This is a genomic window from Micropruina sonneratiae (assembly GCF_025972045.1).
Lineage (GTDB): Bacteria > Actinomycetota > Actinomycetes > Propionibacteriales > Propionibacteriaceae > Micropruina > Micropruina sonneratiae.
The window spans coordinates 255,047-367,832 of the sequence record NZ_JAPDHX010000001.1; the positions used below are offsets into that span (position 1 = coordinate 255,047).

Below are 112,786 nucleotides of genomic sequence, written 5' to 3' on the forward strand. Positions count from 1 at the left end.
CTTCGTCGGCTACTCCCTGATCGCCCCCTACGTCGACTGGCTCTGAGGGCGGGAGCGTCCCTCGACCACCTGGCCGTTGCGGGGGAGGGCGCCGGCGAAGGTGACCGGCACCGCCCGGGCGCGAACGGGGTCGGGGTGGTCGAAGGCCTGCAGGTGCACGTGCGGCTCGGTGCTGTTGCCGGAGTTGCCGCACAGGCCCACCGGATCGCCGGCCTCGACCCGTTGCCCGGGTTCGACCAGCAGGCTGCCCCACCGCAGGTGGCACAACGCGACCACCACGCCCGCCTGCTCGATCAGCACGTGGTTGCCGGCCAGGGCCGGCCAGCCCGCCGCGGCCCGGCGGCGCTGACCCAGCGCGTAGCCGAGTGAGGGCAGCCCCCGGTGGGCGTGGTGATCGGGCTCGGCCGCGTGCGCACTCACCACCAGCCCGCCGACCGGCGCGAGCAGTGGCCGTCCGAAGCCGCGGAACTGTTCCGGCGGCTGCGGGCGCAGCAGCGCGCGCAGGCCGAGGGGAGTCCCGCGACCGGCGGCGTCCAGCGGCACGAAGTCGATCGCGTACGAACTGGCGAACAGCGAGGTGCCGTGGCTGGGCACCCGGTTGGCCGGGCTGTTACGGACCAGCCAGCGGCCGGTGAACGGGAAGTCCAGGTCGAGCGTGGCGGGCACGGCCCCATTCTCGCGCGCCCCACCACCCCTCGCTCGCCAACCTTGACGAGCGGTCGGTGACCGGGCCAGCGGGACGGGGCAGGGCCCGGGCGGTCGGCACCGATAGGCTGACCCTCATGCGTGTGGGAGTTTTCGGTGCCACCGGCACCGTCGGCAATGTGATGCGATCGTTGCTCGTCGAGCGGGATTTCCCGATCGAGTCGATCCGGTTCTTCTCCTCGGCCCGGTCGGCCGGCAGGAGCCTCGACTTCAAGGGCACCCCGATCACCGTCGAGGACACCGCCACCGCCGACTTCGACGGCCTCGACATCGCGCTGATGAGTGCCGGCGCCACCATGTCGCGCGAGTACGCGCCCAAGGTGGCCGCCGCCGGCGCCGTGGTGGTCGACAACTCCAGCGCCTGGCGCAAGGACCCCGACGTGCCGCTGGTGGTCAGCGAGGTCAACCCCGAGGACGCCATCGACCCGGCCAAGGGGATCATCGCCAACCCCAACTGCACCACCATGGCGGCCATGCCGGTGCTCAAGCCGCTGCACGACGCGGCGGGGCTGCAGCGCCTGGTGATCGCCACCTATCAGGCCGTGTCCGGCTCGGGTGTGAAGGGCATCGCCGCGCTGCTGACCCAGTCGCAGGACACCCACGATCCCTCCGCACTCGCCCTGCACGGACGCCTCGACGAGGTCGCCGACCCCTCGCCCTACCTGGCCCCGATCGCGTTCAACGTGGTGCCGGTGGCCGGTTCGGTCGTCGACGACGGTACGGCCGAGACCGACGAGGAGCAGAAGCTGCGCAACGAGTCGCGCAAGATCCTGCACCTGCCCGACCTGGCCGTGGCGGGCACCTGCGTGCGGGTCCCCGTCTTCACCGGGCACTCGCTGGTGGTGCACGCCGAGTTCGCCGAGGAGTTGAGCCCGCACCGGGCTCGGGGCATCCTGTCGACCGCGCCCGGCGTGGCGCTCGCCGACGTCCCGACCCCGCGGCTGGCGGCCGGCGCCGACCCGTCGTTCGTCGGCCGCATCCGCACCGACCAGTCGGTGCCGGACGGACGCGGCATCGTGCTGTTCGTCAGCAGCGACAACCTGCGCAAGGGCGCCGCCCTGAACGCCGTGCAGGTCGCCGAACTGGTGGCGGCGCGATGACCCGGTTGGCGGTGATCGGCGCCGGCGTGATGGGCGAGGCGCTGGTCAGTGGGCTGCTGAAGGGCGGTTGGGCGGCCGACGACATCGTGGTGGCCGACCGGCGTGACTTCCGCCGCACCGAGATGACCGCCGCCCACGGCATCCCCACCACCGCCACCAACGCCGAGGCCGCGGCCGAGGCGGACACGGTGATTCTGGTGGTCAAGCCGCAGGACGTCGGGGCGGTGCTGCCCGAGATCGCACCCGTGCTGCGGCCGCACACCCTGGTGGTGTCGCTGTGCGCAGGGGTGACCACCGAGAAGCTGGAGAGCCACCTGCCCGAGGGCACCGCCGTCGTCCGGGTGATGCCGAACACGCCGGCGCTGGTCGGTGAGGGGATGGCCGCGGTCTCCGGCGGGCGCTCGGCGTCCCCGGCCGATCTCGACCACGCGCTCGAACTGATGTCCGCGCTGGGCCGGGCGATCACCGTGCCCGAGGCCTATCAGGACGCCGTCACGGCGATCTCCGGGTCGGGGCCGGCGTACCTGTTCTTCGTCGTCGAGGCCATGATCGACGCCGGTGTGATGCTGGGCCTGCCCCGCGACATCTCGACCACCCTGGTCAACCAGACGATGTTCGGTTCGGCCAAGCTGCTGGTCGAGTCCGGGCAGCATCCGACGGTGCTGCGCGAGCAGGTCACCTCGCCCGGCGGTACCACGGCCGCGGCGTTGCGGCAGCTCGAGGACCACCGCGTCAAGGCGGCCTTCCTGACCGCCATCGAGGCCGCCCGGGACCGCAGCAGGGCACTCGCCTGACCCCGGCGTGGCCCCCTTTGCGCGCGGGCTGCGGCCGGCCACCGGGTGGGGTATGGTGGCCCGCACATCAGCGTCGACCGGGGTTGGCGCCGTGCACTTTCCGGCCCAGAGAAGAGTTCCGATGACCGACTCGCCCGTCCCGTTGTCAGCGATCAAGTTCCTCAAGGTCACCGAGGTCGCCACGCTGTTGCGGGTCTCGCGGATGAGCGTCTACCGGCTGATCCATTCCGGGGAACTCGAGGCGGTGCGGTTCGGGCGAAGCTTCCGCGTACCCGAGCACGCGGTCAACGCCTACCTGCAACAGTCCTTCTACGACGCGGGCTGATGACGTCGGCGCCGAGAACCGGGGGCAATTCGCACTCGGTGTGGGGCACTCGGTAAGCTTGCCCGGTTGGCTGGCTCGCCCAGCCGTCGTCCGCGGGTCAATCCCGCACGTAATCAGCGAGAGGTCAGCACGTGGGTTCGGTCATCAAGAAGCGTCGCAAGCGGATGGCGAAGAAGAAGCACCGCAAGCTTCTGAAGAAGACGCGCATCCAGCGTCGTCGCGCCGGTAAGTAGCCAACCGGTCCGCGCCATGATGACCACTGCCCGGGTGCAGGTCATCGTGCGCGACGGCTGTCACCTCTGCGTCGACGCCGTCGAAATCGCCCGTCGGGTCTGCGCCGAAGCCGGCGCCACGTTCACGACCCTCGACGTGGACGCCGACCCTGCCCTGGCCACGCACACCGACCATGTGCCGGTGACGTTGGTGGACGGCGTCCGGCTGGCGATCTGGTTCCTCGACGAGCGGCAGTTGCGCGCCGCGCTGGCACGATGACGCGCTCGGTCACCATAACGGCCCCGGTCGCCGCCCCCGTGCTGTTCGACTACCTGACCGATCCGCGTCGGCGTCCGCAGTGGCAGGCCAGCCTGCTTGCCGTGGACCATCTCAGCGGGGACGGCTCACCCGGCACGCGCTGGACCGACGTGACCGCGGTCGGGGCCCGCCCGCACCTGTGGGTGTCGGCGTCCGAGCCGCCGCAGAGTTGGACGGAGCAGGGCCGCTGGCGCGGACTGCGTGCCGTGCTGCGGCTCGACTTCGTCGCCGCGTCGCAATCGTCCAGCGTGCTGGTCGCCACCTTCGCCCTGACCGGACGCGGCCCGTGGCGTCCGCTCGCCGCGGCGCTCGAACTGCTGGCACCGGCGGCCATCGCCGCCGACCTGCGCCGCGGGGTGCGGCTCGCGGCCACCGGCTGAACGCCCTGGCCGGGGGCGTCTGCGGCGTCCCGTATTGTTGGAGGCCGAGCAAGCGAAAGGCCCAGCCAACCCATGCAATCGGTCGTTCACCTGGTCCGCCACGGGCAGGTTCACAACCCTGACGGCATTCTCTACGGACGGCTCCCCGGGTACGGGCTGAGTGAGGTCGGCCGGGCGATGGCGCAGCGGCTCGGCGAGTACTTCGCCGACGCCGAGTTGACCCACCTGCGCTGCTCACCGCTGCAGCGGGCCCGGGAGACGATGGCGCCGATCGCCGAGCGGCACCCCGAGCTCGAGATCGTCACCGACGAGCGGGTGATCGAGGCGGCCAACTACTTCGAGGGCAGCAACTTCGGCCGCTTCAACGAGAAGCTGCTGCTGCCCACCAACCTGTGGCAGCTGCGCAACCCGCTCCAGCCCTCCTGGGGCGAGCCCTACACCTCGATCGTGGCGCGGGTGCGCGAGGCGATGGGCGACGCCGCCCGGGCCGCCGGCGACGGGGGCCAGGCGCTGATCGTGATGCACGAACTGCCGATCTGGATCTCCCGGCTGGCCGCCGAGGGGCGTCCGCTGGTGCACGACCCGCGCAAGCGGCAGTGCCGGCTGGCCAGCGTCACCTCCTTCACCCTGATCGACGACCGCATCGTCGCCGTCGACTACGCCGAGCCGGCCGCCGACCTGGTGCCGCCGAAGAAGTCCCGAGTGCTGTTCCGCCCCGGATCCTGATGCGCCGGTTCGTCTGCCTGCTCGTCGCCCTGCTGCTGCCGGCCCTGGCCGGCTGCACCGGTTCGACGTCGAGCGGTGGCGGCTACGTCAGCGGAGACGGCTCGATCACCCGGGTGCCGATCGACCAGCGGACGGCCGCGCCGCCGATCGAGGGCACCACGCTGGACGGAAAGGCCTGGAGCAGCAGTTCCGTTGACGACGGCAGGGTGATCGTCTACAACGTGTGGGGGTCGTGGTGCCCGCCGTGCGTCAAGGAGGCCCCGGCCCTGGCCGCAGCCGCCGAGCGGACGACGAAGACGGCCCAGTTCGTCGGGCTCAACACCCGCGACTCCGGCATCGCCCAGGCCCAGGCGTTCGTCCGCGACTTCAAGATCTCCTACCCCAACCTGTACGACCCCTCAGGCGCCCTCGTGCTCGCCTTCTCGGGGCAGCTGCCGTTGAGCGCCATTCCGTCCACGGTGGTGGTGGACGCGCAGGGGCGGATCGCTGCCCGGGTGCTGGGCGAGACCACCGAGGCCACCCTGGTGGGCCTGATCGAGGACGTCGCGGCGGGCCGATGATCGTGCTGGAGATCGGGGACTGGGCCCGGGAGGCTGTCGGCGGCTCGATGCTGCTGGCCCTACCGGTCGCCGTGCTGGCCGGGCTGGTGTCGTTCTTCTCGCCGTGCGTGCTGCCGCTGCTGCCCGGCTACCTGTCCTACGCCTCCGGGCTGAGCTCGGCCCAGCTGGCCGACGGCTCCCGACGCGGCCGGGTGCTGGCCGGCACCTCGCTGTTCGTGCTCGGCTTCGCCGTCGTCTTCGTCTCCGGCGGCGCGCTGTTCGGCTCGCTCGGCACCCAGTTGATGCTGTGGCGCCGCGAGCTGACCGTCATCGGTGGCGTGCTGGCGATCGTGCTCGGCCTGGTGTTCGCCGGCTGGGTGCCGTTCGCCAACCGGACGGTGCGGCTCAACCTGCGGCCCCGGGTGGGGCTGGCCGCGGCGCCGCTGCTCGGCATCGTGTTCGCCCTCGGCTGGACGCCGTGCATCGGTCCCGCGCTGCAGGTGGTGCTCACCCTGGCCCTCAACGAGGCGACCGCCGTCCGGGGCGCGCTGCTCGCCCTCGCCTATGCGCTCGGGCTCGGCCTGCCCTTCCTGGTCGCCGGCCTGGCGCTGGACCGGTTCGGCACCGCGATCGGCTGGGTCCGCCGGCACCACCGGGCACTGCAGGTCTTCGGCGGGGTGCTGATGGTCGGGGTCGGCGTGCTGCTGCTCACCGGCTGGTGGGATGCGCTGATGGGCGTGCTGCGGCAGTGGGCGTCCGCCTTCGGGACGGTGATCTGATGGCGGAGAGAACCCGGCGTCCCGGGACCCTGCGCGGCGCGGAGACGCTGCGCTGGCTCTGGACGCAGCTGACCTCGATGCGCACCGCCCTGGTGTTGCTGTTCGCCCTGGCGCTGGCCGCCATTCCCGGTTCGCTGCTGCCGCAGCGGCCCACCTCGCCGGTGCGGGTGCGGGAGTTCATCACCGACAATCCGCAGCTGGGGCCGATCTACGACGCCGTGGGCCTGTTCGACGTGTACGCCTCGCCGTGGTTCGCCGCGATCTACCTGCTGCTGTTCGTCTCGCTGGTCGGCTGCATCATTCCCCGGGTCGGGGTCTACGCACGAGGACTGCGTGCCCAGCCGCCGACCACCCCACGCAATCTGGCGCGGCTGCCGGCGCACCTGGACGCGCCGGCGTCCGACGACCCGTCGACGGTGCTGGACGCCGCCGAGCGCGAGCTGCGCAGGCGACGGTTCCGGGTCCGCCGGCTGGACGATTCGGTGAGCGCCGAGCGCGGCTACCTGCGCGAACTGGGCAACCTGGTCTTCCACTGCTCGCTGGTGTTCCTGCTGTCCGGGGTGGCCGTGGGCAGCCTCTTCGGCTACAAGGGCACGGTCGCGGTCGTCGAGGGCCAGTCGTTCAGCAACACCCTCACCCAGTTCGACGACTTCTCCTCCGGCGGGCTGTTCAGTCCCCAACAGCTGGTGCCGTTCACGGTCAAACTGGACAGCTTCGAGGCCAAGTTCGAGACCGGGCCGGTGCAGCGTGGCGCCGCGCGGGTGTTCCGGGCGCACACCACGACCACCATCGACGGCGCCAGCACCGACGGCCTGCTCGAGGTGAACCATCCGCTCAGCCTCGGCGACAGCGTGGTGCACCTGGTCGGGCACGGGTACGCCGTCGACGTCACGGTGAAGGACGCCAACGGCGACGTCGCCTTCACGGGGCCGGTGATCCTGCTGCCGCAGGACGGCAACTTCCTGTCCGTCGGGGTGGTCAAGGCGCCGTTCGCCCGCCCGGAGCGGCTGGCGTTCGAGGCGCTGTTCCTGCCCACGGCGGTGGACACCGACTCGGGTGGCGCGTCCGCCTTCCCCGACGCGCTCAACCCGGCCCTGCTGCTCAACGCCTGGCACGGACCGCCGAAGGAGGCGACCGGCGAGCCGGAGAACGTCTACTCGCTGAACACCGTCGGACTGACTCAGTTCACCACCGACGACGGCGACAAGTTGCGCTTCACGCTGGTGCCCGGGCAGAGCTACACCCTGCCCGACGGTTCGACGATCGAGTTCCACGACTGGAAGCGCTGGGTGAGCCTGCAGGTCTCCTCCACGCCGGGGCTGTGGCTGGTGTTCGCGTCGGTGCTGGTCGCCGTGACCGGGCTGTGCCTGTCGCTGTTCATCCGTCCCCGCCGGCTGTGGGTGCGGGCCGGGGCCGGTGGCGTCGAGGTGGCCGGACTGGACCGCACCGAGGGCCGCGGTGGGCTGCAGGACGAGGTGCGCTCGCTGGCCGAGGCGCTGGAGCTCGCCGTGACCGACGAACCCGTGGACGAGGGGGTTGCGCAGTCGCCCCCGGGCGGCGCAGGCTCACCGCAGGAGGACGAGGAGGACTGATGGCCGAGTACTGGTCGAACCTGGCGATGGTGACCTCGGTGGTGGTCTACCTGCTTGCCCTGGGTGCGTTCGCCGCCGAGTGGGCCGCCGCCCGCAAGCTGGAGCCCGAGGTGGTGCCGGCCGGCGTGCTGGTCGCCAGCGGCGGCGAGGAGGTGATCGGCGACGCGCCGGCGCCCGAGGTCGCCGCGCCGACCTCGAAGGCGCCGGACGACACCGCGACCCGCATCCGGGTGGACATGTTCGGCCGGATGGGGCTGGCCCTGACGCTGATCGGCTGGGCGTCGCACCTGGCCGGGGTGGTGATGCGCGGGGTGGCGGGCAACCGGTTTCCATGGGGCAACATGTACGAGTTCGTCACGGCGGCGATGCTGTTCATCGTCACGATCTTCCTGGTGCTCGCCTTCCGCGGGGTGCGGTGGCTGGGCCTTCCGGTGACGCTGCTCGCCGTGATCGGCCAGGGGCTGGCGGTCACGGTCTTCTACGTGGCCGTGGCGCCGCTGGTGCCTGCGCTGCACTCGGTGTGGTTCGTCATCCACATCGTCGCCGCCGCGGTCGCCGGGGCGGCATTCAACGTGGGTGGCCTGCTGTCGATCCTGTACCTGCTGAAGAGCCGGGCGGTGCGCCGCGAAAAGGTGCGCGGCTACCTGGCCAAGCTGCCCTCGCCGACCCGGATCGACGAGTTGGCCTACCGCTTCCACGCCTTTGCCTTCCCGCTGTGGACGTTCGCCATCGCCGCCGGTTCGGTATGGGCCGAGTACGCCTGGGGACGGTTCTGGGGCTGGGACCCCAAGGAGACCTGGTCGCTGGTCACCTGGGTGGTCTACGCCGGCTACCTGCACGCCCGGGCCACCGCCGGCTGGCGGGGCAGGCGGGCCGCGGTGGTGGCCATCGTCGGCCTGGCCTGCTTCTGGTTCAACTTCGTCGGCATCAACCTGCTGGTCTCGGGCCTGCACTCCTACGCCGGCATCTGAGTCGCCGGAAGCCTTCCGTCGCAGGGTGCGATGGCTAGCCTGACGCCCACGATCCCCGCCAGTGCCGTCGATGGAGTCCCACATGCCGAGCCCGGAAGCCCTTGTCGTCCCCAACGTCACCGTCTACGACAGCCTGTTCGCCGACCTCACCGAAGCGGACGCCGACCGCGTCGCCATGGTCAACGGCGCCAATGGGGTCGAGGTGACCTTCGGCCAACTGCGTGAACGGGTCGACGCCTTCGCCGGCTGGCTGGCCGTGCAGGGCATCGGGCCGGGCGACGTCGTCGGCCTGCTGGCGCCCAACGGTGCCGCGTTCGCCATCGCCTTCCACGGCATCCTCGCCGCCGGCGCGACCGCCACCACGATCAACGCCCTGTACACCCCGGCCCAGATCACCAACCAACTGCGGGACGCGTCCGCCGTGGCGGTGGTGACCGTTTCGCAGCTGCTGCCCGGTGTCGAGGTGGCCGCCGCCGAGCTCGGCATCCCGGCCGGGCGGGTGGTGGTCATCGACGGTGCCGAGGGCCACCCGTCGGCCTCCGAGATCCTGGCCGCCGGCCATCCGCGGCCCGAGCTCGACCTCGACCCCGCGACCCGGCTGGCCGTGCTGCCGTACAGCTCGGGCACCACCGGCTACCCGAAGGGGGTGATGCTCACCCACCGCAACCTGGTCGCCAACGTCGCCCAGTGCCAGCCGATCGGGGTGACCGGCGACGACGTGGTGCTGGCGGTGTTGCCCTTCTTCCACATCTACGGAATGACGGTGCTGCTCAACTACGCGCTGCAGCGGCGGGCCCGGCTGGTCACGATGGCCCGCTTCGACCTGGCCGAGTTCCTCCGGATCATCGAGCGGCACCGCACCACGTGGGTGTTCATCGCGCCGCCGATCGCGGTGGCGCTGGCCAAGCACCCGGCCGTGGACGCCGTGGACACCTCCGCGGTCAAGGTGGTGTTCTCGGGCGCCGCCCCGCTCGATGCGGCGCTCGCCGACGCGGTGGCGAAACGCCTGGGCTGCGTGGTGGCGCAGGGTTACGGGATGACCGAGACCTCGCCGGTCACCCACGTGATCGACTGGCGCGACGCGTCCATCGACCGCTCCTCGATCGGGACTCCCGTGCCGGGAACGCAGGCCAGGGTCGTGGACGCCGACGGCAACGACGTGGCGGTACCGCCGGAGGGCCCGAGTGAACGCGGTGAGCTGTGGATCCGCGGCCCGCAGGTGATGACCGGGTACCTCAACGACCCTGAGGCCACGGCGGCCACCCTGGACGCCGATGGCTGGCTGCACACCGGTGACCTGGCCACGGTGGACGCCCTGGGCATCTACCGCATCGTCGACCGGCTCAAGGAGCTGATCAAGTACCGCGGCTACCAGGTGCCGCCGGCGGTGCTGGAATCGGTGCTGCTGCAGCACCCCGACGTGGCGGACGCCGCGGCGGTCGGGGCGCTCGACGACGACGGGCAGGAGTTCCCCAAGGCGTTCGTCGTGCGGCGTCCGGGCAGCGAGGTGAGCGCCGAGGACGTGATGGCCTTCGTCGCCGAGCGGGTGGCACCGCACGAGAAGGTGCGGGCGGTGGAGTTCATCGAGGCGGTGCCCAAGTCGGCCTCCGGCAAGATCCTGCGCCGCGAGCTGAAGGACGCCCACGGCGCCTGAGGTCCAGCGCCGGCGGCGAGGTGGGGTCGTCACCGCAGCGTCATCGGAGAGTGCAAGAATCGGCCCCATGCGGCATTTCGACCTGTGCGTGATCGGCTCCGGCTCGGGCAACTCGATCATCGACGACCAGTTCAGCGACCAGCAGGTCGCGCTGGTCGACAAGGGCGAACGGTTCGGCGGTACCTGCCTCAACGTGGGCTGCATCCCGACCAAGATGTTCGTCCACCCGGCCGACCTGGCCGCGTCGGTCGACCACGCGCGGGCCCTCGGCGTCGACCTCACCCTCGACGGCGTCCACTGGGCCGCCGTCCGCGACCGCATCTTCGGCCGGATCGACCCGATCAGCGAGGCCGGCGAGCAGTGGCGCGAGCACAACGAGAACGTCACCCTGTTCCGTGAACCGGCCCGGTTCACCGGCCCCAGGCAGTTGCTGGTCGGCGACGAGACGATCACCGCCGAGAAGTTCGTCATCGCGGCCGGGTCGCGGCCGCAGTTCCCCCCGATCGCAGGTCTGGACGACCCGGCGGTCGCCGACCGGGTGCACACCTCCGACGACGTGATGCGGCTGGACCACCTGCCCGCTTCGCTGGTGATCATCGGCGGCGGCTTCGTGTCAGCCGAGTTCGCACACATCTTCAGCGCGTTCGGCACCGACGTCACCGTCCTGCAGCGTTCGGACGTGATGCTGCGCAAGGAGGACGCCGACATCGCCGCCGCCTTCACCGAGCAACTGGCCCGGCGGGTCAACGTGCGGCTGCGGCAGGAGGTCATCGGCATCGAGCCGACCGGCCGCGACACGGTGCTGGTCGAGAGCGTGGACCCCGACGGCATCCACTACGACTTCGAGGCCGAACAGGTGCTGGTCGCCCTTGGCCGCATCCCCAACGGCGACCTGCTCGACCTGCCGGCCACCGGCGTCGCCGTCGACGCCGACGGCCTGGTCGTCGTCGACGAGTACCAGCAGACGAGCGTGAAGGGCATCTTCGCCCTCGGCGACGTGTGCTCACCCGCGCAGCTCAAGCACGTCGCCAACCACGAGGCCCGCGTCGTGCAGCACAACCTGCTGCACCCCAGGCGGATGACCGCCGCCGACCACCGGTTCATCCCGCACGCGGTGTTCAGCGACCCGCAGATCGCCTCGGTCGGGCTCACCGAGCAGCAGGCCATGCAGCGCAAGGCCAGCTACGTGGTGGCCCGGCAGGACTACTCCGGTGTCGCCTACGGTTGGGCGATGGAGAACACCGACAGCTTCTGCAAGCTGATCGCCGACCCGCGCACCAAGCAGCTGCTCGGCGCGCACATCATCGGGCCCGAGGCGTCCACCCTCCTCCAGCCGCTGATCCAGGCGATGTCGTTCGGGCTGAAGGCCCCCGACATGGCCCGCGGCCAGTACTGGATCCACCCGGCGCTCACCGAGGTGGTCGAGAACGCGCTATTGGCGCTCAAGTTGTGAAGCGTCTGGCCGCGGCCATCGCCGCCGTCACCCTGCTCGCCGGCTGCACGTCCGGGGCGCCGGCCGTGTCGGTCACCCCGCCCCCGGTCGTCTCCAGCCCCGCAACGACAGCCGGCCCGGGCGCCCCCACGCCGAGCCCCACGCCCTCGGCGTCCACGACGGCCCCGCCGTCGGTCGCCGAATGTGCCGCCACCGTGGTCGACGGGCTGAGCCTGCGCGAGCGGGTGGGGCTGACCGTGATGGTCGGGGTGACCGGCGCGTCGAGTTCCGAGTTGAGCGTGCTGCGCTCGCAGCGGATCGGATCGGTGATCCTGATGGGGCAGCACACCGACGGGGTCGCCGGAGTGAGGCGGCTGACCGCTCGGCTCGCCCTCGACGACCTGCCCACCCCGCTGCTGATCTCGGTCGACCAGGAGGGTGGGGTCGTCCAGCGGCTCAAGGGCACCGGTTTCAGCACGATTCCGTCGGCGGTCGTGCAGGCGGGGTTGAGTGACGCCACGTTGCGTTCACGGGCGGCCCGCTGGGGCAGACAACTCGCCTCAGCGGGGGTGGGCTGGACGTTGGCCCCGGTCGCCGATACGGTGCCGGCCGACATGACCAGCCGCAACGAGCCGATCGGGGTGCTCGAGCGCGGCTACGGGTCGACCCCCGGCACGGTGGCGGACAAGGTGACCGCCTTCGTCCAGGGCATGCACGATTCGGGCGTCGCGACCTCGGCGAAACACTTCCCGGGCATCGGCAGGGTGGTCGGCAACACCGACTTCACCGCGGGCGTGAAGGACACCGTCACCCGCTCCGACGACCCCTACCTGCAGCCGTTCGCGGCGGCGGTCGAGGCCGGCGCGCCCAGCATCATGGTCTCCACCGTCACCTACACCAGGATCGACGCCCGGCATCCGGCGGTGTTCTCCCCGACGGTGATCGGTCTGCTGCGCGACCAGCTCGGCTTCGACGGCGTGGTCATCTCCGACGACCTGGGCGCAGCGAAGTCGATGGCGTCGGTGCCGGCCGACGAGCGGGGCGTCGGCTTCATCGAGGCCGGCGGCGACATCGCGATGACGGTCACCCCCGGACTCGCCGACGACTTCGCCGCGGGCATCCGCCGGGCCGCGAGGGACGACCCCGCGATCGCCGATCAGGTCCGGGCGGCAGCCACCAGGGTGGTCGCGATGAAGATCGACGCCGGTCTGCTGCCCTGCCGCTGATCGCGGCTCAGCCGTCGACCTTGAGGCCCTTCATTGCCGCACGGGCGTCCGGCACGAGCTCGGCGGCGGTGTCGGGGATCGAGGCGTAGAAGATGCTGGACGCCGCATCCGAGGTGGCGACGATCAGGATGATGGCCAGCTCGCCCTTGGTCTGCAGGCCGGGGATGTCGAAGGTCAGGTGCGTCTCGACCAGCCAGGCGTCCTTGCCGTCGATGGTGCTGGCCTTGTTGACCTGGTCGTCGCGGACGACCTCGGCGTCGTCGTAGAAGACACCCATGATGCACTTGACCACGATCTCGGAGCCCTGCTGCGGGCTGAAGAAGCCGTCCCCGGCGACGAGTTCGCCGACCAGCACCGACGCCACCCAGTTCGAGCCGGGCTTGTAGTTCTGTTCGATGGTCACCGTCTGAGTGAGCACGTCGCGGCCGAACGGGACGCGGTCCTCGACCTGCGGGCTGCTCCACGGGCTGCCCAGTTGCGGGTAGGAGAGCCGGCCGCCGTGCACCCGGCCGTCGTTGGGTGCGGCCTCGGGGCTGACCGTGGTGGCCACCTGTTTGGGGCACACGTTCTGGGTGGGGTTCGAGCCAGGGTCGTTTCCGCCGCCGAAGATGCCGCCGAGCCCGCGAATCGCGAACCAGGCGATCACGCCCAGCACGAGCACGACGGCGGCGATGCCCAGCCACCAGCCGACCGGGGTGCGGCGCTGCTGCGGCTGGTTGGGGTGCCAGCCGGGTTGCCCACCGGGCCGTTGCGGGGTGCCCAGGCCACCGGCCGGGGGCGCCTGGGTGGGGTTGTTCGTTATGGACGCCGACCAGGAGGACCCGGTCCAGTACCGGTACATTCCCGGTTGGCCGCCCGGATCCGGATACCACCCTGCGCTGCTCACGCCGCCGATTCTAGCCAGGGCCGGGAATCGGGCCCGGGGTCGCTCAGCCGAAGCGTCCGGTGATGTAGTCCTCGGTGGCCTGCACGTCGGGGGTGGAGAAGATCTTCTCGGTCGGCCCCATCTCGACCAGCTTGCCGGGCGCGCCGGTGCCGGCGATGTTGAAGAAGGCGGTCTCGTCCGAGACCCGGGCGGCCTGCTGCATGTTGTGGGTGACGATGACGATCGTGTAGGTCTCCTTGAGCTCCTGCACCAGGTCCTCGACGGCCAGCGTCGAGATCGGGTCGAGGGCGGAGCAGGGCTCGTCCATCAGCAGAACCTCGGGTTGCATGGCGATCGCCCGGGCGATGCACAGCCGCTGTTGCTGGCCGCCCGAGAGCCCCGAGCCGGGCCGGTCGAGCCGGTTCTTGACCTCCTCCCACAGGTTGGCGCCGCGCAGCGAGCGCTCCAGCAACTCGTCGGCCTCCCTGGCCTTCATCCGCTGCGCGTTCAGCCGGTAGCCGGCGAGCACGTTGTCCTTGATCGACATTGTGGGGAACGGGTTGGGACGCTGGAACACCATGCCGACCTGCCGCCGCACGTTGACCGGGTCGACGCCGTTGCCGTACAGGTTGTGGCCGTCGAGCAGCACGTCGCCCTCGACGTGGGCGCCGGGGATCACCTCGTGCATCCGGTTCAGGGTGCGCAGGAAGGTCGACTTGCCGCAGCCGGACGGGCCGATGAAGGCCGTCACCGAACGCGGCTGAATGGTCATGGTGACGTCCTCGACGGCCTTGAACGTGCCGTAGTAGCAGTTGAGGTCGGTGACCTCGATCCTCTTGGACATGCGAGGGACTCCTTGTCAGCGCCCGGTCTTCGGGCTGAAGCGGTTGGCGATGAAGCGGCCCAGCAGGTTGAGCACCATGACCAGCACGATCAGGGTCAGGGCACCGGCCCAGGCCCGCTCGTTGTAGAAGATGCGGTCCACGCCGGGGTGCGCGTACTGGTCGTAGACGAACACCGGCAGCGTCATCATCGGGTTGGCGAACGGGTTGGTGTTGATCGAGTTGGTGAAGCCGGCGGCGATCATCAGCGGTGCCGTCTCGCCGATGATCCGGGCGATCGACAAGATGACGCCCGAGACGATGCCGGACACCGCGGTCGGCAGCACCACCGAGGTGATCGTGCGCCACTTCGGCACACCCAACGCGTAGGACGCCTCCCGCAGCTCGTTGGGGACGATCCGCAGCAACTCCTCGGTGGCACGCACCACGATCGGGATCATCAGCACCGACAGGGCCAGTGACCCGGCGAAGCCGTTGATGGTGCCGGGGCCGAACACGATCGCCATCAGCGCATAGGCGAACAGGCCGGCCACGATGGAGGGGATGCCGGTCATCACGTCGACGAAGAACGTGATGCCGCGGGCGAGCGCGCCGCGTCCGTACTCAACCAGGTAGATGGCCGTCATCAGTCCGATGGGCACCGAGATCAGCGTCGCGATGCCGGTCACGTACAACGTCCCGTACAGGGCGTGGGCGGCGCCGCCGCCGTCCCCGATCACGTTGCGCATCGACCAGGTGAACAACGTGACGTCGAAGCGGGGCAGGCCCTGCGACAGGGTCTCCCACAGCAGCGACAGCAGTGGCAGCAGGGCGAGCAGGAAGGCGCCGGTGACCAAGTTGGTGGCGAGCCGGTCGGCAGCGGCGCGGCGTCCTTGGACGACGCGGGCCACCAGATAGGCCACCGGAAGGAAGATCACGGCGCCGAGGAAGGCGGTGGTTCCCGGGTCGAAACCGCCCAGGAGGGAGGCATCGATCATTCCAGCCACCAGCAGGCTGCCCGCCAGCGCCACCCAGGTGGTGTAGCCGGGCAACTGCCCGGCGGTCAGCGGATCGGCGTTGCGGGTGGTGGTCGCGGTGCTCATCAGTTGGCCCCCGAGAATTCCTTGTAGCGGGAGATGATCAGCCGGGCTCCGGCGTTGACCAGCAGGGTGATCACGAACAGCACCAGGCCGCCGGCGATCAACTGGTTGGTCTTCAGGCCGTAGGCCTCGGGGAAGTTCTGGGCGATGACGGCGGCGATGGTGTTGGGGTTCTGCGAGGTGAGGATCTGGAAGTGCACGACCGCGGCGCCCGAGAGCACCATGGCGACCGCCATCGTCTCGCCGAGTGCCCGGCCCAGACCGAGCATGACGGCGCTGATGATGCCGGCCCGGGCGAATGGCAGCACCGCCATCGTGATCATCTCCCAGCGGGTCGCGCCCAGCGCGAGCGCCGCCTCCTCGTGCAGCATCGGGGTCTGCAGGAAGACCTCCCGGGACAGCGAGGTGATGATCGGCAGAATCATCACCGCCAGCACGATCGCGGCGGTGAGCAGCGTCCGGCCGGTGCCGGACGGCTGGCCGGCGAAGAACGGGATCCAGCCCAGGTAGGTGTTCAGCCACAGGTACAGCGGCTGCACGGCGGGGGCCAGCACGATGCTGCCCCACAGGCCGAAGACCACCGACGGCACCGCCGCCAGCAGGTCGATCACGTAGCCCAGACCGGCGGCCAGCCGGCGCGGCGCGTAGTGGGAGATGAACAGGGCGATGCCGATCGACACCGGCACCGCCATCAGCAGCGCCCAGAACGACGCCCACACGGTGCCCCAGGCGAACGGCAGGATCCAGGACAGGAACGGGCCGTAGCCCTGCGCCTGCAGCACCTCGGGTGAGGTGGTCAGCGCTGGGAAGGCCTGCATCAGCAGGAAGCCGGCGACCGCGGCGAGGATGACCAGGATCGCAACGCCCGAGCCGGTCGAGAGCCCGCTGAACACGCGGTCGCCTAGTCGCCGCAGCGGACGGCCGGGACCGCCGGGCCGCTCGGGCGAGGGGCTGGGGGTCACCTCCTGGGTGGACTGCGTCACGGTTGCCATCTTTCGCTCACTCTTGGTGGGAGGCTAGAGGATCGGGACCATCCAGCGCCCGCCCGGCGGAAACCGGGCGGGCGCTGGCCGGACTCACTTGATCGACGCGACCGCCGCTGCGACCTTGGCCTGCATGTCGGCGCTCAGCGGCGCACTGCCGGCGGCTTCGGCGGCCGCCTGCTGGCCCTCGGCGGACGCCACGTAGCCGATGAAGCTCTTCACCAGCTCGGCCGTGGCGGAGTCCTTGTAGGCCTCGCAGACCAGCGCGTACGAGACCAGCACGGCCGGGTAGGCGCCCTCGGCCTTGCGGTTCAGCGTCAGCGCGAGGTCATGCTCGGAGCGGCCGGAGATCGTCTCGGAGGCGTCCACCACCTTGGCCGCCGCCTCCGCGGTCGGCTGCAGCCACTCGTCGCCGACCTGCAGTTGGGCGTGGCTGACCTCCCTGGCTGCGGAGGCGTCCGCGTAGCCGATCGTGTTGGTGCCGGTCGACACGGCGTCCACCACCGCCGAGGTGCCCTTGGCGGCCTCGCCGCCGAACGCGGCCGGGAAGGTGTCGGACGCCTCCTCGCTCCACACCGACGGTGCGGCCTGGTGCAGGTAGTCGGTGAAGTTGTTGGTGGTGCCCGAGTCGTCGGAGCGGTGCACCGCGGTGATGGCGGCATCGGGCAGCTTCGCGTCGGGGTTGGTGGCAACGATGGCCTCGTCGTTCCACTTGGTGATCGTGCCCGCGAAGATGCCGGCCACGGTGTCGGCGTCCAGCTTCAGTTCGTCGACTCCTTCGACGTTGAAGATGACGGCGATCGGGGAGATGTAGACCGGCAGGTCGAGAGCGTTGGATTCGGCGGTGCAGCCGGCGAACTTGCCCGCGCCCATCTCCTCGTCCTGGAACGGACGATCAGAGCCGGCGTACTGCACGGCGCCGGACGTGAACGCCTCACGGCCCGCGCCGGAGCCGTCGGGGGAGTAGTTGATGGTGACGCCGGAGTGGGCGGACTGGTAGTCGGCGATCCACTTCTGCTGCGCCGCGGACATCGACGAAGCGCCCTTGCCGGCCAGCGTGCTGGACGCGGCGGTGCCGCTGGTCCCAGTGCCCGGGTCGGCGGGTTCGTTGGCTGCGCAGGCGGACAGAGTCAGCGCAGCCGCGGCAATCAGTGCCACCGGCGCGCCGAGCTTGGAGATCTTCACGGCTTTCCTTTCGCGAACGTTGGAGCGACTCGCTCCGCGAAGCACGCTAGGCAGCCCAGGAAACCGAATGGGGGCTCTTGGGTGAACAGCCGGTGAACTCCGTATCGCTGCTTGTCAGCAGGGTCAAACGCGGGGTTTGTGCCACTCGACGCTGACGGTCTCGCCGGTCGGCGACAGGTGCGCGACCAGTACCGCGGCGGTCAGCATCGGCCGGTCGGGAACCCCCAGCGCGTCCAGCATCAGCGGCAGCACGGGGCGGTGGCCGCAGATGGCTCGGGGCACCCCGGAGGCGGCGGTCTGGCCGATGAGCCGTTTCATCAGCTTGCGGACGGCCTCGGGATGGTCCTTCGCCTGTTCCTCCGACAGCGTCGACCACCCCTTCACGTCGAGCCGTTGCGCCTTCGCGTACGGGCCCAACGTGCTCATGCAGCGCGCCGAGGTGGACGAGTCGAGATCCTGGACGCCGTAGGCGGCCAGCAACGGCGCCAACTGCTTGCTCTGCTTGCGGCCCCGGCTGCTCAGCTGGCGCAACTGGTCCTTGCCCGACCAGTGCTTGCGCTCCATCGCCTTGCCGTGCCGGACGATCAGCAGCGGCGTGGTCTGCGGCAGGGTCACCGCCTGTTCGACCAGCCGCCGCTCGTCGGCGTAGGTCATCCGCCGCAGCGCCGAGTCGATGGTCAGCCAGGCCCGGCGGTCGACCTCGGCGTTGGCCTTGAACCGCCCCTGTTCGACAACGGTGCCCAGCCAGTAGGCGACCCGCTTGGTGCCGCTGGGGATCGGGTACTGGATGCGGTCCACCGGGTGGGTGAGCCGAATGCGGACCGCCGACTCCTCGACCACCTCGCGGACGGCGGTCCCGGCCAGATACTCGTCGGGGTCGAGCTTGCCCTTCGGCAGCGACCAGTCGTTGTAGCTGGGCCGGTGCACCACGAGCACCTGGAGCTGGCGCCCTTTGGGCCGGCGCAGCACGATCGCACCCGCGGCCTCCACCAGGCGCCCCCGGCTCATCCGCCGACCCGTTCGCGGCGCGAGCCCAGCGACGAGATGAGGTGCTCCTGCAGGTCGAGCAGCGGTTCGCCGTCCGGGGCGGCGGTGTGCTGCACCCAGCCGTCCGGCTCGAGCCACCACGAGGCGGTGCCGTCGTCGAAGGCCAGGTCGAACAGCCCCTCGATGGTGGCCATGTGCCGCGGGTTGGTGAGCGAGGCGAGCACCTCGACCCGGCGGTCGAGGTTGCGGTGCATCAGGTCGGTGGAGCCGATGCCGACGCGGGGCTGGCCGCCGTTGGCGAACCAGAACAGCCGGGAGTGTTCGAGGAAGCGGCCGAGGATCGAGCGCACCCGGATGTTCTCGCTCAGGCCGGGCACCCCCGCCTTCACGGTGCAGATGCCGCGCACCCACAGCTCGACACTCACCCCGGCCCCGGACGCCCGGTACAGCGCGTCGATCACGGTCTCGTCGACGATGGAGTTGACCTTGATCCGGATCCCGGCGGGACGCCCGGCGCGGTGGTGCTCGATCTCGTCGTCGATGAACTCGACCAGCCCGCGACGGATGCCGTGCGGGGCGACCAGAAGCCGCTTGTAGTGGGTCTCCTGACCCATTCCGGACAGGTGGTTGAACAGCCGGGCCACGTCGTCGGTGATCACCGGGTTGGCGGTGAGCAGGCCGACGTCCTCATACATCCTGGCCGTCTTCGGGTTGTAGTTGCCGGTGCCGATGTGGCAGTAGCGACGCAGCCCGTCCGGCTCGTCGCGCACCACCAGCGACAGCTTGCAATGCGTCTTGAGGCCGATCAGCCCGTACACCACGTGGCAGCCGGCCCGCTCGAGCTTGCGCGCCCAGCCGATGTTGGCCTGCTCGTCGAAGCGGGCCTTGATCTCGACCAGTGCGAGCACCTGCTTGCCGGACTGGGCGGCCTCGATCAGGGCGTCCACGATCGGCGAGTCGCCCGAGGTGCGGTACAGCGTCTGCTTGATCGCCAGCACCGCCGGGTCGGCGGCGGCCTGCTCGATGAACCGCTGCACGCTGGTCGCGAACGAGTGGTAGGGGTGGTGCAGCAGCACGTCACGGTGCTTGAGCGCGGCGAACATGTCGGCCGGCATGGCCGTCTCGACCTCGGCCAGTTCGGGATGGGTCTTGGGCAGGAACGCCTTGTACTTCAGCGATTCGCGGTCCAGGTCGGCCAGCGAGAACAGGCCGCGCAGGTCGAGGGGCGCGGGCAGCTTGAACACCTCCTTCTCGGAGATGTCGAGTTCGCTGACCAGCAGGTCGAGCATCTTGTCGTCGATGTCGTCCTCGACCTCGAGCCGCACCGGCGGACGCCCCACCTTGCGCCGCAGCAGCTCCTTCTCCAGCGCGTGCAGCAGATTCTCGGCGTCGTCCTCCTCGACCTCGAGATCCTCGTTGCGGGTGACCCGGAAAGTGGAGTGCTCCAGCACCTGCATGCCGGAGAACAGCCGGTCGAGGTGCCGGGCGATGACGTCCTCGATCGCGATGAAGCGACCCTCGGCCAGGGGCAGGAAGCGGCTCAGCACCGCCGGCACCTTGACCCGCGCGAACTGCCGGGCGCCGGTCATCGGGTTCTTCAGCAGCACCGCCAGGTTGTTGCTCAGCCCGGAGATGTAGGGGAACGGGTGCGAAGGGTCCACCGCCAGCGGGGTCAGCACCGGGAAGATGCGTTCCTCGAACAGGGTGGTGAGCGTGGCCTTCTCGGAGTCGGTCAACTGATCCCAGCGCAACACCTCGATGCCCTGCTCGGCCAGTTCGGGGCGGACCTCGTCGGCGAACACCCGGGCTTGCTGGGTCACCAGCTCGCGGGTACGGGTGAGGATCTTCTCGTGCAGGTCGCGCGGCAGGATGCCGGACGCCGAGGGCACCGCCACGCCTGCGGCGATGCGGCGCTTGAGTCCGGCCACCCGGACCATGAAGTACTCGTCCAGGTTCGAGGAGAAGATGGCCAGGAACCGTGCCCGCTCCAGCAGCGGGACGCGGGCGGCGTCCCGGGCCAGGTCGAGCACGCGGTTGTTGAACGCCAGCCAACTCAGCTCGCGCTCGGAGTAGCGGTCGGCGGGCAGCTCGGATCGGTCCTCGTCGAGCACCAGTTCGGCGGTCATCACTGCTCCTGAGAAGGCTGGTCGGGGCCGTAAAGGACATCACTGTGCACCACGGTGAAGCCGGTCCGCTCGTACAGTTGTACCGCCCTGGCATTGGCGGCTTCAACGTACAGATGCACGCTGGGACTGCCGGCGGCGGCCAGGTGTTCCAGCCCGGCGGCCAGTAACCGCTTGCCCAGCCCGGTGCCCTGCGCGCGCGGCGCGGTGGCCAGGATGTACACCTCGCCCCGGCCGTCCGGGTGGCGTTTGGTCCAATGGAAGCCGGTCAACCCGTCGGCGTCGGAGGTGACCAGCAGGCCGTCGGGGTCGAACCAGTCCTCGGCGAGCCGGGCGTCCAGGTCGGCGCGAGAGAAGCGACGCTGCTCGGGGTGCCAGTCGAACGCGGCGGCGTTGAGGGCCAACAGCGCGTCGGCGTCCTGCATCGTGAACGGCCGGACGCCGTCGAACCGCTGCCCGGTGGGCGGGTCCAGGGGCCGCTGCATCACCAGCAGCCGCCGGCGTTCGAGCAGGCCGTTCGCCGCCGCGAAGCCCTGCGCCGCGGGCAGGTTGCCGAACGCCCACACCCCGACGCCACGCACCTCGGCGAGCAGTTCGCCGCCGATGCCCCGGCGGCGGTGGGCGGGGTGCACGAACAGCTGGGCGGTGCCGTGGCTGTCGTTGCGCTGCGCGTACCCGATCAGATCCCCGTCCAGTTCGCGAAGGTGGTGGGTGACGGACGCCGGTGCGCCGGCGAGCGCCAGGGTGGCGTCCTCGTTGAGGGGGTGTTCGCCGTCATGGTCGGCGACCGTCCCGGCCAGCGCACGCACCCGTTGGGCGTCCTCGGGGCTCAGCATGCGCTCAGGCTAGCCCGATCGGCTACGACGAGAAGCGGTAGCCCACGTTGCGCACGGTGCCGATCAGCGACTCGTGCTCGGGGCCCAGCTTGGCCCGCAGCCGGCGGATGTGGACATCGACGGTGCGGGTGCCGCCGAAGTAGTCGTAGCCCCACACGTCGGCCAGCAGGTGCTCGCGGCTGAACACCCGACCCGGGTGGGTGACCAGGTACTTCAGCAACTCGAACTCGGTGTAGGTCAGGTCGAGCGGCGCGTCACCGAGCCGGGCCGAGTAGGCTGCCTCGTCGATCACGATGCCGCCGGACTGGATCAGCCCGTCGGATTCGTTGGAGCTGAGCAGCAGCCGGATGCGGGCGTCGAACTCGGCCGGGCCGGCGCCGTCCAGGATGAGATCCGAGACGCCCCAGTCGCCGTTGATCGCGGCCAGCCCGCCCTCGGTGACCACCAGCAGGATCGGCAGGGTGATGCCCGAGGAGACGAAGAGCCGACACACCGTTCGGGCGTTGGCCAGGTTGCTGCGTCCGTCGATGACCACCACGTCGGCCTTGGCCGACTCGGTCAGCGCGTTGGTGTCGGCGGGGGCGCTACGCAGGTCGTGGGCGAGGAGTCCGATCGCCGGCAGCACCGCCTCGGGGCGCGCACCGGTGTCCAACTGACTGCTGACCACCAGCAGTTGCGCCATACCCACCCCCGTTCCGGCCACCTCGGGCCGTTACAGGATAGTGACACCTCCCCGGTCGGTGTGGCGACGGCATCCGGTGGGCGGTCGCGGGGGCTGCGGCGTGCTACAGCTCCAGCAGCACCGTGACCGGGCCGTCGTTGACCAGTTCCACCCGCATCGTCGCGCCGAACCGCCCGGTGGCGACCTCGGCGCCGTAGGCCCGCAGGGCGTCGACGTACCTGGTGACCAGCGGTTGGCTGACCGGTGCCGGTGCGGCCGCGCTCCACGACGGGCGCCGGCCCTTGCGGGTGTCGCCGTAGAGGGTGAACTGGCTGACCACGAGAATCGGCGCCGACTCCTGGGCGCAGCTGCGTTCCCCGTGCAGGATGCGCAGGTTCCAGGTCTTGTCGGCCAGCGCATCCGCGATCGAGGGCGTGTCGGTGTGGGTGACGCCGAGCAGCACCAGCAGGCCGGGGGAGTCGATGCCGCCGATCATCTCGCCGTCGACGCTGACGCCGGCGCTGGTGACGCGTTGGACGAGGGCTCGCATCGGGCCATCCTGTCAGGCTGGTTCCGCTGGGCGGCGCCAGTTCAGGGCGTAGCGCCACAGCAGCAGGCGGCGGTGCTGCGCGCCGGGGTCGAGGGTGCGTGCACCCGAGGACGCCCGGGTCGGAGTCGATCGCCGTGACGTCGGGCACGCTGCGGTGTAGGTCGCGGGCCAGCAGTCCATCACCGCAACCCACATCGAGGGTCCTGAAAACGGTGCACTCGTCGAGCGGCGCCGGCGCGGGTGAGGCGACGTGCCGGCTCGGGTCGGCGACGAGTGCACCGTTCTCAGGGTGTCCTGCCCGGCCCGCGGGCGGCCGGAGGTGAGCACTAGACTCACGCGAGTGATCCCGACGTCGATTCCCTTGCTGACCGCGGGGACGGTCGCGCTGATCGTGGCCGCGGCGGCCGTGCTGATCGCCGCGCTGGTCGTCGTCGTGCGGATCTTCACCGAGAAGCGCAGGAGCGATTGATGAGTTTCGAGATCCCCTCCGACCTGAACCCGGCCCTGGTCGGGCTGGCCTGGCTGCGTGGCCGCTGGGAGGGTTCGGGCTACCTGGAGTGGCCCGGGCAGGAGAAGATCCGGTTCGCGCAGCAGGTCGACTTCAGCGACAACGGCGGCGACTACCTGCACTACCTGGCGCAGGCGTTCGAGGTGGACGCCCACGGCAAGCCGACCAGCCCGCTGTTCATGGAGACCGGATTCTGGCGTCCGCTGCCCGACGCGACCGTCGACGTGGTGATGTGCTCGCCGGACGGCTTCGCCGAGGTCTGGTACGGCAAGCTGCAGCCCGGCCGGGTCGACCTGACCACCGACGCCGTAGTCCGCTCGCCGGACGCCAAGGTCGCCTACACGGCCGGCCGAAGGCTCTACGGGACGGTCGAGGGCAAGCTGATGTACTCCTTCGACCGGGCCACCGACGACATCGCCTTGCGGCCCTACGTGTGGGCCACGCTGGTGCGGGCGTGAGGGTGCGATGAGCGCAATCAGGCACGAGAGCGGCCCGGACGCCGGAGCGGTCTGGCACTACGGCGACCCGCTGCGCGAACAGCGCCGGCTCGCCGCCGGCGAGGCGAGCGTCGACCTGTCGCACCGCCCGGTGTTCTCGGTCAGCGGGCCGGACCGGCTCAGCTGGCTGAACAACATCGTCTCGCAGAAGCTGGACGACCTGCCGCCCGGGGTGTGGACGACTGCCTACATCCTCGACCCGCAGGGCCGGATCGGCCACGTGTTCGGCGGGGTCGACGACGGCGAGACGCTGTGGGCGTCCACCGAACCGGGGCATCTGGACGCCCTGCTCGCCTGGCTACGCCGGATGCAGTTCGCTGCCCGGGTCGAGATCGACGAGCGCAGCGACACGCATGCGATGGTGATCGCCGGCGGCCCGCGGATCGTGCCGCGCGAGCAGTTGGACGAGGTGCTGGGCGAGGTGCGGGCCGGCACCTGGGCGGCGGACGCGCTGCGGATCGAGGCCGGCCGGCCGCGGATCTTCGTCGACACCGACGACAAGACGATCCCGAACGAGCTCGCCAACCCCGACGGGCTCGCGCTGGGCGCCGGCGTGCACCTGCAGAAGGGGTGCTACCCGGGCCAGGAGACTGTTGCCCGGGTGTACACGCTGGGGCGCCCGCCGCGCCGGCTGACCAGACTGCAGTTGGACGGCTCGGCCGAGGCGCTGCCCGCGGTGGGCGCCGACGTGCTGCTCGACGGGCGGGTGGTCGGCCGGGTCGGCTCGTCGGCACGGCACTTCGAGCAGGGGCCGATCGCGCTGGCGCTGATCAAACGCAACGTCGACTGGTCGCTTCCGGTGCTGGTGGACGGCATCGACGCCGCCCAGGAACTGATCGTCAACCCCGAGGTGGGGTTGCACGTACGTCCGAACATGAGGCTGCGATGACCCTCGCCACCACGTGTGCCGCCGTCGAACCGGTCTCCGAGACCGCCCGCGCCGCGGCCGACGAACTGCAGGCCGGCCTGGCGAAGCCACCCGGCGCTCTGGGCCGGCTCGAGACGCTGGGTGCGCAGCTCGCTGCTATCGCCGGCGCGTGCCCGCCCCCGCAGCCCGATCCGGCGCGGATCGTGGTGGTGGCCGGCGACCACGGCGTGGTCGCTCAGGGCGTGACCCGGTGGCCGTCGGCGTTGTCGGGGATCCTGGCATCCACGCTGATCAGCGGCGGCGCCGGAGTGAACGTGCTGGCCGGGCTGGCCGGGGCGCAGCTGCGCGTTCTGGACGCCGGGCTGTCGGCCGGGGTAGACGGCGTCGAGGCGCGTCCGATCCGGCGCGGCACCGGGGATTTCAGCGTCGAACCGGCGCTGACCCGCGACGAGGCCACCGCGGCGCTCGAACTGGGCATCGGCGAGGCGCATGTGGCCGCTGACGAGGGGATTCGCTGTTTGGCCACCGGTGAGGTGGGGATCGGCAACACCACCACCGCGGCCGCACTGATCGCCGCATTCACCGGCGCGGAGGCGGCGGTGGTCGCCGGCCGGGGGGCGGACGCGCCGCCCGAGATGGTGGCCCGCAAGGCAGCGGTGATCGGCCGGGCGCTGGCGCTGCACGCACCCGATGCCAGCGATGGTGTGGGCGTGCTGGCCGCCGTCGGCGGGGTCGAGCAGGCGGTGCTGGCCGGGCTGGTGCTGGGTGCGGCCGAGCGCCGCCTTCCGGTGCTGCTCGACGGCATCACCGGTGTCGCCGCGGGTCTCGCGGCGGTCGCCTTGGCGCCGGCCGCGTCGGGGTACCTGATCGCGGCGCACTCCGGCGCGGAGCCCGCGATCGCGGTGGGCCTTGCTCGACTCGGCCTTGAACCGGTGCTCGACCTGCGGCTCGCGCTGGGCGAGGGCTCGGGTGCCGCGCTGGCGCTGCCTATCCTGCGCGCCGCGGCGGCCGTCATGACCGACATGGCCACGCTGGAGTCGCTGCTGTAGCCGGTCCGGTCAGCCCACGCCGGCCACGTCGAGGGTGCAGCCGACGACGGTCTCGACCGAGCCGTACGCCCGCCCCCCGGGCCAGCCGGCCGGCCGCGCACGCCACGATTCGCCGTCCTCGACCCGGCCGGCGAACTGACCGTCGATCAGCAGCCTGCGTCCCATCCGCCGACCCTGCCCCGAGAGCCGGTGCCTGTCGAGCGCCCGCGCTGCCCCGTGTCACTCGCCGGTGCTGTCTGCCGGCCCGTCGGCCGGGGAGGATGGCTCAACGGGACTTGGGGGTGGGCAGCTTGGTGCCCACAGCCTGGCGTTGCGCCAACACCTCGCGCCGGAACCGGTACAGCCGCGCGGGGCGTCCGCCGGTTCGGGTGCGGCCGCCGGTCGGCTCGACCAGGTGCTGCTGCTCGATCAGCCGGCGGAAGTTCTGGGTGTGCACCCCCTGACCGGCCAGCGCCTCGACACAGCCCTGCAACTGCCCGAGGGTGAACGTCTCCGGGAGCAACTCGAAGACCACCGGCCGGTACTGGATCTTCGCCCGCAGCCTGGCGATGCCGGTGGCCAGCACCCGGCGATGATCGCCCTCCAGCCGCTCACCCGGCAGCGGTACCGGGACAGGACGCTGCACAGGCGACTCAGGGACGAGCCCCGCCTCGTACAACAGTTCGTAGCGCTGCAGGGCGAGATCCGGCTGCCACGGGTGGGCGTCCAGGCCGTAGACGACGGCGCAGCGCTGCAGCCGCGCGTCGGGCTCTGCCAGCGCCCAGCTGCGCAGCGCGGGCTCGATCGTGTCCGCCACCACGGTGGCGCCCGCCCTGTGGTCCTCCCACGGGAACAGTTCGTACCACTGCCGCCAGCGGCCGTTGCGGGGGGTCGGCCCGCGCACCAGGCCCAGGTACGACACCGAGATGGTCCGGGCCCCGCCGCCGCCGCGGTCGGAGTCGGCGAACGTGTACAGCTGCTCCACGAACCCCAGGCTCAACCCGGTCTGTGCCTCCACCCAGGCACGGACGGCGGTCTGCAGCGAGCGGTGGCCCGGCAGCACCGGGCCGGCCGGCAGGCAGGGTCGGTCCGACAGGGTCAGCACGCACGGCTCGCCGTCGACGAGGGCCACGATCACGGCCAGTACCTCGGCCCTGATCGGTTCGCTGGTCACCCGGCCTCCCATTCGGTCGCGTTGTCATTCGCCCCTGTCAGGTGCGCATTCGTCGAATCCCAGCAGGATAGCGGTCACGACTGGGCGCGGAGTTGCGCCCAGGTGTGCGCGGCAACCGGGGCCAGCGCCGGGTCGCCCGAGGCGGCGAAGGCGGACGCCAGCGCCAGCGCCCAGGCCCGCGCCCGCGTCCACACCGCGGGGTCGTGGTCGCCGACCGCCCTGCACGCCTCGATCAGGCGCGCGCGGTCGGCCGGCCCGAACGACAACCAGAGGGTGGCCAGGTCGCTGGCCGGATCGCCCGCGGTCACATCCCCCCAGTCCAGGAGGCCGGCCAGCCGGCCGGCGTCGTCCACCAGCACGTTCAGCGGGTGCGGATCGCCGTGGAGCCACAACGGCGGTCCCGGGTACGGCGGTGCGGACGCCCACCGCGTCCACAGCTCAACGGCCTCGGTCCCGAACCCGGGCAACTGCCGCAGCCGCTGCCGCACGATCGGGTCGCGGCCAGCCAGCGGACCCCCGCGGAACGGATTGTCCGGCGCGTTGCCCGGGGCCGGGACGTGCAGGGCGGCGAACGTGGCGGCGAGGCCGTCGACCGCGGCACCGCGCTCGTCGATCCCGAGTCCGGCGAGCACCCGGCCGGGCAGCCGCGGCACCACCGACCACGGGTGCGGGAACGACGCCGACGGCGCCCCGACCCACACCGGCACGGGCGTGCGCACCGGCAGCCTGCCGGCCAGTTCGGGCAGCCAGCGCTGTTCGTGCCGCAGCAGCGCGACGGCGACTCCTCGGCGCGGCACCCGCACCAGCAGGTCGTCTCCGAGCGCGAACGTCTCGTTGTCCCATCCGTGGGCGAAGGGCGCCAACGGCAGGGCGGACCAGTGCGGGCACTGCTGCCCGATCAGCGTCGTGACCAGGTCGATCGTGACGCCCAGGTCCGCGTCGGGTGGGGTGGGCACGCCACATTCAACCCCGGCACCATCGGCACAAGTCAACAACCTCACCCCCAGGGATGTGGTTTTGATCGCGCCGTGCGGCGGTCGCGTCACCCGGGCAGGTGACTTGATGTGGCGCCCCAAATGCGCTTGTCGTCGGCGAATCCTGTGATTTCGCCAAGGCCTCCGCAGAGGCCTTGGCTGGCCGGCTCCCGCCGTCTAGAGTCACAGCCAAGGAGCCCGGGAAGTGACTTTCCAAAGAGCCGGCAGCAGGGTTGCAGGTCGGCCGCGTCAGACACCGATGCACCCAAATGTCCTTCCCGGGCTCGCCAACGCTCAGGCGAGCCCCAGGTGCTCCTCCAGGGTGAGGTTGCTCCTGGGTCCGAAAGCCTTCGCCACCGTCTTCCCGACATAGCGGTAGTGCCACGGCTCGAAGGCATACCCGGTGATCGCCTCCTTGCCGTCGGGATAGCGCAGGATGAACCCGTACTCCCAGGCGTGCCGCCACAGCCATCGGCCCACCTTGGTGTTGCGGACGCCGACCCCCCAGGTGACCCCGTCCCACAGGTCGACGGCCAGGCCGGTCTGGTGCTCGCTGCGACCCGGCGCGGCGTTGTAGCGACGCGCCATCTCCTCGCTGCCGTATTCGATGATCTTGCGGTCGAGGATCTGCTTCTGCAAGGCGTAGCTGCGGTAGCCGCTGCGCACCAACATGCGCACCCCGTCGCGGTTGGCCGCCGCGGTCATCGCGGTCAGCGCCGCCTGGGTCTGCTTGGTGAGCCCGTACGGCTGGGTCACGCTGCTGCGCCGGTAGTCGGCGTTGATCGGGTACTTCTTCGAGATCACCGGGACGCCGTTCACCGTGAAGGCCTCGTTGCGCTGCGCGCGGGTGCGGGTGTCGGTGGGCCTGGCCGACGAGGTGGCGCTCGGGGCGGCGGTGCTCGCCGGACCGGACGCCGACGCCGTGGCGCCGGCCGAGCCGGACGCCGTCGGCGAACCGGAGGCCGAACCCGTCACGGTCGCGGTCGGCGACCAAGTGGGGGAGCCCGCCGGAGTGGACCCCCCGCCCGGCGTGGCGGTGGCCGAGCAGCCGGCCAGCAGGGCCGTGCCGAGCGCCAGCGTGGTGACCAGGGTCGGGCAGGGGGAGCGACGCACCCGGCAACGATAACCGGAGGGTCAGGGCCCGCCGGTCGCGACCTCCCGGCGCACGCCGGGGTTGTCGCCGCGGCGTCCGGCCAGCATCAGGGCACCCAGCTCGAAAACGGTCTTCAGCAGCATCAGCACCGCCACCAGCACCGCCCCGTCGCTGAGTTCGAAACCGAGGCCGTCGAACGCCGCCCGCAACGGTGCGAGCACCTCGTCCCACCGCGACCGGCCGCCGCCGAAACTCTGCATCGTGAACAAGAAGCCGATCAGTGTGGCCAGATGCAGCACGATCAGCCGCGGGTACGGCCAGGCGAACGCCTGGCCCGGCGAGACCGTGTCGCGCCGGCCGCCGAGGAACCAGACCGTGGCCAGGTCGACGACGTAGCGCAGGGCGACCAGCAGGATCGGAAAGCCCAGCATCCAGAACCCCCACTCGACGCCCGTGCGCATCGCGACCACGGTCACGAATCCCAGATGCACCAGGGCGAACAGGCCGTAGTGGAAGCTGAAGAAGAGTGCCTGCCCCCACGGCGGCCAGCGCTCCACCGAGCGGTCGCCGACCGGCTCGGCGGGCACGCCGCGGGCGGTCAGGATGCGGACGACGGTGACCACGCCGAGAATGACGTTCTCGGCCCAGAACAGCAGGAACACGTTGCCCGGCGGCCACCCCCAGGCGACCACGCCGGCCAGCAGCAGCAGATTCGTCGCCAGTACCCAGGCGGCGTCGAGCAGGCGGTTGCGGGGCACGCCGATCACGATAACCAGCCGGGGTGGCGAACCGGCTCAGCCCGCCAGTAGCCGGGCCCGTTCCTCGGCCAGGTTGGCCTGGGCGCGGGCGGCCCACAACCGGCGGCCCGCCTCGGTGCGGAACAACGGACGCCGGGTCGCCAGCCCCTCGACGACGGCCAGCCGGCCGCGCCGGAAGTCCACGTCGGGATGGTCGGCGTACTCCTCGCGCACGTCGCGCAGGTAAACGTGGTAGCGGCCGCGGTTCTGGCCGAGCACCGACAGGTCGGCGTCCACCAGCAGGGCGGCGTCGAGGTCGCCGTCGTCGGGGTCGTGGTCGACGGTGACCATGACCAGCCGCGCCACCTCGGCCGCCGGGCCCCGGCCCAGCAGCGGCTCGAGGTGTCGGCGGGCCAGCTCGGCGGAGGCCTCCTCGTCGGCCCGCGGCACCCCCTCGTGGACGGCGTCGTGAAACCAGGCTGCCAGCCGGACCAGTCGCCGCTCGGGGTCGGACGCCGGCGCGCCCAGCTGGTCGAGCGCCGTCAGGCACTGCGCCAGGTGCCGCACGTCGTGGTACCGACGGTGCGGTTCGGACCAGCGGTCCACGAGCTCCTCACGCAGGTTGGGCGCCTGGGGCAGAAGCAGCTGCCAGTCGGCGCGCGCGCCGGCCAGGGCGGCGGGCCGCTTGGGCGTACGGTCCCGGGGCCTGACCCGCAGGTCGGCGTCCACCAGCCTGCGCATCAGCTCGCCCGAGGTCACCGGGATCGCGCCGGCGTCGATCAGGGCCGGGTAGCGGGCCACCGGCACGTCGTAGTGGTCGTGGTCGAACGCGCGGGGATGCAGGCCGGCCGCCCGGGCGAAGGCGTGAAGCTCGTCCAGTGACGTGTCCGAGACGAGGTGACCGAAGTCGGTGCCGTGGGCCGGCCAGCGCGGCGGGTCGAGCAGGATCGCCACCTCAGCCCGCCACGTCCGCCAGATGGTGTTCGAGGTCGTGCAGGAGGTAGCTGCCCAGCGTGGCGACGGTGAACTCCGACCCGTTGCTGCGGGTGCCGCGCCGCGGCCACTGCTCGGCCCGGACGCCGGCGAACAGCCCCGCCGTCCGGCCGGCGGCCACGGCGTACTCGCGGGCCACCGTCGCAGGATCCTGCGCGTGGTAACGGCCGGCCACCGCGGCGGCGTCCTGGTCCCAATCGGCGAACGCCGGCGACTCGGCGTCCAGCATCAGTTCCAGCCGCTCGCCGAAGGTGCGGCACACGTCCCGCACGTGGCAGCCGTATTCGAGCGCCGACCACACCGCAGGGTGACCACGGCGCGCCACGTCCGGCCGCGCCAGCACCGCCGTCCAGCGCGGCACCGTCGCCAGGGTGCGGGCGGCGACCTCACCGGCCGGCGTCGGCGTCCAGCCGCATTCGGGACAGGGGCGCTCGATCACCCAGGTCCAGTCCTTGCCGTCGGCCGGCGGGGCGGGCGGTGCCGGGTCGCTGCCGAGTTGCATGCGATCACCCTAACCTTGGGGCATGGACCTGGCTCAGGTGCTGGCCGGCGGCCGGACGATCATCGAACTGCCCGAGGCCGACACCGACGACCTCGTCGCCGCCGGCGAGGTGCTGGTGCAGGAGGGTCTGTCCCTGTGGACGGTGCCGTTCGCCCGTCGCGGAGAACTCCTCCGGCTGCGCGAGGTGTTCGGGCGCCGGGTCCGGCTGGGGGTCGGCGACCTGCGCAGCCCCGACGAGGTCGGCTACGCCCGCGGCGCAGAGCCGGACGTGCTGCTGTCGCCGTTCGCCTCCGCCGAGCTGGTCGACGCGGCCGGCCCCGTACCGATCGTCCTCGGCGGGCTCACCCCGACCGAGGTGGCGCGCGCCCTTCTGCTGGGCGCGGCCGCGGTCCAGGTTGTCCCGTGCGACGCGCTCGGCTCGTTGTACGCCCGCACGCTGACCGCCATGTTCCCCGGGCAACCGCTGATCGCCACCGGACGGCTGGAGCGCTTCCAGTGCGAGCTGTGGCTGGACGCCGGCGCGCTGGCCGTGTGCCCGCTCGGCGCGGTCAGTTCCGGCGACGTCTCCGATCCGGACCTGACCGACCTGCGGCATCGCGCCGGCGGCTACCGCTTCGGCTGATCGCCGCCCCGGGTTCAGTGCCGGCGGCGCCGCAGGAAGGCGCCGACCGCGAACAGGGCGAGCATCACTCCGAGCAGCCCGGCAGCGACCGCGACCAGCTGGTCGATCATCGCGCTGCCGCTGCTGGGCAGCACCGCCGGCTGGTCGCCGAGGTCGGTGCTGGAGGCCGGCTCGACCCCGGGCTGACCGTCGGTCTCATCGGCGGGTGCCACTATCCGCACCGGGAGCACGAAGGTGGACGCCGCGGCCTGCGCGGACCCGCCGTAGCTCAGGGTCACGTCGATGGTGCCCGAACCGGGAAGATCCTCCGGCAGCGGGACGAACAGCTCGAAGTCGCCGGCGTTGCCGGTCAGGGCTGCGGGCCGGCCCTCGCCGCCGGTGACGCTGGCCACCACGGACTGCCCGGACAGCGGCCGGCGCTGCGCGTCCAGCAGGGTGCCCGCCACGGGCACCAACGCGCCCGGAGCGCCCTCGCCGGACACGGCTCGGGCCTTCAGGGTGGCGGGCAGCGGCTCCTTGGCCGCGACGGTGTCCGCGTGGGCGGTGCCGACGCACAACATCAGTGCTGCGGCGAGGGACGAGAGGAAGACGATGACCCGGCGCATCTGTGCCCCCGATCGGGTGAGGTTTCAGTTCCCCACATGGTTGCCGGGCGCACCCGCTGAGCGCGGCATGCCACGCCGGGGCGGCCCCGATTCGGATGCGGCGGGCACCGGCCGATTTGGGCCGGGGAGAAACCTTAGAGTAACTTTAGAAACCGACGCAGTTTTCTCAGGGGGTTTCGCCAGATGTACCAACCGCGACGGGCCGACGGCCCCGCCGCCGAGACCGTGGCTCAGGCACGCCGAGCCTCCCGCACCTGGTACGCGGCGACCGCCGATCGGATCGGGGCGATCTTCCTGGGTCTGGCCGTGACCGCCACCGCGGGAGCCCTGGCGATGGCCGGCACCGCGAGCGCCGCCCCGGTGGCCGCTCCCGCCGCCACCCCGGACGTCTCCGTGCAGCGCGAGCAGGGCGTCTCCCGCAGCGACGCCCGGGCGCAGCTAGCCGCCGAGGACCTGATGACAGCGGCCGCCGCCACCCGCGACGCCGAGGCCCCCGCCCTGCGGCCGACCCGCACGATGTACGCGAAGGACAAGGTCGCGGTGCTGACCGGGCCCGGGGCGGGCGCCAAGAAGGTCGCCACCCTGGACGCCGCCGACACGCTGACCGTCACCCCCGACACCGACGGCAAGTACCGCAAGGTGAGCTACAAGGGCGAGCAGGCCTGGGTGCTCAAGGCCGCGCTGTCCAACAGCAAGCCGACCATCAAGCAGGTGGCCGACGCCAACGCGCCGAAGGCCACCCGCAGCGTCCCCAAGGGTTCGGTGCTCGGGCTGCAGCCCGAGGCCATGGAGGTTTATCGCGCCGTGATGGCCCGGTGGGCGGTGAAGAACGTGGGCGGCTACCGGGCGACCTCGCTGTCGGTGCACCAGTTCGGCCGGGCGATCGACTTCATGACCTACACCAATGTCTCCCAGGGCGAGGCGATCGCGGCCTTCGTGATCGCCCACGCCAAGGAGTTCGGCATCGACCACGTCATCTACCGGCAGCGGATCTGGACCCCCTACCGGCCGACCTGGCGGCACATGGCCGACCGGGGCAGCATCACGGCGAACCACTACGACCACGTGCACGTCGCGGTCAAGGACCGCTGAGGGGCTGACCCGCCCCGGGCCGTCTGGCTAGGCTGCTGGCCATGCAGACACCCGTTGACCCCACCACCACCGCTGCCTGGGGGAAGCTCCAGGCGCTCCACGACGGCTTCGTCCCCGACCTGCGCGGCGCCTTCGCCGACGACCCCGAACGGGCCGCGCGGTTCACCCACTCGGCGGCCGAGCTCTACGTCGACCTGTCCAAGAACCTGATCGACGACGACGTGGTGGCGGCCCTGCTCGAACTGGCCGACGAGGTGGGCGTCGCGGCCCACCGCGACGCGATGTTCGCCGGCGAGCGGATCAACGTCACCGAGGACCGCTCCGTGCTGCACACCGCGCTGCGGCGTCCCAAGGGCGACGTGCTCGAGGTGGACGGGGTCAACGTCGTCGAGCAGGTGCACGAGGTGCTCGACTCGATGTACGCCTTCGCCGACCGGGTCCGCTCCGGTGACTGGATCGGCGTCACCGGCAAGAAGATCACCACGATCATCAACATCGGCATCGGCGGTTCCGACCTCGGCCCGGTGATGGTCTACGAGGCACTCAAGCCCTACGTCACACCCGGCCTCGAGGCCCGCTTCATCTCCAACATCGACCCGACCGACGTCGCGGAGAAGACCCGCGGCGTCGATCCCGAGACCGTGCTGTTCATCGTGGCGTCCAAGACGTTCACCACCCTCGAGACGCTCACCAACGCACGGATGGCTCGCGACTGGCTGCTCAGCGCCCTCACCGAGACCGGAGCCATCGACGGTTCCGACGAGCAGCAGGCGGACGCCGTCGCCAAGCATTTCGTGGCCGTGTCGACCGCACTCGACAAGGTGGAGGCGTTCGGCATCGACCCGGCCAACGCGTTCGGTTTCTGGAACTGGGTGGGCGGGCGCTACTCGGTCGACTCCGCGGTCGGCCTGCCGCTGATCCTCACCCTCGGTCCGGACAACTTCGCCGACTTCCTGGCCGGCTTCCACGCCATCGACACCCATTTCGAAACCGCGGCCCCGGAACAGAACGTGCCGCTGCTGATGGGCATGCTGAACGTCTGGTACGTGAACTTCTTCAAGGCCACCTCGCACGCGGTGCTGCCCTACGCCCAGTACCTGCACCGGTTCGCCGCCTACCTGCAGCAGCTCACCATGGAGTCCAACGGCAAGGGCGTCCGGCTGGACGGTTCGCCGGTGGTGACCGAGACCGGCGAGGTGTTCTGGGGCGAGCCGGGCACCAACGGCCAGCACGCGTTCTACCAGCTGATCCACCAGGGCACCCAGCTGATCCCGGCCGACTTCATCGCGGTGGCCACCCCGGCGCACCCCATCAAGGACGGCGACGTCGACGTCCACGAGCTGTTCCTGGCCAACTTCTTCGCCCAGACCAAGGCGCTGGCCTTCGGCAAGACCGCCGACGAGGTGCGCGCCGAGGGCACCGCCGAGGCGATCGTGCCGGCCCGGGTGTTCAAAGGCAACCGGCCCACCACCTCGATCATGGCGCCGGCCCTCACCCCGTCGGTGGTCGGCCAGCTGATCGCGCTGTACGAGCACATCACCTTCGTGCAGGGCTCGGTGTGGGGGATCGACAGCTTCGACCAGTGGGGCGTCGAACTCGGCAAGCAGCTCGCCCTGCAGATCGCACCAGCGGTGGCGGGGGACGCCGACGCGCTGGCCGCGCAGGACCCGTCCACCAAGAGCCTGGTCGGCTACTACCTGCAGCACCGCTCCTGACGACCCGCCGCCGGCCGGGTGGTCGGACGCCGTGGTCGGGTGTGACTAGACTCTGGCTGTTTGACCCCCGGCAGGGGCGGAGAGGAACGCGACTTCATGAGTGTGGCTGACTACGCGGCGGCTCAGGGGCTGCACCGCGTGGGCGCCCGACCGCCGCTGTGGAACTACCTGAAGCAGACCTGGGAGCGCCGCGACTTCACCGTCGCGATGGCGCGGTTCAGGATCCAGGCCGAACAGCAGCGCAACCGGCTGGGCATGCTGTGGCTGGTGCTGCAGCCGTCGCTGAACGCCCTGGTCTACGGCACGATCTTCGGCCTGCTGCAGGCCGGCAGCAGGCCGGACGGCTGGGCCGCCTACGTGGTGATCGGTGTCTTCCTGTTCCAGTACTTCTCCTCGTCGCTCAACGACGGCGCCCGTTCCATCACCGGCAACCGGGCGCTGGTGCAGTCGCTGGCCTTCCCGCGGATCACCCTGCCGATCTCGGTGGTGCTGGAGAACCTGATGGCGCTGCTGCCGATGCTGGCGGTGATGGTCACAGCGGTGCTGGTGATGGGCTACCCGCCCTCCTGGGAGTGGCTGCTGATGGTGCCGCTGCTCGCCCTGTACACGCTGTTCAACACCGGCATCGCGTTGATCGCGGCCCGGCTCACGGTGCACGTCCGCGACCTGACGCAGGTCCTGCCGTTCGTGAACCGCATGCTGTTCTACACCTCGGGGGTGCTGTTCGCGGTCGACAAGATCCTGGCCTCCTACCCGTGGCTGGTCCGGCTCTACGACTTCCACCCGCTCTACCAGGTGCTGCAGATCGCCCGCGGCCTGTTGATGCACCGCGGCGAGTACTCGCTGCACTACTGGCTGTACTTCGCGCTGTGGTCCGTGGTCACGTTCGTGGTGGGGCTGCTGTTCTTCTGGGTGGCCGAGGAGCGCTATGGCCGAGAGTGAGCAGGTGACCGCGGTCGCGGCCGAGCACGGTCGTCCGGTCGTGATCGTCGACCAACTGCACGTCAAGTACCGCATCTTCGCCGGCGGCCGGCGCGCTCGCGGCAGGGCGAGCCGGTCCGGCCTGTTCACCTTGGGCGGTCGCGGCGTGCGCACGGTGCACGCGTTGAAGGGGGTCTCCTTCACCGCCTACGCAAACGAGTCGATCGGGGTGATCGGGCACAACGGTTCGGGCAAGTCGACGCTGATGCGGGCCATCACCGGGCTCACGCCGCCGGCGGCCGGGGCCGTCTACGCCACCACCCGGCCCAACCTGCTCGGTGTCGGCGCGGCCCTGCTGCCCGACCTGTCCGGCGAGAACAACATCGTGCTGGGCGGCCTCGCCCTCGGCTTCTCCAAGGGCGAGGTGACCGGGCTGCGCGACGAGATCGTCGAGTTCGCCGAACTGCAGGACGCCATCGAGTTGCCGATGCGCACCTATTCCTCGGGCATGCAGGCCCGGCTCAAGTTCGCCATCGCCACCGCCAAGCACCACGAGATCCTCATCGTGGACGAGGCCCTGTCGGTGGGCGACCGACAGTTCCGCGAGCGCAGCGAGGCCAGGATCCGCGAGATCCGGGCCGACGCCGGCACCATCTTCCTGGTCTCCCATTCGATGAAGTCGATCCGCGACACCTGTGACCGGGTGCTGTGGATCCACCGCGGCAAGCTGCGCATGGACGGTCCCACCGAGAAGGTGGTCCAGGCCTACGAGAAAAGCCGGACGGCGGGGCGCTGAATGCGACTCGGCAGGGTGGATCTGCGCAGCGCGATCGCATCCTGGCTGCTGCCGGTGCTGTTGGCGCCGGTGCGGCTGCTTACGATCAGGCGCAACCGGGTGGTGTTCCTGTCCGTCGCCGGTGGTTCGGCCAGTGAGTACTCCTGCAACCCGCGGGCCGTCTACGAGGAGCTGGCCGACGACGCCGACCTGGAGAAGGTGTGGCTGGTCGCCGATCCGGCGCAGTACCCGGCATTGCGCGCGGCCGGCGTCCGGCTGGCCAGGCACGGCAGCGTGCGCGCCGCCGTACTGCTGGGCACCGCCGGCGTCGTGGTCACCAACGGCGGGTACGTGAACTGGTTCCCGTTCCGGCACGGGCAGTACGTGATCAACACCTGGCACGGCGGCGGCGCCTACAAGCGCCTGCCGTTCGACCGGTCGGACGCCGGGCGTCGTGAGCGCCGCAAGCAGCAGCTCGGCTCGGACCACACCTCGCTGTTCGTCTCCAGCAGCCGCAGCTTCACCGAGCTCGTGGTCCGAGGCAGCCTCGGCTACCACGGCCCTGTGCTCGAGGTGGGGATGCCCCGCAACGACGCGCTGCTCGACCCCCAGCGACGCGCCGAGCTCGCCGATCGGGCTCGCGCGGCGCTCGGCATACCCCACGGCACCTCGACGGTGCTGGTGGCGCCCACCTTCCGCCGCGACGACGCGGACGGGAACCTCGAACCGCTGGACGCCGAGGGGCTCACCCGGGCGCTCACGCAGCGCTTCGGTGGCGACTGGCTGGTGCTGTGGCGCGAACACCGGCTGGCGATGCGGGCGTCCGGCCGACCAGGCCTCGACGTCGGCGACTACCCCGACATGCAGGACCTGCTGTGCCTGGCCGACGTCCTGGTCACCGACTACTCCTCGGCGGTGTGGGACTACTCGCTGCTGGGCCGGCCGTGCTTCCTGTACGTGCCCGACCTGGCTCGGTTCACCGACCGCAACGGGTTCTACGTGGCGCTTCCCGACTGGGGCTTCCCGTACGCCACCGGCAACGCCGAGTTGGCGAGTCAGGTCGCCGGCTTCGACGAGGCTCGGTATAGGCTCGGCGTCACCCGGCACCACGAGGTCCTCGGCAGTGTCGAGAGCGGCAATGCGGCTGAGGCGGTCGCCGACGTGATCCGCCGGCACAGCGGACACGACCACCAGGAAGGGACGAATCTGTGAACGTCGCGATCGTGTTCGCGGGCGGCTCCGGCCAGCGGATGAACAGCGCCGCCAAGCCGAAGCAGTTTCTGGAGCTGTACGGCAAGCCGATCATCGTGTTCACCCTCGAGGTGTTCCAGCACCATCCGGAGATCGATCAGGTCATCGTGCCCTGCATCGCTGGCTGGGAGGACTACCTGCAGGAACTGCTGGACAAGTACCGGCTGACCAAGGTGACGAAGGTGCTCACCGGCGGCCGGGACACCCAGGAGTCGAAGATGATCGCGCTCAAGCACCTGGCGACCTTCTGCGCCCCCGACGACGTCGTCGTCATCCACGACGCCGTGCGTCCGCTGGTCACCGAGAAGATGATCAGCGACAACCTCGAGGCGGTGCGCCTGCACGGCTCGGCGATCTCGGTGGTGCCGTTCTCCGAGACCGGCATCGTCAGCTCCAACGGGCTGACCACCCGCGAGTCGATCATCCGCAACACGCTGTACATCGCGAAGGCGCCGCAGAGCTTCTACTTCTCCGACGTCTACGCCGCCCACGCCAAGGGCAACGACATGGACCCGACCGTCACCATCGACACCTGCTCGCTGATGACGGCCCTCGGCATCGAACTGCACCTGGTGCCCTGCGAGACCACCAACATCAAGATCACCACGCCCGAGGACTTCTTCGTGTTCAAGGCGCTGATCGACCTGCGGGAGAGCCGGGACATCTTCGGCATGTGATCCGGCGGCCCTAGGAGACACCCCACCATGTACTTCCACCCCATCGTGGCCGGCGACCTGGACGCCATCGTCGACGCAGACCTGTCCTGGGACGCGCTGCGTGGCCGCACCGTGCTGGTCACCGGAGTGAACGGGATGATCGCCGGCTACTTGGTGCTCGCCCTGTTGCGGGCCAACGACCGGCTCGGCCTCGGCCTGCGGGTGGTGGCACTGGCCCGCAACGCGGCCAAGGCGCGGGACCGTTACGCCGACGTCATCGACCGGCCCGACCTGGTGCTGCACGCGCAGGACCTGGCCGACCCGCTCGAGCTCGACGAGCCGGTCCACCTGATCGTGCACGCCGCCAGCCAGACCGGCCCGAGCCAGTTCACCGGCGACCCGGTCGGCACCATCGACTCCAACGTGCTGGGCACCCGCAACCTGCTGCAGTGGGCGGTCGACCACGGCGCGGCGCAGTTCCTGTTCCTGTCCACCCGGGAGATCTACGGCGCGCCGGTCGGCGACGCCCGCTTCGCCGCCGAGGACGACTACGGCCCCGTCGATCCCACCTCGGTGCGGTCGTGCTACCCGGAGAGCAAGAGGCTGGGCGAGGCGTACTGCGTCGCCTTCCGGCACCAGTTCGGGCTGGACGCCCGGATCGCCCGGATCGCGCACACCTACGGCCCGGGCATGGTGGTCGGCGACGGGCGGGTCGTGGGCGACTTCCTGGCCAAGACGGTCGCCGGCGAGAACATCGAGATGATCAGCGACGGCAGCGGGCAACTGGCGTTGACCTACATCGCCGACGTGATCGCCGGGCTGCTGCGGCTCGTCCTCGACACCGACCTGGTGGTCGCCAACATCTCCCAGGACGCCGAGTTGGTGAGCGTGCGCGCACTCGCCGAGCAGCTCACCGCGCTGTCGGCGAACCCGGACGCCCGCGCGGTCTTCGCCGAGGCGTCCGAGCAGGTGAAGGCGGGCTACCTGGCCAGGCCGCCGGCCTTCCTCGATTCGGCCCGGATGCGGGCGGCGGGCTGGTCTGCCACCGTGCCGATGGCCGCGGGCCTTGCCCGGGTTCTGGCATTCTTGCGTGAGCCCCTAGCGTCCACTGCCGCGGTTGACCCCGCACTCAGGAGGTAGCGACGTGACAAACGTCGGAATCATCAGCATCAACAGGTACTCCAAGCATCTCAACTACGGCGCGGCACTGCACACCTTCGCCTTTCAGCGGTACCTCGACAAGCACGGCGTCGAGAACACGATCATCGACTTCATGCCGCGGTTCATGAAGGGCTACAGCATGAAGTACCCGTTCCTCACCCCGCCGCCCAAGCGACGGGTCGCCCGGACGGCGTTCTGGCTGGTGAATGCGGCGCCCAACCTGGTCAAGTACCAGAAGTTCATGAAGTTCTTCGACCTGCACTACCGCTCGACGGCGACCAAGTACGACGAGGAGAGCCTGCGCAACGCGATCCTGCCGTTCGACACGGTGATCTTCGAGGCCGACGTGATCTGGAGCCCGCACACCACCGTCGGATTCGAGAACGCCTACTTCGGCAACCTGCCCTCGATGCAGGGGATGAACAAGATCTCCTACGCCGCCTCGATCGGCTACACCCGGTTCAGCGAGGAGCGGCAGGAGCAGTTCCGCGAACTGCTCAAGGGCGTCGACCACATCTCGTTGCGCGAGGTGCCGGGCGCCGAGTTCGCCCAGGAGTTCACCGACAAGCCGGTCACCGCCGTCCTCGACCCGACCCTGCTGCTGGACGCCGAGGATTACGCCGATGTCTGCGTGAAGCCCCCGGAGAAGGGCTACGTGCTGGTCTACAACTGCCTGAAGAACAACATGAAGATGGTGCGCGACGCGCAGAAGATCGCCGCCGCGCGAGGCCTGGACGTCGTCGAGATCAGCGTCTACATCCACAACAAGCGCGACCACACCACGCACGTGTCGCCGGGCATCGAGCAGTTCCTCGGCTACTTCGCCAACGCCGACTACGTGCTCACCAACGCCTTCCACGGGTTGTGCTTCTCGACGGTGTTCAAGAAGGACTTCCTCGCCTATGCGCGCGGCACCAAGGACTCCCGGGTGACGAGCCTGCTGGGTCTGCTCGGCCTCGACGAGCACTTCATGCCGCCGAAGACGCACGCGCCCGATCTGCCGCCGATCGATTGGGACGAGGTGTACGTCAAGCTTGAGGAGCAGCGGCAGATCTCCCGCGACTTCCTGTTCAACGCCATCAACGCCGGTCCCCGCTTCGACACCGAGGCCGTGGCATGAAGAAGCCGCTGCGCAAGGCCAAGCGCATCCTGAAGAGGGTGGTGAACGCCAACCGGTACGAGCGCCGCCTGCGCAAGGCCGAGCGGTACCGCGTCCTGGCCGAGCGCCACGAGCAGCGCTTCCAGGAGGTGGCCAAGCACCGCAAGGACGCCGCGCGGGTGGGCGTTTGGCGCAAGTTCGTCGACGCCCAGGTGTCCCGCGCCGCCCTCGCCCCGATGCAGGCGCTGCCGATGCAGGACAACAAGATCCTGGCCATGGCGTACCAGTCCAAGCAGTTCGCCTGCAATCCGAAGTACATCACCGAATATCTGCGCACGCAGTTCCCCGGCGAGTTCGACATCACCTGGGCGTTCCGCGACTCGCACCGCTTCGAGTGGCTCAAGGAGTGGGGCTACAACGTCGTCGAGATGTACTCGCGCGAGTACCTGTACACGGCCGCCACCTCGCGCACCGTCATCTACAACATGCGGATGCCGGTGGCGTTGAAGTTCCGGCCCGAGCAGTTGACCATCGGCACCGGGCACGGCGGAGGAGCCTACAAGAAGCTGTTGCTGGACAATCCGCAGCTGCGCCGGGTGGAGCGCTGGGAGATCACCCAGGCGGCCACTAACACGCGGCTGTACCTGTCCAGCTGCACCGCCTACACCGAGCACGTCATCAGGGGGGCCTTCGGCCACACCGGTGAGGTGCTCGAGAGCGGCATGGCCCGCAACGACATGCTGGTCAACGGCACCTACGACGAGGCCGTCCAGCGGGTGCGGCGGCACTACCGCATCCCCGACGGCGCCCGGATCCTGTTGTACGCGCCGACCTACCGCAAGGGCACCCGGGTGCCCTCCGACTACGGCATCAACATGACCTCGGTGCTGCAGGCGGCCAAGCAGCGCTTCGGTGGCGACTGGGTGGCGATGATCCGGATGCACTACTTCATCCAGACCCCGCTGGATACGCCCAGCGGTTACCACTACATCGACGCCAGCGACTACTGGGACATGCAGGAGTTGCTGGCCGCCGCCGACGTGCTGATCACCGACTACTCCTCGAGCGTGTGGGACTACTCGCTGCTGCGCCGGCCCGGTTTCCTGCTCGCCACCGACCTGGAGAAGTACCAGGACGACCAGGGTTTCTACACCCCGATCGAGGAGTGGCCGTTCCGGCTGTCGCAGTCGAACGACGAGCTGCTGGCCGCCATCGAAGCCTTCGACGAAGATGACAACGCCGCCCGCTGCAAGGGCCACCACGAGGCGTTGGGCTCGAAGGAGGACGGGCACGCCACCGAGCGGATCGTGGAACGCATCCGCCAGGAGGTGCGGACGTCGGCCACGTGACCCGGGTGCCGATGATCGGGGTCGAGGAGTACGCGCAGCGGGTGCTCGCGCTCGCCGCGGCCCGCAGCCTCTCGGTCGAACGGGTGCCGCTGGGCCGGGCAGTCGGGCGGGTGCTGGCCGAGCCGGTGGCCGCGCGGTTCGCCGTGCCGCCCTTCGACAACTCGGCGATGGACGGCTTCGCCGTCCGTGCGGCCGATGTGGGCTCGGTGCCGGTGTGGCTCGACGTGGTGGGCGAGAGCGCGGCGGCGTCCGGTTCGATCCCGGCGGTGACGCCGGGAACGGCGGTGCGGGTGATGACGGGAGGCCGCATCCCGCCCGGTGCGGACGCCGTGGTGCCGGTGGAACTGACCGACTCGCGCCCCGGCCCGGTGCCGCTGCCGCCGCGGGTCCGGATCGACGAGGCGGTTGGCACCGGGCTGCACGTCCGCCGGGCCGCGGACGACCTTGCCGCCGGAGATCCGGTGCTGCCGGCCGGAGCGGTCCTCACCGCCGCGGCCGTCGCGGCGCTGGCCAGTGTCGGCCACGGTGAGGCGCCGGTGGTGGCCCGGCCGCGGGTGGCGGTGATCTCCACCGGCACCGAACTGGTCGAGCCCGGCCGGGCGCTGATGCCGGGACAGATCCCCGACTCGAACTCGGTGCTGCTGGCCGCCCTCGCGTTGGGCGCGGGCGCCGAGGTGGTGGCGGCCAGGCGCTGCGGTGACGAGCCCGGCGCCCTGGCAAGGGCGCTGGCCGAGCTCGGCGGGGTGGACGTGGTGTTCACCTCGGGCGGGGTGTCGGCCGGCGCCTACGAGCCGGTGCGGCAACTCGGCGGCTCGGTGGAGTTCAGCGCGGTGGCGATGCAGCCGGGGAAACCGCAGGGCTGCGGGCTGGTCGACGGCGTCCCGCTGGTCGCCTTCCCGGGCAACCCGGTGAGCGCGTTCGTGTCGTTCCACGTGTTCGGCGTCCCGCTGCTGGACGCCCTGACCGGTGCGGCGCGGCGGCGTCGTGAGTGGGTGGCGCCGGCGCTGCAGGGCTGGCGTTCCCCGGCGGGCCGGCGGCAGTACGTGCCGGTCGTGGTCGAGGCCGACGGCATCCGGCCCAGCCATCGGCGCGGCTCGGGCTCACACCTGATCGGCTCGCTGCACCTGGCCGAGGCGCTGGCGGTGGTGCCCGCCGACTCCGACGAGGTGGGCGTTGGCGACCGGCTGCGGATCATGGGAATCTGAGCCGATGGAGTTCACCCACCTCGACGAGGGCGGCGCGGCCCGGATGGTCGACGTGACCGGCAAGCAGCCCAGCGTGCGGGAGGCCACGGCGTTGGGCCTGGTGCGCTGCTCGGCCGAGGTGGTGACCGCGCTGCGCGACGGCACGGTGCCGAAGGGCGACGTGCTGGCGGTGGCGCGGGTGGCCGGGATCGCCGCGGCGAAGAAGGTGCCCGACCTGCTGCCGCTGGCCCACGTCATCGGGGTGCACGGGGTGGTCCTCGACCTGGCCGTCCTCAATGAGGGGGTGGCGATCACCGCGACGGTGCGGACCGCCGACCGGACCGGGGTCGAGATGGAGGCGCTCACCGCGGTCACCGTGGCGGCACTGGCCATCGTCGACATGGTCAAGGGCGTCGACCGGTCGGCCGAGATCGTGCACTGCCGGATCGTCGCCAAGTCCGGCGGACGCAGCGGCGACTGGACGCGCTGACCAGGCTCGCGCCGCGGGTCGGGAACACATGCCCCGTCTCCCGGGCTTCCCGTCCTCCGCTCGCGCCCGTCATCCCGCCCGCTCGCGCCCGTCATCCCGGGCTTGCCCCGGGATCTCTGGTCGGGCGCACCCGCTGCGTGCCCCTAGCGCGCGTGATCGCCGCCCTCGAGCTGGTCGAGCAGGTGCGCGATCAGCGGGCCCACCACGGCCACGGTGTCGGTGACACCACCGGTCGAGCCGGGCGCGTTCACCACGAAGGCGGGCGGCCACTTCTTCAGTTGGACGATGCCCGCCTCGGCCCGCGACAGCACCGCGGTCGGAACGGACGCCGCCCCGCGGCGGCGGATCTCGTCGGCTATCCCGGGCAGCCGTCGGCTGAACAGTTCCGCGGTCACCTCGGGGGTGACGTCGCGCGGCGCGATACCGGTCCCGCCGGTGGTCAGCACGACCCGGGCGCCGGCCTTGATGGCGGCCCGGATGCCGCGGCGAATCTCCGCCGGGTCGTCGGGCACCACGGTGACCGGGGCATCCACCCCGTAGCCGGCCAGCAGTTCGGCCGCCAGCGGGCCCGAGGTGTCGGTGTACTCGCCGGCGCTGGCCCGGTCGGACACGGTCAGCACGGCTCCGGTGATGGTCATGGTTCTCCTGTCGAGTCTCGCCGCAGCAGGTACAGCATGTAGTCGAAACGACGTCCGGCGCGCCGGACGTCGATCGGTTGCTCGGTGAGGCGACCCAGGCCGCCCAAGGTGCCGGCCAGCGTGGGCGCCGGTGCCTCGGACCAGACGGCCAGCAATCCGCCCGGCCGAAGCCGCCCGGACGCCACCCGCAGCCAGTCTGCGGCATAGACCCGGACGTTGTGGTCGTGGATCAGGAAGCCGGGTCCGTTGTCGACGTCGAGCAGGACAGCGTCGAAGGCGTCGTCGCGTCGCGGCAGCCAGTCGGCGATGTCGCCGTGGTGCAGGGTGACGCGCGGGTCGTGGGCCACCGACTCCAGTTGCTCGGTGACGCCCTGCCTCGCCCAGTCGATCAACGGTTCCGCCAGCTCGACCACGTGCACGTGGGTGGCGCCGTTGGCGAGCAGCCGGGCGGCGGTGTAGCCCAGGCCGAGGCCGCCGACCACGACCACGCCGGGATCGGCGCCCGCGGCGTCCGCCAGGGCGAGCTCGCTGGTCACCTCGGCGGAGTCCATCGCGAACACTCCGTTGACGATGAGTTCGACAACGTCGCCGCGGCGACGCAGGGCGATCTCCCCGAACGGTGTCACGGCGCGGGCCACGGTGCTGAGGTCCATCCCGATTATCGTGGCCGAGTGAGCGGCGATCGGCAACGAGTCTCGGTGGCGTCCTGGCTGCGGACGTTCGGGGCGATCGCTGCCGTCGTGGCGGTGATCGGCGCGCTCGGCGGCTTCAATGCGGCCGCCTCGGCCCGGCGCAGCGCCGCGCCCGGCACGGTCATCGACGCGGGCCGTCTGCACTGGACCGTGCACGACGTCGCCCTGACCGATCGCTCGCTGGCCGACTACGAGATCGAGCCCTCGCTGCGGGTGCGGGTCACCGTACTGAACACCGCCGACGACACCGTCCTGTGGCTGGATCAGGGCACCGTCGAGCTGGTGCTGCCCGACGGCAGCGTGCTCGATGACCTGAACTGGCGCTCCGCCACCCGCTCGCTGGCCTTCCAACCCGGCATCCCCGCAGACGCCTACACCGAGGTCGAGGTGGACCCGGCCCGCCTCGCCGGCGGGGTGGTCGTCGTCCGCGTGCACGACGAGATCCCGTACCAGGGTGGGATCACGACCGAGAGCTGGCAGGTGGACGCCGACGCCACCGACGTCAGCGTCGAGGTCCGCGACGATCGGGCGGCCCGGTGAGCAGGCTGCGCGCGATCGGGGCGCTGCTCGCCTGCCTGCTGGTGGTGGCGGTGCTGAACGGCTTTCGCGGCGACGGGACCGCCGAGTCGCGTGACTACTACGCCGGGGCGGACGGGTGGGCGCACGCGCCGTCGATGTCGGGCCGGGTGGTCGGCGCTCGGCTGGCCCGGTCGCTGGTCAGGCCGGAGGTCGCCGACCCGCTCACGACGCCGGCGGTGTTCGTGGTGATCGAGTTGGAGGTGCGGGTGCGCGACCGGGTGCAGCCGTTGCAGAGCCTCACCCTGCTCACCGCGGACGGTCACAGCTACCGCCAGTTGGACGATTCCGGCCTGAGCGAACTGTCGCTCACCCAGGCCGGGTGGACCAGTTACGGCAACGCCGTCTTCGAGATGCCCGCCGAACGGGTGCCCGGCGCGACCCTGGTGGTCGGCGCACAGACCGACATGCTCGTCATCTACCGCGCCCGGCTCGCCTTCCGTGACGTGGTGGGCGACCTTGCCGTCCTGGACCGGATCGAACTGGCCGAGGCACGCAGCGAGGTGACCCGGTGAGGCGCTGGTGGCCGTTGCTGGCGGTGCTGGTGGCCCTGCTGGTCACCGCGGGGATCGGCTGGAGCCGCTACACGAACCTGCGACCGCTGAGTTCCGGGGTCGCCACCAGGACCGAACCGCTGATGGTGAACGGGGCGTCGTTCCGCGTCCTCGACCTGCAGCGGCTGCAGCGGATCACGTTCACCGATCATGATCCGCTGGTCGCGCCCGACGGCGCGGTCTGGGTGCGGTTGGACGCCGAGGTGACCCTGGTCGACGCGAGCGTCGACCCCGCCACGCTCAACTGCTACGGCGTCCTGGTCTCGGCCGGCAACGAGTGGACCGACGACTACGACCCGGCCAGCTACTCCGGGGACTACGCCCAGAAGTTGTGCAACAAGGCTGCCGATGAGCAGCCGCTGCAGCCCGGCGTTCCGAAGCGGTTGGTGCTGCACTGGCTGGTGCCCACCTGGGCGGCGGACGACGCCCGCTACTACCTGCGGCTGGCCACCCCGCCGACCGCGCTGGAGCTGCTGCCCTGAGCCTCGGCGGCGCACAGGTAGGCGGTGGTGTAGCAGGCCAGCAGGGCCGGGGTGCTGACCAGCGTGACCAGGAAGTTCGACGTGCCCATGTACAGCAGGGTGTCGGCCAGCGGACGCGGCCCGACCAGGAACAGGATCGCCCGGTCGAGCAGGGTCCCGGCCAACTGCACGGCGGCCACCAGCACCAGGAAGGCGCCGATCAGGCGGACCCCCGTGGCGCGCAGCAGCCCCAGGGTGGACAGCATGGGCAGGTACTTCTCCCGGGCCTCCGAGGTGGCCAGGTTCATGATCCGGCGCAGCGGACGGTGCCGGGTGCGGTGCAGCAGGTCGGCGGCTCGCTCGGCGCGGGTGCCCCGGACCAGGTCGGCGGCGCTGAAGTCGCGGTGCCCGAACACGGTGCCGACCAGCGCCACCCACATCAGCGGCAGCAGCACCGCATTGGCCAAGCCGGGAACGATGAAGCCCCAGAACCGGTCCGCCACCAACTGGACGCCTTCGGGCAGCGTGGTGCGGTACCAGATCGGCACGTCGGGCAGCACCCCGACGAAGGCGTCCCAGCCGGTCTGCCACCAGCGCCAAAGCTCCCGCGAGGTGAGCCAGTCGAAGCCGCGGCCGACCCATTCGCGCAGCACGAAGAACGATGCGAACACCCAGGCGCCATCGGCGACCAGTCCGACGAAGACCAGCCACCGGGCGGCGAAGCGGGTGCCGACCAGCCGCACCAACAGCCGGATCAGCACCGCGACGACGGCGAAACCCAGGAACAGCCCCCAGTCTGAGGCGTCGACGCTGAACAGGTTGGCGTCGATGCCGTGGGTCATCAGGTTGGCCTGGATGAGCTTGTCGAACTGCTCCTGCGCCAGCCCCCAGGCGCCGTAGACCGCCATGAACGGCCCCATCGACGCGGCCAGTGTCTCCAGCGGCGGGTCCTGCCCGTCGGGCGCCTCGAGACTACGGACGGCCAGCACCAGGCACGCCACCCAGGCCACGATGCCGAGGATGATGATGGTCGTGCCCAGGATGCGCTGCTCGACCGGCAGCAGGGTGGACGCGTGGCCGGTCAGCTCGTTGACGGCGTAGCCGACACTGAACCAGCCCAGCAGCGGCGGCAGGTGCCGCCACCACAGCGTGCCGGCGTCGCGGGCCAGGCCCAGCAGTTCCCGCAACGTGCGCATGGGGACCCTAGCGACCGTCGCCCGCCAGGGCCCGCCGGGCGAGACGGCCGCAGGCGAGGCCGTTGGCGAAGCCGGCCAGCACGTCGCTGGCGTAGTGCTGGCCGTTGAACAGCCGCGACCAGCCGAGTAGGGCGAGGTAGCCGGCCAGTCCGGCGCGGACGGTCACCCGGGCCGGGCCCGGCAGCGGTGCCGCGGCGGCGTCCAGGGTGACGGCGAGCGCGGTCATCGCGCCGACATGACCGCTGGGGAAGCTCGAGGTGGGTTGCCGGGTGCCGAGGTGCTCGACGCCGGGGCGGGGGCGTCCGACCAGCGCCGAGCTGGTGACGTGGGTGGCCGACGCCAGCGCCATCGCCAGGCCGGGGACGGCGGCCGACCGGCGCCGTCCGCGGACCAGCATCGCCGCAGTGAGCGCGAACCCGAGGCCGATCGCGACCGAGGTGTCGGAACTGCGGGAGACCACCGCGGCCAGCCGTGTCGTCCGCGCGCCGCCGGAGTTCCGCAGGTCGTGGTTGAGGCGGTGCTCGGCGGGCAGGTCATGCAGCGGGCCGGTGATCAGGCGTCCGACGGCGACGTTCGTGGCGACCAGCGCGACCACGGACAGGGCGGTGCGGAGCGCGGCTGGCATGGCGACGAGCGTAGTTGGTGAACAATGGACCAATGGCATCCCGACGTCCGAACGCGACCGTCTCGCAGGTGCTGATCGCCTGTGCGGTGCTGCTGGTGCCGGTGGTGCTGATCTACCTGTGGTTCAGCCGGGTCCCCGACCCGACCCCGCGGCCGGTCGACTGGCAGCCCGTGGTGACGCTGGCGAAGACGGAGGCGCCGTACCCGGTCGCCGTCCCGGAGAACCTGCCTGAGGGCTGGACGGTGGTGCGGGCCCGCTGGACGCCGGCGGGGGAGCCGGGGCTCAACCAGCAGCCCGCCGTCGGCGACACGCTGCAACTGGGGTACCTGACGCCCGACCAGGTCTATCTGGGGCTCGACCAGCGCAACACCGACCCCAAGGGGTTGATCGCCGCCGCCAGTCGCGCCACCACCGCCGATGGCGAGTCCGAGCTGGCCGGGGTGTCCTGGCAGCGCTACGTGAGCGACGACCGCCGCAGCCGCGCGCTCGTCCGCAGCGACGAGCAGAGCACCCTGGTGATCAGCGGCGACCTGCCCTACGAGGCCCTGGAGGCGTTTGCGGGCACTTTGGCCTGACCGACAGGGACTCGCGGCCGGCGACTCGACCAGTGCGAGGGCACCCGGTTAGTCTCACTCCATCCCGACGGACTCCAATGGAGGAGATCAACGCAATGGCAGAGCTCGAAGGCGACGTCGTCTACCCCGACCCCTCGATCGCAGCTGATTCCCACGTCCCCGACGCCGACAAGCTGCGCGCCGAGGCACTCGCGGACCCGGAGGGGTTCTGGGCCGACCGGGCCAATGAGCTCGAATGGTTCAAGCCGTGGGACAAGGTGCTCGACGACTCCGAGGCACCGTTCTACAAGTGGTTCACCGGCGCGCGGGTGAACATCGTCCACAACTGCCTGGACCGGCACCTGAGCGGACCGAACAAGAACAAGCTGGCGCTGATCTGGCAGTCCGAGGACGGCAAGGAACGACGCACCTTCAGCTACTTCTCGCTGAATCGCCGGGTCAACGAGATGGCGAACATCCTCAAGGCGATGGGTGTCGCCAAGGGCGACCGGGTGACGATCTACCTGCCCCGCATCCCGGAGGTGTTCTTCGCGATGCTGGCCTGCGCCAAGATCGGCGCGGTGCATTCGGTGATCTTCGCCGGCTTCTCCGCCGACGCGCTGACAGACCGGATCGACGACTCCCAGTCGAAGCTGGTGATCACCGCCGACGGGTCGTGGGTGAACGGCAGCGTGTTCCCGCTGAAGCAGATCGTCGACGACGCGGTGAAGTTCTCGCCGACCGTCGAGAACGTGATCGTGGTGAAGCGCACCGGCACGGAGGTCACCATGGATCCGCTGCGCGACCACTGGTACCACGACCTCCAGCTGCTGCCGATCGCGAAGGGCAAGTGCGCCACCGAGCAGTTGGACGCCGAGCATCCGCTGTACATCCTGTACACCTCCGGTTCGACCGGGAAGCCGAAGGCGATCCTGCACACCCACGGCGGCTACATGGTCGGGACCTACACGACGCTGCAGTACAGCTTCGACATGCGTCCCGAGGATCGCTGGTGGTGCACGGCCGATCCGGGCTGGGTGACCGGGCACTCGTACCTGGTGTACGGGCCGTTGCTGACCGGGGCCACCACGTTCCTGTTCGAGGGCGGGCCGACCTACCCCAATCCCAGCCGCTGGTGGCAGCTGATCGAGTACTACGGCATCACGCAGTTCTACACGGCGCCGACCGCGATCCGGTCGTTGATGCGCTTCGGTGAGGCGTGGCCGAACCGACACGACCTGAGTTCGCTGCGGCTGCTGGGCACGGTGGGCGAGCCGATCAATCCCGAGGCGTGGAAGTGGTTCCACAAGGTCATCGGCAAGGAGGTCTGCCCGGTCATCGACACCTGGTGGCAGACCGAGACCGGCATGTTCCAGATCACCCAGGTGCCGGGCGAGCCGCAGAAGCCCGGCTCGGCGGGCAAGCCGTTCTTCGGGCAGGACGCGGCGATCTTCGACGAGGCGGGCGACGAGGTGCCGGACGGCGACGAGGGTTTCCTGGTGCTGAAGAACCCGTGGCCGGCGATGTTCCGGACGCTCTACGGCGACGACGAGCGATTCGTCAACACGTACTGGTCGAAGTACCCCGGCGTCTACCTGGCCGGCGACGCGGCCCGCAAGGACGCCGACGGCTACCTGTGGATCATCGGCCGCACCGACGATGTGATCAACGTGTCCGGGCACCGGCTGGGCACCGCCGAGGTCGAGTCGGCGCTGGTGTCGCACCCCGATGTCACCGAGGCCGCCGTTGTCGGCCTGCCGCACGAGGTCAAGGGCCAGGCGATCCACGCGTTCGTCACCCTGCGCGTGGGGGCGTCCGGCTCGAAGGAACTCGCCGAGGAGTTGCGCAAGCACGTGTCGGCGCACCTGTCGCCGATCGCCAAGCCGGACGCGATCGACTTCCCCGACAAGCTGCCCAAGACCCGTTCGGGCAAGATCATGCGCCGGGTGCTGAAGGCGCGCGCGCTGGGCCAGGACGAGGGCGACCTCACCACGTTGGAGGACTGACCCTCGGGCCGACCCCGGCTCGTCCATCCGGGCCTGCCCCGGGGTGTCGTGTGGTCGTGGTGAGATCCCGGCGTGCGCCGAGGTGACGGTGGCGTCACGCTTCGGGTGTGGGACGGGGCATCACGACGCTCACACCGTCGTCACGCAGGTCGAGCGCCACCGGTCGGCGGAGGGGAGTAACGGTGAGGCAGGCTCGATCGACGTATGCGGGCCGGCTCAGCGACGTCCCAGCGGCACCAGCAGCACCACCACAACCAGCACGGGCAGGGTGAACAGCGCCAGGCCGCTGAACCCGACCCACCCCAGCACCCCGCCGGCGCCGATGGCGCCCAGGGCGCCGAGCAGGCTCATCAGGGCGTCGTTGCGGCCCTGCCGCCTGGTCCGCAACCACTCTGCGGACGCCTCGGTCAGCAGCGCAGCGCCGGCGACCGTCGCCCCGCTCCAGCCCAGCCCCAGCAGCACCAGGGCGGCCGTCACGATCGTGGAGTCGTCCGAACCGACGCCGATCAGCGCGGCGCTCGCGGCGAGCAGGGCGTACCCGAGAACGATCGTCGGCAGCCGTCCCCAGCGGTCGGTGAGCAGGCCGAAGACCGGGGAAAGCGCGTACATGCCGGCGATGTGCAGGCTGATCGTGAGCCCGACGACGGTCAGGGTGGCGCCGTGGTGCATCAGGTGGATCGGGGTCATCGCCATCACCGACACCATCACGGCGTGCGCGCCGACCACCGCGAGCATCGCGTAGCGCGCCGCGACGGGCCGGTCCGCCCGGGCGATGCCGGACGCCGCCGCGGTCCGGGCGTCCAGCGCGCGTTGGGCGAGCAGCAGCGGATCGGGCCGCAATGCCGCCAGGTACAGCACGATGCCGGCGGCCTGGCCGAGCACGGTGAACAGGTACGGACCCGTCATCGGTGGCATGCCCACCCATTCGCCGAGCATCTCGCCGGGGCCGACCAGGTTGGGACCGAGCACGGCGCCGACGGTGGTGGCCCAGACCACGATCGACAGGTCGCGGCCGCGTGAGGCGTCCGTGGCCAGGTCGCTGGCGGCGAACCGGGACTGCAGGTTGGCCGCCTGGCCGGCACCGATCAGCGCGAACCCGGTCAGCAGCAGCGCGAACGACACGATCGCCACCGCCGCGATGACGAGGCCGACCCCCGCCAGCGCGACGGCCATGCCGGTGGCCAACGCCGGACGCCGGCCGCGCCGGGCCGCGAGGGTGGCCAGCGGCACCGAGGTGATCGCCGTGCCCAAGGTAATGGCGGCCGTCGCCAGACCGGACAGCGAGTCGTCCCCGGACACCGCCGCGGCCAGCACCGCACCGAGGGACACGGTGGCGCCGAAGCTGATCCCGCTCAGCACCTGGCCGGTGGACAGCACCCACAGGGCCCGACGCCGTGCGGTCGTCAGTTCGTCGGCGAGGGCGGCGTCGATGAGCGGGGCATCTGAGGGCACCGGGTCACCCTAGTGGGGCGGCGAGCGGGCTCAGCCGGTGAACCGCAGGTCGGCGTAGCCGGCGCCCCGCGACGCGGTCACCGTGCGCACCCATCCGGACGGCCAGTAGTCGACCGGCTCGTCGACCCTGACCCGCAGCCCGTCGGGCCAGCGGTACGTCTCGGAGTAGCGCAGGCGGACCGTCCCGGTGGGCGAGGCCAGCCGGACGCGGGGCTTGCCTATCCGCCCGGTACGGGGGTGTCCGTCGCCGGTATCGACCCCGCCGTCGGCGTCCTCGAACACGCGGTGACCAGCAGCACCGCGACCGCCGCCACGACGGCCGTCAGTTCCTTCCTCGCACGGCGCGAGTCTAGGCAGGAACGACGAACGCCCTTCGTCCTGGCGGACGAAGGGCGCGTAGTAGCTCTGGGTACTGCCTCAGCGAAGGTCGCGCTTCACGGTCATCTCCTGCAGCGAGATCATCTTGAGGGAGGCCAGCCAGCGGTCGATCGTGCTCATTGGTTCATCACCCCCATGACCCTACGTAGTCGGTTTGACTAATATAACACAACTTTGGTCGTGTTATTCCGAGTCTAGGTTCAGATTGAAGGCCTCTGGGTCAGATCGCAGACAATCTGGTCAACAACCTGGATTCAGGCAGGAGAATCTTCTGCACCGGGTTGCCTGGCTGCATCGATGGTCGCCTTGGCGCCGTCCAGCCACTGCGTACAGCGTGCGGCCAGCGCCTCACCCTCCTGCCACAGCTCCATCGCCTTCGACAGCGGCACGGCCCCCGACTCCAGGGCCTGCACCACCTCGACCAGTCGCTGCCGGGCCTGCTCGTAGCTGAGCTGTTCGGTCTGTTCAGCCATCGCCGTCCTTTCTCGGATGCACCTCGGTGACCTGGGCGTGCACGGTGCCGTCGGCCAGCATCGCCACGATCTCATCGCCGGACGCCGCCTCGGCCGCGCGCACCGGCTCGCCGCCGTCAGTGCTGAGGATGGCATAGCCGCGCAGTAGCGTCGCCCGCGGCGAAAGGGCGCGGACACGGCCCACCGCGTGCTCGACCCAGGACGCCTCCTGGCGCAGCAGGCCCCGCACCGCTCGCTCGCATCGGTCGCGCAACTCGCCCACCTGAGTGACCTGCACCGTCACCGGTCCCAGCGGGTCGGCCAGCACCGGACGCGAACGCAGCGACGCCACGTGCTGACGTTCGCGTTCGAGCAGGCGCAGGGTCGCGGCCCGGACCCGGTCGCGGGCCTGGTTAACCCGGTCCCGCTCGTCCGCGACGTCGGGCACCACGCGTTTCGCGGCATCGGTCGGCGTGGCCGCCCGAAGGTCAGCGACCAGATCGATGATCGGCGTGTCCGGCTCGTGCCCGATGGCGCTCACCACCGGCGTGTGGCAGGCGAAGACGGCGCGGACCAGGGATTCGTCCGAGAACGGCAGCAGATCCTGCAACGACCCACCGCCCCGGGCGACGATGATGACGTCGACCGACGGGTCGCGATCCAGAGCGGTCAGGGCGTCGCGGATCTGCTCGACGCAGCCCTGCCCCTGCATCAGCGCGTGCCGGACGACGAAGCGCACCCCGCTCCAACGCCGGCGCGCGACCTCCAGCACGTCGCGCTCGGCCGCGCTGCCCTCGGCGGTGATCAGCCCCACCCCGCGGGGCAGGAACGGCAGCCGCCGTTTGCGGGCCGGGTCGAACAGGCCCTCGGCCTGCAGCATCCGCTTGCGCTGCTCGATCTGGGCGAGCAGCCGGCCCTCGCCCGAGGGCCGCAGGTCGGTGCACTCGAAGGTCAGCGACCCCCGCGCCGCCCACACGGTGGGCCGGACGAACGCCACCACCTCCATCCCGTCGCCGATCGGGCCGGCGGCGTCTAGCACCGAGGTGGACGCGGTGACGGTCACCGTCACGTCGGCGAGCGGGTCGCGCAGGCTGATGAAGTGGGTGACGGCGCCGGAGCGGCGGCGCAGCTCGACGAGCTGACCGGCCACCCACACGCTGCCGAGCCGCTCCACCCACGACTTGGTCAGCCCGACCACTGCCCGCAGCGGTTGTGGCTGCTCGGGGCTGGAGGACACCTTGGCCATCGCTCCACCGTAGAGGGCGAGGCGCCGATCCGCGCCCGCACCAGGCCGCGTGCGCGGTCGCCGGCCACCGGACGCGAACCTCACGGGCATCGTGAGCACTTCTTGTGGATTCCTTGACATTGCCTGGACGGGCTCTGGAGGTCGGTCGACAAGAATCAATCGTGCACGCGGAACTGAGGTTCCCGGACCTGGATGCGACACGTGAGGGAGACAACTGACATGGGGGTGGCAGTGTCTCCGATCGGTGACTGGGGGGAACCGATTCACGTGCTCGCGACGCTCCGGTCGAAGCCCTTCCCGGGTGCGTCGTGAGTCGCCTGTCGGCGCCGCAAGGCGCCGGCAGGGGACGCGACCATCGTCCCGGGTGTCACCCGGACGACAACCTGCGCGAACTCTGCGATGAACTCGGTGTCGAGGCCGTCGACCGACTCGTGGCGAGCTACCTGGCACTGCTGGACGGGCGCGTCGATGACGTCGGCCAGTGCCTGCGGAGCAAGCAGTACGAGGCGGGTTCGATCCTGTTGCTCACGCTCGAGACGTCCAGCCACCTGGTCGGTGCGGACGACTTGAGTCGCGTGGCCGTCGACCTGCGGCTGGCGATCGAGCAGGACCGTGGCGATTCGACGGACGAGCTCTACTGCGCGTTGCGCCGCAGCGCGTCGGTGGCGCGCACAGCGCTGTCGTCGTGGCTGGCGGCCTCGCCGTCCCAACCGGGGGGCAGCACCAACTCCTGATTGAGGCGCCGGACGAGCTCCACCGCACGGTCGGGCACCGGGCCGGCGGCGTCGGCGTCGATCAGGTCCGACTCGAGTTGTGCGGCGACCGCCGCGCCGCGCGGGTGACCCAGAGTGCCCGCCGACCCCACCACCGTGTGGGCGACCGCACGGGCCTGGTCGCGGGTCTCGGGGTTGACGCCACCGGACCGCTGCCACTCCTCGACGATCGCCGCCAGGGTGGCGGCGCGCTCGCGGTTGCGGTTCCAGGCCCGGTCGACGAGGCGCCGGAACGCGTCGCCCGCGAACTCCTCGGCGCTCACGACGGCCAGCCGAGAATGCTGCGGACCTGGCCGGCCAGGTTCATCGGGTCGAACGGCTTCGCGATCACACCGACGGCGACGTCGGCCGCGGGGTCTCCACCCACTCGCGCCGTCAGCAGGATGACGGGCACCGCTGCGGTCGCCGGGTCGGCCTTGAGGCGGCGCGCCGTCTCGTAGCCGTCCACTCCCGGCATCATCACGTCGAGCAGGACAGCGTCCGGTGGGCTCTCGCGCGCGATGTTCAGGGCCTCGATTCCGCTGGTTGCCGTCGTCACCGTGAATCCACCGATCAATTCGAGGGAGGCGACAGCGACCTCACGGATATCGTCGTCGTCGTCCACCACCAATACCACCTTGCCGGACAAGGCGGGTGATTGCGGCATGACGGCTCCTCTCCGGTACGAATCCTAACGATCCCTCCCGCGACACGGCGGTTCGGCTACACCGTGAGGATGCCCCTGTGGCCGCCGGAACTGCAATACGATCAACACACCCCCACGTAAGTGAACTTCCTGTGATCAGAGTCGACCCGAGATTTCCGCCGAGCCGCGGATTCGCTGTGGCGTGCCTGGCCGGGCTCGTCGCCGGAATCGTGTTCGCGGTCCTCATGGCGTCGATCCCGTCGGCGGAGACCCGTGCGATGGTCACCACGCTGTTCCTGCTCGGCTTCGGCGTCCTGGCCGCTGTGCTGGCCATTCGGCGCACGGGTCTGAGCGTCGGCCGGATCAAGCGTGCCTGGCTCATCCTTTCCATCGGGCTGTGCCTGGGGATCTCGTCGAACCTGATCAGCCTGGGCCTGCTCCCGGGCGAGGCGTTGATTCTGGTCGACCCGCTGTTGATGGTGGCACTGCTGTGCAGCCTTGTCGCGCTGATGCTCTTCCCGACCGCACGGCGGCGGCGCGCCGACCTGATCCGGTTGGTGATGGACGGCCTGGTGGTGGGCGGCTCGGTGCTCTTCATGGGTAGCGCCACGATCTTTCCGACCCTCCTGGCCAAGCAGGACGGTTCGCTGGGCAGCCAGGTGCAGATCCTCGCGCTGCCCGTGCTCGACCTGGTCATCGCCACGGCCGCGATCCTGCTCATCGCCCGGAGTGCCGCGCAGAGCCGGACCCCGCTGATCCTCGTCGGCGTGGCGTTCCTGCTGTACTCGGTCTCCGACATGGCCTACGCCGTGAACGTCTCGGTCGGCGCCGCGGGTCTGGGCAGTTGGTGGGATCTCGGTTGGATGGGCGGCTACTTCTTCCTGAGCCTCGCAGCGCTGCACCCGGACACCGCCGAACCGGTCGCCGACCGCTCCGCCGAGCCGTCGGCGGTGCGCAGCACGTTCGTGTTCTTCGGCATCTTCCTGGCGGCTGCCGCGACGAACATGCTCGCCGAGGCGCGCGGAGAGCTCGCCATCGAAGCCTGGATCGTCTGGGGCTTCCTGCTGCTCGTCGTCGTGACGCGCCAGATCGTCCTGGTGATGGACAACGAGTACCTGAGGCGGTCGCTCGAGGTGCGGGTGCAGGCCCGCACGCGCGAACTCCGGGCAATCACCCATCAGCGCGAGATGCTGCTCAGTTCGGTCGCCGACGGCATCTACGGCGTCGACCGCGCCGGGACGATCACGATGGTGAACGGGGCCACCGTGAGCCTCCTGGGCAGGTCGGAGCGGTCACTCATCGGTGCCAACGCCCATGACCTGTTCCATGCGCCGCAGGAGGACGGCGTGCCGTACCCCTACGACAACTGCTACATCGCCGAAGCCACCCGATCGGGCGTGACCGTCACCGGTGAAGAGGACGTCTACGTGCGTGGGGACGGGCGAACCATGGTGGTGGAGGTGACCGCGAGTCCGCTGCGTGCCGACGACGAAGTCAGGGGAGCGGTCGTGGTGTTCCGCGACGTCAGCCAGCGCCGCGAGATGGACCGGATGAAGCAGGAGTTCGTCTCCGTGGTCAGCCACGAACTGCGGACCCCCCTCACCTCGATCCGCGGGGCGCTCGGCCTGCTTTCCGGTGGAGCGTACGGGGCACTGCCCCCGGCCGCGACACGGATGCTCGCGATCGCCACCTCGGGCAGCGTCCGACTCGAGAAGCTGGTCAACGACATCCTCGAGATCGAGCGACTGGACACGGGCATGCTGCCGTTGGTCATCAAGAGCCAGGCAGTGGAGGCGGCCTGCCAGGAGACGATCGTCACCATGTCGGGCATGGCGCAGTCCTCGCAGATCAGCCTGTCGGCGCCGGACGTCTCCGGCTGGGTGCTGGCGGACAAGGATCGACTGGTTCAGGTGCTGATCAACCTGGTCGGGAACGCCATCCGCTTCAGCGACCCCGGCGACGCCGTGCGGATCTGCGCCCAACCTCGTGGCGACGTGGTCGAGATCTCTGTCGCCGACACCGGGCGGGGAATCCCGGCGGAGAAACTCGACAGCGTCTTCGACCGGTTCAGCCAGGTGGATTCCACCGACGCCCGCGAACGGGGGGGCACGGGGCTCGGCCTGGCGATCTGCCGGGGCCTCGTCGAACGCATGGGCGGCCGGATCTGGGTCGAGAGCGAGTTGGGAGTGGGTTCGACCTTCCGCCTCGAGTTGCCGGCGGGAGCCCAGCCCGAAGCGACGACAACCGAGCCGGCGCTCGCGAACGACGCGCAGCCACAGGCGACCTGACCACAAGGAGGACAAGAAATGGCGACGAGGGACTCCCGGCCGCCGGGCGGTTCGAGCGACGAACGACCGCTGGTGATCCGGGTGACGGCCGGCAGTGGGAAGGGCCGAACCGCCCTGGCCGCCTTCGACAGCGCGCTGCGGGCAGCCGGAGTGGCCGACCACAACCTGGTGCGGCTGAGTTCGGTCATTCCCGCGAAGGCGTCGATCGAGGTGTGCGAGCCCGAGGAGCAGCTCCGCGGCTCCTTCGGAGACGTCCTCTACTGCGTCTACGCGGCCGCCTACGCCACCGAGCGTGGCGACGACGCCGTCGCCGGGGTCGGTTGGTCGCTGGCCGCCGACGGGTCGGGTCGCGGGTTGTTCGTCGAGCACGTCGGCCACGCCGAGGACCAGGTCCAGACGATGATCAAGACCACCCTCACCGACATGAGCGGTGGTCGCGAAGAGGCCTTCACCTACGCCGATCGCGTGGTCATCTCGGCGCACTGCTCGGGTCAGCCGGCCTGCGCCGTGGTCGTGGCGACGTATCGGACGGCGGGGTGGGAGTAGCCATGAGTGATCCAGATCCGGTGCTGGACGGGCCCTGGGACTACGGCGCGTTCACGCTGGCCTGCAGCACCGATCCCCGCTCCGACCTCACCGATCAGCTCTGGCCCCTCTACCTGGAGACGTTCGGACCGCTGGCGACCAGGGCCGCTGCCCGCCATGTCCTCACCCGGGAGGAGTTCGCTGCCGAACTCGAAGACGAGCGGGTGTGGCGGTACCTGGCTGTGGACGCCGACGGCGCGCCGGCCGGCTTGACCACGTTGACCAACGACCTCGCCACGATGCCGTGGATCAGCCCGGACTTCTTCGCCTTCCATTTCCCCGACGAATGGAGCCGCGGCGCCGTCTTCTACGCGGGGATTTCACTGGTCCGTCCGGACTTTCGACGTCACGGCGTGTATCCGGCGATGATGAAGGGCCTGGGCGAGCGGGTGGCCGCGGCGCGAGGAGTGGTCGCCTTCGACGTGTGCGAATTCAACGACGAGGGCCACGGCCTGCCCCGGGCCACCGACAGACTGTTGAACCGGGTTGCACCGTTCCAGGTGCGAGCCGTGGACGTCCAGAGGTACTACGTGGCGCAACACCTCGGCGAGGCCGCCGGACGGGTCGGGCACGGAGAGGAGCGGGGAGCGTGAACGCGGCGTCCGAGCGTCGAGCGGTGATCATCGAGGATGATCCCGAGATTGCCGACCTGCTTGCCCTGGTGCTGTCCCAGGCCGGTTTTCAGACCCTGGTCGCCGGTGACGGCCCCACGGGACTGGCCATGATCAGGCAATCCGAACCGATGCTGACCACGCTGGACATCAACCTTCCCGGAATGGACGGCTTCGAAGTGGTGCGGCTGATCCGGAGCTTCTCATCGACCTACGTGATCATGCTGTCGGCCAGGCGGGACGAGATCGACACCCTGACCGGGCTGAACGCCGGAGCCGACGATTACATGGCGAAGCCGTTCCGTCCACGGGAGCTCAGAGCACGGGTCGATGCGATGATCCGTCGACTCGCCCTCACCGGCCCTGCGGAGCCGCACAGGGAGGAGCCTGTCAGCGAGCCCTGGCTGGCCCACGGCGGACTGCGCCTGAATCCTTCGATGCGGCTGGTCGAACTGGACTCGCACCCGGTCAACCTGACCCGGACCGAGTTCGACATGTTGTGCGCCCTGATGTCGGCACGCCGTCGGGTCGTCAGCAAGGACGAGCTGAGCTCGTTCGTGCGCGGCGAGTCGGACCACTTCGTCCTCGACGCGGACCGGCGATCCATTGAGACTCACATGGCCAACCTGAGACGAAAACTCGGCGATTCCGCATCGCGGCCCCGGTTCATCGAAACGGTTCGAGGCATCGGCTATCGGCTCACCGTCGACAAGCATTCCTAATACAACTACAAACAAGCCATTCCATGGGCACTAACACCTGTGGTATCTTTTTCTCACCAACACCCCCACAATTCATCACGGACCGCCATACAACAGTTTTTCACTAGGCTTCCCTCTGGGAAGACGGCTGCTGAGAGGTGTTTCACCGCCCGGACTCTCACCCCCCAAAATGAGTTTCTCCGGAGGCAGTCGTTTGGGGCAGGAGCGCGGAACCCCCCCAAGATGACGCGCTCCTGCCCCCCAAACTCTCTTGCGGCGGGCGGCGGAGCCGCTCGATAGACTGGCGGCCATGAGCGATTCCAAACGTGTCGTCGTCGCGGCCCCGCGCGGGTACTGCGCGGGCGTCGACCGGGCCGTGATTACGGTCGAGCGGGCGCTCGACCTGTACGGGCCACCCGTGTACGTGCGGAAGCAGATCGTCCACAACCGGCACGTCGTCGAGGATCTCGAGGCGCGCGGCGCCATCTTCGTGGAGGAGCTCACCGAAGTTCCTGAAGGTGCCACCGTGGTGTTCTCGGCCCACGGCGTGTCGCCGGCGGTGCACGCCGAGGCCGCCGAACGGGGCCTGAAGACCATCGACGCCACCTGCCCGCTGGTCACCAAAGTGCACAACGAGGCCCGCCGGTTCGCGGGCCAGGGCCTGCAGATCCTGCTGATCGGGCACGCCGGCCACGAAGAGGTCGAGGGCACCAGCGGCGAAGCGCCCGAGCACATCACGCTCGTCGAGCACCCCCAGGATGTCGACGCCCTCGAGGTGGGCGACCCCGGGCGGGTGGCCTGGCTCTCCCAGACCACCCTCAGCGTCGACGAGACCTGGGAGACGGTGTCGAAGTTGCGGGAGAAGTACCCCGACCTGATCGACCCGCCCAGCGATGACATCTGCTACGCCACCCAGAACCGGCAGTCAGCGGTCAAGCAGATCGCCGCCACCGCCGACCTGGTGATCGTGGTGGGCTCGCGCAACTCGTCCAATTCGGTGCGGCTGGTCGAGGTGGCGCTCGAGGCCGGAGCCAAGGCGTCCTATCGGGTCGACAACGCCGGCGAGATCGACGACGCGTGGCTCGAGGGCGTCGAGTCGGTCGGCGTCACCTCGGGCGCCTCGGTGCCCGACGAGCTCGTCCAGGGTGTGCTCGACCACCTGCAGCAGCGCGGCTACCCGGCCGCGGTCGAGGAGCGCCTCACCGAGGAGAACCTGGTGTTCGCGCTGCCCCCCGAACTGCGCAAGGACCTCAAGCGCGCAAGCGCCTGAGCGTCGTTGCGCCCGTTGGGCTCAGACCGCGAACCGGTAGAAGGGGCTGTCGGGAGGAATGCGCTCGACGCCGATCCGGCTGTTCAGCATGCGGTCGAGCAGCCCGTGCAGGTCGGCGGGGTCGCCCAGTTCGATGCCGACCAGGGCCGGCCCGGTCTCGCGGTTGGAGCGCTTGACGTACTCGAACAGCGTGATGTCGTCGTCGGGCCCGAGCACCTCGTCGAGGAAGCGGCGCAAGGCCCCCGGCTCCTGTGGGAAGTCGACCAGGAAGTAGTGCTTGCGGCCCTCGTAGACCAGGGCACGTTCGGTGATCTCGGCGTAGCGGGACAGGTCGTTGTTGCCGCCGGAGATGATCGCCACCACCACCCGTCCGGCGTTGGGCCGGTAGATGCCCAGCGCGGCGCTGGCCAGTGCGCCGGCCGGCTCGGCGATCACCCCGTCGGTCTGGTAGAGCTCGAGCATCTCCGAACAGATCCGGCCCTCGGGCACCGACACCATGTGCGGCTTGAGCCGCTGCGCGATGCTGAACGGCAGGTCGCCGACCCGGCGCACGGCCGCACCGTCGACGAAGGTATCGAGCCGAGGCAGGTCACGTGGCCGGCCCGCCTCGAGCGCGATCGCCATGGACGCCGCGCCCGACGGCTCGGCGCCCACCACCTTCGTCTCCGGATGGCGCTCGGCCAGCCAGGTCAGGCACCCGGCCAGCATGCCGCCGCCGCCGACCGGCACGATCAGCCGCTCGGGCGCCCGGCCCAGTTGCCGGACGATCTCGGCCACCACGGTGCCCTGGCCGGCGATGGTGCGCGGATCGTCGAAGGCGGGCACCATCGTCAGGCCGTCCTCGTCGACGATGCCCTGGGCGAGCGCAGCCGCCTCGTCGTAGCTGTCGCCATGGACGATCAGTTCGACCGAACCCTCACCCAGTTGCCGCATCCGCTGGCGCTTCTGCCTCGGGGTGGTGGAGGGCACCACGATGCGGCCGTGGATGCCGAGCCTGGCGCAGGCGAAGGCGACCCCCTGGCCGTGGTTGCCGGCACTCGCGCACACGACGCCGGCCGCGCGTTCGCCGGCGTCGAGTTGGGCGATCAGGTTGTAGGCGCCGCGCAGCTTGTACGAGCGGACCGGCTGCAGATCCTCGCGCTTGAGCCATACCTGCGCACCGGTGGCGTCCGAGAGCCGCTTGTTGAACTGGAGCGGACTCTCGATGACCACCCCGGCGAGCCGCTCGGCGGCCTGCTCGATGGACTCCGCGGTGACGCTCGCCGCTCTGTTGCCATGCGAGGTGACGGTCATGGCCACATTGTCGTCGCTCGCTGCCGCCTCAGCCAGCGGTGCGCCGCCGGTGGGACGCCGGTGCCGCCTCGGGCGCCAGCAGTTCGCCTAGCTCGGGCTGGGGGCGGGTGAGTTGCGCGGCCTCGTCGGCGTCGCGTGCGCCGATCATCGGGGTGACCTGGACGGCGTCCTCGACGAGCTCGGGGGCGGTGAGCGGGCGGACCGCGGCCTCGGACGACGTCAGCTGTGTGAGCTCCCTGTCGGTGACGTGCAGGTCGCGCAGCCGGCGCGCGGTGGCGAACACCCGCGACTCGAGCGATCCGACGGCGGAGTTGTAGGCGCTCACCGACCCGGTCAGCTGCCGGCCGAGCCGATCGAGGTGGCCGCCCATCGTTCCGAGCCGGTCGTACAGTTCACGGGCCAGCTCGAACACCTGGGCGGCCGAGTCGGCCAGCGCGGCGTGCTTCCAGCCGTAGGCGACGGCCCGCAGCAGGCCGATCAGGGTGGTGGGGGTGGCCAGCACGATGTCGCTGCGGGCGGCGTACTCGTGCAGGTCGGGCATCCGGCGGTACGCCTCGGCCGCCAGGGCCTCGCTGGGGATGAACATCACCACGAACTCGGGACTGCCGAGGTCGGACTTGAAGTACTGCTTGCCGGAGAGCTGGTCGACGTGGGTGCGGACGTTCTTGGCGAACAGCGCCAGGCAGCGTTCCCGTTCGGTGTCGTCGTCGGTCTCGTGGGCGTCCAGGAAGGCGCTCAGCGGCACCTTGGAGTCGACCCACACGAATCGGTCGCCCTCGAGCTGCACCTTCAGGTCGGGGCGGATGCGCTGGTCGGCCGAGGTCGTCGTGGTCTGCTGGGTGTAGAAGTCGCAGTGCTCGACCATACCGGCCAGCTCGACGACCCTCTTCAGCTGCTGCTCGCCCCAGTTGCCGCGCACCTGCGGCTTGCGCAGCGCGGTGACCAGGGCACGGGTCTCGCGCTGCAACTGCTCACCCGTGGCCTGCACGCTGCGCACCTGATGGTTCAACTCGGCGGCCAGCACGGCGCGCTGCTTCTCGGCCTCGACGAGCCTCTCGCGGAAGTTCTCGAGCACCTCCTTCACCGGCTGCAGCAACAGTTCGGTGGCCTGCAGCCGCTGCTCGGCGGTGCTGTCGGCGAGCTTGCCCTGGCGTTCGAGGGCGTCGGTGGACAGGGTGCGGAACTGGTTGACCAGCGACTCACGGTCGGCGGCCAGCTCGGCGGCGCGCTGCTTGGCGGCGTCACGCTCGGCCAGTGCGCCGGTCAACATGGCCGTCACCTCGGCCGCCTCGGCGGCGGCGGACGCCGCGGCACTGCGCGCCTCGGCCACCTCGGCGCGGGCCCGCTGCACGTCGGTGTCGGCGCGGGCGAGCGTCTCGCGGGCGGCGGCCGCTTCGGCGCGGGCCTCGGACGCCTCACGACGCGCCTCGGCCACGTCGGCCCTGCCGGCGCTGATCGCCGCCGCGTCGGCGGCCCCGGACGCCGTGCCCTGGGCGCGCAGCACCAGGCGGACGACCAGCGCGCCCAGCAACGCACCCAGCGCGGCGGCGGTCAGAACCCATGCTGCGAACTCCATGCCGTCGATCTTGCCGGGCGGTGCCGACAAAACCCGTGACCGACTCGGTGCACAGCGGCAGAAGCGCTGGTGAGCGGCCGGATCGCCGGGCTAAGCTCCTGATCAGAAGCGCAATGGGGCGCCCGCCCCAATGCCAGGCACACTGCGGCGGGCAGTACCGCATCGAGATGAAGGAGCTGTGATGACCAGCACCCCGGAAAGCCCCACCGAGAAGGATCCCGACACCTACGAGGTCGCCCCCGAGCATTCGGGCACCAAGCAGGGCTACGACGTCAGCGAGCCCAACCAGGCCGACGAGGGATACACCGCCGAAGGTGTACTGAAGCACCACGGCCAGCAGTCGAAGTGGGGTCGTCCCGAGCACGAACAGCAGTAGCGCGTAGGGTCGCGACATGCCGATGTCGCACCTCGATGGGCTGGCGGCGTACATCACCGCCAGCCCATCGTCATTCCATGCCGCCGCCGAAGCTGCTCGGCTGCTCGCCGCGGCCGGCTTCGTGTCGGTCGCCGAGACCGACCGGTTCCCGGCCGAGCCGGGCGGCTACGTGCTGGTCCGCGACGGCTCCGTGCTGGCCTGGCGCATCCCCGATCGGCTCGCCGAACCGTCCTTCCGGATCGTCGGCGCGCACACCGACTCACCCGGCTTCACGCTGAAGCCCCGGCCGACGTCGTCGCGGCTGGGCTGGCAGCAGGCCGGCATGGAGGTCTACGGCGGTCCGCTGCCGAACGCCTGGCTGGACCGCGAGTTCGGACTGGCCGGACGCCTGGTTGACGGCGCCGGTGACGCGACGCTGGTGCAGACGGGGCCGTTACTGCGCATCCCGCAGGTCGCGCCGCACCTCGACCGCAGCGTCCACGAACGGTTGGTGCTCGACCGACAGCAGCACCTGCACCCGGTGTTCGCGGTCGGACGCCCCGAGGCCGACCTGGTCGACGTCGTCGCGTCCCTGGCCGGGCTGAGCGCCGACGAGGTGTTCGGCCACGACCTGGTCGCCTTCGTCACCGAACCGCCCGCCACCTTCGGCCTCGACGGCGAACTGTTCGCCTCGCCGAGGCTCGACAACCTGGCCAGCGTGCACGCCGGAGTCACCGCCATCTCCGCGGCCACCGACCCCGGTGCGGTGACCGTGCTGGCCTGCTTCGACCACGAGGAGGTCGGCTCGGCGAGCGCGACCGGGGCGTCCGGCCCGCTGTTGGAGTCGGTGCTGGCCCGGGTGGGGGAGGCGCTGGGCTGGAGCCTGCAGGAGGCTGCCGCGGCCCGGGCGAGATCGCTGCTGGTGTCGGCCGACGCCGGCCACGTCGTCCACCCGAACTATCCGCAGCTGCACGATCCCGACCACCTGCCGCTGCCCAATGCGGGTCCGTTGATCAAGTTCAACGCCAACCAGCGCTACGCCACCGACGCCCTTGGCGAGGCGGCCTGGCGTCGTGCCTGCGGTGCGGCCGGCGTCCCCACCCAGGACTTCGTGTCGAACAACGCCGTGCCGTGCGGCTCGACGATCGGTCCACTGTCGGCGACCCGGCTCGGCATCCGCACCGTCGATGTGGGCATCGGCCTGCTCAGCATGCACTCGGCGCGCGAGTTGTGCGGCGTGCGTGACCCTGGCTGGCTGGCCCAGGCCATGCGCGCCTTCTACGCCTCGTCCTGAGCACGCCCGCCGCGCGTCAGCAATCCGGCCCGGCGCCGACCCCTGCGGCGTCGCCGTTCGGCGCGGTGCTCGCCGCGCTGGATCTGCTCCTGGGCGCGGATGTACTGGGTGTAGCCGGTCGAGACCAGGATCAGGAACGCGCCGAGCGAGATCAGCGAGTACACCAGGTCGGGGATCACGTAGGGCGTGCCGCGCAGCTCGTGGGTGATCCTCTCGATCAGGGAGAGCACGGCGATGCTGCTCCAGCCCCAGAAGATGGTCCGGGCGGTCTCGGTTGCCTCGACGAAGTCGGCGCGGTTCGCCATCCGGCTGTTGTGTGCCCAGCCCCAGGCCAGGCTCGAGGCGATCAGGCCGGGCACCAGGCCGGCGGTGTTCGCGAACCCCGCGTCGCGGTCGGCGCCCAGCACGGCGACCATGGCGACCCCCGCCAGCGGCGAGAGCAGCAGATAGTAGGTGTGGTTGCGCGGATCGGCCTTGCGGGCGTCCCAGCCGCGGTACCGGACGAAGATGGCGGCCAGGCCGGTCAGGTAGGCGGCGATGGCGAGCCGATTGGCGATCACCACCTCGACGTAGCCCGTGCCCGACATGCGCAGCGCGATAGCGCCCAGTTGAAGGATCAACGCCAGAGCGAACAGGCTCAACTCCAACCGCCGGCGACGGGTGTCGGCGCCCCGCGCCTCTACGGTCTCATCGAACGCCGGACCGAGATCGGTCTCGTCGTCGTCGGCTGGCATGGGAGCAGCCTAGACACCCGTGGTGGCCGTCCTCGCCAGGCGGCGTCCGGTTTGGGCCGGGCGACTACTACACGATATAGTACTAGTTAAGAGCACCAATAAGCGCGCAGTGTGTCGAGCCGAAGTCGACCTGGGAGCGTGACGTGGCGCTCGAGCGCGACACCCTCGCCGCGCGCCCACTTCCGAGGAGACACTCGTGACCGCCGTGGCCACCACCCCCGTCATTCGCACCGACGCCTGGGAATCGTTCACTCCCGGCGCGTGGACGCAGCACATCGACGTCCGTGACTTCATCCTGCGCAACTTCACGCCCTACACCGGCGACGCGTCCTTCCTGGCCGGGCCGACGGCCAGGACGCTGACCGTCTGGCAGACCCTGCAGCGCGACTTCCTCTCGGTCGAGCGGGCGCAGCGGGTCTACGACGTCGACACCCACACCCCGGCCGACGTGGACGCCTTCCCGGCCGGCTACATCTGCGCCGAGGACGACGTGATCGTCGGCTTGCAGACCGACACCCCGCTGAAGCGTCCGATGATGCCGGCCGGCGGCTGGCGAATGGTCGAGACGGCGATCGCCGAGGCCGGTCTCGAGATCGATCCGCGGGTCAAGGAGATCTTCACCAAGTACCGCAAGACGCACAACGAGGCCGTCTTCGACATCTACACCCCGCGGGTCCGGGCCGCCCGCAGTTCGCACCTGGTCACCGGATTGCCGGACGCCTACGGCCGCGGCCGGATCATCGGGGACTACCGCCGGGTCGCGCTGTACGGCGTCGACGCCCTGATCGCCGCCAAGCAGGCCGACAAGGACGCCGTCGCCGACCAGCCGTTCAGCGAGAGCTGGGCACGCTACCGCGAGGAGCACGCCGAGCAGATCAAGGCGCTGAAGAAGCTGAAGAACCTCGGCGCGAGCTACGGCTTCGACCTGGCCCGCCCCGCGGCGTCCTTCGTCGAGGCGGTGCAGTGGACCTACCTGGCCTACCTGGCCAGCGTGAAGAGCCAGGACGGCGCCGCGATGAGCATCGGCCGGCTGTCCGGCTTCTTCGACGTCTACGCCGAGCGTGACCTGGCCGCCGGCCTCATCGACGAGTCGGGCGTGCAGGAGGTGATCGACGCTCTGGTCACCAAGCTGCGGATCGTCCGCTTCCTGCGCACCGTCGAGTACGACCAGATCTTCTCCGGCGACCCCTACTGGGCGACCTGGTCCGACGGCGGCTTCGCCGACGACGGCCGCACCCTGGTGACGAAGACGTCGTTCCGGCTGCTGCAGACGCTGCGCAACCTCGGTCCGGCGCCCGAGCCCAACATCACCATCTACTGGGACGACCAGCTGCCCCAGGGCTACAAGGACTTCTGCGCGCTGATCTCGATCGCGACCTCGGCCATCCAGTACGAGTCCGACGCCGAGATCCGCAGCCACTGGGGCGACGACACCGGCATCGCGTGCTGCGTCTCGCCGATGGCGATCGGCAAGCAGATGCAGTTCTTCGGTGCTCGGCTGAACGCCGCCAAGACCCTGCTCTACGCCGTGAACGGCGGCCGGGACGAGATGACCGGCAAGCAGATCGTGACCGGTTTCACCGGCATCGCCGGTGACGAGCCGCTGGACTTCGACACCGTCTGGGCCAAGTACGACCAGATGCTGACCTGGGCGGTCGAGACCTACGTCGAGGCGCTCAACATCATTCACTACAGTCACGACAAGTACGCCTACGAGGCGATCGAGATGGCGCTGCACGACGACGAGATCGTCCGCACCATGGGCTGCGGCATCGCCGGGCTGTCGATCGTGGCCGACTCGCTGGCGGCCATCAAGTACGCCACGGTCACCCCGATCCGTGACGACTCGGGCCTCGTCGTCGACTACATCACCGAGGGCGAGTTCCCGCGCTACGGCAACGACGACGACCGCGCCGACGAGCTGGCCGCTCTCGTGGTGAAGACCGTGATGGACAAGATCCGGTCGCTGAAGCTGTACCGGGACGCCGTGCCGACACAGTCGGTGCTCACCATCACCTCGAACGTGGTCTACGGCAAGGCGACCGGGTCGTTCCCGTGCGGTCACCGGGCGGGCACGCCGTTCGCGCCGGGCGCCAACCCCGAGAACGGCGCCGACAGCCACGGCATGATCGCGTCGATGATGAGTGTCGGCAAGCTGAGCTACGACGACGCGCTGGACGGCATCTCGCTGACCAACACGATCACCCCGCCGGCGCTGGGCCGCACCGAGGCCGAGCGGGTCGCCAACCTGGTCGGGATCCTGGACGCGGGGATGGGCGAGGGCCTCTACCACGCCAACATCAACGTGCTGAACAAGGAGACCCTGCTCGACGCGATGGCACACCCGGAGGACTACCCGCAGTTGACCATCCGGGTCTCCGGCTACGCGGTGAACTTCACCAAGCTGACCCGCGAGCAGCAGCTCGACGTCCTCTCCCGCACCTTCCACGAGTCGGTCTGACCCGTGACGGCAGCACTGCCGGAGGTCGTCGGGGGAGCCTTCGCGGGCTCGCCCGCCGACTCGGGCGTCCCCGTCGTGGCGGGCCTGCCCCGAGATCCCGGCGTGCGCCGGGATGACGGTGCGTGCCGGGATGACGGTGCGTGCCGGGACGACAGGCGGTCGAGCCTTCGCCCGGCTCCGCCCGTCCGCGCCACCATGCTGGGCGGCATCCCGGTGGCCGACCACCTGTCCCGCAGCGAACTGCTGATGGCTCAGCGTTGTGGCGAGGTCGGGTCGGTGCACTCCTGGGAGCTGGTCACCGCCGTCGACGGCCCGGGCACCCGGATGACCACCTTCCTGGCCGGCTGCCCGCTGCGCTGCCTGTACTGCCACAACCCCGACACGATGGCCGCCAATCGCGGCGTGCCGGTGCTGGCGTCCGACCTGCTGGCGCGGATCGAGCGCTACCGGGGCGTGTTCAGGGCGACCGGGGGCGGCATCACCCTGTCCGGCGGCGAGGTGCTGCAACAGCCCGCCTTCGCCCGGCGGATCCTGGCCACCGCCAAGCAGCTGGGCATCCACACCGCGATCGACACCTCGGGCTTCCTGGGCCGCAACGCCGACGACGCCATGCTGGCCGATGTCGATCTGGTGCTGCTCGACGTCAAAGCGGGCGACGAGCCCACCTATCACCGGGTGACCGGACGACGGCTGCAGCCCACCCTCGACTTCGGCCGCCGCCTGGACGCGGCGGGCATCGAGACCTGGATCCGGTTCGTCCTGGTGCCGGGGCTGACCGACAACCCGGCGACCATCGAGCCGATCGCCGACTACGCCGCCTCCCTGCGGTGCGTGAGCCGGGTGGAGGTGCTGCCGTTCCACCAGATGGGGCGCGGCAAGTGGGCCGAACTCGGGCTGAGCTACGAACTGGCCGAGACGGCGCCGCCGTCGGCCGAACTGGTCGCGTCGACGCGGGCGATCTTCTCGAGTCGTGGGCTGACCTGCTTCTGAGGTTGCGCCGGTGACCGCTGCGGCACCCGGTATCGCCGCTGTCGGGATGGCAGTGGTCAGCGAAGCCCTCGAGGGCGAGCCGGGTCCGCTGCTTGATCTGGTGCCTGGTCGGGACCCGCTACCTCCTGGTGAGGGTGGTGACCGTCGGCCTGGACAGCCTGCACCGCCGTCCGTTCCCGCCGACCAGGGTGCCAACGTCGTGGTGCGCTGGACGGCGCTGAGCGCGTCCCTGATCGCGGCGGCCGTGGGCCTCGTGGCGGCGTTCATGATCCTGATCGGCACCACCTTCGCGACCACCGACGTGACGGTGACCGGTCGCCGCGACCGTTGGCCGGTGATGATGCACTCGGTGCTCACCTTCTTCTTCAACAGCTCCATCCTGGTGCTAGCCGTCAGCAGCCTGACGGGCTGAGCGGACTGGGGAGGCCCGATACGGGGACAGCGCCGTCCGGGCTGGGGTACGGTGCCCGGAAGCGGCCCACCCCCGCGGCCCAACCGAGGAGGAGCGCATGTCCGAGCAGACCTACCAGATGCTGGCCATCGTCCTGTACTTCGCGGCCATGCTCGGCATCGGCTACTACGCCTATCGCAAGACTGCGAACCTGAGCGGCTACATGCTGGCCGAGCGCGGCCTGCGGCCCTCGGTCGCGGCCCTGTCGGCCAACGCGTCCGACATGTCGGGCTGGCTGCTGATGGGCCTGCCCGGCGCCATCTATTCGGCCGGCCTGGTCGAGGCCTGGATCGCGATCGGTCTCACCGTCGGGGCGTGGCTGAACTGGAAGTTCGTGGCGCCCCGGCTGCGCGCCTACACCGAGATCGCCGACGACGCGATCACCATTCCGAGTTTCTTCGCCAAGCGGCTGAAGGGCAATGCGCGGCCACTGCGCATCGCCGCGGCGGTGGTGATCCTGGTCTTCTTCACCTTCTACGTGTCCTCGGGCATGGTCGCCGCCGGCAAGTTCTTCGTCAGCTCGTTCGGCTGGGACTACGTGCTCGGCATGGTGCTGGTGGCCGGGATCACCCTGGTCTACACGCTCTTCGGCGGCTTCTTGGGCGCCACCCTCACCGACGTGGCGCAGGGGCTGCTGATGGTGGCCGCGCTGGTGATCGTGCCGATCATCGCGATCGTCGAACTCGGCGGCTGGGGAGCGGCGCTGGGATCGGCCACCTCGGTCAACCCGGACGCCTTCAACCTGTTCGCCGGCTTCGGTGAGAAGGGCGCGTTCTGGTGGACGCTGGGCATCGTCTCCACGGCGGCCTGGGGGCTGGGCTACTTCGGCCAGCCGCACATCATCGTCCGCTTCATGGCGTTGCGCAGCGCCAAGGAGGCCGTGGTGGCCCGCCGGGTCAGCCTGATCTGGATGATCCTCACCGCGGTCGGCGCCATCCTGACCGCACTGATCGGCATCGCCTACTTCGCCGGCGACCCCGCGCTGCCGCTGGACGATCCCGAGACGGTGTTCCTGCTGCTCAGCCGCATCTTCTTCCATCCGTTCGTCGCGGGCCTGGTGCTGGCCGCCGTGCTCGCCGCGATCATGTCGACGATGTCGAGCCAGCTGGTGGTGTGTTCCTCGGCGCTGGTGGAGGACCTCTACAACATGGTCGGCCGGAAGTCGACCGCCAAGCAGCAGCTCGTGCTGGGTCGACTCGGGGTGCTGGTCGTGGCGATCATCGCCGGGCTGATGGCGCTGGACCAGAACTCGGCCATCCTCGAACTGGTCGCCTTCGCCTGGGCCGGATTCGGCGCTGCGTTCGGCCCGCTGGTGATCCTGTCGCTGTACTGGCGCAAGCTCACCGCCACCGGCGCCCTGGCCGGCATGGTGGCCGGCGCGGTCACCGTGTTCGTCTGGGGCAGCATCGACGCGCTGCACTCGGTGATGTACGAGATCGTGCCCGGCTTCCTGCTCAACCTGGCGGTGGCGATCGTGGTCAGCAACGCCACCTTCACGCAGGACGCCGAGGTGCAGCAGGAGTTCACCGCGATGGAGGAGGAGCTCGCGGCGTCCTGACCCGCCCGGCCACACCCCGAGCGGCCGTACTTGGGGGTCGAGACGGAGCCGCCGCGGCGGGGGCGCTGCACGCTGCACGACTGTCAGTCCAGCCGGCTAGCCTCCCGCCATGACCCAGCACCCCGCGGACGACGTCCTCGAGTTCGCCGACGTCGCCGGCCTGTGGGCCTGGCTGGCGGCCCACCACGACTCACACCCGGGCGGCTGGGTCCGGCTGTCGAAGGCGCGCAGCACCCGTCCCTCGGTCAGCTTCCACGAACTACTCGAGGCGGGCCTGGCGTACGGGTGGAGCGAAAGCACCCGACGCGGCTACGACGCCGACTCCTACCTGCAGCGCTTCACCCCTCGCCGCGGCCGCGGCACGCTGTCGCAACGCAACCGGCTGATCGCCGAGCAACTCGAACGCGAGGGCCGGATGACGCCGGCCGGACACCGGGCGCTCGGCTGACGCGGTCGAGGGAGTGGGCGTCGGCGTCCGCTAGGCCCAGGGGGCGCCGTGACGGACGACGAACACGATCGCGGAAGCCGCGGCGAACAGCAGCAGGCTGAGCCCCATCACGGGACCGACGAGACGGCTGGACGTCGCCTGGCCGGCCCTGAGCCGGGGCACCAGTACGAACAGCGCCACGGCCTGCAGCACGCCCAATGCGGCGACGGCCGGATCGCGCAGCATCACCGCCAGGCCCAGGAAGTGCACCGCGACCACCGACGCCACCCACCACGCCATCCACCGGGACGCTCCCCGGCGCCACAGCACCACGCAGCCGATCGCCGCGGCGAGCACCTCGAGACCGACGAGCACCCCGAACCAGGCGTACTGGCCGGTCAGGGCGCTGTCGGTGCGCCAGTGCGTCACCACTGGGTACACGAAGAGCCCGGTGAGCACCAGGCCGAGCCCCGAACCGACGCCCAACGGCAGCCGCAACCGTTCGGGCGGATCCTCCTGCGCCCAGCCGAGCCAGACCATGGTCATCAGGCCGAACCAGGCGATGGTGAAGGCGTGATCGCGCACGAAGTCGGTCAGCATGCGTACCTTCCTACCAGTCGGGGCGGCCGGCGCCCGATGGGGGCGTGTGCGCGCTCACCCGCGTCGGCGGTCGGGGCTCATGCATCCGGGCTGCAGCGCCGCTGCAATGCGACGTCCGCATGCTGTCGCTACACCGAAGTTCCCCGGCAACCCGACCCGCTCGTTCCGAGCCGTCGCACCGATGATCGTCGTGGAGGAGATCCACGACTGGACGCCGTTGACGCCCGAGGTGCGCGAGACCTGGCGGCGGCAACTGGCGACCCTGCTCGAGAACGACGCCGAGATCATCAACCGATCGCCCCTCGCTGATCGAACCGGGCGCCAATGCGCTCAAGCGTGCCGTGGTCTCCCGTGATCGGGCCCAACACCGATGGCTGTTCCGCGTCCGGCCACGGTCGATCAGGGCGGTGCCGGCGTGGGAAGGCCCTTGGTGTCGCGCGGACGGCGCATTTGGGCTCGACAGCTGGTCACGACGTGTCCGGCGGCGTGACCGCAACGATCCGATGCCCGGCGCGGTACAGCGGACGGTAGCGCTATACGGTGAACCTGAACTCCACCGAGTTCCGGCACGAAGAAACCATCAGCGGTGACGTCGGCTCAGCTCTTGCTGACCGGGGGATCAGTAGCAGCGCGACCTCGTCGGTAGTCCGTCCCGCGGTGTCGAACTCAAGAACCTCATCGGACCACGCGGCGTACTCGGTGCGACGGCGCTGCACGTCCGCCCACGTGGGTTCGCCGACGTGGACGAGGCCACGATCCCTGCCGTTGAGCCGCCGCTCATGCTCCTGCCCATCGGAGACCACGAGGTGCACGAACTCGAGCTGTGCACCTGTTCGCGAGGCCGCACTACGCCAGGTCTGCCGAGCCGGTTCGCTGTCGTTGACCGCATCGACGACGACATCGTGGCCGAGCCGCAGATTCTGCTCCGCCATCGCACGCGCAGCCTCGTACGCAGCGACGCCGACCTGCCACCCCGAGGGCAGGCCGCAGGCAAGGATCGACTCCTCGACCGCATCGATGGACAGGTGGACCGACCCAGTGCGCGCAGCGATGATCTCGGCGATGCTCGTCTTGCCGACCCCGGGCAGACCGGAGACCACGATGAGATGCCCGGTCAGGCGACGCTGAACGGGGTGATCGACGCGATCTGCTTGCCCGCGAGATCCTCCGCGCGGGCCAGCTCGTAGTGGCTCTGCAGGTTGATCCAGAACTCCGCCGACGTCCCGAAGTACTTCGCAAGGCGCAGCGCGGTGTCCGCCGTGATGCCTCGCTTGCCGTGCACGATTTCGTTGATCCGCCGCGGCGGCACCCCGATCGACACCGCCAGCTTGTTCTGCGTGATGCCGAATCCCTCGATGAAGTCCTCCATGAGGACCTCGCCCGGGTGGATCGGTTCGATCCTGTCAGCGGTAGTCAACGATCTGCACCTCCTCCGGTCCGGCGTCGGTCCACATGAAGCAGATCCGCCACTGGTCGTTGATCCTGATGCTGTGCTGTCCGGCCCGATCACCCTTGAGAGCCTCGAGCCGGTTGCCGGGCGGGGCACGGAGGTCCTCCAGGACCTCCGCCGATCCCACCTGACGAGGCTTGCGTAGTGCGACGCGATGGATCCTGGATCAATGGACCGCACGCGCTCGCGACGCCACAGCCGTTCGGTCTTCTTGTCGCCGAACGACCTGATCAGGGGGCCAGGATATAACGAGATTCGTCAATAACGCTATACGTTAAATCGGAACTCGACCACGTCGCCGTCAGCCATCACGTAGTCCTTGCCCTCCAGGCGCACCTTGCCGGCCGCCTTGGCCTGCTGCATGCCGCCCAGCCGGACCAGGTCGTCGAAGCTGACGATCTCGGCCTTGATGAAGCCCTTCTGGAAGTCGGTGTGGATCACCCCGGCCGCCTCGGGAGCGGTGGCGCCCTTGCGGATCGTCCAGGCGCGCGACTCCTTGGGGCCTGCGGTGAGGTAGCTCTGCAGGCCCAAGGTTTCGTAGCCGACCCGAGCCAGGACGTCCAGACCGGGCTCGGCGATGCCCATCTCCTCGAGAAACTCGCGGGCCTCGTCCGGCTCCATCTCGACGAGTTCGGACTCGATCTTGGCGTCCAGGAAGATCGCCTCCGCCGGCGCGACCAGGGCGCGCATCTTCTCCAGCAGCGCGGTGTCGGTGAGCTCGTCGGAGTCGCAGTTGAACACGTAGATGTAGGGCTTGGCGGTGAGCAGGAACAGTTCCTTGAGCGGTTCGCGGTCGAGACCGGCGGCGAAGACGCCGCGTCCGGAGTCGAGGACGTCGCGGGCCTCGGTGACCGCGTCGAGCACCGCCTTGCGGTCCTTGTTGAGCCGGGCCTCCTTCTCGAGCCGGGGGAGCGCCTTCTCGAGCGTCTGCAGGTCGGCCAGGATCAGCTCGGTGCTGATCGTGTCGATGTCGTTGCCGGGGTTGACCGCGCCGTCCACGTGGGTGACGTCGGGGTCGCGGAACACCCGGGTGACCTGGCAGATGGCGTCCGCCTCGCGGATGTTGGCCAGGAACGCGTTGCCCATGCCCTCGCCCTGGGAAGCGCCCTTGACGATGCCGGCGATGTCGACGAACGACACGGTGGCGGGAATGATCGCCTGCGAGCCGAAGATCTTCGCCAGCTGCGGCAGCCTTTCGTCCGGCACCCCGACCACCCCCACGTTGGGTTCGATGGTCGCGAACGGGTAGTTCGCCGCCAGCACCTCGTTGCGGGTGAGCGCGTTGAACAGGGTGGACTTGCCCGCATTGGGCAGCCCGACGATGCCGATTGTCAATGCCACGCGTCGATCCTAGGGCTGCGGCAACGCCGCGCCGAACCGGACGCCGGGGCCGGGACGCCCCGACCCGCGTCCCCTGAAATGTGGACCCGCAACGGCCGGGTCGACGCTCAGCCCGCCGTGACCCTGCGTTCGTGGGCCAGATTTCAGAAACCTCCGCGGCGCGAGGCAGTGCCCGGGCCGGTCACTGCTGGAAGTCGGGAAGGTCGCGGGGGCGTCCGATCCGCTCGGTCAGCCGCTCCCGGGCCGGCGGCCACTCGTCGGCCAGCATGCTGTAGAACACCGAGTTCCGGACGCTGCCGTCACGCCGCAGCATGTGGTGCCGCAGTTCGCCGTCCCACTTCGCACCGAGCCGCTCGATCGCCCGCCGGCTGGCCAGGTTCTCGTGGTCGGTGCGCCAGCCGACGACCGCGGCGTCCAGCACCTCGAACGCGTGGGTGAGCAACATCAGCTTGCAGGCGGTGTTCACGTGGCTACGCTGGGCGCTGCGCCCGTACCACGTGTAACCGATCTCAACACGTTTGATGGCGGGGACGATGTCGTAGTAGCTGGTGCTGCCCAGCACCAGGCCGCTGGCGGCGTCCGTCACCACGAACGGCACCCGGGCCGGGTCCTCCAGCGCGGTGGCGATGTACGCGCCCTCGGTGCCCGGCTCGGGCACGCTGGTGATCCGCAGCTTCCACAGCTCACCGTCGGACGCCGCCGCGGCCAGAGCGGCGGCGTGCTCGGGCTTCAACGGCTTGAGGGTCACCCCCCAGCCGGTCAGTGTGACCGGCCCCACCCAGGACTGCCGGCTCACCGATCTTCCAGCGGCACGTAGGTGCGCCGCTCGGAGCCGGAGTAGATCTGCTTGGGCCGGATGATCCGCTGGTCGGGATCGGTGAGCTGCTCCTGCCAGTGCGCGATCCAGCCGGCGGTGCGGGGGACGGCGAACAGCACGGTGAACATCTCGGTGGGGAAGTTCAGCGCCTCGTAGATCAGGCCCGAGTAGAAGTCGACGTTGGGGTACAGCTTGCGCTTCACGAAGTACTCGTCGTTGAGCGCGATCCGTTCCAGCTCGACGGCGATCTTCAGCAGCGGGTTCATGCCGCGCACCTCGAACACGTCGTCCACGGCCTTCTTGATCACCTTGGCGCGCGGGTCGTAGTTCTTGTAGACGCGGTGACCGAAGCCCATCAGCCGGCCCTTGCCGTTCTTGACGCCCTCGATGAACTCGGGCACCCGGTCGAGCGACCCGATCTCGCGCAGCATCTTCAGCACCGCCTCGTTGGCGCCGCCGTGCAGCGGACCGAACAGGGCACCGATGCCGGCGCCGCACGAGGTGTACAGGTCGTTGCCCGAGGATGCCACGGTGCGGACCGCGGTGGTCGAGCAGTTCTGCTCGTGGTCGGCGTGCAGGATGAACAGGATCTCCAGGGCGCGCACCAGCCGCGGGTCGGCCCGCCACACCCGCTGCTGGGACTGGAACAGCATCGCCAGGAAGTTCTCCACGTAGCCCAGTTCGTCGCTGGGGTAGACGGCGTGGCGTCCGATCGACTGGCGGTAGGTGGCGGCGGCGAGAGTCGGCATCTTGCCCAGCAGCCGGAACGAGTTGAGCACCCGCGACTCGGGGTCGGCGATCTTGCGCGACGACGGGTAGAAGGTCATCAGCGACGCCACCGACGCCATCAGCTTCGCCATCGGGTGGGCGTCGTAGCGGAACGAGTTGATGATGTCGTAGACGTTCTCGTGGACCAGCCGGTGCCGGTTGACCTGGTAGTCCCAGCTCTCCAGTTCGGACGCCGTGGGCAGCTCGCCGTTGATCAGCAGGTAGGCGACCTCAAGGAAGGTCGAGTGCTCCGCCAACTCTTCGATCGGGTAGCCCCGGTGCTCCAGGATGCCGGCCTCCCCGTCGATGTAGGTGATCGAACTGCGGCAGGCGGCCGTGTTGACGAAGCCGGGGTCGTAGGAGGTCAAACCACCCCGTTCTGTCGGAATCGCGGACAGCCCCGTCGCGCGCACGGTGCCCTCGCTGATGGGAAGGTCGGCGGTGACGTCCCCCATGCTGATGTGCAAATCGGCCATGGTCGCACCCTAGACAGGCTTGGTTTACAGCCGCATGACAGCCGCAGGCTGAGACCACGGCTCGAAACGTGGACGAGGCTGCTGGGTGACCGGACGCGGCCGGTGACCGCTCCGCGCCATACGATGAGGCAATGCTGATCGTCACCACCAACGACATTCCCGGTTACCGGATCGAAGCCGTTTTCGGCGAGGTCATGGGCATGACCGTCCGCTCCGCCAACATCGGCGCCAACTTCGTGGCCAGCTTCCGGGCGATCGGCGGCGGAGAGGTGAACGAATACACCCAACTCGTCTACGACTCGCGCCAGCAGGTGATGGCGCGGATGTGGGAGCAGGCCACCCAGCGGGGCGCGAACGCGATCGTCGCCTGCCGCTTCGACACCGGCGAGATCGCGGCCCAGTTCTCCGAGGTCTGCTGCTACGGCACCGCCGTCGCGGTGGTGCCGATCGCCGAGGGCGAGGCGGGCGCCACCCCGCAGTCGATCGCGGACGCCCGGGCTCGCAACCAGCAGCAGCTGCGCTGACGGCCCCGGGGCAGGATTCTCGTCGGTCGTGGACCAATCGGGACGGCGTCCGGGGCGCGGGTCGCTGACCACTCGCCGGCCTACCGGTCTCGACATCGGCGCCGAGTCGAGGGTTGGGCGTCCGGCTTTCGGCTTGTAACGCCCCATCGGCACGGTTTCCCTCCAGCGGACGCCGATGTCGAGACCGGCGGCCCGGAGGCGTCCCCCAATGCCCGAACCCCGCGGCGAGGGGTACACGGCCCCACACCCGACCGGGGCAGGATGGGCGGGACCGCTACACGACGAGGTGACGCATGCACAGGCTGCAGGGCCGGCCCGACCTGACGCTGGCGGCAGGTCACTGGGTTCGGCGTGACCTGATCGCGTGGCCCACCGAGGGCCTGCCTCCCGGTACCGATCCGGCCGCCCTCGACTGGCGGTTGCACGCCAGCGCCGACGGCCGCATCGAGGTCGAGGCCCGCGAGCCGGTCAGCTGGCACACCGCCGACCTCACCCTCGATCCCGACGGGCTTCCCGATCAGGTACTGGCCGATCGCCCCCACCTGCGCGGCTACCTGGCGCTGTGGATCGACGGCGCCACGGCGTCCCGGGCCGAAGAACTGCTGCGTGGCCAGGTTGCGCTGAGCGCCCACCAGCCGTCCGGACGCCTGGTCAACTCCGGCTCGCTGCAACTGCCCGGCGTCCTCGATGACGTGTACGCCGACGCCACCCGCGCCCGGCTGGGCCTGACCTGGCACGACGGCGTCCCCACCCTGCGGCTGTGGGCGCCGACCGCGCGCGGCGTCACCCTGCAGCTGTGGGCGCCGGACGCCGACCTGCACGACCGCCCCGACACCCTCCCCACCACCCGCGAACCCGACGGCTGCTGGTCGGTGACCGGCGAGGAGTCGTGGCGGGGGGCCCGCTACCGCTGGGCGGTCACCGTGTTCGCGCCCGCCGGCCAGCGGGTCGTCACCAACCCGGTCACCGACCCGTACTCGCTGGCGCTGACCGTGAACTCGACCCATTCGGTCGTGGTCGACCTCGACGACCCCACCCTGCAACCTGAGCAGTGGCGCAGCACCCCTGCGCCGCCACTGCGGCACGCCGTCGACCAGGTGATCTACGAGTTGCACGTGCGCGATTTTTCGATCAGTGACAAGTCGGTGCCCGAGGACGAACGCGGGAGCTTCCTCGCCTTCACCCGCGACAGCCTCGGCACCAGGCACCTGAAACGCCTTGCCGAGGCCGGGTTGAACACCGTCCAGTTGCTGCCGGTGTTCGACAACGCCAGCGTCGAGGAGGCCAAGGAGCGGCAGCGGCGTCCGGCCAAGGCCGAACTGAGGGCGCTGCCGCCCGACAGCCCCCATCAGCAGCGGCTGATCAGGCTCACCGTGACCAACAGCCCGTTCAACTGGGGCTACGACCCGTGGCACTACCAGGCTGTCGAGGGCTCCTACTGCTCGAGCCTGGCCAGCGCCGAGGGGTCGGCCCGGGTGCCCGAGTTCCGCGCCATGATCGGCGCCCTGCACGCGTTGGGCCTGCGGGTCGTGCTCGACCAGGTGTTCAACCACACCGCCGGCCACGGCCAGGGCGCCAAGTCGGTGCTCGACCGGATCGTGCCCGGCTACTACCACCGGCTGTCGCCGCTCGGCTTCACCGAGCTCTCCACGTGCTGCCCCAACGTCGCCACCGAGCACGCGATGGCGCAGAAGCTGATGGTGGACGCCAGCGTGCTGTGGGTGCGGCAATACAAGGTGGACGGCTTCCGGTTCGACCTGATGGGGCATCACAGCCGTGCCAACCTGCTCGCCGTCCGGGCCGCGCTGGACGCCCTCACCCCCGAGCGTGACGGGGTGGACGGCTCGGCGGTCACCCTCTACGGCGAGGGCTGGAACTTCGGCGAGGTCGCCGACGACGCCCGCTTCGTGCAGGCCAGGCAGGGCAACCTGGCCGGGACCGGCATCGGCACCTTCAACGACCGGCTCCGCGACGCCGTCCGTGGCGGCGGTCCGTTCGACGCCGACCCCCGCGGCCAGGGCTTCGGCACCGGCCTGCTCACCGACGACAACGAGGCCCCGGTCAACGGCGACGGGTACCGGCAACGCGACCGGCTGCTCGTCGACACCGACCTGATCCAGCTCGGCCTGACCGGCAACCTGAGGGACTTCTGGCTGCCGGCCAACAGCCGGCGCAACTGGCTGCGCGGCGACGAACTCGACTACAAGGGCCGACCCGCCGGCTACGCCAGCGAGCCCGACGAGGTGATCACCTACGTCGACGCCCACGACAACGAAACCCTGTTCGACGCGCTCACCATGAAGCTGCCGCGGGCCACCGCGATGGCCGACCGCGTCCGGATGAACACGCTGTGTCTCGCGCTGGCCACCCTCGGCCAGGGGCCGGTGCTGTGGCACGCGGGGACCGACATCCTGCGCAGCAAGAGCCTCGACCGGAACTCCTACAACTCCGGCGACTGGTTCAACTTCCTCGACTGGACGATGACCGACAACGGCTTCGGCGCCGGGCTGCCGCCCGAGGACGACAACGGCCCCAAGTGGGGGTTCTTCGGCCCGTTCCTCGCCGACCACACGCTCAAGCCGGGCCCTGCCGACATCGCCGAGGCGCACGAACAGGCCCTCGACCTGCTGCGGCTGCGGGCGTCCAGCACCCTGTTCCGGCTCGCCTCGGGGCATGCGGTGCGCACCAAGATGACTTTCCCGCTGTCGAACACGGTCCACCACGTGCCGGGGACGTTGGTGATGCGCGTCGACGACACGATCGGCGACCCCACGCCCGGCGCGGTGTGGTCGGGCCTGGTGATGGTGGTCAACGCCACCCCGCTGGCACAGAGGCTGCCCGTGCCGGGGCTGGCGGGTCACGTGCTGCATCCGGTGCAGGCCCGCGGTCACGACCCGGTGGTGAAGGGCACCCGGGTCGAGGGCGACTGGGTCCGGCTGCCGGCCCGCACAGTGGCCGTGCTCGTCGGGCCCTGATGAGGCCGACAGGTGGCCAGCCGGGCCAGCGCCGGGGAGGCCCGGCTGCGCCCCGGCCGGCTGCTACCCTCGCGGGATGCTGCTGCCCGTCCGGATCGCCTCGGTGGGCAGCCACACCCCCCAGCGGCTGGTGACCTCGGCCGAACTGGACGCCGCCCACGGCCGCGCGGCCGGCGTCACCCTGGCGAGGTCCGGGGTGGAGAGCCGGCACTGGATCGGGCCGGGGGAGACCTCGCTCGGCATGGTCACCGCCGCCGCCGGCCAGGCCCTCGACCGGGCCGGGCTCGGCATCGACGACCTGGACGCCGTGATCGTCGCCTCGATCGTGCCCGAGCAGCCGATGCCGACCACCGCGATCCTGGCCGCCCGCGAACTGGGCGCCGGCGGAGGGCGGCTGCAGGCGTTCGACGTGAACGCGTCCTGCCTGGGCTTCCTCACCGCCGTGCAGCAGGCCGCCTTCGGCATTGCCGCGGGCACCTGGCGCCGGGTGCTCGTCGCCGCCGTCGACGTCGCGTCCAAGGGGCTCAACCATGACGACATCGAATCGAGCGCGCTGTTCGGCGACGGCGCCGCCGCCGTCGTGCTGGAGGGGTCCGGCGAAGCGTCGCTGCTGGCGCTGCGGCTGACCAGCTATCCGGCCGCCGCCGCACTGTGCCGCATCCCCGCGGGCGGCACCCGCTGGAACGCCGTCACCCCGCCGCCCGCGCCCACCGACTACCTGTTCGCGATGGACGGCCTCGGCATGATGAAGCTGGTCGCCCGCGAGATGCCGGCCTTCCTCGACGACCTGCTCGCCGACGCCGGCGTCCGCCGCGACGACCTCGACGTGATCGTCCCGCACCAGGCCAGCGGCCTGGGGCTGCGGTTCCTGCGCGAGCGCCTCGGGGTTCGGCCGGACGCCGTGGTCGACGTCCTCGCCGAACGCGGCAACCAGGTTTCGGCGTCAATGCCGACGGCGCTGGCCGCCGCGGTCGACTCCGGCCGGCTGCAGCGGGGCGACACCTGCCTGCTGATCGGGACCGGCGCCGGGCTGCTGTTCGGCGGCGCCGTGCTGAGGTACTGATGTCAGTCCCACGACGCGACCCGGAGCTGATCGTCGCCGGGCACTGCATGCAGCTGGAGCGGTTCGTCCGGCGCGGCGGCCCGTGGCGTCCGATCGAGTTCGGCTCGGCCGTGGCGATCCTGCCGCACCCCGGCGGCGGGGTGGCGCTCTTCGACACCGGCTATGCCCCTCGCTTTCACGCCGCGACGGCCCGGCTGCCGTACCGGCTGTATTCGGCGCTGCTGCCGGTCAGTTGTGCCGAGCCGGACGCCGCGGTCAGCCAGCTCGCCGCCCGCGGCATGGCCGCCGACGAGGTGAAGCTGGTGGTGCTGTCGCACCTGCACGGCGACCACGTCGCCGGGTTGCGTGACTTCCCGCGCGCCCGGGTGGTGCTCGGGGACGGGGCACTGGCGCCGGGCTGGCGCACGGCCTCGGCTTGGCGCAACACCGCGCACGGGTTCGTCCCCGCCCTGCTGCCCGACGACGTCGAGCAGCGGCTGATGCCGCTCGCCGAGCTGCCGGTGGCCGGCACCGGGTTGGGTGGCTGGCTGCGCAACGGCCACGACCTGTTCGGCGACGGCACGGCGTTCGTGCTGCCGCTGCCGGGCCACGCCGAGGGGCATCTTGGCTTGTGGCTGCCCGGTTGGGGGGCCGACGGCGTCCTGCTCGCCGGGGACGCGGTCTGGCATGAGCGGGCCATCACCCACGGCGAGTTGCCGCTGCCCTTCCTGCGCGGGCGGCGTCCGGCCTACGAGCAGGTGGTGGCCGAGTTGGCGCGGCTGCACCGCGAGCGGCCAGACTTGGCGATCGTGCCCTCCCACTGCAACGCCTCGCTGAGCCGGATCCGTCGTGGCTGACCGGTGGGCCGTGCTGCGCGCGCTGGTCACCACCCGGTGGCGCCGGTTCGGCACCCGGGAGCACCTCCGGCGCTACCAGCAGCGCCGGTTGAGCCGCGTCCTGTCCCGCGCCCGCGCGGTGTTCCCCTTCTACGCCGGGGTCCCGCTGACCGGGTCGCCGGAGGCCGACCTGGCCGCCTTCCCGGTCCTCGACAAGGACATCTGGCTGGCTCACTTCGCCGAACTCAACGACCGCGGGCTGAGCCTCGCGGACTGCCTTGACGCCGCCCGTGCGGCCGAGGCGTCCCGCCGCTTCGACGCCAGGGTCGACGCGCTGAGCGTGGGCTTGTCGTCGGGCACGTCGGGGCGGCAGGGGGTCTTCCTCACCTCGGACGCCGAACGTGCCCGCTGGGCGGGCACCGTGCTGGCCCGGGCGCTGCCGAGCCTGCGCGAACCCGCCCGGGTGGCGCTGGTGCTGCGTTCCGGCGGGCCGCTGTACGAGGCGGTCGAGGGCGGCCGGGTGAGCTTCCGCTACATCGACCTGGCCCTCGACCCGGACGCCGTCGCCGCCCAGGTCGCCGAGTTCGCCCCGACCATCCTGGCGGCACCACCCCAGGTGCTGGACGACCTCGCCGCCCGCCGGTCGGGTGGACGCCTCCCGAACACGGTGAGCACCGTCTACTCCGTCGCCGACGTGCTCGACGACGACGTCGCCGCCCGGGTCGGGGCTGCGTTCGGCGTCCCGGTCGGACAGGTGTACCAGGCCACCGAGGGCTTCCTCGGGATCACCTGCCGCGAGGGCACCCTGCACCTCAACGAGGACTTGTTGCACGTCGAACGCGACGTGATCGACGAAGCCAGCGGCCGGTTCGTGCCGATCATCACCGACCTTTACCGGACCAGCCAGGCCATCATCCGGTACCGGCTCGGCGATGTGCTGCTGCCCGGCCCGGACGCCTGCCCGTGCGGCTCGGTCTTCGCGACGGTGGCCCGGATCGAGGGCCGGGCCGACGACGTGCTGCGGTTCACCGGCACCGACGGCGCCGAACACCCGCTGTTCGCCGACTTCGTCCGTGGCGCGGTGCTCGGCGCCCACGGCGTCCAGGACTTCCGGCTCGTGCAGCGCGCCGACGGCAGCCTGCGGCTCGCCGTCCGGCCGCAACTGGCGCAGTCGCTGGCGCACCGGGCGCTGCAGGGCCTGCTGCAGTCGCGCACGCTGGTGGTGCCCGACATCACCGGCATGCCGTGGCCGCGGGAGGCCGTCACCGCGAAGAGGCGCCGGGTGCGGCGGGAGGCCTGAGGGTCCGGCGGAACTCCGCCGCCGGATCGCCGGCCCGCACCAGCGCGGCGAAGCGCTCCAGCCCGGCGCGCGGCAGCGCGAGAGCCGCGGCTAGGGCGTCCGGCGCCTCGGTGAGGGACCGGACGCGCACCCCGAGCCCGCGCCGCGCGATCCGGGCGGCGAAGTCGAACTGGTCGTAGTCGCGGGGCCACACGACACTCGGCAGGCCGGCGCGCAGCGTGCTGTAGGTGATGCCGGCTCCGCCGTGATGCAGCACCGCCGCGAACGACGCCAGGCTCGCGTCGTAGGGCACGTACGGCACCGCCTGCACCCGGGCGGCGATCCGGGTCGGCGCGGTCAGCCGGGAGGAGTCGCCCAGCGAGACCACGAACGACAGCCCCGGGACGCGCTCGGCCAGCCGGACCACCTGGTCGGCCAGGTCGTGCTTGGCCCACGGCAGGTGGGTGCCGAGGGTGACCAGGACCCGTGGCTCGTCCTCGGGCAGCAGCGTGGGCGGCGCGGTGACAGGCTGCGGAACAGCTGTCACCGGGCCGATGAAGCGCAGCGCCGCCGGCCAGTCCCGGTCGAACTCCAGCTCTGCCAGGCCGAGCGCCAGGATCGCGTGTGGCGAATAGAACGCCTCCGAGCCGTCCGGCCGGTACAACGAGCCACCGAACGGCTCCAGTTCGCGACGGAAGACGACTCCGGCCAGGTGTTTCCCGGTCCGGGTCGCCGCCCGGCCGGCCGCGTCCCGCAACCGTCCGGCCAGCCCGGCCCGCGGCGTCCAGCCACCCAGGTAGGCCGGGGTGCCGCGCCGGTTCTCGATCGCGAACGGGGTCGGGACGGTCGTCACCCACGGCACGCCGAGCCGCCCAGCGACCACCCCGGCGACCGGTGCGCAGAAGTCGGCCGCCACGGCGTCCGGGCCGAAGGCGTCCGCCGCCGCCTGCACCTCCGGCAGCGCCCGCGGCAGCAGCCGCAGGTTCGCCGCGACCTGGCGCAGCGCCCGCACGGGATGCCCGGTGACTCTCGGAGTGTCGGCGATCCGCTCCATCGCGTCGGGGTCGTCCGCCAGCACGGGCGTGGCCGCGAAGCCGGCCGCCCTGATGTCGGCCAGCTTGCCCGGCCCGGTCACCACCAGCACCTCGGCGTCCGGCACCGAGCGGGCCAGCACGAGCAGCGGGTTGAGGTGGCCGGCATACGGCGGCGCCACCACGAGCAGCCTCACGTCGTGGCCGCCCAGCGGCGCAGGGCGTCCGCCACCTCGGGATCGCGCACGTAGTCGAGATGCCGGCCGGCGGTCACCACCTGGACGGCACCGCGCCAGCCCAGCCGCGAGATCCGGTCCGCGCGCGACTGGACGACGAACACGTCCAGGCCGGCGGGCAACGGTCCGGCGACCGGGCCGAGCGCCGCCACCCGCACCCCCGAGGTGGATGCGGTGAGCAGCGGCCAGGCGACTCGCAGCAACTCCAGCCCCTGACTGCCGGTGACCAGCAGCAACGGCGGTTCGGAAGCGGTGAACAGGGCGTCCAGCGCCCGTGCGACCCGCCGCCGGTACTGCTTCGACAGCCGCGCCCGCCAGAACTGGACGCCGTTGCGCACCGACGCCACCGTGAGCGACCCCGGCCGGAACGTCCCCGGGTGCGACGGCCAGGGGAGGTTGGCGCCGACCACCACCCGGCCCTGTGCGACGGCGTCCAGCAGCGCCCGCTCGGCAGGCGACAGCGCACCGGAGGCGCCGCCGCCACCCGACAGCCAGGCGATCGTCATCGCAGAGCGCCGTCCACGATCCGCAGCCGGCGACCGCGCCACTCGATCCGCCCCGGCAGCACGGACGCCGCCGCGGCCTGCACCGGCAGCAGCCAGTCGGCGAGGTACTCCGCGACGAAACGGCGCGGCACCTCGGGCGTGAGCGCGGCCCGCAACCGCTGGCCGGCCAGCACCTTCACCGCAACGGACGCCGCCGCCGCGGCGACCGCCGCCCCGCTGCCGGCCAGCGCCGCGGCGGTGAGCGCGGCCAGGGGCAGCGCGCTGGGCAGCAGGACCAGAAGGGTGAGGGCGGGGGTGGCCGAGGTGGTGCCCAGCCGGCGGGCGAACACCAGCCAGCGGTGCATCAGCCGCCGGTAGGCCGCGGCGTCCCGGATCTGCGTCGCGACCGGATGGGTGATCGTCGTTTGGGCCAGCCGCAGCCCTGCCGACCGGAAGCGGCGGGCGAGCTCCAGGTCGTCGCAGACCCGGTCGAGGATGCTCTCGAACCCGCCGGCTCGAGCCAGGGCCGTCCGGCTGGTGAGGTAGAACATGCCGTTGATGCTCAGCGGCTCACCCGGCAGCGCGAAGTAGCTGATCAGGGCGTTGCCGTTGACGAATCCGGCCACCAGCGCCGACCACGGCCCGCCCCCGGGCCGGTACCAGGGCAGCCCGGTCGCCAGGTCGGCGTGAGTCAGCGCGGCGCTGGCCCTGGTCAGGGCACCGGGCGGCAACTCGGTGTCGTCGTCCAGCACCGCGACCAGTTCGGTCTCGCACCCGTGCAGGCCCAGCACCAGTTTGAACACCTTCGGATTGGTCAGCTCCGGACACGGCGGGCACAGCACCACCCGCACCCGCTCGGCCGCCCCGGCCAGCCGTTCGGTGATCGCCCGGCCCTCGGCGTCGTCGACGTCGACGAGCCAGCAGAACCGGGCTTCGGGGTGGTTGCGCAGGTTCGCGGCGAGTACCTGGGGCAGCCCCGGGTCACCGGAGAGGATCGGCTGCAGCACTGTGATCATGCCGTCGTCGGATGCCGTCACCCCGGCGGACGCCCGGTCCGTCATCCCGGCGGGCGCCTTCTCGGTAGTCCCGGCGGACGCCCCCTGCGTCACCCCGGCAGACGCCCCCTCCGCCACCCCGGCGGGCACCCCCTCCGTCATCCCGGCGGACGCCGGGATCTCTCCCCCCGCGTACGACGAAACGCCTCTCGCCGCGGTTTCCGTCGGCTCGGCCAGCGATTCCGCCAGCCGCCAGTGCCGCGCCGAAAGCCCTAGTCGCACCGCCGTCAGCGCCAGGTAGCCGGCGGTCAGCGCCCAGGCCAGGCCACCCTTCACGACCGGGCCCGCCACCACCGGACGAGGTCGCTGCGGCCCTGCTCCACGGTCAGCGGAGGCGGGCCGAGCAGCGTCCGGGCCCGGGTCACGTCGAAGGTCTTCGAATGCGCGAACATCGACACCCCGAAGGTGGTGATCGGCGGTTCCCGGTAGCGCAGGAACCGCGCCGAGACGATCTCGGACGCCCGTGCCAGCGCCATCGCCACGCCGGCCGGCACGCGCCGAGTCGGCCGCGGCAGTCCCAGCTCGTCCAACAGGGCGAACAGGAACGGGTACAGCTCGACCGGTTCGCCGTTGGTCAGGTTCACCGCGCCCGTCACCCCGCGATCGACCGCCTCGGCCACGTAGTGCGCGACCACGTCGACATGGGTGAGGTCGACCACCACCGGCTCGGCCCCGGGGCGGACCAGCAGCGGGAGCCGCCCGGCCCGGGCGGCGCCGACCACCCGCGGCAGCAGCACCGTGTCGCCGGGCCCGAACACCGCCCGCGGTCGCAGGATGCTCCACGGCCCCGGATAGCCGGCGACCAGCCGTTCACCGGCCAGTTTGGTCCGCGAGTAGGTGTTGATCTGGTGTGGGGGCGCCGGGATGGGGGATCGTTCGGTCAGCCCCAACTGGTCGGCCCGCGTGTAGAACACGCTGGACGACGATATGTAGTGCACCGGCGGCGTCCCGTGCGTTCGGGCCCAGTCGAGGACGTGCCGGGTGCCCTCCACGTTGGCGCTCTGATAGGCCGACGGGGGCGCCCAGGGTGACGCCAGGGCGGCGGCGTGCACGACGGCGTCCACCCGCTCGTCCAGCTGCAACGGCTGCGACAGGTCACGCACGTGGTAGGCGTCCACCTCGTGGGTCGGGGAAGCCGACCGGCCCAGGCCGACCACCCGCCAGCCGCGCCGGCGGGCCGCGGCCACGACCCTGCCGCCGACGAAGCCGTTGCTGCCGGTGAGCAGGATGCGCATTCGTTCACCCTAGCTGCGGCGCATGGCCTGAAATGGGGACGGTTCCTTTTCAGACCAAGCCACGTTCGGCCTTGCAAACGTCATCACCCCTGACCAGCCGACGCTCGACGCTCGAGCCCTGGGTGGCCTAAAAAGGAACCCTACCCATTTCAGGCCACTCTCACGTCCGGCCGCAGCGACAACCCCGGGTCTGTCCAAATCCGGCGACTTTGCGTAGGTTCGAGGACGATCCACAGGGGATTCACGCGACGAAGGGTGAAGTCATGGCGGAGCAACTGCTGATCGGGATCGACATCGGCACCGGGTCGTCCAAGGGGGTGCTGGTCAACCTCGACGGCACGGTGATCGAACTCTCCGAACAGCCGCATCACCTGTCCCTGCCGAAGCCCGGCTGGGCCGAGCATGACGCCGAACAGGTGTGGTGGGCCGACTTCAAGGCGATCTGCGACGACCTGGTGAAGGCGGCCGGTGACAACGAGATCGCCGGGGTCGCGATCAGCGGCATCGGGCCCTGTTTCCTGGCCGCGGACGCCGACGCCAACCCGCTACGTCCCGGCATCCTGTACGGCATCGACACCCGGGCGATGGCCGAGGTGCAGGAACTGACCGAACGGTACGGCGCCGGCAAGATCGCCAAACGCTGCGGCAACCCGCTCAACGCCCAGTCCATCGGCGCCAAGATCCTGTGGTTGCGCAAGCACGAGCCGGAGATCTACGAGCAGACGAAGTACTTCTTCATGGCGCACACCTTCCTGGCGTTCCGGCTCACCGGGGTCTACTACCTCGACCACATCTCGGCCAGCTACTCCGAACCGCTGTACGACGTCGGCAAGAACAAGTGGATCGACAAGTGGGTGAAGGACATCGCCCCCGGCCTGCCGATGCCCGAACTGAAGTGGCCCACCGAGGTGATCGGTCACATCACTGCCGAAGGGGCCGAACGCAGCGGCCTGCCCGAGGGCATCCCGGTCGCGGCCGGCACCATGGACAGCTTCGCCGACGCGATGAGCGTCGGCGTCCGGCAGCCCGGCGACGCCGTGGTGATCTACGGCTCGACCATGTCGATCGTGCTGGTCACCGATGAGTCGCTGCCCTCGGCGCAGCTGTGGAGCAACGCCCACCTCTTCAAGGACACCTACAACCTCGCCAGCGGCATGGCCACCAGCGGTTCGCTCACCAAGTGGCTGCGCGACGTGATCGGCGACGTCGACTTCGCCGAGCTGACACAAGAGGCCGAGGCGGTGCCGCCCGGCTCGGACGGCCTGGTCATCCTGCCCTACTTCGCCGGCGAACGGACGCCGTTGCTCGACCCGAACGCGCGCGGCACCATCACCGGCCTCACCCTCAACCACACCCGTGGGCACCTGTATCGCGCGCTGATGGAGGGCACCGCCTACGGTGCCCGGCACATCCTCGAGGTGATGCACGACGCCGGCGGCTCGGGTCGCAAGGCCTTCGCAGTCGGTGGCGGCACGAAGGGCGGACTGTGGCCGCAGATTATCTCCGACGTCACCGGGCTCAGCCAGGAGATCACCGAGCAGTCCGTGGGCGCCTGCTACGGCGACGCGATGCTGATCGGGGTGGCAGGCGGCTTCATCCCCGAGGACGCCGACTGGTCGCCCCGGGTCGGTTCGGTCGAGCCGATCGAGGCGAACCAGAAGGTCTACGACGAGCTGTACGGCATCTTCCGGCACCTGCACCCGGCCACGGTCGAGTTGCAGCACCAGTTGGCAGCCATCCAGACCCGTTGAGGGTGTGGGGCCAGCGCAGCCGTGAAGTCTGGGGAGTTTTCATCAGCGACGGATATACCGATTTTCGACGCCGATTCCCAAACTGGGCGATGGAAGCGCTTTCATGCGCATCGAGGTCGGAATTCGGTATATCGGCGCTTCGTGAATTCCGTGACAGCCCCTGATCGTCGCCTGTAGCGGACGGATCGACCAGGGTGTCCCTAGACTGACTGTCCCAGACCGCGAGGAGGCGTGGATGCGCGCGTTGGTGTTCGTTGAACCGGGTCGGATCGAGCTGCAGGAGCGGCCGACACCCGAGCCGGGGCGGGGTGAGCTGCTGCTGGCCAACGAGGCGACCACGTTGTGCGGCACCGACCTGCGGATCATCAGCGGCGCCAAGACCGCCGGCGTCCGGCCGGGAGTGGTGATGGGCCACGAGATGGCGGGACGTGTGGCCGCGATCGGCGAGGGCGTCACCGGCTACACCGTCGGCCAGCAGGTCACGCCGTCGATCGTGCTGTCCTGCAATCACTGCCGGGTCTGCCTGCTCGGCTACGAACACCTGTGCGTGAACTTGCGCCTGTTCGGCTACGAGATCGACGGCGGGCTGGCCGACTACTGCCTGGTGCCCGCCCGCGCGGTCGCCCAGGGCAACGTGATCGCCACCCGCGTCGAGGTCGAGCCCACCCATCTGGCGTTGGCCGAGCCGCTGTCGTGCTGCATCAACGCGCTCAACCAGTACCAGGTGCGGCCCGGTGACGTGGTGGCGATCCTCGGCGCCGGCCCGATCGGCCTGCTGCACCTCGAACTGGCCAGGCTCTCGGGCGCCTCGCAGGTGATCGTCTCCAACCGGTCGGTTTCCCGCCGCGCCCCGGCGGCGGCGCTGGGCGCCCTGGCGGTGGGGCCGGAGGAGCTTGCCGAGGCCGTCGGCGACGCCACCGGAGGGCTGGGCGCCGATGTGGTGGTGGTCTGCATCGGGCAACCCGAGCTGGCCAGCGAGGCGCTCGACCTGGCCCGTCCCGGCGGTCGGGTCAGCTACTTCGCCGGCTTCCCCAAGGGCTCCACCGCCGAGGTCGACGTCAACCTGCTGCACTACAAGGAGCTCACCGTCACGGGCGGCAGCAACGCCCGCCGCCGTGACGTGCAGGCAGCCGTCCGGCTGCTCGAAACCGGAGCGCTCAACGCGGGCGCCATCGTCACCAACACGTTCTCGCTGGACGAGGCGGAGGCCGCCTACGACGCGGTGCGCGACCGGCTGGGCGTGAAGATCGCCGTCACCCCCTGACCGATCCCGCCCGCGGCGCCCGGGCCACGGCCACGGCCCCCGGCAAGGAGGAAGCCAGCATGTCCCTTGATGTCGACGGCGTCCTGGCCGCCCTGACGCCGGCCGAGAAGGCCGCGTTGACCAGCGGCTCCGGCTTCTGGTGGACGGTGCCGGTCGAGCGCCTGGGGGTGCCCTCGATCATGGTCTGCGACGGCCCGCACGGGCTTCGCGGGGTACCGCCGGACGCCGCCGCCGACGATTGGGCGGAGCTGTCGCTGACCGCGACCTGCTTCCCGACGGCGTCCGCGCTGGCGTCGAGTTGGAATCCGGGCCTGCTGCACCGCGTCGGCGAGGCGCTGGCCGCCGAGGCCCGCGCCCGCAGGCTGTCGGTGATCCTCGGGCCCGGCATCAACCTGAAGCGTTCCCCCTTGTGTGGCCGCAACTTCGAGTACTTCTCTGAGGATCCTGTGCTGGCCGGCGAGCTGGCCTGCGGCATCGTCGACGGCATCCAGTCCCGCGGCGACGTGGGCACGTCGGTCAAGCACTTCGCGGCCAACAACCAGGAGACCGATCGGCAGCGGATCGACGTGCGGGTCTCCGAGCGAGCCCTGCGCGAGCTCTACCTGCCAGCCTTCGAGCGCGTCGTCACCCGCTCGAGGCCGTGGACGGTGATGTGCTCCTACAACGCGGTCAACGGCGTCTCCGCCTCGGCCAACCGTTGGCTGCTCGACGACGTGCTGCGCGGCGAGTGGGGCTTCGACGGGCTGGTGGTCTCGGACTGGGGTGCGGTCTACGACCGGGTGCCGGCGCTGGTCGCCGGTACCGACCTGGAGATGCCGCCGCTGCTCCCCGACAGCCCGGACGCCGTGGTCGCGGCCGTCGGCTCTGGAGAGCTGGACGAGGCCATCCTCGACCGCCGGGTGCGCACGGTGCTGGAGCTGGTCAGCCGGGGGATGGCGGTGCTGGAGGCGGACGAGGGTTTCGACGCCGACGCCCACCACGCGCTGGCCCGGGCGGCCGCTGCCGAGTCGGTCGTGCTGCTCGCCAACGACGGCCTGTTGCCGCTGGCTGCCGAGGCGAACGTGGCCGTGATCGGTGAGTTCGCCCGCACGCCGCGCTTCCAGGGTGCCGGGTCGTCCTACGTACCGCCGACCAGGGTGGACACCGCCCTGGCCGAACTGCGGGCCGCGCTCGGCGACGTCGGTTTCGCCCCCGGCTACCGGCTGGAGGGCGCACCCGAGCCGGCGGACGGGACCGACCTGGTCGCCGAGGCCGTCGAACTGGCCGGTGCCGCCGACGTGGCGGTGGTGTTCGTCGGCCTGCCCGCCGCCGACGAATCCGAGGGCTTCGACCGCGTCCACCTCGACCTGCCCGCCGACCAGCTTGCGCTGCTCGCGGCCGTCGCGGCGCGCAACCCGCGGGTGGTCACCGTGCTGGTCAACGGGGCCCCGGTCGACCTGCGGCCGGTGACCACGCACTCGGCCGCCCTGGTCGAGGCGTGGCTGGGTGGCCAGGCCGCCGGCGGCGCGGTCGCCGACGTGCTCACCGGCGCGGTCAACCCGTCCGGACGCCTGGCCGAGACGTTCCCGCTGCGGCTGCAGGACTGTTCCTCGTACCTGAACTTCCCCGGTGACGAGCACGTCGTGCACTACGGCGAGGGCATCTACGTCGGCTACCGGGGTTACGACAAGGCCGACCAGCAGGTGGCGTTCCCGTTCGGGCACGGCCTGTCCTACACCGACTTCGCGTTTTCCGACCTGGCCGTGGCGCTCAGCGGTTCGGCCGACGACGCCACCCTGGCGGCCCTGGTCGAGGTCACCGTCACCAACACCGGCGACCGCGACGGCGCCGAGGTGGTGCAGGTCTACGTCGCCGACCCGGACGCCTCGGTGCACCGCCCGGTGCGCGAGCTGAAGGGGTTCATCAAGGTGGCCCTGGCGGCGGGGGAGTCGCGCCGGGTCGCCGTCGAGCTGGACGCCCGCGCCTTCGCCTACTGGTCGGAGCAGTTCGGCCGCTGGGTGATCGAGGCGGGCGAGTTCGTCGTCGAGGTGGGCCGCAGCTCCCGCGACATCGTGCTCAGCGAGACGGTCAGCGTCGACGCGACGCCGGTGCGCTCCCCGCTGCACCGGCTATCGACGCTGTTCGAGTGGGACGCCGACCCGCTCGGGCGCGAGCTGATCGCCGAGGCGGTCGCAGCCGGGTCGTCCGACCCGCTCGGCGACCGGGAGAAGCTGAAGGCGTTCGGCTCCATGCCGCTGGCCAGCCTGGCCGCGTTCCCCGGGGTCAGCCTCGACCTGGCCGCGCTCGACCACGCCATCGAGGAGTACGCACGACGCAGCCGGCGCACGTGAGTGTCGGTGCGTAGATTGGGCGCCATCAGTCGGGTTGCGCGCCGCTGCGGCGGTAGATGCGCCAGGCCGTGGTGATCATCGGCCACTGCAGCGGAAGCCGTAGCCAGGCCGCGATTCGGTAGGGCAGTGGCTGGTCGGCCACCACCCGGATCGTGTTGAGGTTCGCCGGGTAGACCGCCACGAACAGGGCGACCGCCGCCAGTGCCGCCACTCGGCGGGTGGGTCGGGCCAGCAACCCGGCGCCGATGGCCAGCTCGGCCACTCCGGACGCCTGGGTGAGCAGCCGCGGCTCGACCGGCAGCTCCCTGGGAATGATCGCGTCGAAGTTCTTCGGGGCCGCGAAGTGCAGCGCCCCCATGCCGAGCAGGCCGGCCCCCATCAGGTACGCCTGCCGGGAGCCGTCGGCGCTGCGGCCGGGAAGATCAATGCCCATGGGGCCCAGTATCGCGCGGCTCCGCACGGCCCGGGCCGCATCCGGTGACGCCGGTGTCCGTCCGCGGAGGGCCGGGACTGGTGGGGCCGGTGCCCGACTCCGTAGACTGACGCCGTTTTTATTGGCAAGGAGGACCAATAATGGCCGAAGCCGGCACTGAGACCTCGCTGACCCGCTCCGAACGCCTGGACCGCCTGCCGTTCACCCGTCGGCACGGCCGGCTGCTGGTGGGTTCCGGACTGGGCTGGGCCCTGGACGCCATGGACGTCGGCCTCATCTCGTTCGTGATGGCGGCCCTGGCGTCGCAGTGGAAACTGGACTCGACGACGCTGTCGTGGATCGGCTCGATCGGCTTCGTCGGCATGGCGATCGGGGCCTCGCTGGGCGGACTGCTCGCCGACCGGATCGGCCGCCGGCAGGTCTTCGCCCTGACCCTGCTGGTCTACGGCATCGCCACCGGGGCGTCCGCGCTGGTCACCTCGGTCGCGATGCTGATCGTGCTGCGGTTCATCGTCGGCCTCGGCCTTGGCGCCGAGTTGCCGGTGGCGTCCACCCTGGTCAGCGAGTACGCGCCGAAGGCGATCCGTGGCCGGGTGGTGGTCGCGCTCGAGGCCTTCTGGGCGGTCGGCTGGATCATGGCCGCACTGCTGGGCTACCTGCTGGTGCCGGCCTCGGAGAACGGCTGGCGGTGGGCGCTGGCGGTCGGCATCATCCCCACCGTCTACGCCGCCGTGATCCGCTGGACGCTGCCAGAGTCCGTCCGCTTCTTCGAATCGAAGGGTCGCACCGAGCAGGCCGAGGCGGCCGTGCGCAGCTTCGAGGAGTCCGCCGGCGTCGCCGCCGTGCCCAGTCCGGACGCCCCGGCCGCCGCCGCCGCGCCCACCGACTCGATCTGGTCGCCGGCCTACCGGGTGCGCACGGCCGCATTGTGGGCGGTCTGGTTCTGCATCAACCTGTCCTACTACGGGGCGTTCATCTGGATCCCCACCCTGTTGGTGCAACGTGGCTTCCCGCTGGTGAAGTCGTTCGAGTTCACCCTGATCATCACGCTGGCCCAGCTGCCCGGCTACGCCGTCGCCGCCTGGCTGATCGAGAAGTGGGGACGCCGCATCACCCTGGCCGGCTTCCTGGCCGGGTCGGCGCTGGCCGCCGCGGGATTCGGCTTCGCCACCACCGAGGCGTCGATCATCGCCACCGGTTGCGCGCTGTCGTTCTTCAACCTGGGCGCATGGGGCGCGCTGTACGCGGTCGGGCCCGAGTTGTATCCCACCGGGGTGCGCGGCAAGGGCACCGGCGCCGCGGCCGCATTCGGCCGGATCGCGTCCATGCTGGCCCCGCTGAGCGTGCCGCTGCTGGTGGGGGCCGGCGGCCTGGCGCTCACCTTCGGGGTCTTCGGGCTCGCCTTCCTGATCGCGGCCGGGGCGGCCCTGCTGCTGCCCGAGCAGGCCGGACGCGCCCTGGAGAGCTGATCGACCGCACCGTGCAGAATCCACTCGCGCCCGGCGGGGTCAGGGGGCCCGGGGAGGCCACCGGGACGTCCTCACAATCCACGCATAATGCGAGACTTCCTCACCCGTCTCCCCAACTTCTGTACCCACGCAATAGTGTGGGGCCTGTTCGTCAACGCCCGTCCACGCAGCGACGCGTGACATTCGAGAGGAAGTCTCCATGAGCAATCTGACCTGGACCGAGCAGGACGCCAAGGCGGTCGACATTGCCCGCGTACTGGCCGCCGACGCGGTGGAGAAGGTCGGCAACGGTCACCCCGGCACCGCCGTCTCGCTGGCGCCGGTCGCCTACCTGCTCTACTCCAAGCTGATGAAGACCGACCCGGCCGACCCGCGCTGGCTGGGCCGAGACCGCTTCGTCATGTCGGCCGGCCACTCCTCGCTCACCCAGTACTGCCAGCTGTACCTCAACGGCTTCGGGCTCGAACTGTCCGACATCGAGAGCCTGCGCACCTGGGACTCGCTCACCCCCGGGCACCCCGAGTTCGGTCTGACCAAGGGCATCGAGTGCACCACCGGCCCGCTGGGCGCCGGTGTCGCCAACTCGGTCGGGTTCGCGATGAGCGCCCGCCGCTCCCGCGAGCTGTACGACCCGGCCGCCACCCCGGGCGAGTCCGTGTTCGACCACAACGTGTACTGCATCGCCGGTGACGGCTGCATGCAGGAGGGCGTCTCGGGCGAGGCGTCCTCGCTGGCCGCGACGCTCGAACTCGGCAACCTGTTCCTGATCTACGACGACAACCGGATCTCGATCGAGGGCGACACCAAGATCGCCTTCTCCGAGGACGTCCAGGCCCGCTACGACGCCTACGGCTGGGACACCTACCACGTCGACTTCACCAACGGGTTCACCACCTACGAAGAGAAGGTGGCCGAGCTGTACGACGTGCTCGAGAAGGCGAAGTCGGTCACCGACAAGCCGCACTTCATCAAGGTGACCACGATCATCGGCTGGCCGCTGCCGAACAAGGCGGGCGACCACAGCGTCCACGGCTCGAAGCTGGGCGCCGACGAGATCACCGCGCTGAAGAAGGAGCTGGGCTTCCCCGACACGCCGTTCGACATCGACACCTCGGTGGTCGAGTGGACGCGAGCCAACGCCGCCGAGCGCGCCAAAGAGCTGCGCGCCGAGTGGGAGCCGCGTTACGAAGCGTGGCGCTCCGCCAACGCCGAGCGGGCCGAACTCCTCGACCGGGTGCTGGCCCGGGACGTCCCCGACGACCTGGACGCCGCCCTGCCGGTCTTCGAGGCCGGCAAGGCGCTGGCGACGCGGGCGGCGTCCGGCAAGGTGCTGTCGGCGCTGGCCGACGTGGTGCCCGAGCTGTGGGGCGGTTCGGCCGATCTCGCCGGCTCGAACAACACCACGATGTCCGGGGTCAACTCGTTCATCCCGGCCGAGCGCAGCAGCCACGACTTCACCGGCGCACCCGGCGGCCGGACGCTGCACTTCGGCATCCGTGAGCATGCGATGGGCAACATCGTCAACGGCATCACGATGGACGGCCTCTCCCGGGTCTACGGCGGCACCTTCCTGGTGTTCTCCGACTACATGCGCACCACCCCGCGACTGGCGGCCCTGTCCCACGTGCCCTCGATCTTCGTCTGGACCCACGACTCGATCGGTGTCGGCGAGGACGGCCCCACCCATCAGCCGATCGAGCACGTGATGAGCCTGCGGCTGATGCCGAACATCGACGTGGTCCGGCCCGGGGACGCCAACGAGACCGCGCACGCCTGGGCGCAGATCCTGCGGACCAAGAACCACCCGGCGGCGTTGGCGCTGTCGCGGCAGAACCTGCCCGTGTTCGACCGGTCCGAGGGTTCCGGTTTCGCGAGCGCCGACAACACCAAGTTCGGCGGCTACGTGCTGAAGGAGGCGTCCGCCGAGCCGAAGGTGATCGTGGCCGGCACCGGCTCCGAACTGCAGGTGGCGGTCGCCGCCGCCGAGCAGCTCGAGTCCGAGGGCATCCCCGCCAGGGTCGTGTCACTGCCCTGCGTGGAATGGTTCCACGCCCAGGACGCCGACTACCAGGAGCAGGTGCTGCCCGCCGACGTCCCCAAGGTGGTCATCGAGGCCGGCGTCCCGGTGGGCTGGAAGGACCTGATCGGCGCCAACACCGAGGCGATCGGCATCGACCACTTCGGTGCCTCCGCCGACGGCGCCCTGCTGTTCGAGAAGTTCGGCATCACCGCCGAGGCGGCGGTCGCCAAGGCCAAGGCGCTGATCGGCTGACGCCCTGCCGGGTCGTCCCGTGACGGCCCCGTACCGCTCGCCAACCACCGAGGGCTCGCCAAGCTTGGCGAGCCCTGGGTGTGTCACCGCCTCTTCCAAGCCGCCCCACTGGCGGGAGCGGGTCGACCGATCTCGACATCGGCGTCCTATGGAGGCAAACCGGCCCGATGGTGTGTGGTAACCCACCATCGGTGCCCGCAACCCGCCACCCGGTACCCATCTCGACATCGCTTGCACCGATGGCCACCGGCCCCTGTGCCACGATGCAGCATGGTCACCGACACCCCCGCCGCGCCCATCGTCGGTACCCCCGACCAGCCGATGCTGCGCCGCATCGCCGGACTGCTGGCCCCGTACAAGGGTTGGCTGATCCTGGTCGCGGTCACCGTCGTCACCTCGGCCGCCTTGAGCGCGGTCGCACCGTTCCTGACCCGGGCGGTGTTCGACGAAGCCCTGTTCCCGATCGACGCCGCCGGCGGCATCGGCACGCCGAACCTGTCCCTGCTGTATTGGCTGGTGGGCGGGCTGATCGCGATTCCGCTGGTCAGCGCCCTGATCGGCGTCGGCCAGACCTACCTGACCAACCGGATCGGCAACGCCGCGATGGCGGACCTGCGGGTCGCGCTGTTCCGGCACCTGGAGAAGATGGAGCTGGCCTTCTTCACCTCGACCAAGACCGGCGACATCCAGTCCCGGCTGGCCAACGACGTCGGCGGCGTCCGCAACGTGCTCACCTCGACCGCCACCTCGATCCTGTCCAACGTCGTGACGGTGATCGCGGCGTTCGTCTCGATGGTGCTGCTCAGCTGGCAGCTGACGATCATCTCGCTGGTGCTGATGCCGGTCTTCATGGTCATCCAGACCCGGGTCGGCGCCCGTCGCAAGCGGCTGCAGAAGCGCAGCCAGGAGTCCCTGGCCGACATGACCGCCATCACCGAGGAGTCGCTCGGCGTCTCGGGCGTGCTGCTGGCGAAGGTGTTCAACCGCTCCGACATCGAGATCGAGCGTTACCGCCGCGCCAACGCCCGGCAGACCAGGTTGCAGCTCAAGCAGGCGATGACCGGTCAGACGTTCTTCTCGATGGTGTCGACCTTCTTCGGTCTCACCCCGGCGGTGGTGTACCTGGTGGCCGGGCTGCTGATCAACGGCGGCACCATGACCGGTGGGCAGGCACTGACCGCCGGCACGATCATCGCCTACACCACCCTGCAGGCCCGGCTGCAGCAGCCGCTGGTGTCGCTGATGCGGGTGACGATGGACGTGCAGACGTCCTTCGCGCTGTTTGCGCGGCTGTTCGAGTACCTCGACCTCGTGCCCGCCATCACCGATCGGCCGGACGCCCTCGCCGTCCCCAAGCAGCAGGTGCGGGGTGCGGTCGAGTTCGATGACGTGTGGTTCCGCTACCCGCAGCCCCGCGAACTCGGCGCCTCCGCGGCCGCCGACCGACCCCAGGGCGACCAGGCGGGCGCGGGTGAGCGGCGCCGGCCGCGCTCCAGTCGCTTCGGCCGCGACTACCGGGCGCTCGAGGTGCCCGCCGTCGCGGCCATCACCGACAGCGCGGGGGCGCGGATCGTCCCCTACGACGAGGCGCCCGGTTTCGCGCCGGCCGTGGCGGTGGTCGAATCGGCCCAGCTCGGACGCCGCTTCGCCGAGCATCCCGACGGCGTCGAGCCCGGCGAGGACCGCTGGGCGCTGGCCGGGGTGTCGTTGCAGGTCCGGCCCGGCCAGCTGGCGGCGATCGTCGGGCCGTCCGGCTCGGGCAAGACCACGCTCACCTACCTGATCCCGCGACTGCACGAGGTCAGTGCCGGGGCGGTCCGGATCGACGGCCGCGACGTGCGTGACCACACCCTCGATTCGCTGGCGGACGCCGTGGGCATGGTCACCCAGGAGCCGTACCTGTTCCACGGCACCATCACCGAGAACCTGCGCTACGCACGCGTGGACGCCAGCGACGCCGACATCGTCGAAGCGTGCCGCGCGGCCAACATCCACGACCGGATCATGTCCTTCGCCGACGGCTACGAGACGATCACCGGTGAGCGCGGGTTCCGGCTCTCCGGTGGCGAGAAGCAGCGGCTGGCGATCGCCCGGGTGCTGATCAAGGACCCGCGCATCCTGATCCTGGACGAGGCCACGTCCGCCCTCGACACCGCCACCGAGCGGCTGGTGCAGCAGGCCCTTGAGCGGGCGATGGCCGACCGGACCACGTTCGCGATCGCTCACCGGCTGTCCACCATCATGAGCGCCGACGTGATCTTCGGCATCGCCGACGGACGTCTGGTCGAGCAGGGCACGCACGCCGAGCTGCTGGCCCGCGGCGGGCTGTACGCCAGGCTCTACGAGGAGCAGTTCGGCGCCGGCACGGTCGAGGCCCGGTTCGACGACGCGGTGTCGTTCACCGATGGCAGCCGGCTGGTGCACCATCCCGGACCACCCAAGGCGGACATGCCGGTGTGATCCACCATCGGCGTGTCGTCCCGTTTCGGTCGGACGCCGCGGCTACAGTTCGCGCCGACAAACTCTCGACCATCCCTGAATGACCGGTTGAGAGATGCATGCATCAAAACACCTAGTCAGGGCAATTTGCTGAATCGAGGCTGAGAACGAACTCTCAACCTCGTTGCCCGCATTGCGCGCGGCTCGATAGCTAACTGGTGTGCGCACCCCCCAAAAAGCATTGTCCCTTGTCGTCTGCCTGATCCTGACGATGGGTTTGGCGCTGGTCGATCAGCCCGGCACGACTGCCAAGACCATCAGCTCCGACACCCGCAAGGAGTTCATCGCCAGCGTCGTGAAGGCCGCCCAGGAGACGCAGCGCAGCTACGGCATCCCGGCCTCGGTGTCCATCGCCCAGGCGATCGCGAACACCACCTGGGGGACGACGACGCCGGCACGCACGGCGTCCAACTACTTCAAGACCCAGTGCAGTTCGTCGATGACCGCCACTCAGTTCGCCGCGCTGGCCGACGCCCAGGTCGGCAAGCCGTACGTGCTCGGTGCCGAGGCGGCGATCACCACCGTCGATCCGTCGCGGTTCGACTGCTCGGAACTGGTGCAGTGGCTGTTCGGCCGCTCCGGCAATCCGATCACCGACCTGGCCGCCGCTCAGTACGACGTCACCAAGAAGGTGTCCGGTTCGCCCAAGGTCGGCGACCTGGTGTTCCTGCGCAACAACCCGGCCCGGGCCAACGGCATCGGGCACGTCGCGGTCGTGACCAAGAAGCTCTCCAACGGTGACTGGCGCATCATCGAGGCCCGGGGACGCGCGTCCGGGGTCGTCCGCACCACCCTCAGCTACTGGAGCACCCGCAGCTACTACGCCGGCCTGCGTCGCTACCCGTCGTTCATCCTGGCCGGCAAGGACGGGGTCACCTCGTCCGCGGCAAGCGTCTATCAGGCCGGCTGCATCACCGTCGGCGGAACCAAGTACGCCAAGTACTCCTCCATCGCCGCCTCATTCAACGCCCACGCCGTGGCCGTCACCCAGGATTCCGGCTACGCCGCGGCCCGGGCGGCCGCCGGAAACGTCGCCGCCTACGTCGATGCGATCGCCAAGGTGGAGTATCCGAAGACCGCCGCCGACTACGCCGCGAAACTCAACCGGCTGATCCGCGACTACGACCTTCGCGACTACGACGTCGTCGCCTTCCCGCTGGTGCTGCTGTCGGGGGACACCGGGGCCCAGGTGAAGGCCACCCAGTACCTGCTCGGGGCGGCCGGCTACACGGTGCCGATCACCGGCAGCTACGACAAGGCGACCGTGGCCGCGGTGAAGAAGTACCAGAAGGCCAAGGGGCTCGAGGTCGACGGCCAGGCGGGGCCCATCACGCTCAGCTCCCTGACCAAGGCCTTGACCAAGGGCGACACCGGCACCCGGGTCAGCGCCCTGCACACCCTGCTCGCCGCCAACGGCTACTCCGCGACGGGCAGCACATATGGCGCCTCCACCGCAGCGGCGCTGAAGGAGTTCCAGGAAACGGCCGACCGGCCCGTCACCGGCACCGCCGACAAGGCGACCTGGGCGGCGCTGTACATGACGCTGCGCAGCTCGGCGCCCACCATCAAGGGCACTGTCGAGGTGGGCCACAAGCTCACCGCCACGGCCGGCAGTTGGGGGCCGGGTTCGGTCACCCTGCGGTACCAGTGGTACCGCAACGGATCCAGGATCGGCGGGGCCACCGCGAGCAGCTACTCGGTGACCATCGCCGACGCCGGAAGCAAGCTCAGCGTCCGGGTGACGGGCAGCAAGCTGCGCTACACCACGACCGCGCGCACCTCGAAGCAGACCGCGACGGTGCCGCTGCTGAAGCTGACCAAGTCGCCAACGCCGACGCTGTCGGGCAAGGCCGCGATCGGCCACACGCTCACCGCTACGGCCGGCACCTGGGCGCCGTCGCCGGTCACCGTCCGGTACCAGTGGTACCGGGGCTCCACCGCCATCTCGGGCGCCACCGGTCGCAGCTACACCCTCACCCGCGCCGACGGCGGCTCGGCGATCAAGGTTGCCGTGACCGGAACCAAGGCCGGCTACGCCTCGATCACCAGGTCGTCGGCGGCCACCGCCACCGTGCCGAGGTTGATCACCACCGCGACCCCGACCGTCTCGGGCACGGTCAAGGTCGGGCAGACCCTGACCGCGGTGCCGGGCGCGTGGTCGCCCTCGTCGGTGACGCTGGGGTACCAGTGGTACCGCGACGGGTCCGCGATCTCGGGCGCCACCGCACGCACCTACACGCTGACCCGCGACGACCTGGACGCCACCATCAAGGTCCGCGTGCGCGCGACGAAGTCCGGGTACGTGACGGCGGCGGCAACTTCGAAGTCGACCGCGAAGGTGGCGCCGGGAACGCTCAAGCCGGTCACCCCCACGGTCAAGGGCACCCGGAAGGCCGGCCACACGCTGACCGCGGTCGCCGGCGACTGGGGACCCGGCGCGGTGCGGCTGTACTACCAGTGGTACCGGGGGAGCTCGAAGCTGGGCGGGTCGACGTCCGCCAGCTACAAGCTGACCAGCAAGGACAGGGGCCGCAGGATCACGGTCAAGGTCACCGGCCGCAAGCTGGGCTACGAGGCGACGACCCGGCAGGCCACGGTCACGATCGCCGGCTGAGGCCGCCGGCGCGGGTGCTGGGCCGGCCGGCGGAGCCGGTCACCAGGTGCTGGCCGCGCAGGTGACCACCAACGTGACCGGCATCGTGCCGCTCGCGTGGCCGTCCTCCACGTTGGCCAGCTTGCCCTTCACGCTGTACCGGTCGCCGGCCACGGTCAGCTTCGCCGAGGTGCCGGACGCCGGCGCGGCGGCGTCGTAGGTCAATGTGCGGCTGATCGATTCCGAATCCTCGCCCAGGTCGATGTGCAGGCTCTTCACCGCGTCACGATCGCCGGCCAGCGCGAGGGTGACGTCGACGGTGCCGAAGAAGTCGTTGGCGTGGTCGGCGACGGTGACCGTGGGGGTGCCCTGCTGGGTCCGGCACGAGCCGCTCAGCTTCCGGCTGGCGGTCAGGAACAGTTTCAGCGAACCGGTCGCCTTCACGCCGCCCGCCGTCGGCTGCGTCGTCGCGGAGGAGCTGCGCGTCGCGCTTTCGGTCGGGGTCGCGCTGCTGCTGGGCGCGGCGGTACCCGACGGGCCGGCCGTGGGCGAACCGCTCCCGCCGGCGGACGGCTCGGCCGACCCGCTGGCGGTGGGGGTGGGGCCGGCGGTCGCGGTCGAGCCGGGTGCGGTGGTGGAGCCGGGCGGGGTGGTGCCGCAGCCGGCCAGGAGCAGGCCGAGCGCCACCGCCAGCGCGGGCAACCGGATCGTGCGAGGAGTCACCCCACCATGCTGGCCGCACCTGGCCGTGGCATCCCGGCGACGCGCGGGCCGTGGCCGAACCCGGGGGGCGCGTCGCGAGCGGCGCCGCCTAGGCTGGAGGTCATGGATCCTCTCGGCAAGCTGTCCGCCCTGCTGCGCACCACCACGGTCGGCGAACAGGTCATCCTGGAACTCGACCTCGACTACTCGGTGCTGAGCGCCGCCCCGGCCAACCCGCTGGAGGCGTTGCGGCTGATCAACGCGCCCACCATGCGGGTGCTGCGCGACGGGCTGGCGGCGGCGGCGTCCGACGACGCGGTGCTGGGCCTGATCGTGCACATCGGCACCTGCCCGGTCACCGCCGCCCAGGCCGTCGAGCTCGCCGACCTGCTCGCCGGCTTCGGCGAGCACAAGCCGGTGTGGGCCTACACCGAGTCGTTCGGCGAGTTCCGCACCGGGCTGCTGCCGTACCTGCTCGCCGCGCACACCGACAAGGTCTGGCTCCAGGAGTCCGGAGAACTGGGGCTGGGTGGCGTCCGGGCCCAGATCACCCTGCTGCGCGGCACCCTGGACAAGGTCGGGCTCGAGCCGCAGTTCGGGCAGCGCAAGGAGTACAAGACCGCCGCCGACACCTATGCCGCGCACGAGATCAGCCACGCCAACGCCGAGATGATGCAGCAGATCGCCAACTCGATCACGCACTGGGCGGTCGACCTGATCGCCCAGCGCCGCGGCCGGACCGCCGACCAGGTGTGGGAGGCGGTGGACGCCGGGGTGCTCACCCCGTCCGAAGCGCTCGAGCGCGGGCTGATCGATGCGGTCGGGTACCGCGACGAGGTGTACGCGCAGGCCCGCCGCGAGTGGGCCGGCGACAGCGCCGGGCTGCGCTACGTGCACCGCCATCACCGCGCTTCGGCGGCGAAGGAACTGATCCGCGCCCGGCTGAAGCCCGCCGTGGCCGTGGTCGAGGTGCGCGGCGGGATCGTGTCGGGCCGTCCGCAACGGCAGCCCGGCGGGCAGCCGACGGCCACCTCGGAGGTCGTCTGCCAGCACCTGCGCGCCGCGGCGTCCGACGAGCAGGTCAAGGCGGTGGTGCTGCGGGTCGACTCGCCGGGCGGCTCCTACATCGCCTCGGACGCCATCCGCCGCGAGGTGCTGAGGCTGCGCGAGTCGGGCCGGCCGGTGGTGGCCTGCATGGGTGACGTGGCGGCGTCCGGCGGCTACTACGTGTCGATGCCCGCCGACGAGATCGTCGCGCAGCCGACCACGCTGACCGGCTCGATCGGGGTACTGGCGGGCAAGTTCGTCACCACCGAGCTGAAGGAGAAGATCGGTCTGGTGATGAGCGACGTCACCTCGGGCGCCTGGGCGTCGTTCATGTCGCCGAACAGCCGGTTCACCGACGAGCAGTGGGCTGCGCTCGACCGGCGCCTCGACGGTATCTACGCCGACTTCACCGGCAAGGCGGCGGCCGACCGCGGCAAGCCGCTGGACGAGTTGGAGCCGCTGGCCCACGGTCGGGTCTGGACGGGGGTCGATGCCCGCGAGCGCGGCCTGGTCGACCACCTGGGCGGCATGGGTCTGGCGATCGAGCGGGCCTGTGCACTGGCCGAAGTGCTGCGCGACGAGGTCGCCGTCCGGCCGGTGTCGATGCTGGGCTTCCTGCGGCAGTTCCGCCCCGCCGAGTCGTCGGAGTCGGTCGGTGCGGTCACCCTGGCGCCGGCCCGCCTCGACCTCGACGGGCTGATCGGCGCGGTCGCCGCCCGGCTGGGACTGGCCGCCACCGGCGTGCTCAGCCTGCCCTTCGGCATCCGGGTGGACGCCGGCCAAGGGGTCCTTGACGCGCTCGCGTAGCATGACGGCATCGACTGACCCCGACCGAGGTGACGAAGCCTGTGAGCGAGCCACGCCGAGCCACGATGAGTGCGACCCGAAAGCTGCTGCTCTCGGTGGGCGGCGGGGTGTTCCTGCTGGCGGTCGGCGGCTACGTCGCGGGCTATGCGCTGGCCGGCGACAACACCCCGCGCAACGCGTCCGTCGCCGGCGTGCCGATCGGCGGCCTCACCAGCGACGCGGCCACGGCCACGCTGCAGGCCCAGCTGGGTGAGCGGCTGACCAGGCCGCTGGTCGTCACCGCGGGCGAGACGAGCGTGACCACCACGGCCGCCGAGCTCGGGCTGGGCTTCGACTACGCGGCGAGTGTGGCCGAGGCCGGGGCCGGCCGCAGCTGGAACCCGGTGCACATTCTCACCGTGCTCACCGGCGGCGGGGACCGGCGACCCGTCGTCACCCGCGACGACAGCGTGCTGTCCGCGGCGGTCGCCGCGCTGGCCGAGAAAGCCGACACCGAACCGACCGATGCCGCCCTGACCGTGCAGGTGAAGAAGGTCACGGTGGTGCGCAGTGAGGCAGAGCCGGGCGTCACCGTGCGGCAGCCCGAGACCGCCGATGCCTTGGCCGCCGGGTTCGTCGACGCCGACCGGATCGCCGCGTCCACCACGCTGGCCGATCCCGAGGTCACCACCGCCGAGGCCGACGAGGTGCTGGCGGGCGTCGGCAGGCCGGCGCTGGCGTCCCCGATCACGATCGCCACCGGTGACTCGGGCTCGATCGAACTCACCCCGGCCATGATCGCCGCCGCGCTGAGCTTCCAGCCCGCCAACGGCACGCTGGCGGCCGAACTGGACGCCGCGAAGCTCACCAAGGCCGCCGCGAAGGAGATCAAGGGGCTCGGCCTGAAGAAGCCCCGCGACGCCGACATCACCATCGCCGACGGAAAACCCAGGATCGTCCCGTCCGTGGACGGGATCGGCATCGAGCCCGACGACCTCGCAGCGGCGGCATTGGGCGTCCTGCAGAAGTCGTCCGGGCGCAGCGCCAAGGTGGAGGCGACGGTGCGGAAGGCGTCGTTCACCACCGAGGACGCCAAGAAGCTGGGGGTGAAGGAGATCACCGGGAAGTTCACCACCTACTACCCGGGCAGCGCCTACCGGGTGAACAACATCGGCAAGGCCGCCCGGCTGGTGAACGGGACCTTCCTCAAGCCGGGCGAGACGTTCAGCATGAACGCCACCCTGGGCAAGCGGACGGCCGCGGCCGGCTGGATGGCGGGCGGCGGCATCGAGGGCGGCAAGATCAAGACGCTGCTGGGCGGCGGCATCTCGCAGGCCACCACGACCACCTTCAACGCGATCTTCTTCGCCGGTCTCGAGGACATCTACCACAAGCCGCACTCGCTGTACTTCAGCCGCTACCCGGTCGGACGCGAGGCGACCCTGGACTGGGACAGCGTCGACATGAAGTTCCGCAACAACTCGCCCTACGGCGTGGTGCTGCAGGCCTGGACGACCGGCAAGGTGGGCACGACCGGCTCGGTCACGGTTCGGGTGTGGTCGACCAAGTGGTACACGGTCAAGGCGTCCGATCCGGTGCGCAGCAACTACCGCTCTCCCGGCCCGACCCAGTACGACACCTCGCCGGGCTGCGTGCCGCAGAGCGCGATGAGCGGCTTCGACGTCAGCTACAAGCGGTTGTTCTACCGCAAGGGCGAACTCGTGAAGAGCGAGCCCTTCCGCTGGAGCTACAACACCCTCACCCCGGTGGTCTGCGGACCGAAGCCCTGACCGCCCCGGCTCGACCGTCTTGCCCGGGGTCTCTGGGGTGGGTGGTTCGTCATCCCAGGCCTGCCCCGAGATCTGGTGTGGTTTCGCCATCCCGGGCTTGCCCCGGGATCTCTGAAACGCGGGGGATGCCAGACCGACGGAGGCGTCAGACCTGTACGTTGCGCGCCCGCCGCTCGGCCGCCTCGACCGCGTTGCGGAAGAGCATCGCGATCGTGGTCGGCCCGACCCCGCCGATGCGTGGGGTGATCCACCCCGCGACCTCGTTGCAGGCCTCGTCGACGTCGGGCAGCAGCCTGCGTCCCTCGTAGCGGACGCCGCCGCCGACGACCACCCGGCCGGGGGTGATGTGCTCGGGCCGCAGGATGCCGGGCACCCCGGCGGCGGCGATCACGATATCGGCCGCTCGGGTGTAGTCGGGCCAGTTCGGGACACCCGTGTGCACGACGGTGACCGCCGCGTTGCCGCCGGGTCGCTTCAGCGACAGCAGCATCGACAGCGGCCGGCCGAGGGTGAAGCCTCGGCCCAGGATGGCCACGTTCCGGCCGGCGACCTCGATGCCGTAGTGTTGCAGCAGCGCCTCGATGCCCGCGGGCGTGCACGGCAGCGGTCCCTCCATGCCGAGCGCCAGCCGGCCCATGTTCATCGGGTGGGCGCCGTCGACGTCCTTGTCGGGATCGAGTTCGGCCAGTGCCGCCTCGTAGTCGAGGTGGCCGGGGATCGGGTGCTGGATGAGCACGCCGTCGACGGTGTCGTCGGTGTTGAAGTCGCGGATGGCGGCGACCAGGTCGGACTGCGTGGCCTGCTGGGGTAGTTGGACGTGGCGTCCGCCAAACCCGAGTTCTGCGGCCCGCTCCTGCTTCATCCTGATGTAGCCGGCGGACGCCGAGTCGTCACCGACCAGGATGGTGCCAAGCCCCGGGTTGCGACCGCCGGCCCGCAAGGCCGCGATGCGCGGCTCCAGGTCGGCGAAAACGGCATCGGCAACGGGCTTGCCCGGCATCATCACTGCGGTCACGGTGCCTCAGCCTAGCGATCCGTGCCGATGCGGGATCCCGGCGTTCGCCGGGTTGACGACGGCTCGGGCATCCCGGACCCGCCCCCGGGATCCCGCGCGAGACACCGGCAAGCCGACCCAGCGGCATTCCTCGGTCGTGGATATACCGATTTTCGACCTCGATGCCCCGAATGGGCGATGTAAGCGTTTACATCACCATCGACGTCGAAAATCGGTATATCGGCATTGGCTGAAATCCGGACGGCACGGCCTGGCGGAGGTTCGGGGGCGGAACAGCCTAACAGTGTTTCGCCACCATGGCCGTGGCTCGAATCCCGGCGTCCGCCGCGCTGACGGGGAGCTCAGTTGACCCATCGACGCCGACTTCCACCGCGGCGACAGCGCCTACGACCGCTACTACGGCGACCCGACCGTCACCCCGAACCCCAACCTGCTGCCGCTGTCCGGCGCGCTGTACGCGGTCAAGGTGGTGCTGTCCGACCTCGACGCCTGCGGCGGGCTGCTCGCCGACGGCGACGCCCGGGTGCTGCGCCCCGACGGGTCGGCGATCGAGGGGCTGTACGCCATCGGCAACAGTGCCGCGAACGCCTTCGGCGACAGCTATCCCGGGGCCGGTGCCACCATCGGCCAGGGGTTGGTGTTCGGCGTGATCGCCGCCCGTCGCTGAGTCGCCGACCTCAACGCCGGCCGGACGCCCGCAGCTGCACGCTGCGGGCGTTCTGCCGTCCGGCCCACCAGGCCAGCGCGACCAGCAGGTCGGGGTCGGTGACGTCGGTGGAGAGCCATTCGCCCTCCACCCGGGCGGTGTGGACGCCGTCGCTCCAGCTGCCCCGTTGCGTGAACACCGCCGCGGGCGGCGTCCGGCCCGCCACCACGTCGCTCAGCCGCATCCGCCGCGGCTCGAGTGCGGCGTCCAGCCCGGCGCGGCGGGCCAGCTCGTCGAGCAGGTCGCGAGCGGCGGCGTCCGGATTGCGGCCGAGCGGGACGCCGACCCGGCGCACCGCCACGACGCCGCCCGCCGGCACCGTGTGCAGCCGGCCATGGCGGTCCTCGATGCGCAGCGGATCGAGCCCGGTGACGAAACCGATCAGATCGCCGGCCGGCCCGGCCAGCCGCAGGCTCAACCGCTCACCGACCGCCGCGGGAGGTCGCAGCCGGCCCAGCGCGTCCAATGGTCACCCCCGCGGTGGTTCTCGTGCCGCACGGTAGAGTGTCGGACGATTCGGTATTGGCTCGGAGAGGATCGAGATGACGTACATCATCACGCAGCCCTGCGTCGACATCAAAGACCTGGCTTGCGTGGAGGAATGTCCCGTGGACTGCATCTACGAGGGCAACCGGATGCTGTACATCCAGCCCGACGAGTGCGTCGACTGTGGAGCCTGCGAGCCGGTCTGCCCGGTCGAGGCGATCTACTACGAGGACGACGTCCCCGCCGACCAGAAGGCCTTCTACGACGTCAACGTGCAGTTCTTCGACACCGTCGGCTCGCCCGGCGGCGCCGCTCGGCAGGGCCCGATCGACGCCGACCACCCCTACGTGGCCGGCCTGCCCCCGCAGGGCGAGTGAGGGTTCGCAGCCGCGACCTGCCGGACTTCCCGTGGGACTCGCTGGCGGGCGCCAAGGCGCGCGCGCTGGCGCATCCCGACGGCATCGTCGACCTGTCGGTCGGCACCCCGGTCGACCCGACCCCCGAACTCGGTAGGCGGGCGCTGATCGAAGCGGCGAACGCCCCCGGCTACCCGACCGTGTGGGGGACGTCGACGCTTCGCTCGTCGATCCGGCGCTACCTGGCCACCCGCTGGGACGCCGTGCCGGTCGCCGACGAGGGTGTGCTGCCGGTGATCGGCACCAAGGAGCTGGTCGCTGCGTTGCCGCACCTGCTCGGCCTGGGACCCGACGACATCGTCGTCATCCCGCGCGTCGCCTACCCGACGTACGAGGTGGGCGGACGCCTGGCCGGCGCCCGCGTCGTGGCCTGCGACGACCCGGACGAGATCGAGGCGCTGTCCCCGGCGCTGGTCTGGATCAACTCGCCGGCCAATCCGCACGGCGAGATCCTGTCCCGGCAGCGGCTGGCGGGCTGGGTCAACTACTGCCGGGCGCGCGGCTCGGTGCTGGCCTCGGACGAGTGCTACGGCGAGTTCGGCTGGGAGGCCGAGCCGGTCTCGGTGCTGCACCGCAGCGTCAACGGGGGAGCGCTGGAGGGTTTGCTGGCCGTCCATTCGCTCTCCAAGCGATCGAACCTGGCCGGCTACCGGGCCGGTTTCGTGGCCGGCGAGGCCGAGATGGTCAGCGACCTGCGCGAGTTGCGCAAGCATGCCGGGGGCATCGTGCCCGCGCCCGTTCAGGCCGCGATGGCGGCACTGCTGGACGACCAGTCGCACGTGGTCGAGCAGCGCGGACGCTACCTGGCCCGTCGTGCGGTGCTACGGCCCGCGCTCGAGGCCGCCGGCTTCCGCGTCGAGCACTCCGAGGGATCGCTCTACCTGTGGTGCACCCGGGACGAGGACGGCCGGGCCAGCGTCGACTGGCTGGCCGACCGAGGCATCCTGGTGGCGCCCGGCGACTTCTACGGTGCGGCGTCCGCACGCCACGTCCGGGTGGCGCTCACCGCGACCGATGAGCGCATCGCGTCCGGCGCGGCCCGGCTCGCCCGCTGAACCGTTCCGGCTGGTCCCGCTGAACCGCTCGGGCTGGTCCTGCTGAACCGTTCCGGCTGGTCCCGCGCGGCGACCGTCACGTCCGCCCGTCGAGGACGCAGCCCGTCGCGTCAGCGTGCCTGGTTCGTGCGTGCTTCGGGTTCGTCCGGGGTTGGGCGTTCTCATCAACGGTGGCTACTTCGCCTTCGGTGTCTGCTTTCCTGTTGCAACGCGAGAACAGTCGGCGTAGGTGAGAACAGTCGGCGTTGTAGAGAACGACCCACCCTCCGTAACGCACCCTCCCGGACACTCCACGCCAGGACCCCACGCCCAGCCGCAGCTCCTAGTCCCGCAGCGCGATCGTCACGATCCGTCCGCCACCGATGGACGTCCACGGCGCCAGCCTGCCCGGGTCGTGCACCCAGTCGGCGGCACCGACGCTGACCCGCGAGACGCCGAAGTCGCCGGTGTGGGCGAGCGCGAGGTTGGCCACCGCCCAGGCCGTCGCCTCGTTGGACGCCTCGGCGACGACGCCGTCCCCGGTCACCTTCGTGCTCACCAGGCCTCGGTAGGACTTCTTCACCAGCGCGGCCAGGCCTCCGGCGTCCGCGGCCTTCGGTGACTCGACGGTGCAGCTGAAAGCGGCCGGCGTCTCGCCGGTCAGGGCGCTGGCCAGCACCCGGGCCTTGCTGACGTGCTTGCGGTAGGCCTCGGGGTGGGCCGAGCGTTGCACCTTCTGCGCGACGTCGTTGATGTCGCCGGTGCGCCAGCCCTTCACCTTCACCAGCGCCTCGTAGAACTTCCCGGCCGAGTAGTACGGGTCCATGATCTGCTTGACCGTGCCCCAGCCCTGGCTGGGCCGCTGCTGGAACAACCCGACCGAGTCGGCGTGGCCGTAGTCGAGGTTGCGGATCCCCGACTCCTGGTAGGCGGTGGCCAGGGCGATGCTGACGGCCCGCGGGGGCAGCCCGCGCCGGGCCGCGACCGAAGCGATCAGGGTCGCGTTGACGGCTTGTTCGGGGATGAGCGTCACCGTGCCGTCGCCGACCTGGGCGCGGCACT

The 112,786-nt window shown here is 70.7% G+C and carries 115 protein-coding genes (2 of these 115 cut by a window edge); 67 read left to right on the top strand and 48 right to left on the bottom strand.

Features of this window, described 5'->3' with window-relative positions:
• Positions 1-46 carry the final stretch of a CPBP family intramembrane glutamic endopeptidase gene (locus OIE40_RS01205; RefSeq protein ID WP_264700645.1) on the top strand. Its footprint begins 731 nt before the window's first position, so the window shows 46 of its 777 coding nt (coding positions 732-777); its start codon lies off the left edge, out of view; its stop codon occupies positions 44-46.
• Here the strand turns inward: OIE40_RS01205 and OIE40_RS01210 are convergent.
• Positions 28-666 (bottom strand): M23 family metallopeptidase, encoded by a 639-nt coding sequence (locus OIE40_RS01210; protein ID WP_264699016.1) that lies wholly within the window; start codon positions 664-666, stop codon positions 28-30. The genes OIE40_RS01205 and OIE40_RS01210 overlap by 19 nt on opposite strands.
• Positions 667-773: 107 nt before the next feature.
• On the opposite strand from OIE40_RS01210, the gene OIE40_RS01215 reads away from it, so the two are divergent.
• The 14 genes from OIE40_RS01215 to OIE40_RS01280 all read left to right on the top strand — a co-directional run bounded on the left by OIE40_RS01215 (position 774) and on the right by OIE40_RS01280 (position 12,754).
• Complete coding sequence (locus OIE40_RS01215) at positions 774-1,805, top strand: aspartate-semialdehyde dehydrogenase (protein WP_264700647.1); 1,032 nt, start codon at positions 774-776, stop codon at positions 1,803-1,805.
• Positions 1,802-2,599 (top strand): pyrroline-5-carboxylate reductase, encoded by a 798-nt coding sequence (gene proC, locus OIE40_RS01220; protein ID WP_264699018.1) that lies wholly within the window; start codon positions 1,802-1,804, stop codon positions 2,597-2,599. Before OIE40_RS01215 ends, proC begins: the two co-directional genes overlap by 4 nt.
• A 121-nt stretch (positions 2,600-2,720) precedes the next feature.
• The gene (locus OIE40_RS01225) at positions 2,721-2,924 is read left to right on the top strand and encodes a helix-turn-helix domain-containing protein (RefSeq protein ID WP_264699020.1); all 204 of its coding nucleotides are present in this window, start codon (positions 2,721-2,723) and stop codon (positions 2,922-2,924) included.
• Positions 2,925-3,055: 131 nt separating this feature from the next.
• Entirely contained in the window at positions 3,056-3,157 is a 102-nt protein-coding gene (locus tag OIE40_RS01230; protein ID WP_002550589.1) for a 30S ribosomal protein bS22, read from the top strand.
• Between the two features lie 16 nt (positions 3,158-3,173).
• On the top strand, positions 3,174-3,416 hold the full coding sequence (locus OIE40_RS01235) for a glutaredoxin family protein (protein ID WP_264699162.1): 243 nt from the start codon (positions 3,174-3,176) through the stop codon (positions 3,414-3,416).
• On the top strand, positions 3,413-3,835 hold the full coding sequence (locus tag OIE40_RS01240) for an SRPBCC family protein (RefSeq protein WP_264699164.1): 423 nt from the start codon (positions 3,413-3,415) through the stop codon (positions 3,833-3,835). The genes OIE40_RS01235 and OIE40_RS01240 overlap by 4 nt, the downstream gene beginning before the upstream one ends.
• Positions 3,836-3,907: 72 nt before the next feature.
• Positions 3,908-4,561, top strand: coding sequence for a histidine phosphatase family protein (locus tag OIE40_RS01245; RefSeq protein WP_264699165.1), 654 nt, complete (start codon positions 3,908-3,910; stop codon positions 4,559-4,561).
• Positions 4,558-5,121 carry a TlpA family protein disulfide reductase gene (locus OIE40_RS01250; RefSeq protein ID WP_413774456.1) on the top strand — a complete coding sequence of 188 codons (564 nt, stop codon included), beginning with the start codon at positions 4,558-4,560 and terminating at the stop codon, positions 5,119-5,121. Before OIE40_RS01245 ends, OIE40_RS01250 begins: the two co-directional genes overlap by 4 nt.
• A 47-nt stretch (positions 5,122-5,168) precedes the next feature.
• On the top strand, positions 5,169-5,879 hold the full coding sequence (locus OIE40_RS01255; RefSeq protein ID WP_264700649.1) for a cytochrome c biogenesis CcdA family protein: 711 nt from the start codon (positions 5,169-5,171) through the stop codon (positions 5,877-5,879).
• Positions 5,879-7,471: a cytochrome c biogenesis protein ResB gene (gene resB / locus OIE40_RS01260; protein WP_264699169.1), complete on the top strand. Its 1,593-nt coding sequence runs from the start codon at positions 5,879-5,881 to the stop codon at positions 7,469-7,471. The genes OIE40_RS01255 and resB overlap by 1 nt, the downstream gene beginning before the upstream one ends.
• Positions 7,468-8,442, top strand: a complete 975-nt coding sequence (ccsB, locus tag OIE40_RS01265; RefSeq protein WP_413774457.1) for a c-type cytochrome biogenesis protein CcsB — start codon at positions 7,468-7,470, stop codon at positions 8,440-8,442. Before resB ends, ccsB begins: the two co-directional genes overlap by 4 nt.
• Before the next feature lie 82 nt (positions 8,443-8,524).
• Entirely contained in the window at positions 8,525-10,096 is a 1,572-nt protein-coding gene (locus tag OIE40_RS01270) for an AMP-binding protein (protein WP_264699173.1), read from the top strand.
• 67 nt (positions 10,097-10,163) lie between these two features.
• A complete protein-coding gene (locus tag OIE40_RS01275) occupies positions 10,164-11,549 on the top strand; it encodes a mycothione reductase (protein ID WP_264699175.1) in 1,386 nt (461 codons plus the stop codon).
• Positions 11,546-12,754, top strand: a complete 1,209-nt coding sequence (locus OIE40_RS01280) for a glycoside hydrolase family 3 N-terminal domain-containing protein (RefSeq protein WP_264699177.1) — start codon at positions 11,546-11,548, stop codon at positions 12,752-12,754. The genes OIE40_RS01275 and OIE40_RS01280 overlap by 4 nt, the downstream gene beginning before the upstream one ends.
• 7 nt (positions 12,755-12,761) lie before the next feature.
• Here OIE40_RS01280 and OIE40_RS01285 read toward each other — a convergent pair whose 3' ends face one another.
• From OIE40_RS01285 to dtd, 10 genes are all read right to left on the bottom strand, one after another.
• Entirely contained in the window at positions 12,762-13,640 is an 879-nt protein-coding gene (locus OIE40_RS01285) for a DUF2510 domain-containing protein (RefSeq protein ID WP_264699179.1), read from the bottom strand.
• A 43-nt stretch (positions 13,641-13,683) separates the two neighbouring features.
• On the bottom strand, positions 13,684-14,463 hold the full coding sequence (gene pstB / locus OIE40_RS01290) for a phosphate ABC transporter ATP-binding protein PstB (RefSeq protein ID WP_264699182.1): 780 nt from the start codon (positions 14,461-14,463) through the stop codon (positions 13,684-13,686).
• A gap of 15 nt (positions 14,464-14,478) precedes the next feature.
• On the bottom strand, positions 14,479-15,543 hold the full coding sequence (gene pstA / locus OIE40_RS01295; RefSeq protein WP_264699185.1) for a phosphate ABC transporter permease PstA: 1,065 nt from the start codon (positions 15,541-15,543) through the stop codon (positions 14,479-14,481).
• Complete coding sequence (gene pstC, locus OIE40_RS01300; RefSeq protein ID WP_413774444.1) at positions 15,543-16,532, bottom strand: phosphate ABC transporter permease subunit PstC; 990 nt, start codon at positions 16,530-16,532, stop codon at positions 15,543-15,545. Before pstC ends, pstA begins: the two co-directional genes overlap by 1 nt.
• Positions 16,533-16,616: 84 nt before the next feature.
• A complete protein-coding gene (gene pstS, locus OIE40_RS01305) occupies positions 16,617-17,708 on the bottom strand; it encodes a phosphate ABC transporter substrate-binding protein PstS (protein ID WP_264699187.1) in 1,092 nt (363 codons plus the stop codon).
• Between the two features lie 123 nt (positions 17,709-17,831).
• Complete coding sequence (locus OIE40_RS01310; RefSeq protein ID WP_264699188.1) at positions 17,832-18,716, bottom strand: NUDIX hydrolase; 885 nt, start codon at positions 18,714-18,716, stop codon at positions 17,832-17,834.
• Positions 18,713-20,821: an RNA degradosome polyphosphate kinase gene (locus OIE40_RS01315; RefSeq protein WP_264699190.1), complete on the bottom strand. Its 2,109-nt coding sequence runs from the start codon at positions 20,819-20,821 to the stop codon at positions 18,713-18,715. The genes OIE40_RS01310 and OIE40_RS01315 overlap by 4 nt, the downstream gene beginning before the upstream one ends.
• Positions 20,821-21,654, bottom strand: coding sequence for a mycothiol synthase (gene mshD / locus OIE40_RS01320; RefSeq protein ID WP_264699192.1), 834 nt, complete (start codon positions 21,652-21,654; stop codon positions 20,821-20,823). The genes OIE40_RS01315 and mshD overlap by 1 nt, the downstream gene beginning before the upstream one ends.
• A 22-nt stretch (positions 21,655-21,676) precedes the next feature.
• Positions 21,677-22,336, bottom strand: a complete 660-nt coding sequence (locus tag OIE40_RS01325; RefSeq protein WP_264699194.1) for a response regulator transcription factor — start codon at positions 22,334-22,336, stop codon at positions 21,677-21,679.
• 103 nt (positions 22,337-22,439) lie between these two features.
• Entirely contained in the window at positions 22,440-22,865 is a 426-nt protein-coding gene (gene dtd, locus OIE40_RS01330; RefSeq protein WP_264699196.1) for a D-aminoacyl-tRNA deacylase, read from the bottom strand.
• 340 nt (positions 22,866-23,205) lie between these two features.
• Here dtd and OIE40_RS01335 point away from each other — a divergent pair, with 340 nt between their 5' ends.
• From OIE40_RS01335 to cobT, 4 genes are read left to right on the top strand one after another with little or no spacing between them, the layout of a single operon-like run.
• Complete coding sequence (locus tag OIE40_RS01335) at positions 23,206-23,334, top strand: hypothetical protein (RefSeq protein ID WP_264699197.1); 129 nt, start codon at positions 23,206-23,208, stop codon at positions 23,332-23,334.
• Entirely contained in the window at positions 23,334-23,831 is a 498-nt protein-coding gene (locus OIE40_RS01340; protein ID WP_264699199.1) for a heme-binding beta-barrel domain-containing protein, read from the top strand. Before OIE40_RS01335 ends, OIE40_RS01340 begins: the two co-directional genes overlap by 1 nt.
• Before the next feature lie 7 nt (positions 23,832-23,838).
• Positions 23,839-24,759, top strand: coding sequence for a CAF17-like 4Fe-4S cluster assembly/insertion protein YgfZ (ygfZ, locus tag OIE40_RS01345; protein WP_264699201.1), 921 nt, complete (start codon positions 23,839-23,841; stop codon positions 24,757-24,759).
• Positions 24,756-25,787, top strand: coding sequence for a nicotinate-nucleotide--dimethylbenzimidazole phosphoribosyltransferase (gene cobT, locus OIE40_RS01350; protein ID WP_264699203.1), 1,032 nt, complete (start codon positions 24,756-24,758; stop codon positions 25,785-25,787). Before ygfZ ends, cobT begins: the two co-directional genes overlap by 4 nt.
• A 9-nt stretch (positions 25,788-25,796) precedes the next feature.
• On the opposite strand, the gene OIE40_RS01355 is transcribed toward cobT, so the two are convergent.
• The 7 genes from OIE40_RS01355 to OIE40_RS01385 form a co-directional block, all read right to left on the bottom strand.
• Positions 25,797-25,952, bottom strand: coding sequence for a hypothetical protein (locus OIE40_RS01355; protein ID WP_264699205.1), 156 nt, complete (start codon positions 25,950-25,952; stop codon positions 25,797-25,799).
• 100 nt (positions 25,953-26,052) lie between these two features.
• The gene (locus OIE40_RS01360) at positions 26,053-26,940 is read right to left on the bottom strand and encodes an NUDIX hydrolase (RefSeq protein ID WP_264699207.1); all 888 of its coding nucleotides are present in this window, start codon (positions 26,938-26,940) and stop codon (positions 26,053-26,055) included.
• 74 nt (positions 26,941-27,014) lie between these two features.
• The gene (locus OIE40_RS01365; RefSeq protein WP_264699209.1) at positions 27,015-27,896 is read right to left on the bottom strand and encodes an aminoglycoside phosphotransferase family protein; all 882 of its coding nucleotides are present in this window, start codon (positions 27,894-27,896) and stop codon (positions 27,015-27,017) included.
• A gap of 312 nt (positions 27,897-28,208) precedes the next feature.
• Positions 28,209-29,027 (bottom strand): D-alanyl-D-alanine carboxypeptidase family protein, encoded by an 819-nt coding sequence (locus tag OIE40_RS01370; RefSeq protein ID WP_264699211.1) that lies wholly within the window; start codon positions 29,025-29,027, stop codon positions 28,209-28,211.
• A 21-nt stretch (positions 29,028-29,048) separates the two neighbouring features.
• On the bottom strand, positions 29,049-29,765 hold the full coding sequence (locus tag OIE40_RS01375) for a DUF6498-containing protein (protein ID WP_264699212.1): 717 nt from the start codon (positions 29,763-29,765) through the stop codon (positions 29,049-29,051).
• 36 nt (positions 29,766-29,801) lie between these two features.
• On the bottom strand, positions 29,802-30,698 hold the full coding sequence (locus OIE40_RS01380) for a DUF4031 domain-containing protein (RefSeq protein ID WP_264699214.1): 897 nt from the start codon (positions 30,696-30,698) through the stop codon (positions 29,802-29,804).
• 1 nt (position 30,699) lies between these two features.
• Positions 30,700-31,239, bottom strand: coding sequence for a DinB family protein (locus OIE40_RS01385; RefSeq protein WP_264699216.1), 540 nt, complete (start codon positions 31,237-31,239; stop codon positions 30,700-30,702).
• Positions 31,240-31,261: 22 nt separating this feature from the next.
• Here OIE40_RS01385 and OIE40_RS01390 point away from each other — a divergent pair, with 22 nt between their 5' ends.
• Entirely contained in the window at positions 31,262-31,861 is a 600-nt protein-coding gene (locus tag OIE40_RS01390; RefSeq protein WP_264699218.1) for a beta/alpha barrel domain-containing protein, read from the top strand.
• Positions 31,862-31,875: 14 nt separating this feature from the next.
• On the opposite strand, the gene OIE40_RS01395 is transcribed toward OIE40_RS01390, so the two are convergent.
• Positions 31,876-32,466 carry a hypothetical protein gene (locus OIE40_RS01395; RefSeq protein WP_264699220.1) on the bottom strand — a complete coding sequence of 197 codons (591 nt, stop codon included), beginning with the start codon at positions 32,464-32,466 and terminating at the stop codon, positions 31,876-31,878.
• A gap of 183 nt (positions 32,467-32,649) precedes the next feature.
• On the opposite strand from OIE40_RS01395, the gene OIE40_RS01400 reads away from it, so the two are divergent.
• The 11 genes from OIE40_RS01400 to moaC all read left to right on the top strand — a co-directional run bounded on the left by OIE40_RS01400 (position 32,650) and on the right by moaC (position 44,159).
• Positions 32,650-33,558: a VldE C-terminal domain-containing protein gene (locus tag OIE40_RS01400; RefSeq protein ID WP_264699222.1), complete on the top strand. Its 909-nt coding sequence runs from the start codon at positions 32,650-32,652 to the stop codon at positions 33,556-33,558.
• A gap of 41 nt (positions 33,559-33,599) precedes the next feature.
• On the top strand, positions 33,600-35,273 hold the full coding sequence (gene pgi, locus OIE40_RS01405; RefSeq protein WP_264699224.1) for a glucose-6-phosphate isomerase: 1,674 nt from the start codon (positions 33,600-33,602) through the stop codon (positions 35,271-35,273).
• Between the two features lie 96 nt (positions 35,274-35,369).
• Entirely contained in the window at positions 35,370-36,215 is an 846-nt protein-coding gene (locus OIE40_RS01410; protein WP_264699226.1) for an ABC transporter permease, read from the top strand.
• A complete protein-coding gene (locus OIE40_RS01415; protein ID WP_264699228.1) occupies positions 36,202-36,990 on the top strand; it encodes an ABC transporter ATP-binding protein in 789 nt (262 codons plus the stop codon). The genes OIE40_RS01410 and OIE40_RS01415 overlap by 14 nt, the downstream gene beginning before the upstream one ends.
• Before the next feature lie 15 nt (positions 36,991-37,005).
• Positions 37,006-38,181 (top strand): CDP-glycerol glycerophosphotransferase family protein, encoded by a 1,176-nt coding sequence (locus OIE40_RS01420; protein WP_264699230.1) that lies wholly within the window; start codon positions 37,006-37,008, stop codon positions 38,179-38,181.
• Complete coding sequence (locus OIE40_RS01425) at positions 38,178-38,897, top strand: IspD/TarI family cytidylyltransferase (protein WP_264699232.1); 720 nt, start codon at positions 38,178-38,180, stop codon at positions 38,895-38,897. Before OIE40_RS01420 ends, OIE40_RS01425 begins: the two co-directional genes overlap by 4 nt.
• A gap of 27 nt (positions 38,898-38,924) precedes the next feature.
• On the top strand, positions 38,925-40,016 hold the full coding sequence (locus tag OIE40_RS01430) for an NAD-dependent epimerase/dehydratase family protein (protein WP_264699233.1): 1,092 nt from the start codon (positions 38,925-38,927) through the stop codon (positions 40,014-40,016).
• Between the two features lie 4 nt (positions 40,017-40,020).
• Positions 40,021-41,157: a polysaccharide pyruvyl transferase family protein gene (locus tag OIE40_RS01435; RefSeq protein WP_264699235.1), complete on the top strand. Its 1,137-nt coding sequence runs from the start codon at positions 40,021-40,023 to the stop codon at positions 41,155-41,157.
• Complete coding sequence (locus OIE40_RS01440) at positions 41,154-42,485, top strand: CDP-glycerol glycerophosphotransferase family protein (RefSeq protein WP_264699237.1); 1,332 nt, start codon at positions 41,154-41,156, stop codon at positions 42,483-42,485. Before OIE40_RS01435 ends, OIE40_RS01440 begins: the two co-directional genes overlap by 4 nt.
• Positions 42,482-43,690 (top strand): molybdopterin molybdotransferase MoeA, encoded by a 1,209-nt coding sequence (locus tag OIE40_RS01445; protein ID WP_264699238.1) that lies wholly within the window; start codon positions 42,482-42,484, stop codon positions 43,688-43,690. Before OIE40_RS01440 ends, OIE40_RS01445 begins: the two co-directional genes overlap by 4 nt.
• A 4-nt stretch (positions 43,691-43,694) precedes the next feature.
• The gene (gene moaC / locus OIE40_RS01450; RefSeq protein WP_264699240.1) at positions 43,695-44,159 is read left to right on the top strand and encodes a cyclic pyranopterin monophosphate synthase MoaC; all 465 of its coding nucleotides are present in this window, start codon (positions 43,695-43,697) and stop codon (positions 44,157-44,159) included.
• Between the two features lie 143 nt (positions 44,160-44,302).
• Here the strand turns inward: moaC and OIE40_RS01455 are convergent, their stop codons facing one another.
• Positions 44,303-44,797 carry a MogA/MoaB family molybdenum cofactor biosynthesis protein gene (locus tag OIE40_RS01455; protein ID WP_264699242.1) on the bottom strand — a complete coding sequence of 165 codons (495 nt, stop codon included), beginning with the start codon at positions 44,795-44,797 and terminating at the stop codon, positions 44,303-44,305.
• A complete protein-coding gene (locus OIE40_RS01460; protein ID WP_264699244.1) occupies positions 44,794-45,450 on the bottom strand; it encodes a methyltransferase domain-containing protein in 657 nt (218 codons plus the stop codon). Before OIE40_RS01460 ends, OIE40_RS01455 begins: the two co-directional genes overlap by 4 nt.
• A gap of 18 nt (positions 45,451-45,468) precedes the next feature.
• Between OIE40_RS01460 and OIE40_RS01465 the strand changes: the two genes are divergently transcribed.
• From OIE40_RS01465 to OIE40_RS01475, 3 genes are read left to right on the top strand one after another with little or no spacing between them, the layout of a single operon-like run.
• Positions 45,469-46,029, top strand: coding sequence for a hypothetical protein (locus OIE40_RS01465; protein ID WP_264699246.1), 561 nt, complete (start codon positions 45,469-45,471; stop codon positions 46,027-46,029).
• Positions 46,026-46,580, top strand: coding sequence for a hypothetical protein (locus OIE40_RS01470; protein ID WP_264699248.1), 555 nt, complete (start codon positions 46,026-46,028; stop codon positions 46,578-46,580). The genes OIE40_RS01465 and OIE40_RS01470 overlap by 4 nt, the downstream gene beginning before the upstream one ends.
• Complete coding sequence (locus OIE40_RS01475) at positions 46,577-47,101, top strand: hypothetical protein (RefSeq protein ID WP_264699250.1); 525 nt, start codon at positions 46,577-46,579, stop codon at positions 47,099-47,101. Before OIE40_RS01470 ends, OIE40_RS01475 begins: the two co-directional genes overlap by 4 nt.
• Here OIE40_RS01475 and OIE40_RS01480 read toward each other — a convergent pair.
• Both OIE40_RS01480 and OIE40_RS01485 read right to left on the bottom strand, forming a co-directional pair.
• Entirely contained in the window at positions 47,053-48,276 is a 1,224-nt protein-coding gene (locus OIE40_RS01480; RefSeq protein WP_264699252.1) for a hypothetical protein, read from the bottom strand. The genes OIE40_RS01475 and OIE40_RS01480 overlap by 49 nt on opposite strands.
• A gap of 7 nt (positions 48,277-48,283) precedes the next feature.
• A complete protein-coding gene (locus OIE40_RS01485) occupies positions 48,284-48,901 on the bottom strand; it encodes a phosphatase PAP2 family protein (protein ID WP_264699254.1) in 618 nt (205 codons plus the stop codon).
• Between the two features lie 32 nt (positions 48,902-48,933).
• Here OIE40_RS01485 and OIE40_RS01490 point away from each other — a divergent pair, with 32 nt between their 5' ends.
• Both OIE40_RS01490 and acs read left to right on the top strand, forming a co-directional pair.
• The gene (locus OIE40_RS01490; protein ID WP_264699256.1) at positions 48,934-49,476 is read left to right on the top strand and encodes a DUF4245 domain-containing protein; all 543 of its coding nucleotides are present in this window, start codon (positions 48,934-48,936) and stop codon (positions 49,474-49,476) included.
• 95 nt (positions 49,477-49,571) lie between these two features.
• On the top strand, positions 49,572-51,461 hold the full coding sequence (gene acs / locus OIE40_RS01495; protein WP_264699258.1) for an acetate--CoA ligase: 1,890 nt from the start codon (positions 49,572-49,574) through the stop codon (positions 51,459-51,461).
• Between the two features lie 216 nt (positions 51,462-51,677).
• Here the strand turns inward: acs and OIE40_RS01500 are convergent, their stop codons facing one another.
• From OIE40_RS01500 to xseA, 4 genes are all read right to left on the bottom strand, one after another.
• A complete protein-coding gene (locus tag OIE40_RS01500) occupies positions 51,678-52,913 on the bottom strand; it encodes an MFS transporter (protein ID WP_264699259.1) in 1,236 nt (411 codons plus the stop codon).
• A gap of 30 nt (positions 52,914-52,943) precedes the next feature.
• The gene (locus OIE40_RS01505) at positions 52,944-53,195 is read right to left on the bottom strand and encodes a hypothetical protein (protein WP_264699261.1); all 252 of its coding nucleotides are present in this window, start codon (positions 53,193-53,195) and stop codon (positions 52,944-52,946) included.
• A 350-nt stretch (positions 53,196-53,545) separates the two neighbouring features.
• Complete coding sequence (locus OIE40_RS01510) at positions 53,546-53,764, bottom strand: exodeoxyribonuclease VII small subunit (RefSeq protein ID WP_264699262.1); 219 nt, start codon at positions 53,762-53,764, stop codon at positions 53,546-53,548.
• Positions 53,757-54,989, bottom strand: a complete 1,233-nt coding sequence (xseA, locus tag OIE40_RS01515; RefSeq protein ID WP_264699264.1) for an exodeoxyribonuclease VII large subunit — start codon at positions 54,987-54,989, stop codon at positions 53,757-53,759. Before xseA ends, OIE40_RS01510 begins: the two co-directional genes overlap by 8 nt.
• 308 nt (positions 54,990-55,297) lie before the next feature.
• On the opposite strand from xseA, the gene OIE40_RS01520 reads away from it, so the two are divergent.
• Positions 55,298-55,723: a hypothetical protein gene (locus OIE40_RS01520; protein ID WP_264699265.1), complete on the top strand. Its 426-nt coding sequence runs from the start codon at positions 55,298-55,300 to the stop codon at positions 55,721-55,723.
• Here OIE40_RS01520 and OIE40_RS01525 read toward each other — a convergent pair.
• Together OIE40_RS01525 and OIE40_RS01530 are read right to left on the bottom strand one after the other, a co-directional pair.
• Positions 55,624-56,025 carry an Hpt domain-containing protein gene (locus OIE40_RS01525; protein WP_264699267.1) on the bottom strand — a complete coding sequence of 134 codons (402 nt, stop codon included), beginning with the start codon at positions 56,023-56,025 and terminating at the stop codon, positions 55,624-55,626. The two genes, OIE40_RS01520 and OIE40_RS01525, sit on opposite strands and share 100 nt — an antisense overlap.
• On the bottom strand, positions 56,022-56,408 hold the full coding sequence (locus OIE40_RS01530; protein ID WP_264699269.1) for a response regulator: 387 nt from the start codon (positions 56,406-56,408) through the stop codon (positions 56,022-56,024). The genes OIE40_RS01525 and OIE40_RS01530 overlap by 4 nt, the downstream gene beginning before the upstream one ends.
• A 224-nt stretch (positions 56,409-56,632) precedes the next feature.
• Between OIE40_RS01530 and OIE40_RS01535 the strand changes: the two genes are divergently transcribed.
• From OIE40_RS01535 to OIE40_RS01555, 5 genes are all read left to right on the top strand, one after another.
• Entirely contained in the window at positions 56,633-58,675 is a 2,043-nt protein-coding gene (locus OIE40_RS01535; RefSeq protein WP_264699271.1) for a sensor histidine kinase, read from the top strand.
• Positions 58,676-58,693: 18 nt separating this feature from the next.
• Positions 58,694-59,221 (top strand): pyruvoyl-dependent arginine decarboxylase, encoded by a 528-nt coding sequence (locus OIE40_RS01540; RefSeq protein ID WP_264699273.1) that lies wholly within the window; start codon positions 58,694-58,696, stop codon positions 59,219-59,221.
• Between the two features lie 2 nt (positions 59,222-59,223).
• Positions 59,224-59,853, top strand: a complete 630-nt coding sequence (locus OIE40_RS01545; protein WP_264699275.1) for a hypothetical protein — start codon at positions 59,224-59,226, stop codon at positions 59,851-59,853.
• Positions 59,850-60,593: a response regulator transcription factor gene (locus tag OIE40_RS01550; protein WP_264699277.1), complete on the top strand. Its 744-nt coding sequence runs from the start codon at positions 59,850-59,852 to the stop codon at positions 60,591-60,593. The genes OIE40_RS01545 and OIE40_RS01550 overlap by 4 nt, the downstream gene beginning before the upstream one ends.
• Positions 60,594-60,882: 289 nt before the next feature.
• Entirely contained in the window at positions 60,883-61,842 is a 960-nt protein-coding gene (locus tag OIE40_RS01555; protein WP_264699280.1) for a 4-hydroxy-3-methylbut-2-enyl diphosphate reductase, read from the top strand.
• A gap of 21 nt (positions 61,843-61,863) precedes the next feature.
• Here the strand turns inward: OIE40_RS01555 and ilvA are convergent, their stop codons facing one another.
• Positions 61,864-63,135: a threonine ammonia-lyase IlvA gene (gene ilvA, locus OIE40_RS01560; protein ID WP_264699281.1), complete on the bottom strand. Its 1,272-nt coding sequence runs from the start codon at positions 63,133-63,135 to the stop codon at positions 61,864-61,866.
• Between the two features lie 28 nt (positions 63,136-63,163).
• A complete protein-coding gene (locus OIE40_RS01565; protein ID WP_264699283.1) occupies positions 63,164-64,711 on the bottom strand; it encodes a DNA recombination protein RmuC in 1,548 nt (515 codons plus the stop codon).
• A 181-nt stretch (positions 64,712-64,892) separates the two neighbouring features.
• On the opposite strand from OIE40_RS01565, the gene OIE40_RS01570 reads away from it, so the two are divergent.
• Entirely contained in the window at positions 64,893-65,087 is a 195-nt protein-coding gene (locus tag OIE40_RS01570; protein WP_264699286.1) for a hypothetical protein, read from the top strand.
• A 16-nt stretch (positions 65,088-65,103) separates the two neighbouring features.
• The gene (locus OIE40_RS01575) at positions 65,104-66,360 is read left to right on the top strand and encodes a M18 family aminopeptidase (protein WP_264699288.1); all 1,257 of its coding nucleotides are present in this window, start codon (positions 65,104-65,106) and stop codon (positions 66,358-66,360) included.
• On the opposite strand, the gene OIE40_RS01580 is transcribed toward OIE40_RS01575, so the two are convergent.
• Positions 66,345-67,094, bottom strand: coding sequence for a hypothetical protein (locus OIE40_RS01580; RefSeq protein ID WP_264699289.1), 750 nt, complete (start codon positions 67,092-67,094; stop codon positions 66,345-66,347). The two genes, OIE40_RS01575 and OIE40_RS01580, sit on opposite strands and share 16 nt — an antisense overlap.
• Positions 67,095-67,290: 196 nt before the next feature.
• Between OIE40_RS01580 and pflB the strand changes: the two genes are divergently transcribed.
• From pflB to OIE40_RS01605, 5 genes are all read left to right on the top strand, one after another.
• Positions 67,291-69,555: a formate C-acetyltransferase gene (pflB, locus tag OIE40_RS01585; RefSeq protein WP_413774445.1), complete on the top strand. Its 2,265-nt coding sequence runs from the start codon at positions 67,291-67,293 to the stop codon at positions 69,553-69,555.
• Between the two features lie 3 nt (positions 69,556-69,558).
• Entirely contained in the window at positions 69,559-70,545 is a 987-nt protein-coding gene (gene pflA, locus OIE40_RS01590) for a pyruvate formate-lyase-activating protein (RefSeq protein ID WP_413774446.1), read from the top strand.
• Between the two features lie 199 nt (positions 70,546-70,744).
• Entirely contained in the window at positions 70,745-70,957 is a 213-nt protein-coding gene (locus OIE40_RS01595; protein ID WP_264699291.1) for a DUF1345 domain-containing protein, read from the top strand.
• Between the two features lie 97 nt (positions 70,958-71,054).
• Entirely contained in the window at positions 71,055-72,554 is a 1,500-nt protein-coding gene (putP, locus tag OIE40_RS01600; RefSeq protein ID WP_264699293.1) for a sodium/proline symporter PutP, read from the top strand.
• A gap of 109 nt (positions 72,555-72,663) precedes the next feature.
• The gene (locus OIE40_RS01605; RefSeq protein WP_264699295.1) at positions 72,664-73,002 is read left to right on the top strand and encodes a YdeI/OmpD-associated family protein; all 339 of its coding nucleotides are present in this window, start codon (positions 72,664-72,666) and stop codon (positions 73,000-73,002) included.
• 30 nt (positions 73,003-73,032) lie between these two features.
• Here the strand turns inward: OIE40_RS01605 and OIE40_RS01610 are convergent, their stop codons facing one another.
• A complete protein-coding gene (locus tag OIE40_RS01610) occupies positions 73,033-73,581 on the bottom strand; it encodes a hypothetical protein (protein ID WP_264699297.1) in 549 nt (182 codons plus the stop codon).
• Positions 73,582-73,687: 106 nt separating this feature from the next.
• Between OIE40_RS01610 and OIE40_RS01615 the strand changes: the two genes are divergently transcribed.
• On the top strand, positions 73,688-73,936 hold the full coding sequence (locus OIE40_RS01615) for an NAD(+)--rifampin ADP-ribosyltransferase (protein ID WP_264699299.1): 249 nt from the start codon (positions 73,688-73,690) through the stop codon (positions 73,934-73,936).
• A 178-nt stretch (positions 73,937-74,114) separates the two neighbouring features.
• Here OIE40_RS01615 and OIE40_RS01620 read toward each other — a convergent pair whose 3' ends face one another.
• The 6 genes from OIE40_RS01620 to OIE40_RS01645 all read right to left on the bottom strand — a co-directional run bounded on the left by OIE40_RS01620 (position 74,115) and on the right by OIE40_RS01645 (position 78,433).
• Positions 74,115-74,681 carry a P-loop nucleotide/nucleoside kinase family protein gene (locus OIE40_RS01620; protein ID WP_264699301.1) on the bottom strand — a complete coding sequence of 189 codons (567 nt, stop codon included), beginning with the start codon at positions 74,679-74,681 and terminating at the stop codon, positions 74,115-74,117.
• Positions 74,682-74,695: 14 nt separating this feature from the next.
• Entirely contained in the window at positions 74,696-74,998 is a 303-nt protein-coding gene (locus OIE40_RS01625; protein WP_264699303.1) for a HigA family addiction module antitoxin, read from the bottom strand.
• Positions 74,985-75,158 carry a type II toxin-antitoxin system RelE/ParE family toxin gene (locus OIE40_RS17105; protein WP_319805186.1) on the bottom strand — a complete coding sequence of 58 codons (174 nt, stop codon included), beginning with the start codon at positions 75,156-75,158 and terminating at the stop codon, positions 74,985-74,987. The genes OIE40_RS01625 and OIE40_RS17105 overlap by 14 nt, the downstream gene beginning before the upstream one ends.
• Positions 75,159-75,298: 140 nt before the next feature.
• Positions 75,299-76,372: a redox-regulated ATPase YchF gene (gene ychF, locus OIE40_RS01635; protein ID WP_264699305.1), complete on the bottom strand. Its 1,074-nt coding sequence runs from the start codon at positions 76,370-76,372 to the stop codon at positions 75,299-75,301.
• A gap of 181 nt (positions 76,373-76,553) precedes the next feature.
• The gene (locus OIE40_RS01640) at positions 76,554-77,168 is read right to left on the bottom strand and encodes a GNAT family N-acetyltransferase (RefSeq protein ID WP_264699307.1); all 615 of its coding nucleotides are present in this window, start codon (positions 77,166-77,168) and stop codon (positions 76,554-76,556) included.
• On the bottom strand, positions 77,165-78,433 hold the full coding sequence (locus OIE40_RS01645) for a citrate synthase (protein ID WP_264699309.1): 1,269 nt from the start codon (positions 78,431-78,433) through the stop codon (positions 77,165-77,167). The genes OIE40_RS01640 and OIE40_RS01645 overlap by 4 nt, the downstream gene beginning before the upstream one ends.
• Positions 78,434-78,564: 131 nt before the next feature.
• On the opposite strand from OIE40_RS01645, the gene OIE40_RS01650 reads away from it, so the two are divergent.
• From OIE40_RS01650 to OIE40_RS01670, 5 genes are all read left to right on the top strand, one after another.
• Complete coding sequence (locus tag OIE40_RS01650; RefSeq protein WP_264699311.1) at positions 78,565-78,957, top strand: YbjQ family protein; 393 nt, start codon at positions 78,565-78,567, stop codon at positions 78,955-78,957.
• A 293-nt stretch (positions 78,958-79,250) separates the two neighbouring features.
• The gene (gene pulA / locus OIE40_RS01655) at positions 79,251-81,932 is read left to right on the top strand and encodes a pullulanase-type alpha-1,6-glucosidase (protein ID WP_264699313.1); all 2,682 of its coding nucleotides are present in this window, start codon (positions 79,251-79,253) and stop codon (positions 81,930-81,932) included.
• 76 nt (positions 81,933-82,008) lie between these two features.
• Positions 82,009-82,995 carry a 3-oxoacyl-ACP synthase III family protein gene (locus tag OIE40_RS01660; protein WP_264699315.1) on the top strand — a complete coding sequence of 329 codons (987 nt, stop codon included), beginning with the start codon at positions 82,009-82,011 and terminating at the stop codon, positions 82,993-82,995.
• Positions 82,995-83,831, top strand: coding sequence for an MBL fold metallo-hydrolase (locus OIE40_RS01665; RefSeq protein ID WP_264699316.1), 837 nt, complete (start codon positions 82,995-82,997; stop codon positions 83,829-83,831). The genes OIE40_RS01660 and OIE40_RS01665 overlap by 1 nt, the downstream gene beginning before the upstream one ends.
• Complete coding sequence (locus OIE40_RS01670; RefSeq protein WP_264699318.1) at positions 83,824-85,110, top strand: F390 synthetase-related protein; 1,287 nt, start codon at positions 83,824-83,826, stop codon at positions 85,108-85,110. Before OIE40_RS01665 ends, OIE40_RS01670 begins: the two co-directional genes overlap by 8 nt.
• Here the strand turns inward: OIE40_RS01670 and OIE40_RS01675 are convergent.
• Genes OIE40_RS01675 through OIE40_RS01690 form a run of 4 tightly spaced genes read right to left on the bottom strand, consistent with a single transcriptional unit; the run spans position 85,073 to position 89,131 of the window.
• On the bottom strand, positions 85,073-86,317 hold the full coding sequence (locus OIE40_RS01675; RefSeq protein WP_264699320.1) for a glycosyltransferase: 1,245 nt from the start codon (positions 86,315-86,317) through the stop codon (positions 85,073-85,075). The two genes, OIE40_RS01670 and OIE40_RS01675, sit on opposite strands and share 38 nt — an antisense overlap.
• Complete coding sequence (locus tag OIE40_RS01680; protein ID WP_264699322.1) at positions 86,314-86,862, bottom strand: hypothetical protein; 549 nt, start codon at positions 86,860-86,862, stop codon at positions 86,314-86,316. Before OIE40_RS01680 ends, OIE40_RS01675 begins: the two co-directional genes overlap by 4 nt.
• Entirely contained in the window at positions 86,859-88,187 is a 1,329-nt protein-coding gene (locus OIE40_RS01685; RefSeq protein ID WP_264699324.1) for a glycosyltransferase family 2 protein, read from the bottom strand. Before OIE40_RS01685 ends, OIE40_RS01680 begins: the two co-directional genes overlap by 4 nt.
• Positions 88,169-89,131 carry an NAD-dependent epimerase/dehydratase family protein gene (locus tag OIE40_RS01690; RefSeq protein ID WP_264699326.1) on the bottom strand — a complete coding sequence of 321 codons (963 nt, stop codon included), beginning with the start codon at positions 89,129-89,131 and terminating at the stop codon, positions 88,169-88,171. The genes OIE40_RS01685 and OIE40_RS01690 overlap by 19 nt, the downstream gene beginning before the upstream one ends.
• 263 nt (positions 89,132-89,394) lie before the next feature.
• On the opposite strand from OIE40_RS01690, the gene OIE40_RS01695 reads away from it, so the two are divergent.
• The 3 genes from OIE40_RS01695 (at position 89,395) to OIE40_RS01705 (ending at position 94,476) form a co-directional block, all read left to right on the top strand.
• Complete coding sequence (locus tag OIE40_RS01695; protein ID WP_264699328.1) at positions 89,395-90,882, top strand: FGGY-family carbohydrate kinase; 1,488 nt, start codon at positions 89,395-89,397, stop codon at positions 90,880-90,882.
• Between the two features lie 235 nt (positions 90,883-91,117).
• Positions 91,118-92,146, top strand: a complete 1,029-nt coding sequence (locus tag OIE40_RS01700) for an alcohol dehydrogenase catalytic domain-containing protein (protein ID WP_264699330.1) — start codon at positions 91,118-91,120, stop codon at positions 92,144-92,146.
• Between the two features lie 59 nt (positions 92,147-92,205).
• Positions 92,206-94,476: a glycoside hydrolase family 3 C-terminal domain-containing protein gene (locus OIE40_RS01705; protein WP_264699332.1), complete on the top strand. Its 2,271-nt coding sequence runs from the start codon at positions 92,206-92,208 to the stop codon at positions 94,474-94,476.
• A 25-nt stretch (positions 94,477-94,501) separates the two neighbouring features.
• On the opposite strand, the gene OIE40_RS01710 is transcribed toward OIE40_RS01705, so the two are convergent.
• Positions 94,502-94,909, bottom strand: a complete 408-nt coding sequence (locus tag OIE40_RS01710; protein WP_264699334.1) for a DoxX family protein — start codon at positions 94,907-94,909, stop codon at positions 94,502-94,504.
• 140 nt (positions 94,910-95,049) lie between these two features.
• Here OIE40_RS01710 and OIE40_RS01715 point away from each other — a divergent pair, with 140 nt between their 5' ends.
• The 4 genes from OIE40_RS01715 to OIE40_RS01730 all read left to right on the top strand — a co-directional run bounded on the left by OIE40_RS01715 (position 95,050) and on the right by OIE40_RS01730 (position 103,763).
• On the top strand, positions 95,050-96,378 hold the full coding sequence (locus tag OIE40_RS01715; protein WP_264699337.1) for an MFS transporter: 1,329 nt from the start codon (positions 95,050-95,052) through the stop codon (positions 96,376-96,378).
• 199 nt (positions 96,379-96,577) lie between these two features.
• Positions 96,578-98,650 (top strand): transketolase, encoded by a 2,073-nt coding sequence (gene tkt, locus OIE40_RS01720; protein ID WP_264699339.1) that lies wholly within the window; start codon positions 96,578-96,580, stop codon positions 98,648-98,650.
• Between the two features lie 270 nt (positions 98,651-98,920).
• Positions 98,921-101,110 (top strand): ABC transporter ATP-binding protein, encoded by a 2,190-nt coding sequence (locus OIE40_RS01725; RefSeq protein WP_264699341.1) that lies wholly within the window; start codon positions 98,921-98,923, stop codon positions 101,108-101,110.
• 250 nt (positions 101,111-101,360) lie between these two features.
• Positions 101,361-103,763 carry a peptidoglycan-binding protein gene (locus OIE40_RS01730; protein ID WP_264699343.1) on the top strand — a complete coding sequence of 801 codons (2,403 nt, stop codon included), beginning with the start codon at positions 101,361-101,363 and terminating at the stop codon, positions 103,761-103,763.
• A 39-nt stretch (positions 103,764-103,802) separates the two neighbouring features.
• Here OIE40_RS01730 and OIE40_RS01735 read toward each other — a convergent pair whose 3' ends face one another.
• Positions 103,803-104,465: a lipoprotein LpqH gene (locus tag OIE40_RS01735; protein ID WP_264699345.1), complete on the bottom strand. Its 663-nt coding sequence runs from the start codon at positions 104,463-104,465 to the stop codon at positions 103,803-103,805.
• A gap of 102 nt (positions 104,466-104,567) precedes the next feature.
• On the opposite strand from OIE40_RS01735, the gene sppA reads away from it, so the two are divergent.
• Both sppA and OIE40_RS01745 read left to right on the top strand, forming a co-directional pair.
• Positions 104,568-106,298: a signal peptide peptidase SppA gene (gene sppA / locus OIE40_RS01740; RefSeq protein WP_264699347.1), complete on the top strand. Its 1,731-nt coding sequence runs from the start codon at positions 104,568-104,570 to the stop codon at positions 106,296-106,298.
• Positions 106,299-106,363: 65 nt separating this feature from the next.
• A complete protein-coding gene (locus tag OIE40_RS01745; RefSeq protein ID WP_264699350.1) occupies positions 106,364-108,067 on the top strand; it encodes a VanW family protein in 1,704 nt (567 codons plus the stop codon).
• A 145-nt stretch (positions 108,068-108,212) separates the two neighbouring features.
• Here OIE40_RS01745 and OIE40_RS01750 read toward each other — a convergent pair whose 3' ends face one another.
• Positions 108,213-109,082, bottom strand: a complete 870-nt coding sequence (locus OIE40_RS01750; protein ID WP_264699352.1) for a bifunctional 5,10-methylenetetrahydrofolate dehydrogenase/5,10-methenyltetrahydrofolate cyclohydrolase — start codon at positions 109,080-109,082, stop codon at positions 108,213-108,215.
• A gap of 352 nt (positions 109,083-109,434) precedes the next feature.
• Here OIE40_RS01750 and OIE40_RS01755 point away from each other — a divergent pair, with 352 nt between their 5' ends.
• On the top strand, positions 109,435-109,749 hold the full coding sequence (locus OIE40_RS01755) for an FAD-binding protein (protein WP_264700654.1): 315 nt from the start codon (positions 109,435-109,437) through the stop codon (positions 109,747-109,749).
• A gap of 10 nt (positions 109,750-109,759) precedes the next feature.
• On the opposite strand, the gene OIE40_RS01760 is transcribed toward OIE40_RS01755, so the two are convergent.
• Entirely contained in the window at positions 109,760-110,254 is a 495-nt protein-coding gene (locus tag OIE40_RS01760) for a hypothetical protein (protein ID WP_264699354.1), read from the bottom strand.
• A 76-nt stretch (positions 110,255-110,330) separates the two neighbouring features.
• Between OIE40_RS01760 and fdxA the strand changes: the two genes are divergently transcribed.
• Together fdxA and dapC are read left to right on the top strand one after the other, a co-directional pair.
• The gene (fdxA, locus tag OIE40_RS01765; RefSeq protein WP_264699356.1) at positions 110,331-110,651 is read left to right on the top strand and encodes a ferredoxin; all 321 of its coding nucleotides are present in this window, start codon (positions 110,331-110,333) and stop codon (positions 110,649-110,651) included.
• Entirely contained in the window at positions 110,648-111,745 is a 1,098-nt protein-coding gene (gene dapC, locus OIE40_RS01770; RefSeq protein WP_264699357.1) for a succinyldiaminopimelate transaminase, read from the top strand. The genes fdxA and dapC overlap by 4 nt, the downstream gene beginning before the upstream one ends.
• A 322-nt stretch (positions 111,746-112,067) precedes the next feature.
• Here dapC and OIE40_RS16885 read toward each other — a convergent pair whose 3' ends face one another.
• On the bottom strand, positions 112,068-112,786 hold the 3' portion of the coding sequence (locus OIE40_RS16885) for a hypothetical protein (protein WP_319805187.1). Its footprint extends 124 nt past the window's final position; the window shows 719 of its 843 coding nt (coding positions 125-843); its start codon lies off the right edge, out of view — the gene reads right to left on this strand; the stop codon is at positions 112,068-112,070.

Coding starts and splice junctions, on each gene's coding strand:
- proC (WP_264699018.1), top strand. CDS start 1,802: ATGACCCGGTTGGCGGTGATCGGCGCCGGCGTGATGGGCGAGGCGCTG.
- OIE40_RS01225 (WP_264699020.1), top strand. CDS start 2,721: ATGACCGACTCGCCCGTCCCGTTGTCAGCGATCAAGTTCCTCAAGGTC.
- OIE40_RS01235 (WP_264699162.1), top strand. CDS start 3,174: ATGATGACCACTGCCCGGGTGCAGGTCATCGTGCGCGACGGCTGTCAC.
- OIE40_RS01240 (WP_264699164.1), top strand. CDS start 3,413: ATGACGCGCTCGGTCACCATAACGGCCCCGGTCGCCGCCCCCGTGCTG.
- OIE40_RS01245 (WP_264699165.1), top strand. CDS start 3,908: ATGCAATCGGTCGTTCACCTGGTCCGCCACGGGCAGGTTCACAACCCT.
- OIE40_RS01255 (WP_264700649.1), top strand. CDS start 5,169: ATGCTGCTGGCCCTACCGGTCGCCGTGCTGGCCGGGCTGGTGTCGTTC.
- resB (WP_264699169.1), top strand. CDS start 5,879: ATGGCGGAGAGAACCCGGCGTCCCGGGACCCTGCGCGGCGCGGAGACG.
- OIE40_RS01270 (WP_264699173.1), top strand. CDS start 8,525: ATGCCGAGCCCGGAAGCCCTTGTCGTCCCCAACGTCACCGTCTACGAC.
- OIE40_RS01275 (WP_264699175.1), top strand. CDS start 10,164: ATGCGGCATTTCGACCTGTGCGTGATCGGCTCCGGCTCGGGCAACTCG.
- pstB (WP_264699182.1), bottom strand. CDS start 14,463: ATGTCCAAGAGGATCGAGGTCACCGACCTCAACTGCTACTACGGCACG.
- pstA (WP_264699185.1), bottom strand. CDS start 15,543: ATGAGCACCGCGACCACCACCCGCAACGCCGATCCGCTGACCGCCGGG.
- pstC (WP_413774444.1), bottom strand. CDS start 16,532: ATGGCAACCGTGACGCAGTCCACCCAGGAGGTGACCCCCAGCCCCTCG.
- OIE40_RS01310 (WP_264699188.1), bottom strand. CDS start 18,716: ATGAGCCGGGGGCGCCTGGTGGAGGCCGCGGGTGCGATCGTGCTGCGC.
- OIE40_RS01315 (WP_264699190.1), bottom strand. CDS start 20,821: ATGACCGCCGAACTGGTGCTCGACGAGGACCGATCCGAGCTGCCCGCC.
- mshD (WP_264699192.1), bottom strand. CDS start 21,654: ATGCTGAGCCCCGAGGACGCCCAACGGGTGCGTGCGCTGGCCGGGACG.
- OIE40_RS01325 (WP_264699194.1), bottom strand. CDS start 22,336: ATGGCGCAACTGCTGGTGGTCAGCAGTCAGTTGGACACCGGTGCGCGC.
- dtd (WP_264699196.1), bottom strand. CDS start 22,865: ATGCGAGCCCTCGTCCAACGCGTCACCAGCGCCGGCGTCAGCGTCGAC.
- OIE40_RS01340 (WP_264699199.1), top strand. CDS start 23,334: ATGAGTTTCGAGATCCCCTCCGACCTGAACCCGGCCCTGGTCGGGCTG.
- ygfZ (WP_264699201.1), top strand. CDS start 23,839: ATGAGCGCAATCAGGCACGAGAGCGGCCCGGACGCCGGAGCGGTCTGG.
- cobT (WP_264699203.1), top strand. CDS start 24,756: ATGACCCTCGCCACCACGTGTGCCGCCGTCGAACCGGTCTCCGAGACC.
- OIE40_RS01355 (WP_264699205.1), bottom strand. CDS start 25,952: ATGGGACGCAGGCTGCTGATCGACGGTCAGTTCGCCGGCCGGGTCGAG.
- OIE40_RS01385 (WP_264699216.1), bottom strand. CDS start 31,239: ATGCAACTCGGCAGCGACCCGGCACCGCCCGCCCCGCCGGCCGACGGC.
- OIE40_RS01390 (WP_264699218.1), top strand. CDS start 31,262: ATGGACCTGGCTCAGGTGCTGGCCGGCGGCCGGACGATCATCGAACTG.
- OIE40_RS01395 (WP_264699220.1), bottom strand. CDS start 32,466: ATGCGCCGGGTCATCGTCTTCCTCTCGTCCCTCGCCGCAGCACTGATG.
- OIE40_RS01400 (WP_264699222.1), top strand. CDS start 32,650: ATGTACCAACCGCGACGGGCCGACGGCCCCGCCGCCGAGACCGTGGCT.
- pgi (WP_264699224.1), top strand. CDS start 33,600: ATGCAGACACCCGTTGACCCCACCACCACCGCTGCCTGGGGGAAGCTC.
- OIE40_RS01410 (WP_264699226.1), top strand. CDS start 35,370: ATGAGTGTGGCTGACTACGCGGCGGCTCAGGGGCTGCACCGCGTGGGC.
- OIE40_RS01415 (WP_264699228.1), top strand. CDS start 36,202: ATGGCCGAGAGTGAGCAGGTGACCGCGGTCGCGGCCGAGCACGGTCGT.
- OIE40_RS01430 (WP_264699233.1), top strand. CDS start 38,925: ATGTACTTCCACCCCATCGTGGCCGGCGACCTGGACGCCATCGTCGAC.
- OIE40_RS01440 (WP_264699237.1), top strand. CDS start 41,154: ATGAAGAAGCCGCTGCGCAAGGCCAAGCGCATCCTGAAGAGGGTGGTG.
- moaC (WP_264699240.1), top strand. CDS start 43,695: ATGGAGTTCACCCACCTCGACGAGGGCGGCGCGGCCCGGATGGTCGAC.
- OIE40_RS01455 (WP_264699242.1), bottom strand. CDS start 44,797: ATGACCATCACCGGAGCCGTGCTGACCGTGTCCGACCGGGCCAGCGCC.
- OIE40_RS01460 (WP_264699244.1), bottom strand. CDS start 45,450: ATGGACCTCAGCACCGTGGCCCGCGCCGTGACACCGTTCGGGGAGATC.
- OIE40_RS01480 (WP_264699252.1), bottom strand. CDS start 48,276: ATGCGCACGTTGCGGGAACTGCTGGGCCTGGCCCGCGACGCCGGCACG.
- OIE40_RS01485 (WP_264699254.1), bottom strand. CDS start 48,901: ATGCCAGCCGCGCTCCGCACCGCCCTGTCCGTGGTCGCGCTGGTCGCC.
- OIE40_RS01490 (WP_264699256.1), top strand. CDS start 48,934: ATGGCATCCCGACGTCCGAACGCGACCGTCTCGCAGGTGCTGATCGCC.
- acs (WP_264699258.1), top strand. CDS start 49,572: ATGGCAGAGCTCGAAGGCGACGTCGTCTACCCCGACCCCTCGATCGCA.
- OIE40_RS01510 (WP_264699262.1), bottom strand. CDS start 53,764: ATGGCTGAACAGACCGAACAGCTCAGCTACGAGCAGGCCCGGCAGCGA.
- xseA (WP_264699264.1), bottom strand. CDS start 54,989: ATGGCCAAGGTGTCCTCCAGCCCCGAGCAGCCACAACCGCTGCGGGCA.
- OIE40_RS01530 (WP_264699269.1), bottom strand. CDS start 56,408: ATGCCGCAATCACCCGCCTTGTCCGGCAAGGTGGTATTGGTGGTGGAC.
- OIE40_RS01535 (WP_264699271.1), top strand. CDS start 56,633: ATGGCGTCGATCCCGTCGGCGGAGACCCGTGCGATGGTCACCACGCTG.
- OIE40_RS01540 (WP_264699273.1), top strand. CDS start 58,694: ATGGCGACGAGGGACTCCCGGCCGCCGGGCGGTTCGAGCGACGAACGA.
- OIE40_RS01545 (WP_264699275.1), top strand. CDS start 59,224: ATGAGTGATCCAGATCCGGTGCTGGACGGGCCCTGGGACTACGGCGCG.
- OIE40_RS01555 (WP_264699280.1), top strand. CDS start 60,883: ATGAGCGATTCCAAACGTGTCGTCGTCGCGGCCCCGCGCGGGTACTGC.
- ilvA (WP_264699281.1), bottom strand. CDS start 63,135: ATGACCGTCACCTCGCATGGCAACAGAGCGGCGAGCGTCACCGCGGAG.
- OIE40_RS01565 (WP_264699283.1), bottom strand. CDS start 64,711: ATGGAGTTCGCAGCATGGGTTCTGACCGCCGCCGCGCTGGGTGCGTTG.
- OIE40_RS01570 (WP_264699286.1), top strand. CDS start 64,893: ATGACCAGCACCCCGGAAAGCCCCACCGAGAAGGATCCCGACACCTAC.
- OIE40_RS01575 (WP_264699288.1), top strand. CDS start 65,104: ATGCCGATGTCGCACCTCGATGGGCTGGCGGCGTACATCACCGCCAGC.
- OIE40_RS01580 (WP_264699289.1), bottom strand. CDS start 67,094: ATGCCAGCCGACGACGACGAGACCGATCTCGGTCCGGCGTTCGATGAG.
- putP (WP_264699293.1), top strand. CDS start 71,055: ATGTCCGAGCAGACCTACCAGATGCTGGCCATCGTCCTGTACTTCGCG.
- OIE40_RS01605 (WP_264699295.1), top strand. CDS start 72,664: ATGACCCAGCACCCCGCGGACGACGTCCTCGAGTTCGCCGACGTCGCC.
- OIE40_RS01610 (WP_264699297.1), bottom strand. CDS start 73,581: ATGCTGACCGACTTCGTGCGCGATCACGCCTTCACCATCGCCTGGTTC.
- OIE40_RS01615 (WP_264699299.1), top strand. CDS start 73,688: ATGCGACGTCCGCATGCTGTCGCTACACCGAAGTTCCCCGGCAACCCG.
- OIE40_RS01645 (WP_264699309.1), bottom strand. CDS start 78,433: ATGGCCGATTTGCACATCAGCATGGGGGACGTCACCGCCGACCTTCCC.
- OIE40_RS01650 (WP_264699311.1), top strand. CDS start 78,565: ATGCTGATCGTCACCACCAACGACATTCCCGGTTACCGGATCGAAGCC.
- pulA (WP_264699313.1), top strand. CDS start 79,251: ATGCACAGGCTGCAGGGCCGGCCCGACCTGACGCTGGCGGCAGGTCAC.
- OIE40_RS01660 (WP_264699315.1), top strand. CDS start 82,009: ATGCTGCTGCCCGTCCGGATCGCCTCGGTGGGCAGCCACACCCCCCAG.
- OIE40_RS01665 (WP_264699316.1), top strand. CDS start 82,995: ATGTCAGTCCCACGACGCGACCCGGAGCTGATCGTCGCCGGGCACTGC.
- OIE40_RS01680 (WP_264699322.1), bottom strand. CDS start 86,862: ATGACGATCGCCTGGCTGTCGGGTGGCGGCGGCGCCTCCGGTGCGCTG.
- OIE40_RS01690 (WP_264699326.1), bottom strand. CDS start 89,131: ATGCGCATCCTGCTCACCGGCAGCAACGGCTTCGTCGGCGGCAGGGTC.
- OIE40_RS01695 (WP_264699328.1), top strand. CDS start 89,395: ATGGCGGAGCAACTGCTGATCGGGATCGACATCGGCACCGGGTCGTCC.
- OIE40_RS01700 (WP_264699330.1), top strand. CDS start 91,118: ATGCGCGCGTTGGTGTTCGTTGAACCGGGTCGGATCGAGCTGCAGGAG.
- OIE40_RS01705 (WP_264699332.1), top strand. CDS start 92,206: ATGTCCCTTGATGTCGACGGCGTCCTGGCCGCCCTGACGCCGGCCGAG.
- OIE40_RS01710 (WP_264699334.1), bottom strand. CDS start 94,909: ATGGGCATTGATCTTCCCGGCCGCAGCGCCGACGGCTCCCGGCAGGCG.
- OIE40_RS01715 (WP_264699337.1), top strand. CDS start 95,050: ATGGCCGAAGCCGGCACTGAGACCTCGCTGACCCGCTCCGAACGCCTG.
- tkt (WP_264699339.1), top strand. CDS start 96,578: ATGAGCAATCTGACCTGGACCGAGCAGGACGCCAAGGCGGTCGACATT.
- OIE40_RS01725 (WP_264699341.1), top strand. CDS start 98,921: ATGGTCACCGACACCCCCGCCGCGCCCATCGTCGGTACCCCCGACCAG.
- OIE40_RS01730 (WP_264699343.1), top strand. CDS start 101,361: ATGGGTTTGGCGCTGGTCGATCAGCCCGGCACGACTGCCAAGACCATC.
- sppA (WP_264699347.1), top strand. CDS start 104,568: ATGGATCCTCTCGGCAAGCTGTCCGCCCTGCTGCGCACCACCACGGTC.
- OIE40_RS01745 (WP_264699350.1), top strand. CDS start 106,364: ATGAGTGCGACCCGAAAGCTGCTGCTCTCGGTGGGCGGCGGGGTGTTC.
- fdxA (WP_264699356.1), top strand. CDS start 110,331: ATGACGTACATCATCACGCAGCCCTGCGTCGACATCAAAGACCTGGCT.